General features: G+C 71.3%; 106 protein-coding genes and 3 pseudogenes (2 of these 109 running past the window's edge). 52 read left to right on the top strand and 57 right to left on the bottom strand.

Annotated features, from left to right (window positions below; all coding sequences use genetic code 11):
* From G127AT_RS09335 to G127AT_RS09315, 5 genes are all read left to right on the top strand, one after another.
* A protein-coding gene (locus tag G127AT_RS09335; protein WP_210896272.1) for an ABC transporter substrate-binding protein crosses the window boundary here: on the top strand, nt 1-914 show its 3' portion. It extends 391 nt beyond the left edge of the window; 914 of the gene's 1305 nt are visible here — the last part of the coding sequence; its start codon lies off the left edge, out of view; the stop codon is at nt 912-914.
* 140 nt (nt 915-1054) lie between these two features.
* Nucleotides 1055-2086, top strand: coding sequence for a carbohydrate ABC transporter permease (locus G127AT_RS09330; protein ID WP_210902008.1), 1032 nt, complete (start codon nt 1055-1057; stop codon nt 2084-2086).
* On the top strand, nt 2083-3021 hold the full coding sequence (locus tag G127AT_RS09325; RefSeq protein WP_210896270.1) for a carbohydrate ABC transporter permease: 939 nt from the start codon (nt 2083-2085) through the stop codon (nt 3019-3021). The genes G127AT_RS09330 and G127AT_RS09325 overlap by 4 nt, the downstream gene beginning before the upstream one ends.
* Nucleotides 3021-4442, top strand: a complete 1422-nt coding sequence (locus tag G127AT_RS09320; RefSeq protein ID WP_210896268.1) for a glycoside hydrolase family 1 protein — start codon at nt 3021-3023, stop codon at nt 4440-4442. The genes G127AT_RS09325 and G127AT_RS09320 overlap by 1 nt, the downstream gene beginning before the upstream one ends.
* A 254-nt stretch (nt 4443-4696) precedes the next feature.
* Nucleotides 4697-5728: a LacI family DNA-binding transcriptional regulator gene (locus G127AT_RS09315; RefSeq protein ID WP_244857508.1), complete on the top strand. Its 1032-nt coding sequence runs from the start codon at nt 4697-4699 to the stop codon at nt 5726-5728.
* Nucleotides 5729-6683: 955 nt separating this feature from the next.
* Here G127AT_RS09315 and G127AT_RS09310 read toward each other — a convergent pair.
* The 5 genes from G127AT_RS09310 to G127AT_RS09290 all read right to left on the bottom strand — a co-directional run bounded on the left by G127AT_RS09310 (nt 6684) and on the right by G127AT_RS09290 (nt 10437).
* Nucleotides 6684-7604, bottom strand: coding sequence for an LLM class F420-dependent oxidoreductase (locus G127AT_RS09310; RefSeq protein ID WP_210896264.1), 921 nt, complete (start codon nt 7602-7604; stop codon nt 6684-6686).
* The gene (locus G127AT_RS09305) at nt 7601-8668 is read right to left on the bottom strand and encodes a DNA-methyltransferase (RefSeq protein WP_210896262.1); all 1068 of its coding nucleotides are present in this window, start codon (nt 8666-8668) and stop codon (nt 7601-7603) included. The genes G127AT_RS09310 and G127AT_RS09305 overlap by 4 nt, the downstream gene beginning before the upstream one ends.
* A 45-nt stretch (nt 8669-8713) precedes the next feature.
* Nucleotides 8714-9049, bottom strand: a complete 336-nt coding sequence (locus G127AT_RS09300; RefSeq protein WP_210896260.1) for a hypothetical protein — start codon at nt 9047-9049, stop codon at nt 8714-8716.
* An 80-nt stretch (nt 9050-9129) separates the two neighbouring features.
* Nucleotides 9130-10179 carry a lipoate-protein ligase LplAB gene (gene lplAB / locus G127AT_RS09295; RefSeq protein WP_210896258.1) on the bottom strand — a complete coding sequence of 350 codons (1050 nt, stop codon included), beginning with the start codon at nt 10177-10179 and terminating at the stop codon, nt 9130-9132.
* A 90-nt stretch (nt 10180-10269) separates the two neighbouring features.
* A complete protein-coding gene (locus tag G127AT_RS09290; protein WP_210896256.1) occupies nt 10270-10437 on the bottom strand; it encodes a hypothetical protein in 168 nt (55 codons plus the stop codon).
* 164 nt (nt 10438-10601) lie between these two features.
* Here G127AT_RS09290 and G127AT_RS09285 point away from each other — a divergent pair, with 164 nt between their 5' ends.
* The gene (locus tag G127AT_RS09285; RefSeq protein ID WP_210896254.1) at nt 10602-10769 is read left to right on the top strand and encodes a hypothetical protein; all 168 of its coding nucleotides are present in this window, start codon (nt 10602-10604) and stop codon (nt 10767-10769) included.
* Here the strand turns inward: G127AT_RS09285 and G127AT_RS09280 are convergent.
* From G127AT_RS09280 to G127AT_RS09270, 3 genes are all read right to left on the bottom strand, one after another.
* Nucleotides 10753-11019: a hypothetical protein gene (locus G127AT_RS09280; protein WP_210896252.1), complete on the bottom strand. Its 267-nt coding sequence runs from the start codon at nt 11017-11019 to the stop codon at nt 10753-10755. The genes G127AT_RS09285 and G127AT_RS09280 overlap by 17 nt on opposite strands.
* 101 nt (nt 11020-11120) lie before the next feature.
* Nucleotides 11121-11426: a hypothetical protein gene (locus G127AT_RS09275; RefSeq protein WP_210896250.1), complete on the bottom strand. Its 306-nt coding sequence runs from the start codon at nt 11424-11426 to the stop codon at nt 11121-11123.
* A 225-nt stretch (nt 11427-11651) separates the two neighbouring features.
* Nucleotides 11652-12497 (bottom strand): alpha/beta fold hydrolase, encoded by an 846-nt coding sequence (locus G127AT_RS09270; protein ID WP_210896248.1) that lies wholly within the window; start codon nt 12495-12497, stop codon nt 11652-11654.
* 201 nt (nt 12498-12698) lie between these two features.
* On the opposite strand from G127AT_RS09270, the pseudogene G127AT_RS09265 reads away from it, so the two are divergent.
* Nucleotides 12699-14017, top strand: a pseudogene (locus G127AT_RS09265) (ISL3 family transposase).
* Nucleotides 14018-14160: 143 nt separating this feature from the next.
* Nucleotides 14161-15480, top strand: coding sequence for an ISL3 family transposase (locus G127AT_RS09260; protein ID WP_425305851.1), 1320 nt, complete (start codon nt 14161-14163; stop codon nt 15478-15480).
* Nucleotides 15481-15977: 497 nt separating this feature from the next.
* Here G127AT_RS09260 and G127AT_RS09255 read toward each other — a convergent pair whose 3' ends face one another.
* The 8 genes from G127AT_RS09255 to G127AT_RS09220 all read right to left on the bottom strand — a co-directional run bounded on the left by G127AT_RS09255 (nt 15978) and on the right by G127AT_RS09220 (nt 23781).
* Nucleotides 15978-16619, bottom strand: coding sequence for a TetR/AcrR family transcriptional regulator (locus tag G127AT_RS09255; RefSeq protein WP_210896246.1), 642 nt, complete (start codon nt 16617-16619; stop codon nt 15978-15980).
* On the bottom strand, nt 16616-17623 hold the full coding sequence (locus tag G127AT_RS09250; protein ID WP_210896244.1) for a phosphotriesterase family protein: 1008 nt from the start codon (nt 17621-17623) through the stop codon (nt 16616-16618). The genes G127AT_RS09255 and G127AT_RS09250 overlap by 4 nt, the downstream gene beginning before the upstream one ends.
* Before the next feature lie 5 nt (nt 17624-17628).
* Nucleotides 17629-18651, bottom strand: coding sequence for a DctP family TRAP transporter solute-binding subunit (locus G127AT_RS09245; protein WP_210896242.1), 1023 nt, complete (start codon nt 18649-18651; stop codon nt 17629-17631).
* Nucleotides 18648-19589 (bottom strand): shikimate dehydrogenase, encoded by a 942-nt coding sequence (locus tag G127AT_RS09240; RefSeq protein WP_210896240.1) that lies wholly within the window; start codon nt 19587-19589, stop codon nt 18648-18650. The genes G127AT_RS09245 and G127AT_RS09240 overlap by 4 nt, the downstream gene beginning before the upstream one ends.
* Entirely contained in the window at nt 19586-20860 is a 1275-nt protein-coding gene (locus tag G127AT_RS09235) for a TRAP transporter large permease (RefSeq protein WP_210896237.1), read from the bottom strand. Before G127AT_RS09235 ends, G127AT_RS09240 begins: the two co-directional genes overlap by 4 nt.
* Nucleotides 20857-21399, bottom strand: coding sequence for a TRAP transporter small permease (locus G127AT_RS09230; RefSeq protein WP_210896235.1), 543 nt, complete (start codon nt 21397-21399; stop codon nt 20857-20859). Before G127AT_RS09230 ends, G127AT_RS09235 begins: the two co-directional genes overlap by 4 nt.
* Nucleotides 21400-21503: 104 nt before the next feature.
* On the bottom strand, nt 21504-21926 hold the full coding sequence (gene aroQ / locus G127AT_RS09225; protein WP_425305850.1) for a type II 3-dehydroquinate dehydratase: 423 nt from the start codon (nt 21924-21926) through the stop codon (nt 21504-21506).
* Nucleotides 21927-22002: 76 nt separating this feature from the next.
* Nucleotides 22003-23781 (bottom strand): bifunctional sugar phosphate isomerase/epimerase/4-hydroxyphenylpyruvate dioxygenase family protein, encoded by a 1779-nt coding sequence (locus G127AT_RS09220; protein ID WP_210896233.1) that lies wholly within the window; start codon nt 23779-23781, stop codon nt 22003-22005.
* 146 nt (nt 23782-23927) lie between these two features.
* Here G127AT_RS09220 and G127AT_RS09215 point away from each other — a divergent pair, with 146 nt between their 5' ends.
* On the top strand, nt 23928-24353 hold the full coding sequence (locus tag G127AT_RS09215; protein WP_210896231.1) for a MarR family winged helix-turn-helix transcriptional regulator: 426 nt from the start codon (nt 23928-23930) through the stop codon (nt 24351-24353).
* A 5-nt stretch (nt 24354-24358) separates the two neighbouring features.
* On the top strand, nt 24359-25903 hold the full coding sequence (locus tag G127AT_RS09210) for an MFS transporter (RefSeq protein WP_210902004.1): 1545 nt from the start codon (nt 24359-24361) through the stop codon (nt 25901-25903).
* A 25-nt stretch (nt 25904-25928) separates the two neighbouring features.
* On the opposite strand, the gene G127AT_RS09205 is transcribed toward G127AT_RS09210, so the two are convergent.
* From G127AT_RS09205 to G127AT_RS09160, 10 genes are all read right to left on the bottom strand, one after another.
* Entirely contained in the window at nt 25929-26150 is a 222-nt protein-coding gene (locus tag G127AT_RS09205; RefSeq protein ID WP_210896229.1) for a PLDc N-terminal domain-containing protein, read from the bottom strand.
* 160 nt (nt 26151-26310) lie between these two features.
* The gene (locus G127AT_RS09200; protein ID WP_210896228.1) at nt 26311-27384 is read right to left on the bottom strand and encodes a hypothetical protein; all 1074 of its coding nucleotides are present in this window, start codon (nt 27382-27384) and stop codon (nt 26311-26313) included.
* Complete coding sequence (locus G127AT_RS09195) at nt 27371-28015, bottom strand: ATP-binding cassette domain-containing protein (protein ID WP_210896226.1); 645 nt, start codon at nt 28013-28015, stop codon at nt 27371-27373. Before G127AT_RS09195 ends, G127AT_RS09200 begins: the two co-directional genes overlap by 14 nt.
* Nucleotides 28006-29040, bottom strand: a complete 1035-nt coding sequence (locus G127AT_RS09190; protein ID WP_210896224.1) for a peptidoglycan-binding domain-containing protein — start codon at nt 29038-29040, stop codon at nt 28006-28008. The genes G127AT_RS09195 and G127AT_RS09190 overlap by 10 nt, the downstream gene beginning before the upstream one ends.
* Nucleotides 29041-29117: 77 nt before the next feature.
* On the bottom strand, nt 29118-29684 hold the full coding sequence (locus G127AT_RS09185; protein ID WP_210896222.1) for a hypothetical protein: 567 nt from the start codon (nt 29682-29684) through the stop codon (nt 29118-29120).
* Between the two features lie 59 nt (nt 29685-29743).
* Complete coding sequence (locus G127AT_RS09180) at nt 29744-30256, bottom strand: hypothetical protein (protein WP_210896220.1); 513 nt, start codon at nt 30254-30256, stop codon at nt 29744-29746.
* A 374-nt stretch (nt 30257-30630) separates the two neighbouring features.
* Complete coding sequence (locus tag G127AT_RS09175) at nt 30631-31068, bottom strand: hypothetical protein (RefSeq protein WP_210896218.1); 438 nt, start codon at nt 31066-31068, stop codon at nt 30631-30633.
* A gap of 13 nt (nt 31069-31081) precedes the next feature.
* The gene (locus G127AT_RS09170) at nt 31082-31516 is read right to left on the bottom strand and encodes a cupin domain-containing protein (RefSeq protein WP_210896215.1); all 435 of its coding nucleotides are present in this window, start codon (nt 31514-31516) and stop codon (nt 31082-31084) included.
* A gap of 157 nt (nt 31517-31673) precedes the next feature.
* Nucleotides 31674-33098, bottom strand: coding sequence for an LCP family protein (locus G127AT_RS09165; RefSeq protein ID WP_210896213.1), 1425 nt, complete (start codon nt 33096-33098; stop codon nt 31674-31676).
* A gap of 57 nt (nt 33099-33155) precedes the next feature.
* The gene (locus G127AT_RS09160; RefSeq protein WP_210896212.1) at nt 33156-33854 is read right to left on the bottom strand and encodes a ThuA domain-containing protein; all 699 of its coding nucleotides are present in this window, start codon (nt 33852-33854) and stop codon (nt 33156-33158) included.
* A 167-nt stretch (nt 33855-34021) separates the two neighbouring features.
* Here G127AT_RS09160 and G127AT_RS09155 point away from each other — a divergent pair, with 167 nt between their 5' ends.
* The 4 genes and pseudogenes from G127AT_RS09155 (at nt 34022) to G127AT_RS09140 (ending at nt 38931) form a co-directional block, all read left to right on the top strand.
* Entirely contained in the window at nt 34022-35074 is a 1053-nt protein-coding gene (locus tag G127AT_RS09155; RefSeq protein ID WP_210896210.1) for an NAD-dependent epimerase/dehydratase family protein, read from the top strand.
* A pseudogene (locus tag G127AT_RS09150) lies at nt 35071-35982 on the top strand (5-dehydro-4-deoxyglucarate dehydratase); the annotation flags it as partial. The gene G127AT_RS09155 and the pseudogene G127AT_RS09150, both read left to right, overlap by 4 nt.
* A gap of 179 nt (nt 35983-36161) precedes the next feature.
* Nucleotides 36162-37247 (top strand): mandelate racemase/muconate lactonizing enzyme family protein, encoded by a 1086-nt coding sequence (locus G127AT_RS09145; protein WP_210896206.1) that lies wholly within the window; start codon nt 36162-36164, stop codon nt 37245-37247.
* A 364-nt stretch (nt 37248-37611) separates the two neighbouring features.
* On the top strand, nt 37612-38931 hold the full coding sequence (locus tag G127AT_RS09140) for an ISL3 family transposase (protein ID WP_425305849.1): 1320 nt from the start codon (nt 37612-37614) through the stop codon (nt 38929-38931).
* Between the two features lie 340 nt (nt 38932-39271).
* Here the strand turns inward: G127AT_RS09140 and G127AT_RS09135 are convergent, their stop codons facing one another.
* Nucleotides 39272-40519, bottom strand: coding sequence for a LacI family DNA-binding transcriptional regulator (locus G127AT_RS09135; protein ID WP_210896204.1), 1248 nt, complete (start codon nt 40517-40519; stop codon nt 39272-39274).
* A 943-nt stretch (nt 40520-41462) separates the two neighbouring features.
* On the opposite strand from G127AT_RS09135, the gene G127AT_RS09130 reads away from it, so the two are divergent.
* From G127AT_RS09130 to G127AT_RS09120, 3 genes are read left to right on the top strand one after another with little or no spacing between them, the layout of a single operon-like run.
* Nucleotides 41463-42710: a Gfo/Idh/MocA family protein gene (locus G127AT_RS09130; protein ID WP_210901998.1), complete on the top strand. Its 1248-nt coding sequence runs from the start codon at nt 41463-41465 to the stop codon at nt 42708-42710.
* Nucleotides 42707-44002 (top strand): DUF993 family protein, encoded by a 1296-nt coding sequence (locus G127AT_RS09125; RefSeq protein WP_210896202.1) that lies wholly within the window; start codon nt 42707-42709, stop codon nt 44000-44002. Before G127AT_RS09130 ends, G127AT_RS09125 begins: the two co-directional genes overlap by 4 nt.
* Nucleotides 43999-44874: a sugar phosphate isomerase/epimerase family protein gene (locus tag G127AT_RS09120; RefSeq protein WP_210896200.1), complete on the top strand. Its 876-nt coding sequence runs from the start codon at nt 43999-44001 to the stop codon at nt 44872-44874. The genes G127AT_RS09125 and G127AT_RS09120 overlap by 4 nt, the downstream gene beginning before the upstream one ends.
* Nucleotides 44875-44928: 54 nt before the next feature.
* On the opposite strand, the gene G127AT_RS09115 is transcribed toward G127AT_RS09120, so the two are convergent.
* On the bottom strand, nt 44929-46269 hold the full coding sequence (locus G127AT_RS09115; RefSeq protein ID WP_210896198.1) for a Gfo/Idh/MocA family protein: 1341 nt from the start codon (nt 46267-46269) through the stop codon (nt 44929-44931).
* Nucleotides 46270-46452: 183 nt separating this feature from the next.
* Between G127AT_RS09115 and G127AT_RS09110 the strand changes: the two genes are divergently transcribed.
* Nucleotides 46453-47457 carry a LacI family DNA-binding transcriptional regulator gene (locus tag G127AT_RS09110; RefSeq protein WP_210896196.1) on the top strand — a complete coding sequence of 335 codons (1005 nt, stop codon included), beginning with the start codon at nt 46453-46455 and terminating at the stop codon, nt 47455-47457.
* Nucleotides 47458-47598: 141 nt separating this feature from the next.
* Complete coding sequence (locus G127AT_RS09105; protein ID WP_210896194.1) at nt 47599-48537, top strand: ATP-grasp domain-containing protein; 939 nt, start codon at nt 47599-47601, stop codon at nt 48535-48537.
* 753 nt (nt 48538-49290) lie between these two features.
* On the opposite strand, the gene G127AT_RS09100 is transcribed toward G127AT_RS09105, so the two are convergent.
* Nucleotides 49291-50298 carry a LacI family DNA-binding transcriptional regulator gene (locus tag G127AT_RS09100; RefSeq protein ID WP_210896192.1) on the bottom strand — a complete coding sequence of 336 codons (1008 nt, stop codon included), beginning with the start codon at nt 50296-50298 and terminating at the stop codon, nt 49291-49293.
* Nucleotides 50299-50909: 611 nt separating this feature from the next.
* On the opposite strand from G127AT_RS09100, the gene G127AT_RS09095 reads away from it, so the two are divergent.
* The 10 genes from G127AT_RS09095 to G127AT_RS09050 all read left to right on the top strand — a co-directional run bounded on the left by G127AT_RS09095 (nt 50910) and on the right by G127AT_RS09050 (nt 63331).
* A complete protein-coding gene (locus G127AT_RS09095) occupies nt 50910-52472 on the top strand; it encodes a sugar ABC transporter ATP-binding protein (RefSeq protein WP_210896190.1) in 1563 nt (520 codons plus the stop codon).
* The gene (locus G127AT_RS09090) at nt 52469-53506 is read left to right on the top strand and encodes an ABC transporter permease (protein WP_210896188.1); all 1038 of its coding nucleotides are present in this window, start codon (nt 52469-52471) and stop codon (nt 53504-53506) included. The genes G127AT_RS09095 and G127AT_RS09090 overlap by 4 nt, the downstream gene beginning before the upstream one ends.
* The gene (locus G127AT_RS09085) at nt 53506-54558 is read left to right on the top strand and encodes an ABC transporter permease (protein ID WP_210896186.1); all 1053 of its coding nucleotides are present in this window, start codon (nt 53506-53508) and stop codon (nt 54556-54558) included. Before G127AT_RS09090 ends, G127AT_RS09085 begins: the two co-directional genes overlap by 1 nt.
* Before the next feature lie 62 nt (nt 54559-54620).
* Nucleotides 54621-55643, top strand: coding sequence for a rhamnose ABC transporter substrate-binding protein (gene rhaS, locus G127AT_RS09080; protein ID WP_210896185.1), 1023 nt, complete (start codon nt 54621-54623; stop codon nt 55641-55643).
* Between the two features lie 43 nt (nt 55644-55686).
* On the top strand, nt 55687-56142 hold the full coding sequence (locus G127AT_RS09075; protein WP_342344035.1) for an L-rhamnose mutarotase: 456 nt from the start codon (nt 55687-55689) through the stop codon (nt 56140-56142).
* A gap of 87 nt (nt 56143-56229) precedes the next feature.
* Entirely contained in the window at nt 56230-57396 is a 1167-nt protein-coding gene (rhaI, locus tag G127AT_RS09070) for an L-rhamnose isomerase (RefSeq protein WP_210896183.1), read from the top strand.
* A gap of 219 nt (nt 57397-57615) precedes the next feature.
* Complete coding sequence (locus G127AT_RS09065; protein WP_210896181.1) at nt 57616-59649, top strand: bifunctional aldolase/short-chain dehydrogenase; 2034 nt, start codon at nt 57616-57618, stop codon at nt 59647-59649.
* Nucleotides 59646-61142 (top strand): rhamnulokinase, encoded by a 1497-nt coding sequence (locus tag G127AT_RS09060; protein WP_210896179.1) that lies wholly within the window; start codon nt 59646-59648, stop codon nt 61140-61142. Before G127AT_RS09065 ends, G127AT_RS09060 begins: the two co-directional genes overlap by 4 nt.
* Complete coding sequence (locus G127AT_RS09055) at nt 61139-61819, top strand: FadR/GntR family transcriptional regulator (protein WP_210896177.1); 681 nt, start codon at nt 61139-61141, stop codon at nt 61817-61819. Before G127AT_RS09060 ends, G127AT_RS09055 begins: the two co-directional genes overlap by 4 nt.
* A gap of 210 nt (nt 61820-62029) precedes the next feature.
* Nucleotides 62030-63331: an MFS transporter gene (locus G127AT_RS09050; protein ID WP_210896166.1), complete on the top strand. Its 1302-nt coding sequence runs from the start codon at nt 62030-62032 to the stop codon at nt 63329-63331.
* Nucleotides 63332-63661: 330 nt separating this feature from the next.
* On the opposite strand, the gene G127AT_RS09045 is transcribed toward G127AT_RS09050, so the two are convergent.
* Nucleotides 63662-64588 (bottom strand): DUF559 domain-containing protein, encoded by a 927-nt coding sequence (locus tag G127AT_RS09045; protein ID WP_210896164.1) that lies wholly within the window; start codon nt 64586-64588, stop codon nt 63662-63664.
* Between the two features lie 320 nt (nt 64589-64908).
* Here G127AT_RS09045 and G127AT_RS09040 point away from each other — a divergent pair, with 320 nt between their 5' ends.
* Nucleotides 64909-65859 carry a ribokinase gene (locus G127AT_RS09040; RefSeq protein ID WP_210896162.1) on the top strand — a complete coding sequence of 317 codons (951 nt, stop codon included), beginning with the start codon at nt 64909-64911 and terminating at the stop codon, nt 65857-65859.
* A gap of 36 nt (nt 65860-65895) precedes the next feature.
* On the opposite strand, the gene G127AT_RS09035 is transcribed toward G127AT_RS09040, so the two are convergent.
* Entirely contained in the window at nt 65896-66270 is a 375-nt protein-coding gene (locus tag G127AT_RS09035; protein ID WP_210896159.1) for a DUF4190 domain-containing protein, read from the bottom strand.
* Between the two features lie 227 nt (nt 66271-66497).
* Here G127AT_RS09035 and G127AT_RS09030 point away from each other — a divergent pair, with 227 nt between their 5' ends.
* Nucleotides 66498-67136 (top strand): bifunctional 4-hydroxy-2-oxoglutarate aldolase/2-dehydro-3-deoxy-phosphogluconate aldolase, encoded by a 639-nt coding sequence (locus tag G127AT_RS09030; protein ID WP_210896158.1) that lies wholly within the window; start codon nt 66498-66500, stop codon nt 67134-67136.
* An 18-nt stretch (nt 67137-67154) separates the two neighbouring features.
* Here G127AT_RS09030 and G127AT_RS09025 read toward each other — a convergent pair whose 3' ends face one another.
* The 7 genes from G127AT_RS09025 to G127AT_RS08995 form a co-directional block, all read right to left on the bottom strand.
* Nucleotides 67155-68648 carry a helix-turn-helix transcriptional regulator gene (locus G127AT_RS09025; RefSeq protein WP_210896155.1) on the bottom strand — a complete coding sequence of 498 codons (1494 nt, stop codon included), beginning with the start codon at nt 68646-68648 and terminating at the stop codon, nt 67155-67157.
* 167 nt (nt 68649-68815) lie between these two features.
* Complete coding sequence (locus tag G127AT_RS09020) at nt 68816-69319, bottom strand: signal peptidase I (RefSeq protein WP_244857956.1); 504 nt, start codon at nt 69317-69319, stop codon at nt 68816-68818.
* A gap of 59 nt (nt 69320-69378) precedes the next feature.
* Complete coding sequence (locus tag G127AT_RS09015) at nt 69379-70662, bottom strand: RCC1 domain-containing protein (RefSeq protein WP_210896151.1); 1284 nt, start codon at nt 70660-70662, stop codon at nt 69379-69381.
* Nucleotides 70663-70718: 56 nt separating this feature from the next.
* On the bottom strand, nt 70719-71297 hold the full coding sequence (locus G127AT_RS09010) for a hypothetical protein (RefSeq protein ID WP_210896149.1): 579 nt from the start codon (nt 71295-71297) through the stop codon (nt 70719-70721).
* Nucleotides 71294-71887, bottom strand: a complete 594-nt coding sequence (locus G127AT_RS09005; protein WP_210896147.1) for a hypothetical protein — start codon at nt 71885-71887, stop codon at nt 71294-71296. Before G127AT_RS09005 ends, G127AT_RS09010 begins: the two co-directional genes overlap by 4 nt.
* A gap of 5 nt (nt 71888-71892) precedes the next feature.
* Nucleotides 71893-72516, bottom strand: a complete 624-nt coding sequence (locus G127AT_RS09000; protein ID WP_210896144.1) for a hypothetical protein — start codon at nt 72514-72516, stop codon at nt 71893-71895.
* A 151-nt stretch (nt 72517-72667) separates the two neighbouring features.
* On the bottom strand, nt 72668-73303 hold the full coding sequence (locus G127AT_RS08995; RefSeq protein ID WP_210896142.1) for a hypothetical protein: 636 nt from the start codon (nt 73301-73303) through the stop codon (nt 72668-72670).
* 344 nt (nt 73304-73647) lie between these two features.
* On the opposite strand from G127AT_RS08995, the gene G127AT_RS08990 reads away from it, so the two are divergent.
* The 6 genes from G127AT_RS08990 to G127AT_RS08965 all read left to right on the top strand — a co-directional run bounded on the left by G127AT_RS08990 (nt 73648) and on the right by G127AT_RS08965 (nt 77814).
* Entirely contained in the window at nt 73648-74556 is a 909-nt protein-coding gene (locus G127AT_RS08990; protein WP_210896140.1) for an NYN domain-containing protein, read from the top strand.
* A 98-nt stretch (nt 74557-74654) separates the two neighbouring features.
* Nucleotides 74655-75686, top strand: a complete 1032-nt coding sequence (locus G127AT_RS08985) for an NAD(P)-dependent alcohol dehydrogenase (protein ID WP_210896138.1) — start codon at nt 74655-74657, stop codon at nt 75684-75686.
* Between the two features lie 63 nt (nt 75687-75749).
* Nucleotides 75750-75968 carry a type II toxin-antitoxin system VapB family antitoxin gene (locus G127AT_RS08980; protein WP_210896135.1) on the top strand — a complete coding sequence of 73 codons (219 nt, stop codon included), beginning with the start codon at nt 75750-75752 and terminating at the stop codon, nt 75966-75968.
* Nucleotides 75969-75990: 22 nt separating this feature from the next.
* On the top strand, nt 75991-76368 hold the full coding sequence (locus G127AT_RS08975; RefSeq protein WP_244857507.1) for a PIN domain-containing protein: 378 nt from the start codon (nt 75991-75993) through the stop codon (nt 76366-76368).
* 386 nt (nt 76369-76754) lie between these two features.
* On the top strand, nt 76755-77222 hold the full coding sequence (locus G127AT_RS08970; protein ID WP_210896133.1) for a hypothetical protein: 468 nt from the start codon (nt 76755-76757) through the stop codon (nt 77220-77222).
* 28 nt (nt 77223-77250) lie between these two features.
* The gene (locus G127AT_RS08965; RefSeq protein WP_210896131.1) at nt 77251-77814 is read left to right on the top strand and encodes a hypothetical protein; all 564 of its coding nucleotides are present in this window, start codon (nt 77251-77253) and stop codon (nt 77812-77814) included.
* Here G127AT_RS08965 and G127AT_RS08960 read toward each other — a convergent pair.
* Nucleotides 77800-78333 (bottom strand): hypothetical protein, encoded by a 534-nt coding sequence (locus G127AT_RS08960; protein WP_210896129.1) that lies wholly within the window; start codon nt 78331-78333, stop codon nt 77800-77802. The two genes, G127AT_RS08965 and G127AT_RS08960, sit on opposite strands and share 15 nt — an antisense overlap.
* A 549-nt stretch (nt 78334-78882) precedes the next feature.
* On the opposite strand from G127AT_RS08960, the gene G127AT_RS08955 reads away from it, so the two are divergent.
* The gene (locus G127AT_RS08955) at nt 78883-79944 is read left to right on the top strand and encodes a hypothetical protein (RefSeq protein ID WP_210896126.1); all 1062 of its coding nucleotides are present in this window, start codon (nt 78883-78885) and stop codon (nt 79942-79944) included.
* 417 nt (nt 79945-80361) lie between these two features.
* On the top strand, nt 80362-81612 hold the full coding sequence (locus G127AT_RS08950; RefSeq protein ID WP_210896124.1) for an ATP-binding protein: 1251 nt from the start codon (nt 80362-80364) through the stop codon (nt 81610-81612).
* Nucleotides 81613-81640: 28 nt separating this feature from the next.
* Here the strand turns inward: G127AT_RS08950 and G127AT_RS08945 are convergent, their stop codons facing one another.
* Nucleotides 81641-82090 carry a DUF1707 SHOCT-like domain-containing protein gene (locus G127AT_RS08945; protein WP_210896123.1) on the bottom strand — a complete coding sequence of 150 codons (450 nt, stop codon included), beginning with the start codon at nt 82088-82090 and terminating at the stop codon, nt 81641-81643.
* 155 nt (nt 82091-82245) lie between these two features.
* Here G127AT_RS08945 and G127AT_RS08940 point away from each other — a divergent pair, with 155 nt between their 5' ends.
* Both G127AT_RS08940 and G127AT_RS08935 read left to right on the top strand, forming a co-directional pair.
* The gene (locus G127AT_RS08940) at nt 82246-82995 is read left to right on the top strand and encodes a FadR/GntR family transcriptional regulator (RefSeq protein ID WP_210896121.1); all 750 of its coding nucleotides are present in this window, start codon (nt 82246-82248) and stop codon (nt 82993-82995) included.
* Nucleotides 82996-83003: 8 nt separating this feature from the next.
* Entirely contained in the window at nt 83004-84401 is a 1398-nt protein-coding gene (locus tag G127AT_RS08935) for an alpha-hydroxy acid oxidase (protein ID WP_210896119.1), read from the top strand.
* Nucleotides 84402-84741: 340 nt separating this feature from the next.
* On the opposite strand, the gene G127AT_RS08930 is transcribed toward G127AT_RS08935, so the two are convergent.
* A complete protein-coding gene (locus tag G127AT_RS08930; protein WP_210896116.1) occupies nt 84742-85302 on the bottom strand; it encodes a GrpB family protein in 561 nt (186 codons plus the stop codon).
* A gap of 484 nt (nt 85303-85786) precedes the next feature.
* Entirely contained in the window at nt 85787-86374 is a 588-nt protein-coding gene (locus tag G127AT_RS08925) for a dihydrofolate reductase family protein (RefSeq protein WP_210896114.1), read from the bottom strand.
* 76 nt (nt 86375-86450) lie between these two features.
* Here G127AT_RS08925 and G127AT_RS08920 point away from each other — a divergent pair, with 76 nt between their 5' ends.
* Complete coding sequence (locus G127AT_RS08920; RefSeq protein WP_210896112.1) at nt 86451-87014, top strand: TetR/AcrR family transcriptional regulator; 564 nt, start codon at nt 86451-86453, stop codon at nt 87012-87014.
* A 435-nt stretch (nt 87015-87449) separates the two neighbouring features.
* A complete protein-coding gene (locus G127AT_RS08915) occupies nt 87450-88673 on the top strand; it encodes an ROK family transcriptional regulator (RefSeq protein WP_210896110.1) in 1224 nt (407 codons plus the stop codon).
* Here G127AT_RS08915 and G127AT_RS08910 read toward each other — a convergent pair.
* Together G127AT_RS08910 and G127AT_RS08905 are read right to left on the bottom strand one after the other, a co-directional pair.
* A complete protein-coding gene (locus tag G127AT_RS08910; RefSeq protein ID WP_210896108.1) occupies nt 88633-89406 on the bottom strand; it encodes a polyprenol monophosphomannose synthase in 774 nt (257 codons plus the stop codon). The genes G127AT_RS08915 and G127AT_RS08910 overlap by 41 nt on opposite strands.
* Nucleotides 89407-89459: 53 nt before the next feature.
* Entirely contained in the window at nt 89460-91025 is a 1566-nt protein-coding gene (locus G127AT_RS08905) for a peptide MFS transporter (protein ID WP_210896106.1), read from the bottom strand.
* Between the two features lie 46 nt (nt 91026-91071).
* On the opposite strand from G127AT_RS08905, the gene G127AT_RS08900 reads away from it, so the two are divergent.
* Complete coding sequence (locus tag G127AT_RS08900) at nt 91072-91578, top strand: hypothetical protein (protein WP_210896104.1); 507 nt, start codon at nt 91072-91074, stop codon at nt 91576-91578.
* 9 nt (nt 91579-91587) lie between these two features.
* On the opposite strand, the gene rocD is transcribed toward G127AT_RS08900, so the two are convergent.
* The 5 genes from rocD to G127AT_RS08875 form a co-directional block, all read right to left on the bottom strand.
* Nucleotides 91588-92817 (bottom strand): ornithine--oxo-acid transaminase, encoded by a 1230-nt coding sequence (gene rocD / locus G127AT_RS08895; RefSeq protein ID WP_210896102.1) that lies wholly within the window; start codon nt 92815-92817, stop codon nt 91588-91590.
* Complete coding sequence (ddaH, locus tag G127AT_RS08890) at nt 92814-93662, bottom strand: dimethylargininase (protein WP_210896100.1); 849 nt, start codon at nt 93660-93662, stop codon at nt 92814-92816. The genes rocD and ddaH overlap by 4 nt, the downstream gene beginning before the upstream one ends.
* Before the next feature lie 405 nt (nt 93663-94067).
* On the bottom strand, nt 94068-94931 hold the full coding sequence (locus G127AT_RS08885; protein ID WP_210896098.1) for a hypothetical protein: 864 nt from the start codon (nt 94929-94931) through the stop codon (nt 94068-94070).
* A gap of 8 nt (nt 94932-94939) precedes the next feature.
* Nucleotides 94940-95599: a helix-turn-helix domain-containing protein gene (locus tag G127AT_RS08880; protein WP_210896097.1), complete on the bottom strand. Its 660-nt coding sequence runs from the start codon at nt 95597-95599 to the stop codon at nt 94940-94942.
* Between the two features lie 170 nt (nt 95600-95769).
* Complete coding sequence (locus G127AT_RS08875; protein ID WP_210896095.1) at nt 95770-96567, bottom strand: LLM class F420-dependent oxidoreductase; 798 nt, start codon at nt 96565-96567, stop codon at nt 95770-95772.
* Nucleotides 96568-96607: 40 nt separating this feature from the next.
* Between G127AT_RS08875 and G127AT_RS08870 the strand changes: the two genes are divergently transcribed.
* From G127AT_RS08870 to G127AT_RS08850, 5 genes are all read left to right on the top strand, one after another.
* A complete protein-coding gene (locus G127AT_RS08870) occupies nt 96608-97630 on the top strand; it encodes a hypothetical protein (protein ID WP_210896093.1) in 1023 nt (340 codons plus the stop codon).
* Between the two features lie 116 nt (nt 97631-97746).
* Nucleotides 97747-98184, top strand: coding sequence for an Lrp/AsnC family transcriptional regulator (locus G127AT_RS08865; RefSeq protein WP_210896091.1), 438 nt, complete (start codon nt 97747-97749; stop codon nt 98182-98184).
* Nucleotides 98185-98419: 235 nt separating this feature from the next.
* Nucleotides 98420-98884 (top strand): hypothetical protein, encoded by a 465-nt coding sequence (locus G127AT_RS08860; protein ID WP_210896088.1) that lies wholly within the window; start codon nt 98420-98422, stop codon nt 98882-98884.
* A complete protein-coding gene (locus tag G127AT_RS08855) occupies nt 98884-99321 on the top strand; it encodes a hypothetical protein (RefSeq protein WP_210896086.1) in 438 nt (145 codons plus the stop codon). Before G127AT_RS08860 ends, G127AT_RS08855 begins: the two co-directional genes overlap by 1 nt.
* A 112-nt stretch (nt 99322-99433) precedes the next feature.
* On the top strand, nt 99434-99793 hold the full coding sequence (locus G127AT_RS08850; protein WP_210896084.1) for a GntR family transcriptional regulator: 360 nt from the start codon (nt 99434-99436) through the stop codon (nt 99791-99793).
* 35 nt (nt 99794-99828) lie between these two features.
* On the opposite strand, the gene G127AT_RS08845 is transcribed toward G127AT_RS08850, so the two are convergent.
* On the bottom strand, nt 99829-101019 hold the full coding sequence (locus tag G127AT_RS08845) for a RimK family alpha-L-glutamate ligase (protein ID WP_210896082.1): 1191 nt from the start codon (nt 101017-101019) through the stop codon (nt 99829-99831).
* 26 nt (nt 101020-101045) lie between these two features.
* Here G127AT_RS08845 and G127AT_RS08840 point away from each other — a divergent pair, with 26 nt between their 5' ends.
* Nucleotides 101046-101537, top strand: coding sequence for an ATP-dependent zinc protease family protein (locus tag G127AT_RS08840; RefSeq protein ID WP_210896080.1), 492 nt, complete (start codon nt 101046-101048; stop codon nt 101535-101537).
* A gap of 65 nt (nt 101538-101602) precedes the next feature.
* Here G127AT_RS08840 and G127AT_RS08835 read toward each other — a convergent pair whose 3' ends face one another.
* Nucleotides 101603-105190, bottom strand: coding sequence for a bifunctional proline dehydrogenase/L-glutamate gamma-semialdehyde dehydrogenase (locus G127AT_RS08835; RefSeq protein ID WP_210896078.1), 3588 nt, complete (start codon nt 105188-105190; stop codon nt 101603-101605).
* A gap of 148 nt (nt 105191-105338) precedes the next feature.
* Between G127AT_RS08835 and G127AT_RS16125 the strand changes: the two genes are divergently transcribed.
* Nucleotides 105339-106427, top strand: a complete 1089-nt coding sequence (locus G127AT_RS16125; RefSeq protein WP_244857952.1) for a LysR family transcriptional regulator — start codon at nt 105339-105341, stop codon at nt 106425-106427.
* Nucleotides 106428-106436: 9 nt separating this feature from the next.
* Nucleotides 106437-106907 carry an META domain-containing protein gene (locus G127AT_RS08820; protein ID WP_210896076.1) on the top strand — a complete coding sequence of 157 codons (471 nt, stop codon included), beginning with the start codon at nt 106437-106439 and terminating at the stop codon, nt 106905-106907.
* A 308-nt stretch (nt 106908-107215) separates the two neighbouring features.
* On the opposite strand, the gene G127AT_RS16380 is transcribed toward G127AT_RS08820, so the two are convergent.
* The 6 genes and pseudogenes from G127AT_RS16380 to G127AT_RS08795 form a co-directional block, all read right to left on the bottom strand.
* Nucleotides 107216-107443, bottom strand: a complete 228-nt coding sequence (locus tag G127AT_RS16380) for an amidase family protein (RefSeq protein WP_425305899.1) — start codon at nt 107441-107443, stop codon at nt 107216-107218.
* Nucleotides 107444-107709: 266 nt separating this feature from the next.
* A pseudogene (locus G127AT_RS16120) lies at nt 107710-108804 on the bottom strand (amidase family protein); the annotation flags it as partial.
* On the bottom strand, nt 108801-110522 hold the full coding sequence (locus tag G127AT_RS08810; RefSeq protein ID WP_244857506.1) for a dipeptide ABC transporter ATP-binding protein: 1722 nt from the start codon (nt 110520-110522) through the stop codon (nt 108801-108803). The pseudogene G127AT_RS16120 and the gene G127AT_RS08810, both read right to left, overlap by 4 nt.
* Nucleotides 110523-110625: 103 nt before the next feature.
* Nucleotides 110626-111504, bottom strand: coding sequence for an ABC transporter permease (locus tag G127AT_RS08805; RefSeq protein WP_210896074.1), 879 nt, complete (start codon nt 111502-111504; stop codon nt 110626-110628).
* A complete protein-coding gene (locus tag G127AT_RS08800; RefSeq protein ID WP_210896072.1) occupies nt 111501-112451 on the bottom strand; it encodes an ABC transporter permease in 951 nt (316 codons plus the stop codon). The genes G127AT_RS08805 and G127AT_RS08800 overlap by 4 nt, the downstream gene beginning before the upstream one ends.
* A 31-nt stretch (nt 112452-112482) precedes the next feature.
* On the bottom strand, nt 112483-113105 hold the end of the coding sequence (locus G127AT_RS08795) for an ABC transporter substrate-binding protein (RefSeq protein ID WP_210896070.1). Its footprint extends 883 nt past the window's final position; only the last 623 of its 1506 coding nucleotides appear in the window; its start codon lies off the right edge, out of view; its stop codon occupies nt 112483-112485.

Raw genomic sequence — 113105 nt, 5'->3', positions numbered from 1 at the left:
GGAAGTACGACCAGGCCACCGACCCCGACGGCCGCGTCATCGGCTACGGCACCGACATCGGCCCGACCGGCATCTGCTACAACGGCAAGGCCTTCGCCGCCGCCGGCCTGCCGAGCGACCGCGACGAGGTCGCCGCCCTGCTCGAGGGCAGCTGGGCCGACTACTTCGACGTCGGCCGCCAGTACACCGCCAAGACCGGCAAGGCATGGTTCGACCAGCCCGGCTTCGTGTGGAACTCGATCGTCAACCAGATGCCCGAGGGTTACTACACCTCCGACGGCGAGCTGAACGTCGAGGGCAACGCGGAGCTCCGCAAGAACTTCGACCTGCTCGCCGCCGCGGTCGGCGACGGCCTCTCGGCCCAGCAGGCGCAGTGGGACTGGAACGGCGGCAAGTCGTTCGTCGACGGCACCTTCGCGACCATGGTCTGCCCCGGGTGGATGCTCGGCACGATCAAGGGCCAGCTCGAAGCCGCAGGCGGCGACGCATCCGCCGGATGGGACTTCGCCGACGTGTTCCCCGGCGGCCCGTCGAACTGGGGCGGTGCGTTCCTGTCGGTCCCCGAGACCAGCCAGCACAAGGAGGAAGCCGCAGAGCTCGCCGACTGGCTCACCCAGCCCGAACAGCAGGTGAAGCAGTCCAAGGCCGCCGGCAACTTCCCGTCGACCCTCGAGGCGCAGAAGGTGCTTGCCGACGAGGCCGAGCCGAACGAGCTGTTCAACGACGCGCCGACCGGTGCGATCCTCGCGGCCCGCGCCGAGGGCGTGAAGGCCCAGTTCAAGGGCCCCGACGACTCCGTCATCCAGGAGAACGTCTTCGGCCCGCCGCTGCAGGCCCTCGACCGCGGTGAGACCGACGCCGACGGCGCCTGGGAGCAGGCGGTCGGCCTGCTGCACGAGCTCGTCGAGGAGTGAGACCGGCCGGGGGCCGGGCGCACGTCGCCCGGCCCCCGGCATCCACACCCGGCATGCGCCGGCCCGGCATCGCCACCCCGGCATCCACACCCGGCATGCGCCGGCCCCCGGCATCCACCCACGCAGCAGAACGGCACCCCATGACCACCACGCTCCGCCCGCCGCGGACCGAGGCGCCAGCACGCATCGGGTTCAGACAGCGGCTCTCGCGCCTCGACCAGAAGGCCTCCCCCTACCTCTACGTGTCGCCGTTCTTCATCCTGTTCGCGGTGATCGGCCTCTTCCCCCTCGTCTACACGCTCTTCGTCTCGCTGCACGACTGGGATCTGCTGAAGGGCCAGGGCGACTTCGTCGGCCTCGAGAACTTCCAGGCGATCCTCGGCGACCGCATGTTCTGGAACTCGATCGGCAACACGATCAGCATCTTCCTGCTGTCGGCGATCCCGCAGCTGGCGGCAGCCCTGCTCATCGCCTACCTCCTCGACCAGGGCCTGCGCGCACCCACCTTCTGGCGCATGGGCGTGCTCGTGCCCTACATCGTCACCCCCGTCGCCGCCGCGCTCATCTTCTCCAGCGCCTTCAACGAGGCCGACGGGCTCGTGAACAACCTCCTGAACCTCGTCGGCATCCCCGACCAGGAATGGAAGCACGACACCTTCCTCAGCCACCTCGCGATCGCGACGATGGTGAACTTCCGCTGGACCGGGTACAACGCCCTCATCCTCCTCGCCGCCATGCAGGCCGTGCCCCGCGACCTCTACGAGTCGGCCGCGATCGACGGCGCTGGGCCGGCCCGCCGCTTCTTCTCCATCACGGTTCCGTCGATCCGCCCCACCCTCATCTTCGTCATCATCACGGCGACGATCGGGGGCCTGCAGATCTTCGCCGAGCCCAAGCTCTTCGACCCGTCGACGGCCGGCGGCATCGGCGGCAGCGACCGCCAGTTCCAGACGACCGTGCTGTTCCTGTGGGAGCTCGCGTTCTTCCGCCGCGACTTCGGCGAGGCATCGGCGGTCGCCTGGTTGCTGTTCCTGCTGATCGTCGGCTTCGGCGTCGTCAACTTCCTCATCTCGCGGCGGATCGCCACCGGCGACGGGCCGCGCGCATCCCGTCGCGCAACCCGCCCGAACCGCAGCACCCGCCGCGCCCAGGCCAGAGGAGGCATGCGATGAGCACGCTCACGCCAGAATCCGCAGTGGATGCCGGAAGCAGCGCCCCCGCGGCATCCACCCCCGACGCCGGCGGTCGCCGGCCCCGTGCCCGTCGCCGCCGCGGCGCCGGCACCGCCGGCCTCGGCAGCCGCCCCGGCTTCCTCATCTACGGACTCCTCAGCGCCTTCCTCATCGGCAGCATGTATCCGCTGTGGTGGTCGTTCGTCGTCGGCAGCGGCACGAACGCGACCCGCGGGGAGACGCTGCCGCTCATCCCGGGCGGCAACTTCCTCGCGAACGCGGCGAAGGTCTTCGACGCCATCCCGTTCTGGCTCGCGCTCGGCAACTCGGTGCTCGTCTCGGCCGTGATCACGGTGTCGGTCGTGACGTTCTCGACCCTCGCCGGGTACGCGTTCGCGAAGCTCCGCTTCCGGGGCCGCGACGGCCTCATGGTGTTCGTGATCGCGACGATGGCGATCCCGACGCAGCTCGGCATCATCCCCCTCTTCATGGTGATGCGCCAGCTCGGCTGGACGGGCACCCTCGGCGCCGTCATCGTGCCGACCCTCGTGACCGCGTTCGGCGTGTTCTTCATGCGGCAGTACCTCGTCGACGTCATCCCCGACGAGCTCATCGAAGCCGCCCGCGTCGACGGGGCGAACCAGTTCCGCACCTTCCTGACGGTGGGGCTTCCGGCCGCGCGCCCCGCGATGGCGATCCTCGGGCTGTTCACGTTCATGACGGCGTGGACGGACTACCTGTGGCCGCTCATCGTGCTCGGCCCCACCAACCCCACCCTGCAGACGGCGCTCAGCCAGCTGCAGTCGGGGTTCTACGTCGACTATTCGATCGTGCTCACCGGTGCGATCCTCGCAACCATCCCGCTGCTGGTGCTCTTCGTGGTCGCCGGAAAGCAGCTCATCTCCGGAATCATGGCAGGAGCAGTCAAGGGCTGATGAACGGCACCGATTTTCCGAGCGACTTCATCTGGGGCTCGGCGACCGCCGCTGCCCAGATCGAAGGCGCCGCGCACGAAGACGGCAAAGGCGACTCGGTCTGGGACGCGTTCGCGCGGGTTCCGAACGCCGTCGCCGGCGGCGACACCCCCGAACGCGCCGTCGACCACTACCACCGCATGCCCGAAGACGTCGCGCTCATGCGCGAGCTCGGCCTCGACTCGTACCGCTTCTCGGTGTCGTGGGCACGCATCATGCCCGACGGGCGCACCGTCAACCCCGCCGGGCTCGCGTTCTACTCGCGGCTCGTCGACGAACTGCGCGCGGCCGGCATCCTGCCGTGGCTGACGCTCTACCACTGGGACCTGCCGCAGACCCTGCAGGAAGAGGGCGGCTGGGCGAACCGCACCACCGCGGCCCGCTTCGCCGACTACGCCGAGGTCGTCTACGAGGCCCTCGGCGACCGCGTCGAACACTGGACGACCTTCAACGAACCGCTGTGCTCCTCCCTCATCGGGCACGTCGGCGGCGAACACGCCCCCGGGCTGAACAACCCCTGGGCCGGCCTCGCGGCGGTGCACCACCAGCACCTCGCGCACGGGCTCGCGGTCTCGCGGCTGCGGGGCCTCGCGGATGCGGCGGGCCGGGGCATCCATCTGGGGATCACCCTGAACCTCACGAACGCGGTGCCCGCCGACCCCGAAGACCCCGCAGACCTCGACGCGGCCCGCCGCCTCGATGCGATCTGGAACCGCATGTTCCTCGACCCCATGCTTCGCGGCGCATACCCCGCCGACCTGCTGCAGGACGTCGCCGGTTACGAGCTCGAAGCGCGCATCATGCCCGGCGACCTCGAGATCATCTCCGCCCCCATCGACTTCCTCGGCGTCAACCATTACCACGACGACCAGGTGTCGGGGCATCCGCTGCCGCCGTCGGCGCGCGCCTCGCTCAGGCCCACCGACAAGCCGGGCCGTTCGCCGTTCGTCGGCAGCGAGTTCCTCGGCTTTCCGACGCGCGGGCTGCCGCGCACCGCGATGGACTGGGAGGTCAACCCCGACGGCCTCCGCCGCCTGCTCGTACGCCTCGGCGAGGAGTACGAGCAGCTGCTGCCGCCGCTCTACGTCACCGAGAACGGTTCGGCTTACGACGACGTCGTGGCCGCCGACGGCGCCGTGCACGACCCCGAACGGGTCGCATACCTCGAAGCGCATGTGGATGCCGTGGCGCGCGCCATCGCAGACGGCGCCGACGTGCGCGGCTACTTCGTATGGTCGCTGCTCGACAACTTCGAATGGGCGTGGGGCTACGGCAAGCGCTTCGGGATCGTCCGCGTCGACTACGAGACCATGCAGCGCACCCCGAAGGACAGCGCCCTGGCATACGCTCGAATCATCGCCGGATCGCGCGCCGCCGCCTGACGCGCCAGCTCACCCAGGGGGAACGATGACCGAGGAGGAGAGGGCCGTGCGGGGCGCCGCGGGCGCCGGGCGGGATGCTGCGGGCGGCGGTGCCGGGGGCGGGGGCGCCGGCGGACCGGCGCCGGGGGTGCGAGCGCGGCCGGAAGCGCCGGCGACCCCGGAGCGGGGGTAGTGCCGGGGGCGGGGGCGCTGCGGCATCCGCACCCGAACCCTCGGCCGCGCCGACGCTGGAAGCCGTCGCCGCCCTCGCCGGGGTGTCGCGGGCGACCGTCTCGCGCGTCGTCAACGGCTCCCCGAAGGTCAAGCCCGCCGCCGCCGAAGCCGTCCACGCCGCGATCGCCGAACTCGGCTACGTGCCGAACCGCGCCGCCCGCTCGCTCGCGAGCCGCCGCACGCAGGCCATCGCGCTCGTCGTGCCCGAATCGGTCGCCCGCGTCTTCGCCGACCCCTTCTTCGCCTCGATCGTGCAGGGCGTCGCGCTCGCCCTCGCGCCCACCGACTACACGCTGACGATGCTCATCGAATCCGAGCAGGACCCGGGCAAAACCCGCCGCTACCTCGCCGGCGGCAACGTCGACGGCGCGATCGTCGTCTCGCACCACACCGGCGACCACTCCTTCGCCGAACTGAACCGGAGTCTGCCGGTCGTCTTCGGCGGCCGGCCGCTCGACGCCTCCGCCGAGTCGGGGTACAGCGTCGACGTCGACAACGTCGGGGCCGCGGCGGATGCCGCACGCCACCTCATCGCACGCGGACGCCGCCACCTCGCGACGATCGCCGGGCCGCAGGACATGCCTCCGGGCGTGGACCGGCTCGCCGGGTTCCGGGCGGGAGCCGGGGCCGCGTCGGGCGCCGGGGCGTCGGCCGCAGCTGGCGCAGAGGACGCCGGGGCATCCGCTTCGGCCGGCGCGGCCGGCATGTCCGGTGCCGCGGTGCTCGTCGAATACGGCGACTTCTCACCGGCATCCGGAGCCGCCGCGATGCGCCGCCTGCTCGAGCGCGGCGAGCCGATCGACGCCGTGTTCACCGCGAACGACCAGATGGCGCTCGGGGCGTGCACGGCGATCCGGGATGCCGGGCTCACCGTCCCCGGCGACATCGCCGTCGTCGGCTTCGACGACGACCTCTCGGCGGCGACCGCCTCGCCGCCGCTCACGACGGTGCACCAGCCCTCCGTCGAGATGGGCGCCGAGATGGCGCGCATCCTCGTGCGCCTCATCGAGGGCGAAGAGGTGCCCCGCCTCACCCTGCTGCCCACCCGCCTCGTGGTGCGCGCCTCGAGCTGAGGCGGCACGCCTGAGGGCGCCGCACGGGCGCCCCACGGCATCCACCGCCGGCCGGCACCCCGCCCCTGCCCCGCATGCCGACACTCCGCACGCCCAACGCGCGCGGTCTCCCGCCAGCGCCCCCGTCAGGCATGCCGATTCCCCGCCGACCCGTCAGGCGTACCGATTCCCCGCCGACCCCGTCAGGCGTGCCGATTCCCCGCCGACCCCTTCGTCCGATCGTCCCCCAACCCCGTCAGAAGTGCCGATCTCCCGTGGAAGTGCCGATCTCCCGCCAACGCATCTCCAGGAGTGCCGATCTCCCGCCGGAGTGCCCGGAAGTCGGCACTCCCACAGGAGATCGGCACTCCTGGCGCCGGGCGACCGCCGCACGGGCGCCCCACGGCATCCACCGCCGCCCCGCACCCCGCCCACCGCCGGCACTCTCACCCTCCCCCTGCGCAATGCAGGACCGCGCGCGTGTCGCGGGGCGTTCTGCCGCATGAGCAGCGCGACACGCCGTGCGCACTCCTGCATTGCGCAGAGGAGGACGCGGGTCGGAGGTCTGCGGAGCGATGAACGGGGTGGCGTGGATGCCCGGGGCCAGCCCGCTGCGCCGAGTGGATGCCGGGGCGCGAACCACGTGGCTGCGGCGCAGAGCTCACCCTCCCCCTGCGCAATGCAGGACCGCGCGCGTGTCGCGGGGCGTTCCGCCGCATGAGCAGCGCGACACGCCGTGCGCACTCCTGCATTGCGCAGAGGACAGGTGGCTCAGCAGTCGGCGGGGCGACGAACGTGAGGAGAGAGCGCGAGGAGGGAGCAAGGAGCCGGGCGCGCGAGGAGCAGGAGCGAGCCAGCGCACGAGGAACAGGAGCGAGCCAGCGCGCGAGGAACGGGAGCGAGCCAGCGCACGAGGAGCAGGAGCGAGCCAGCACGCGAGGCGGGAGCGAGCGGCGGGGGCGGGAGCCGCGCGCGGCTACCGGAACGCCGGCACGACCTCGGCGGCGATCAGGTCGAGCAATTCGAGGTCGTCGAAGTCGAGCACCTGCAGGTAGACGGTCTCGACCCCGATGTCGGCGAGGCCGCCGATGCGGTCGACGGCCTCGGCGGGGGTGCCGCCGATGCCGGTACGGCGGAGTTCCGCGGCGTCGCGGCCGATGCGGTCGGCGCGGCGGGCGTACTCGGCCTCGCTCGCGCCGACGGTGGTCGTCAGCGCGGCCGTGTAGGCGAGGGATGCGGGGTCGCGTCCGGCATCCACTGCGGCCTGCCGGACGAGCCCGAAGAGCTCGGCGATCTCGGCGTCGGAGCGGAACGGCACGTTGAACTCGCTCGCGAACCGGGCCGCGAGCGCCGGCGTGCGCTGCTTGCCCGCACCGCCGACGATCAGCGGGATCGGCTGCTGCACGGGCTTCGGCAGCGCCGGCGAGTCCTCGAGCAGGTAGTGCTCGCCGGCGAACGAGAACCGCTCGCCGGCCGGCGTGCCCCACAACCCGGTGACGACCGCAAGCTGCTCCTCGAGCATCCCGAACCGCTTGGGCGGGAACGGGATGCCGTACGCGCGGTGCTCGGCCTCGAACCAGCCCGTGCCGAGGCCGAACTCGACGCGGCCGCCGCTCATCTCGTCGACCTGCGCGACCTGCACCGCGAGCAGGCCCGGGTGCCGGAACGTCGCACTCGTGACGAGCGTGCCCAGCCGGATCGTCTCGGTCTCGCGCGCGATCGCGCCGAGCGTGACCCAGGAATCGCTCGGCCCCGGCATCCCGTCGCCGCCCATCGCGAGCAGGTGATCGCTGCGGAAGAACGCGTCGAACCCGAGCGCCTCGGCGCGCCGCGCCATCGCGAGCTGCTGCGCATAGCTCGCGCCCTGCTGCGGTTCGGTGAAGATGCGGAACTTCATACGGTGGGCTCCTCGGGGGCGGGTACGGCTGTGGTGGATACGACCGGGTCGGGGGTGGATGCCGGAGCGCGCCCCGGCCCGTCGTCGAACTCGACGCCGGCGAGCTCGGCGAAGCGTGCGCGCATGACGGCGACCGATGCGTCGTCGTCCTCGATCAGCACGAAGCGGCGGCCGAGGGTCGCGGCGACGACCCCGGTCGTTCCGGAGCCGGCGAACGGATCGAGCACGAGATCGCCTTCGCGGCTGGACGCCTGCAGGATGCGGCGCACGACCCCCTCGGGTGTGCGGTCGCCGTGCGCGGCCGGAGCTCCGCCCGCGGCATCCGCACCCGGGTCGGGAGCGGCGGCACTCGCGCCGTCGGCACCGGCGACACTCGCGCCCGCGGCCGACTCCGCGGTCGCACCGCGCGCGGCATCCGTACCCGAAGCATCCGCACCCCGGGCCGAGCCGGCGGCCTGCCCGCGGTCGCCGCCGACGATCGTGTGCCACCAGACATCGGTAGGCAGCTTTCCGAGCGCAGCTTTTTCGGGCGTGACCAGCCCCGGAGCCATGTAGGGCTCACGATCGACGGCCGACGCGTCGAACCAGACGCGTTTCGGGTCGCGCGCGTAGACGAGGATCGTGTCGTGACGGCGCGGCCAGGCGGCGGTCGCGGGCTCGCCGAAACCGGTGACCCAGACGATCTCGTTCATGAAGCCGTCGCGGCCCACGAGCGCATCGAGCATGACCTTCGCGTAGTGCGCTTCGCGCGCGTCGAGGCGGAGGTAGAGGGTTCCGTCGGCGGCGAGCAGGCGCCACACTTCGGCGATGCGGGGTTCGAGGAAGCCCCAGTAGTCGTCGAAGCGGTCGTCGTAGCGGGCGAGGGCGGCGCGCACCTCGTCGGCGGTGCCGCCGCGCAGGCGCGACACGGCATCCGTCGCCCCGCGTGCGGGCGCGGCGAGCGGGGCGTCGCGTCGCGGGTTCGCGGGCGGATGCAGGTAGGCGACGGTGACCGACCCGGCGCCGAGCGCGCGCAGCGCCTCGAGGGAGTCCGCATGGATGATGCGGCCGGATTCGGCGGGCATGCGTCAATCCTGCCAGGGCGCCGCCGCCGCGGCACGCCGCGTCGCCTACAGGTCGAGGCGGATGGAACCGCGGTAGCGGGGCGCGGTGCGCTCGCCGCGTTTGCGCGGAGGCGCCGCGAGTTCGTCCTCGTCGTCGATGAACGCGATGCCCTTGTCGCCGTCGCCGGGCAGCGGGGCGGGGGCGGGCAGCATCGACTGCCGGTCGAGTTCGACCTGCGCCTCGTACTTGCGGGGCGCGAAGACTTCGTCGCCGATGCCGAAGACGCCGGCGCCTCCCCCTCCGCGCCGTTTGTCGCGGAGGTCGATCCAGCCGAGCCGGATGGCGACCGCGCCCAGCACCACCGCTCCCGCGATGATCGCCGACACGATCCAGCCATTCACGCGGGCGAGTCTAGCCGAGCCGACCGAACGCCTCGTGCCGGGTGTGGATGCCGGGGCGCGCCGTCACGGCCGATCCGCCGTCAGGGCACCCGGTTCAGCCACTCCGGGGTGGAGAACTTCGAGGCGACGAGCGCTTCGGCCTCGGCGAGTTCGTCGTCCGTGACGTGGCCGGGGGTCGCTCCGTAGAGGGTGGTGAAGGTCTGCTTGAGGCTTTCGATGATGGCCGCGCGGCTGAGACCGGTTTGCGAGCGGAGCGGATCCACCCGCTTGTCGGCCGAGGCGATGCCCTTGTCGCTGAGCTTCTCGCGGCCGATGCGCAGGACCTCGAGGAGTTTGGCGTTGTCGATGTCGTACGACATGGTGACGTGGTGGAGCACGCCGCCGTTGCCGAGCCGCTTCTGCGCGGCGCCGCCGATCTTGCCGAGGGGGCTCGCGATGTCGTTGAGGGGCTGGTACGTGGCGTCGATGCCGAGGGTACGGAGGCCCTGCAGCACCCAGTCGTCGAGGAACGCGTAGGAGTCGGCGAAGCTCATGCCCTGCACGAGTTCGGCGGGCACGTACAGGGAGTAGGTGACGACGTTGCCCTTCTCCATCATCATCGCGCCGCCGCCCGAGATGCGGCGCACGACCTCGAAGCCGTGGCGCGCGGCGCCGTCGGGGTCGACCTCGTTCTTGACGGACTGGAAGCTGCCGATGACGACGGCCGATTCGTCCCATTCCCAGATGCGGAGCGTCGGTTTGCGGCGGCCTTCGCCGACGCGGGTGGCGAGGACTTCGTCGAGCGCGAGGTGCACGCGCGGCGGCACGGCGGCGTCGTGCACGAGCTCCCATTCGAAGTCCGCCCAACTGCGAGCGTCGGTGAGGGCACGGCGGACGGCGACGGCGACGGCTTCGGCCGAGAAGCCGAGGAGGACGGCGTCGTCACGCAGGCTGCCGCTGATGGCGGCGGCGATGGATTTCGCGTCGGATGCTGCCGGCAGCCCGTTCACGGCGGCGTCGATGTCGCCGAGGGCTTCGTCGGGTTCGAGGAAGAAGTCGCCGGCCAGGCGGAAGTTCCTGATCACCCCATCGTCGACGTCGAAGTCGACGACGACGAGCTTGCCGCCGGGAACCTTGTACTCACCGTGCATGGCGACCATGCTATGCCCGGCCTCCGACACTCGGCGCGGCGCGGGGCGGCGACCCGGCTCCCGGGCCGCGCCGCCCGGAGCCGCGGAGGCTCAGCGCCCGAAGATGCGGGAGAAGAATCCGCCCGTGGAGGCCTGCTTGGGGTGGTCGCCGGGGCACCACTGCCCGGCCGGAACGGTGCGCTTGACGTCGGCGACGTGCTGGCCGCAGCCGGCCCAGGTGGTCTTGCCGCAGGTCTTGCAGGTGACGGCTCGGCACATAGTGGGGTTCCTCGTTCTCTCGGGTGTGGATGCCGGAGCGCGCTCGCGCCGCCGGGCACCGGTCGCATGCGCGACCCCTCGACAATACCCGAGGGGGTATTCACTGCCTGGGAGAAGCATGTGGAAGCGGCCGCGCCCCGGGCGGCGCCGATAGGCTCCGGGCCATGGGAAACGCGGCACGACCCGACTCGGCACGGCTCGTCGCATGGGGATCCGCGATCGTCCTGGCCCTCGCCGACATCGCGACCTCGATCGCCACGGCGAGTCTCTGGCCACTCGCAGCCTTCGCCGGGCTCGCGATCCCGCTCATGCCCTTCAGAACTCGCAGCTGACCGTGTCGCGGTACCTGCCTGCACGGGCGGCCCGGATGGTGCCGGCGGTGAGGGCTTGCGTTGGGGCCGCGGCGATCTCGATCGTGTCGCTGTCCTCCAGCCAAGGCGCGTCCGAGCAGGCCGCGAGCACCGTCCATTCAGGCGAACCGCGAGTGAAATCGAAATCGTCGCTGTCGCCGCCGAACAGCACCGAAACATCCTGTAGCAGGTAGGTCGCGTCCTCCGGCAGGTACTGATCGGCTTCGGCCATCGTCACTCCGACCAGGTCCGACGGCGCTGTCGTCCGGGGCTGCGCACACCCGAGGAGACCGAGGACCATGGCGACAGGTAGGCTGACGCCGGCGAGCGTTCTCAGTAGCAATAGATCGAATTCGGTGTCGGGTTGAACGCGGACAGGGATGCGCTCGTGCGATCCGAGACGATGATCGCGTCCACGTAGGTGAGCTCACGGATCTTGTACGTATGCTTGGTCCCGATCGGCTTCGCCCGCCAGGACTGGCCTGCCGAGAGGGCCGGCGACTCGCAGGAAACGCTGATGCTCTGCGTCGCCGCCGAGCTGACGTTGAGGCTCGAGGCCACCTGCGCACGCGTCGCTCCGAAAGACAGGCCGATCGTGCGTGTGGCGCTGCTGCCGCTTCGAACGGTCCGTGTCTTCACGCCGAAAGCGTATCGAGGGGCACTGGTGGGTCCATACCCCCAAAAGATGCGACATGCGGTCCTGGAAGAGCGCACCGCATCAACCGCACCGCCACCTCACGGAGGGCAAGTCCCGTGATGTGGGGTAGCGCGGTGTGTTCCTTCGCTGGCGGACTTCAGCGGCGAGTGCGGGGAGGTCAGCCCCTTCTCGGTACCGGTGAAGGACCGTCTCGATACCCACAGGCCTCAGTCGACGGCGAAGCGTTCGTCGAGCCAGCACACGAGGTCGGCGATGACCGCGTCGCGGTTCGTCTCCTGGAAGAGCTCGTGGCGGGCGCCCTCGTAGGCGATGAGCGAGACGTCCACGAGGCCGGCGCGGCGCTCGTAGGCGAGGGCGAGGCACCGGGCGCTCTCGGCGCCGCCGAGCGGGTCGTCGGTGCCGACGAGGATGAGGAGGGGCAGTTCGGGCGGCAGCCCGCGGGCGGGGCGGCCGAGCAGGCGTGCGGCGTCGCGCAGGCCGAAGAGCTTCTGCAAGGGCACGGTCGTCGTGTACGGGTCGTCGATGAAGGCCTGCGCGACGGCGGCGTCGCGGCTCAGCCACTCCATGCCGGTGTCGCCGGTCGCCCGGAATCGTCGGTTCAGATCGCCCGATTCCATATGCCGCAGGGTGCGGTAGGCGGTGCCGGTGAACACGACGCCGTCATAATCGAGCGGATGCCGGTTCACGATGATCTGGCCCATCAGCGAACCCCAGGAATGCCCGAGGAACACGAGCGGCACGTCCGGTTCGGCGTCGCGGATGACGCCCGTGAAGCCGCGCACCGCGTCGATCGCCGCGCGCAGGCCGCCCGGGCCGAGCCGCCCCATCCGGTCGAGGTCGCCGCCGTGCTGCTCGAAGCCGGTCTGTCCGTGCCCACGGTGGTCGTTCGCGTACACCGTGTACCCGGTGGCGTTGAGCTCGGCGATGAGCCACGCATACCGGCCGATGTGCTCGCCGACGCCGTGCGCGAGCTGCACGACCGCGCTCGGCTCGGGCACGCGGTGCGCCTCGTAGTGGATGTGCACGCCGTGCGCGTCGGTGAAGTGCGGCATGAGCACAGTGTGGCAGGGGTGGATGCGGGTGCGCACCCGGCATCCACCGCCGCATCTGCTTCTCTACTGTCGAAAGCCCGCTAACCGGGCTCTTCGGAGATCTGGTGGGGGTGAGGTGTCCGGGGCGTGACTGGCGTGTAGGGGTCGAGGTCCCCGAGGATCAGAAGCGCTAACCACCTGATTCCGACCGAGGACCTCGACGTGCTTCACCTTACTTCGGGGCGCGTTGACGCGCGTCCGGCTGCTGATCCCTGTGACCGTTGTGACCTGCTGCTGGGCCTGGACGGGGTCCACGTCGAGCATGTCGATCGCCGTGACGGCCTGCTGACGGTCACGGTCTCCAGCCCGCCGGGACCTGCCGGGTGCCCATCGTGCGGGGTGATCGCGACCGGTCGTGGCCGCCGACGCCGGGTGCTGCGGGACGTGCCTGGCGCTGACCGGGTGCGCCTGGTATGGCGGCAACGCGTCTTCCGCTGCGAGGACACCGACTGCGGCCGGAAGACGTTCATGGAACAGCTCCCGTCGTTGGTCGCCCCACGCGGATCGATCACGGCCCGTGCCGTGGTCTGGGCGATCGGGCAGTTGCGTCGCGAACACGCCACCGTCCAAGGCTTGGCTCGTCAGCTCGACACGTCGTGGAAGACGCTCTGGCGGGCCGTCGAACCCGAACTCGAGCAGCTTGCCGCCGACGAGTCCCGGTTCGACGGGGTCAGCACCCTCGGTGTCGATGAACACATCTGGCACCACGTCGATCCCGCATGCGCGGCCCGAAGGAGTTGACCGGGATGGTCGACCTGACCCGCGACGAGCACGGCAAGACGCACGCCAGGCTGCTGGACCTCGTGCCCGGCCGTTCCGGGCGCGTCTACAAGGCCTGGCTGGACCAACGCGGCGAGGACTTCCGTCGGAACGTGAAAGTGGCCGCCTTGGATCCCTTCGCCGGCTACAAGGCCGCCATCGACGACAAGCTCCACGACGCGATCGCCGTGCTGGACGCGTTCCACGTTGTGAAGCTCGCTACCGCCGCCGTCGACGAGGTCCGCCGCCGGGTCCAACAGGACACCCTCGGCCATCGCGGCCGGAAGGGCGACCCGCTCTACGGGATCCAGACCATCCTCCGCGCCGGGGCCGAGCACCTCACCGACAAGCAACGAGCACGTCTGGTCGCCGCGATCAACGCCGACCCCGCCCACGAGGAAGTCTTCATCGCCTGGCAGTGTGCACAGCAACTCCGCGCCGCCTACCACGCGAAGGATCTGGCCCAAGGACGACGGATCGCCGTCACCGTCGTCGACACGTTCCACACCTGCCCGATCCCCGAGATCGCCCGCTTGGGCCGCACCCTGAGACGGTGGCGCGACGCGTTCCTGGCCTACTTCACCACCGGCCGCTCATCCAACGGCGGCACCGAGGCCGTGAACGGCATCATCGAACTCCACCGCCGCCTCGCCAGAGGCTTCCGCAACCGCCACAACTACCGCCTCCGCATGCTCCTCGCCGCCGGCGGCCTCACCCCATGACCCCCACCGGATGTCCGAAGAGCCGCTAAGGCTCTTCGGAGATCTGGTGGGGGTGAGGTGTCCGGGGCGTGACTGGCGTGTAGGGGTCGAGGTCCCCGAGGATCAGAAGCGCTAACCACCTGATTCCGACCGAGGACCTCGACGTGCTTCACCTTACTTCGGGGCGCGTTGACGCGCGTCCGGCTGCTGATCCCTGTGACCGTTGTGACCTGCTGCTGGGCCTGGACGGGGTCCACGTCGAGCATGTCGATCGCCGTGACGGCCTGCTGACGGTCACGGTCTCCAGCCCGCCGGGACCTGCCGGGTGCCCATCGTGCGGGGTGATCGCGACCGGTCGTGGCCGCCGACGCCGGGTGCTGCGGGACGTGCCTGGCGCTGACCGGGTGCGCCTGGTATGGCGGCAACGCGTCTTCCGCTGCGAGGACACCGACTGCGGCCGGAAGACGTTCATGGAACAGCTCCCGTCGTTGGTCGCCCCACGCGGATCGATCACGGCCCGTGCCGTGGTCTGGGCGATCGGGCAGTTGCGTCGCGAACACGCCACCGTCCAAGGCTTGGCTCGTCAGCTCGACACGTCGTGGAAGACGCTCTGGCGGGCCGTCGAACCCGAACTCGAGCAGCTTGCCGCCGACGAGTCCCGGTTCGACGGGGTCAGCACCCTCGGTGTCGATGAACACATCTGGCACCACGTCGATCCCCGCATGCGCGGCCCGAAGGAGTTGACCGGGATGGTCGACCTGACCCGCGACGAGCACGGCAAGACGCACGCCAGGCTGCTGGACCTCGTGCCCGGCCGTTCCGGGCGCGTCTACAAGGCCTGGCTGGACCAACGCGGCGAGGACTTCCGTCGGAACGTGAAAGTGGCCGCCTTGGATCCCTTCGCCGGCTACAAGGCCGCCATCGACGACAAGCTCCACGACGCGATCGCCGTGCTGGACGCGTTCCACGTTGTGAAGCTCGCTACCGCCGCCGTCGACGAGGTCCGCCGCCGGGTCCAACAGGACACCCTCGGCCATCGCGGCCGGAAGGGCGACCCGCTCTACGGGATCCAGACCATCCTCCGCGCCGGGGCCGAGCACCTCACCGACAAGCAACGAGCACGTCTGGTCGCCGCGATCAACGCCGACCCCGCCCACGAGGAAGTCTTCATCGCCTGGCAGTGTGCACAGCAACTCCGCGCCGCCTACCACGCGAAGGATCTGGCCCAAGGACGACGGATCGCCGTCACCGTCGTCGACACGTTCCACACCTGCCCGATCCCCGAGATCGCCCGCTTGGGCCGCACCCTGAGACGGTGGCGCGACGCGTTCCTGGCCTACTTCACCACCGGCCGCTCATCCAACGGCGGCACCGAGGCCGTGAACGGCATCATCGAACTCCACCGCCGCCTCGCCAGAGGCTTCCGCAACCGCCACAACTACCGCCTCCGCATGCTCCTCGCCGCCGGCGGCCTCACCCCATGACCCCCACCGGATGTCCGAAGAGCCACTGAAGCCGATCGCGACTCCGGTTAGAGAATCGCACTGAAGGAACACCGTACCGGCGCTCACCCCACTCGGAGCCGAAGGCGCCGGAGGCAGGGGGTTCTCGACCCAGACCAATCCCGCCTGTGTCCAACTCCAGGCGGAGTCCACGAGCCCGGACCCTCGCCACGCTCCCTGGCAGTAGCCGCCGTGCGATGCCGGGGTGTGGTAGTACCCACCCCCGTACCCGGAGGTTCCTGCGCTCTCCCACCACGATCCTGCCCCGACCGGGTTGTTCCCGGCGGCGCAGGTGACCGAGAGGTAGGTGGTGTACCCACCCGGGGCGGCCACGTAGTCCGTGGAGTTCCAGGCGTTCACGCTGGGCGGATAGACGGCCGTGGTGAACGCCGATCCCGTCCATGCCGACCATGCCGACGTCCTGGTGGATGCGGGTGCGCACCCGCATCCACCCCTGGGCCCGACCCGGCCCCCGACCCCTACCGCGCCGGCGACGTCAGCCAGCCGACGACGACGTCGCCGATCATGGTGCGGAGGTGGCCGGCGAGGGCGGGTTCGTGCAGGTCGCGGTCGAAGAGGTAGCCGAAGGTGTGCTGGTTGGCGACCTGGAAGACGCAGTAGGAGCTGATCAGCAGGTGCACGTCGAAGGCGTCGACGGCGGTGCGGAAGGAGCCGTCGGCGCGGCCGCGTTCGAGGATGTCGTCGAGGATGTCGACGGCGGGGCGGCTGAGTTCGCGGATCGATTCGATGCGGCGGATGAACTCGCCGCGGTGCACGTTCTCGATGGCGACGAGGCGGATGAATTCGCTGTGGCGCACGTGGTGGTCGTAGGTGAGTTCGGCGAGGCGGCGCACGGCTTCGACGGGGGCGAGGTCGCCGACCTCGAGGGTGCGTTCGGCGTCGCGGATGCCGCGGTAGGCCTTTTCGAGCACGGCGAGGTAGAGCTGTTCCTTGCCGCCGAAGTAGTAGTAGATCATCCGCTTGGTGGTGCGGGTGCGGTCGGCGATCTCGTCGACGCGGGCGCCCGAGTAGCCGGCGTCGGCGAAGACCTCGGTGGCGACGTCGAGGAGTTCGGCCTTGGTGCGTTCGGCATCGCGTTGGCGCGTCACGGGATCGCTCACGCGTCAACCCTAGACGCGGCCGGCGTCCGTTCGGCGGAGCCGCCCGCGAGCAGGTGGCGCGGGGTGTCGACGAGCATCGCGGCGAGGTCGTCGTCGGTTGCGCCGGCTGCTCGCAGCCGGGGCAGGATGCCGGTGTGCAGGTGCTCCATGTGCCAGTCGGGGGCGGTGGCGGCCCGCCACGACGGCGGGGTGACGCGGCTGAAGAAGGAGGCGTCGTGCGAGAGCACGATGCGGTCGCGGTAGCCGGCCTCGAGGAGGGCGAGCAGGGTGCGGATGCGTTGCTCGTCGCTGCCCATGTGTGCCATGCCGAAGCGGTCGAAGCCGAGGGAGGAGCCGGCGTCGGCGAGCGCCCGCAGGTAGTCGAGGTCGCCCGAGTCGCCGGCGTGGCCGATGACGATGCGGTCGGGTGCGACGCCGTGGCGGTCGAGGAAGGCCTGCTGGACGAGGCCGCCGCGACCCGAGGAGTGGGTTGTGATCGGCACCCCGGTTTCGAAGTGGGCGGCCGCTGCGGCGGCGAAGACGCGTTGCACGTCGGGCGGCAGCTCCTCGCCTTCCGAGACGACTTTCAGCATCCCGGCGCGGATGCCGGTGCCGGCGATGCCTTCGCGGATGTCGCGGAGGAAGAGGTCTTCGAGCGGATCGGCCCCGCCGACGAGGCGGCCCGGTCCGTGGCTGCGGAGCGACGGCGGCAGCACGTCCGCCGTGTAGTACCCGGTCGCGGCGACCAGGCGGATGCGGGTGGCCTCGGCCACGCGCCGCACGAGGGCGACGTCGCGGCCGAGGCCGGGCACGGTGAGGTCGACGACGGTGCGCACGCCGAGCCCGTAGAGGCGCTCGAAGCCGGCGACGGCGCGTTCGACGGCGGCCTCCTCATCCCATTCGGGATGCGGGAGGTCGCGGTCGAGCTGCGGATCCCGCACGAACACATGCTCGTGCAGGAGGGTGGGGCCGAGGTCGGCCCCGGCCGCATCGCCGGTGAAGGTGGGGACCGTGCGTTCCGTCATCATCCTCAGTTCGCGGTGGTGCGGATCGCCTGGAAGACCTCGAGGGAGTCGTCGTCGAGGTTCTCCTCGAGGTAGGCGACGGCCTGCTCGCGGAAGGCGTCGACATCCACGTCGTCGACGATCTCCCACTCGCCGCCGGCACGCCACTCGTCGAGCTTGGCGGCTTCGTCCTCTTCGACGCAGCTCGTGACCTCGGCGACGGCCGTCTCGACGGCGGCCGACAGCGCATCCTGCTGCTCGCCGTTCAGCTCGTTCCACACGGGCCCGACGATGAGGAGGTTGGTGTTCAGCTGGTGGCTGGTGAGGCTCAGGTAGTCCTGCACCTCGGCGAGGTTCTGCGAGTCGATGTTGGTGATCGGGTTCTCCTGGCCGTCGGCCGTGCCCTGCTGCAGGGCGAGGTACAGCTCCTCGTAGGCGACCTCGGTGGCGGCGGCGCCGAGCGCCTTCGCATTGATGAGGAACTGCGGCGAGCCCGGGAAGCGGACGCGGAGGCCCTCGAGGTCGGCCGGCTCGCGGATGGCCTTGTTCGCGGTGAACTGGCGTGCGCCGGCCGACCAGGCGTCGATGACGTGCACGCCGGTCTGCTCCTCGAACGCCTCGAGCACGGGCTTCGCCTCATCGCTCGCCATGAAGGCGGCGAGGTGCTCGGCGTCGTCGAAGGCGTAGGCGGCGTCGAGCACGCTGATCGGCTCGTACAGCGCACCGAGCGCCGAAGCGCCCTGGATGTCGATGTCGATGTCGCCGGATGCGACCGAGGCGATGCGGTCGGCGTCGCCGCCGAGCTGGCTCGACGAGAAGATCTCGACGTCGAGGCCGACATCGGCCGCGGCGACCTCGTCGGCGATGACCTGCGCGCCGCAGCGGTGCTGCGGCTGGTCTTCGGTGTAGCTGTGGGCGAGGGTCAGTTCGATGGCGGCGCCGTCGCCGCCTTCGGCCCCGGCGTCGTCGCCGGAGCAGCCCGTCAGGAGCATGGCGGGGATCGCGGCCGTCGCGATCCACAGCGCCCGCTTCGAGCGTCGTGCGTTCATTGCTCTTCCTCTCTTCGGTGCAACCGGCGGGAGTCCGCCGATGCGGCGGCCGCCTCTGCGGCGACCAGGTCTCGGAGATCGGCGAGCATCGCCCGCCGATCGGCTGTTTCGCCCGTGAAGATCTCGAAAGCGTCGGCGGCCTGCCCCATCGCCATGCCGAGGCCCGGCATCACCCGGCAGCCGCGTGCGGCCGCCTCGGCCAGCAGCGCCGTCTCGACGGGCCGGTAGACGATGTCGGCGACCCAGAGGCGCGGCTCCAGCAGGGCCGGATCGAAGGCCGTGCCGGGGTGGGCGGCCATGCCGAAGGGCGTCGCGTTGACGACGCCGTCGGCCGCGGCGAGTTCGGCCGCGAGCGCGTCGGGGGCGGCGGCGCGGACGCTGGGGCGCGAGGCGGCATCCACTGCGGATGCCAGCTCGCCGGCCCTCCGGGCGTCGAGATCGACGATGACGAGCTCGGCGATGTCGCGTTCGGCGAGCGCCGTGGCGACCGCAGCCCCGGCGCCGCCCGCGCCGACGAGCACGACCGTGCCGTGCGGGCCGGCGCCGATGGCCTCGTCGAAGGCCTGCCCGAACCCGGTGACGTCGGTGTTGTGGCCGATGCGGCGGCCGCCGTCGAAGACGACGGTGTTCACGGCGCCGACGCGGCGGGCGGCGGGGCTGAGCTCGTCGAGCAGCGGCAGGATCGTCTGCTTGATCGGGTGGGTGATGTTCAGCCCGTCGAAGCCGAGGCGCTGGGCGGATGCCAGGAGGCCCTCGACGGCGTCGGGCGTCGCTTCTGCGGGGTCGAGGTCGATCGTGCGGTACACGTAGGGCATGCCGTGCCGGGCGCCCTCGCGCTCGTGCATGGGCGGGGTCAGCGAGGGGGTGACGCCCTCGCCGATCAGGCCGATGAGCACGGCGCGACGCTCGGGCGAGGCGCCGGTGGAGCGAAGACTCACAGGCCGAGCACCTCCGGCAGCCACAGCACGGCGTCGGGGAACAGCACGGCGAGGATCACGATGACGAGCGAGGGGATGATGAACGGCAGGCAGCCGCGGAACACCTCGCCGATCCTGGTTTTCGAGATCGCGGCTGTGACGAACAGCACGGTGCCGACGGGCGGGGTGAGCAGGCCGATCATGAGCGAGATGATGATGATGACGCCGAGCACGATCGGGTCGACCTCGTAGCGCAGCGCGATCGGCATGAGGATCGGCACGATGAGGGTGAGGATCGCGGTCGCGTCGATGACGGTGCCGAGGATGAGGCAGAGCACGACGCAGAGGGCGAGGAACACGGTCGGGTTCGAGGTGATGCCGAACATGAACTCGGTGAGCATCTGCGGCAGGCGTTCCTTGGCGAGGATGTAGCCGAGGAGCGAGGCGCTGGCGACGATGAGCATGATGCCGGCGGTCGTCGTCACGGTCTCGACGAGGCTGCGGATGAAGCCCTTGAACGACAACGAGCGCTGCACGATGCCGACGAGGAGGATGTAGACGACGCCGACCGCGGCCGCCTCGGTGGGGGTGAAGAAGCCGCCGAGGATGCCGCCGAGGATGATGAACGGGGCGAACAGCGGCAGCACGACGCCCTTCAGCGAGGCGAGCACTTCGGCTTTGTCGAAGCGGCCGGCCTGGATGGCGGGGTTTCGCCGGACGAGCACCCAGACGACGATGCAGAGGCCTGCGGCCATGAGGATGGCGGGCACGACGGATGCCGCGAACAGCGCCCCGGTCGACACGGCCGCGAGTCCCGAGAAGATGACGGCGGGGATGCTCGGCGGCATCACAGGGGCGATGAGGGAGGAGGAGGCCGAGACGCCGGTCGCGAAGCGGCGCCCGTAGCCGGCCTTCAGCATCGCGGGGATCTGCACCTTGCCGAGGGCTGCGGCGTCGGCGACGGCGGATCCGCTCATCCACGAGAAGCCGACGCTCGTGCCGACGGCGACGTAGCCGAGGTTGCCGCGCACCTTGGCGAGCACGGCCATCGCGAAGCGGAACAGGCGGTCGGCGATGCCGGCGTGGTTGGCGAGGGCGCCGAGGAGGATGAAGAGCGGCACGGCCAGCAGCGGGAAGCTGGCGGCGGCGTTGCCGACGTAGCGCAGGGCCATGCCGGCCGACTGGCCTTCGATGATCATGTAGGCCAGGGAGGGCCCGAGGAAGGCGAAGGCGACGGGCACGCGGAGGACGAGCAGCACCGCGATGGCGATGCCGAGGAGGGCGAGGCTCACGCGGAGGCTCCTTCGATGGTGTCTTCGACGTCGGCGAGCACGGGGCCGTGCCACGCGATGTCGACGGCGGCGATGGCGGAGCGGATGGTGGTGCTCACCATGCCGATGAGGACGGGGATGTAGATCCAGGACATGGGGATGCGCAGCACGGGCGACTTCACGATGCCCTGCGTCTCGATGAGGGCGATGGCCTCCATGGTGAGGCCGAAGCCGATGACGGCGACGCAGACGAGGGCGAAGGTCTGCACGATGCGCACGGCCATGGGGTTCGGCAGCGAGTCCATGATCTCGAGGGCGATGTGGCCGCGGGTGGTGATGAGCAGGCCGGCGGCCGAGAACGTCAGCCAGATGAGCGAGAACTTCGCGATCTCGCCCGACCAGGCGATGCCGTCGCCGGGCAGGTAGCGTTGCAGGGCCTGGATGAAGACGAGCACGAGGATCGTCAGCAGCGCGATCACGCCGATGGTGATCTCGACGACGCCGATGGCGCCGGCGATGCGGCGCAGGATGCGCGCTCGCGGGGGTGGGGCGTCGGTCACGACGGGACTCCTTTGTCGGGTCGAGCCCGCCGGCCGGAGCGCTTCGGGCGTGCGCTCCGAGCGACGGCTCGGTGGGGGCGATAAGTAACGTACCGGGTATTACATTAGGCGCGCAACACCGCCGCGAGCCGCTGCACGGCGAAGGCGTAGCCCTGGATGCCGGCACCCACGATGACGCACGCGGCGACGTCGGACAGATAGGAGTGGTGCCGGAACGGCTCGCGCGCATGCACGTTCGTGACGTGCACCTCGGCGAACGGCAGCGCCACCCCCGTCAGCGCATCTCGGAGCGCCACCGAGGTATGCGTGTACCCGCCGGCGTTCACGACGATCGCATCGCAGTCCTCGCGGGCGGCGTGCACGGCATCCACCAGCGCCCCTTCCGAATTGTGCTGCACGGCACGGATCGCGAACCCCTCCCCCGCCGCGGCCGCCTCGGCGAGCGCGACCGCATCGGCGAGGGTCTCGCGGCCGTAGAGGGCCGGTTCGCGCGTGCCGAGCAGGTTCAGGTTGGGGCCGTTCAGCACGAGGATGCGCCGGTGGATGCCGGGGGCCGCGGCATCCGCACCCCCGCCCCGCCGGGCGCGCCCGTTCCGCCGCCGCTCATGCGCCGACCCCCGCCCGGCGCTGCGCGGCGAGCCGCACCGGCGCGTTCAGCGCCCCGTACCCGTCGTAGCCGCCGCGCCGTTCGACGATCTCGAGGAAGACGTCGCCGATCGTCGGCGTGTAGAAGTGGATGAATTCGCCGGCGTCGTCGCGGTCGTAGAGCAGGTCGAGCTCGCGGAGCGTGGCCAGCAGCTCCGGGTCGAGGGCGAAGCGGGCGGCGAGGTCGTCGTAGTAGTTGTCGGGCACGGGCAGGAAGTCGAGGCCGCGCGCGCGGGCGGCGCGGGCGACGCCGATGACGTCGCCAGTGCGGATCGCGATGTGCCGGCTCGGCATGGGCGCGGTCGGCGGGGCGAGGTTCATCGGCAGGCGCACGATGCCGTCGCGGGATCGCATGACCTGGCTGCGGACGAGGCCTTGCGGGCCGGGCACGTCGGCGGGGGGTTCGGCGTCGAGGCCGACGGCGCTCGTCATGAACAGCACGGCTTCGTCGAAGTCCTGCCAGGGGTAGGCGACGTTGATGTGATCGACGCGGCCGCCGAACGATTCGACCCCGCGGCCGCCTTCGAACTCGGCCAGCCAGCCGTCGGGGGCGTCGTTCCAGTACACCTCGGTGCCGTCGGGCGAGGCGACGGCCGGCAGCTCCTGCTCGCCGGCGTAGCTGCGGCGGTAGACGGCCGGTGCGCCGAGGGCGTCGGCGCGGGCGGCGGCCGAGGCGGCGTCGGCGACGACGAGCCCGAATGCCGAGAGGCGGGGGCGTTCGGCGCGCAGCTGCTCGTTCAGGATGATGCGGGCGTCGCCGGCGGTCCAGAGCCGGACGGGCTTCGTGCGGTGCCTGCCGCGGAAGGCGAAGCCGAGCCGGTCGAGCAGGCGATCCACGGCGTCGAGGTCGCCTCCCCCGATCTCGACGAAGTCGATGCCCTGCGCCCGCTGGGGTTCGGGCAGCCGGTCGGCCCAGGTGCCGCGTTCGCGGGCGGTGCGGTCGGCGAGCCAGCTGAGCGAGCGGCGGGCGTGGGCGGCGGTGCGGGTGACGTCGGTCTGCCGGAAGGTGTCGTTGAAGACCTCGAGCGAGAGCGGCCCGGTGTAGCCGGCACGCTGCACGTGGGCGAGGAAGCCGGTGAGGTCGAAGTCGCCTTCGCCCGGGAAGAGGCGGTGGTGGCGGCTCCACGAGAGCACGTCCATGTCGAGGCGGGGAGCGTCGGCCAGTTGCAGGAAGAAGATCTTCTCGGCCGGGATCTCCTCGATGGCGGCGGGGTCGTGCCCGCGGGAGAGGATGTGGAAGCTGTCGAGGCAGACGCCGAGGTTCGGCCGGTCGGCGAGTTCGACGAGGCGCCAGGCGTGCCGGTAGTCGTCGACGTAGCGGCCCCAGGCGAGGGCTTCGTAGGCGATGCGGATGCCGCGGGCAGCTGCCGCGTCGGCGAGGAGGCCGAGTTGGGCGGCGGCGACGGCGTCGTCGTCGACGGATGCCGTGGCGACGTTGCTGCAGACGAGCACGAGGTCGGTGCCGAGGCGCTGCATGATGTCGAACTTGGCCTCGGCGCGGCGCAGGTTCTCGGCGAAGACGTCGTCGCTGACGCCTTCGATGTCGCGCATCGGCTGGAACATGTCGATCGTGAGGCCGAGGCGGTCGCAGAGGGCGCGGATCTCCTCGGGCGATTCGTAGGCGGCGATGAGGTCGGCGTCCATGATCTCGACTCCGTCGAAGCCTGCGGCGGCGCAGGCGTGGAGTTTCTCGACCAGGCCGCCGGAGAGGCAGACGGTGGCTATGGAGGTCAGCATGCGCGTCAATGTACCAGGAAGTACATTGCGCGTGTACCGGTCGGTACATCGAGTGGATGCCCCGGCGCGCGGCCGGGGGCGGGCGCCCCACGGCATCCACTCGGGAATTTCTGTTAGCAAGACTAATAAGCTAGACTAAGGAATTCATGGCCAAGACGATCGCAGAGCAGAGCACCGAACTGCGCATGGCCGTGTTCCGGCTCTCCCGGCGCATCCGCGCCCAGAAAGCCGATCAGGCCCTCTCCGACGCGCAGTTCGCGGTGCTGGGCGGCCTGAACCGACACGGCACGCAGACGCTCACCCAGCTCGCCGAGAGCGAGAAGGTGTCGGCCCCGTCGATGAACCGCACGGTCAACTGCCTCGAAGAGGCCGGCTACCTCGTGCGCGAACCCGACGCCGCCGACCGCCGCAAAACCAACATCTCGCTGAGCGACGACGGGCGCGCTCTCGTCAAGGCCACCCTGCGCAAACGCGACGCCTGGCTCACCGAGCGCCTGCGGGAGCTGTCCAAAGAAGAGCGGGAGACCATCGCCCGCGCCGTCGAACTGATCGGAGGAATCGCCACCCAGTGAGTGCCATGTTCCGCTCCCTCGCCCACCGCAACTACCGCATCTGGTTCGTCGGCGCCCTCGTCTCCAACGTCGGGGCGTGGATGCAGGCCACCGCCCAGAACTGGGTCGTGCTCACCGAACTCAGCGACAACGATGCGCTCGCGGTCGGCATCACCATGGCCCTCCAGTTCGCCCCGCAGTTCATCCTCGTGCCCATCACCGGCCTCATCGCCGACCGCTTCGACCGCCGCAAGATCCTCATCGCGACGCAGAGCGCCCTCGGCATCCTCGCCCTCGCCCTCGGCGCCCTCCTCATCCTCGGCCACGCCCAGCTCTGGCACCTCTACGTCTTCGCACTGCTCCTCGGCATCGTGAACGCCGTCGACAACCCCGCCCGGCAGACCTTCGTCGCCGACCTCGTCTCGGGCTCCGACATGTCCAACGCCGTCGCCCTGAACTCGGCCTCGTTCAACACCGCCCGCATGATCGGCCCCGCCGTCGGCGGCTTCCTCATCGTCCTCGTCGGCTCCGGCTGGGTGTTCGTCATCAACGCCGTCACCTTCATCGCCGTCATCGCCGCGCTCATGGCCCTCCGCAAGGGCGTGAAACGCACCGCCCGCGCGCCTCGCCAGCCCGGCCAGCTCGTCGCCGGCTTCCGCTACGTGTGGACGAGACCCGACCTGCTCGTCGTCTTCGTCATCGTCTTCCTCATCGGCGCGTTCGGCATGAACTTCCCGATCTTCTCGTCCACGATGGCCGTCGAGTTCGGCCGCGGGGCCGGCGAATACGGCATCCTGAACTCGATCCTCGCGATCGGCTCGCTCGCCGGCGCCCTCATGGCCGCCCGCCGCGAACGCGCCCGCATGCGCGTCATCATCCTCGCCTCCGGCTTCTTCGGGCTCGCCGCACTGCTGTCGTCGGTGATGCCCACGTACTGGACGTTCGCGGCATCCACCATCCTCATCGGCTTCGGCTCGGTCACCCTGCTGACCACGGCGAACGGGTACGTGCAGACCACCACCGACCCCCTGCTGCGCGGGCGCGTCATGGCGCTGTATATGGCGATCCTCTCCGGCGGCACGCCGCTCGGCGCGCCCATCGTCGGCGCCGTCGCCGACGGCTGGGGCCCGCGATGGGGGCTCGGGATCGCCGCCGTCGCCGGCGTGCTCGCCTGCATCATCGGGCTCGGCTGGCTCGTGTTCTCGCGCGGTATGCGCGTGGTGCGGCATCCCTCCCGCAAGTGGATGCCGTCGGTCAGCTACCTCGAACCGCCCACCGCCGCGATCGCGGTGCCCGTGACGGCGCCGGCGCCGATCATCGTGCGGGCCGCGCCCGCCGGCGAGGCGGCCCGCGTGCGTGAGGCCGGTGCGGCGGATGCCGGGGCCGGCTCGGCGGGCGCCGAGCCCGCCGCACCGCGCCGCACAGCCGACACCGGCCCCATCACCCGTCGGCCGCTCGCCGAGGTCACCGAACGCGCCGAAGCCGCCGACGTCCTCCCCGAGGACTTCTCGGATGAGGCGGCGCTCACCTCCCCCATCCGCCTCCCGAAGCTGCCCCGGCGGGAGGGGTAGAGCGCCGCAGCCGCATTAGGCCGTCTCAGCGGAGCCCGGCCTGGATGCGGAGGCCGAACGGGTGCGGGCCGGCGGCGTACCAGACGACCGAACCGCCGAGCGGGAACATCAGCACCGCGACGACCCACACGGTTTTCTCGATCGAGTTGAGATCCTCGTGCTTCGCGATCTGCGTGAGCGCGAATGCCAGCGCCCCCAGCCACAGCGCGACCGCCGACACTGCGACGACGATGACGACGGGTTCCATACCGGCTCCTTCGGTTCGATGCCAGCGTAGCCAAGATCCGGGCTGCGACACCAGGGGGTCGTAGCCGGATTCCCACCGCAGCCGCGAGGTGACGCGAACTGCGCTTCGCAGACGGTCGAAGCGACGCTTTGCGCGACCTCGCCGGTGCGGCTTCCGCGGGTTACGCGCGATCCTTGAAGTAGGCGAAGAGGTGCCGCTCGCGCACGAGCGCGAGCGAGGCCGCGGTTCCGAGCAATGCCCCGGTGAAGACGAGCATCGGGGTCTTCATCCCCTCGCCGAGCACGGCCGGCACATCGTCGGGGGCGAAGCCGGCGGCGAGCACGGCGACGGCGGATGCCACGAGCAGCGCCGCGGATGCCGCCCATACCGCAGCCTCGCCGAGGGCGGTGACCATGATCGTGCCTCGTGTCGCTCCGACGTGCAGGTTCGATGCGAACTCGAGGCGCCGAGCGCGTACGGCCGCGAAGCCGATGAGCGCTGCGACGCCGCCCGCCATGAGCGGCGCCCACGCCGTCGGGCGGGCGAGGAAACGTTCGTGGCCGGTGAACTCGGCGCCGAATGCGGCGTTCAGCTGGGCGTATTCGGGGTTCTCGGCGTCGGGGCCGGCGGCCGCCGGCATCAAGGTGCCGGCGAGCATGGCGCGCAGTTGCGGCTGCGGCGGCCATGCGCGGGCCCAGCATTCGTCGAATCCGGTGTCGGCCGTCACCGGGCGCAGGACCGCCCACCCGAGCCCCTGTCGCCGTCCGTCGGAGGGGTAGTCGTACACGGCCGCGACGGGCATGTCTCCGGCAGCGGTCGCCACGGCGGCGCCCGGGCCTGCACCGAGCGCATCCGCGGCATCCGCCGACAGGAACGTGCCGGCGCCCGCAGCCGCCCGGTCGAACAGCCTCGCGAACGCGGGGGTGACGTCGTAGGCCGTCAGCGGGGCGGACGGCAGCACGGCGGTCGCGAGGGTGGATGCCGGCCGCAGCGCCCCCGCTGCCTCGACCCCGGGAACCTCGGTCAGCCGCTCGCACGCCTCGCCGTCGACGCGGGCCGGCGCGATGATGATCATCGTCGAACCGCCGGCGGCGTGGAACGCGGCGGCCTCGGCGGTGAGCTGCCGCACGGTCGCCAGGTCTGCGGCGACGGCCACGATGCCCACCACGGCGGCCATCAGCGCGAGCAGCACGACACGTGCCGTGCCGCTCGCGACGCCGCGCCGGATCTCGCCGGCGATGTCACGGGCGCGCATCGACCCGCACCCGTTCCGCCCGATCGCCCGCCACCCGTTCGCCGAGGTCGACGTGCGCCGTGCACGCGTCGCGTGTGCGCGGGTCGTGCGTGGCGATGACGATGATCGTGCGCTGCTCGGCGAGGCGGCCGATGACCGCGTTGACGGTGTCGGCGGTGACCGGGTCGAGCTGCGCGGTCGGTTCGTCGATGAGCAGCAGTTCGGGGCCCGCGGCGATCGCCCGGGCGAGCATGAGCCGTTGCGCCTCCCCGCCGGAGAGGGAGCGGAACTCGCGGTCGGCGAGCGCGGCGAGACCGAATCGGTCGAGCGTGCCGAGCGCTTCTTCGGCGGCCGTCGCCCGCGGCGTTCCGCGGGCGAGCAGCGGGTAGGCGACGAGGTCGAGCGCGGTGCGCCGCGGCGGGCCGAACGGGTTCTGGAACACCCAGCCGATGCGATCGACGCCCTCGCGCACGACGATGCCCTCGGCTGGGTCCGCCCAGCCGGCGATGAGATTCAGCAGCGTCGACTTGCCGGACCCCGAGGGGCCGGTGAGGGCGGTGACCTCGCCCGGCCGCAGCAGGGCGTCGAGTCCACGGAACAACCAGGGCTGGCCGGCAAAACGGTGCCCGAGGCCGGTGAGCGTCACGCGCATGCGTGCTCGCCGGGGTCGAGGGCGACCTCGCCCGGCGGTGGGCCGCCGGTGAACGTCACGAACGTCTGCCCGAGCTGCGAACCGACGATGTGAACCGGGCGCGCCTCCCCGTCGGCGAGCACGCATCCATCGGCACCCTCGATGCCGAAGACCGACTGCGGCGGCACCGACGAGACCTCGGCGGCTTCGGCGAGCGCCAGCGTCGCCGGGATCATGAGAGTGCCCTCGTTCGCCTGTGCGGTGCGGAACGCGATCGTGGTCGTGATGCCGATGCGGGCGTCGGCCGAGGCGACGACGCCCTCGGCATCCACCGGGAAGGTGCGATCGTCGACCACGAGCACGCGTTCGCCCTCGATGAGGTCGGCGGGCATCTCGGCGAGGCGAGCGGATGCCGGGGTGGATGCCAGGGTGAGCAACGCGTCGCCGGGGGCGAGCTGCCGGCCCACGGTCGCGTCGCAGCTGCGGATCGGCACCGCTGCCGCGGGCGACCACACGGTGCGTGCACGTTCGACGCGGTCGACGTCATCGTCGCCGCCGGCGCGTGCGAACAGTTCGCCGAGGGCGTCGAGGGTGCCGCCGCCGAGTTCGCCGTCGGCCGCGACGTCGAAGCCGAGTCGCGCGAGTTCGGTCTGCAGGGCTGCGACGTCATCGCCCTCGTCGCCCGGGGCGAGGTCGCGCCAGAGCGGGATGCCCGTCGCGAGCGCGATCACCGGTCGATCGTCGATCACGGCGATGCCGGCACCCGAGGCGAGCTCGGCCCCCGGCGCACAGCTCCACGACGTCAGCGTGCCGGCCGCCGGAGCGGCGACTTCGAGCGGCTGCGGTTCGGAGACGATGAGCTGCACGGCCCGCTCATCGGCGAAACGCTGCGCCGCCACCGGCGCCGCCTTCGGGGCATCCGCTTCGGCGAGGCTCGCCGGCACGATCGGCTGCAGGGCGAGCGCCGTCGCCCCCGCACCGACGCCGACGGCCAGAAGCGCGCCGAGCACGATGAGCCCGGCCCGTGCGGACGGTCGGCGGCTCATCGCCGCAGTCCCCTGCGCATCGTCGCCCGCCCGGCCTCGCCGGTGTTCCCGCCCATGTGCGGCACGCTATCAGCCTCTCACTGCCCGGTGCGCGGGTCGTCGTTGCATCGCCAGAAGATCGCCTCGCCCGATGCGGGGTCGAGGAACGGAAAGTCGAGCGTCGTGTTGTCGTGTGCGAACTCCTCGGCCGTATATGAGGTCGCGACCGCCCCGTTCCGTATGAGGCATTCCGCTTTGAGCTCGTTCCGGTCCCGGTTTTCCGGATTGATGATCGCGCTGCGGTGCAGAAGCGCGAGCGGGTGCTCACCGGAGGCCTTCTCGCACGCCCCGAGGATCTGATTGCCCTCTTCGCCGCCGACGTCGCTCGGAGCCACCGTGTACCTGCCGCCGTTGTACTCGGTGATGTGCATGCCATGTCGCTCAGTGCAGGCTTTGAGCCGCTCGACAGCCTCGGCGAGTTCGGCGTCGGACACCGTCTCATCCAGAATCGCATCCCGCACGAACTGCGACTCCGTCTCCTGCCACGCAGTGGTGTACTCGGCCGCGAACGGCCCCTCGAACGCGGGGGCGGCCGCCGCCGGGTCGACCGTATCGGCCGCGTCCGGAGCGGGTAGTTCCCCCTGTGCCGCGCATCCGGCCAGCACGAAGACGACGGACGCAACAAGCATCCTGAGGCTTCCGCGAATCGCCATCGGCATCTCAGCTACTTCTCATCCCCCGAGAGCAGTCCGAGTGGGTCATTCTGACATTCCGTGAATGCACGATCCCCGGTTTTCGGATCGAGGAACGGGAACGAACGTTCAGGATTGTCGCGAGCGAATTCCTTCGCCGTATACCCGTCCGCGACAACGCCGTTCTGCACCATGCATGCTGCCATGATCTCATTCATGTCTTCGTTCTGCGGATTACTCTGCATCTGAGCACGGATAATCGACAATGGGAACCATCCCGATTCCATGTCACATGCGTCCAGGTCTGCATTCGCGGGCTCAGGATCCTCGCCGCGACCGTTCATGTCGACTCGGTAGCCGTGAGCATCGTGGCTCGTGACAAGCATGCCGGCACCCTCGACGCACGTCGTGAGTCGAGCCAGAATCTCAGCGAACTCCGCGTCCGAAATCTCCTCATCAGCGATCACTCCGTGCACGAACGGGTTCCCGTAGTTCGTCCACGCGTCGCGAAACTCGGATGCGTACGGGCCGTCGAAGGAAGGCATCTCAGCAATGCTGCCTGTGCGCTGCGCCGGGGCAGAGTGTGCACTAGAGCACGAGCTCATTGCGAAGACGACCAGCACGGCCGCTGCCGTGCTGGTCGCGACTGTGTAGCGCATAGAACTAGATGTGCCACCAGTAGAAATGGTTTCCACTGTAGCCGGCGGCCACAACAGCGTCTAGCGCCATGTCCCACCCCCTACGTACTCGGTGGTCGCGTTGGCGGCCATCCCTCCGCCGAATACAACGGCAATGCCGACTCCCAGACCAGCCAAGGCTGACAGACGCTTGCGTTTCATCGTATGTTCCTTCCGTTCGTCAGTGAACAGCGAACGTGGAGTATTGATGCAATTCATCTTGGGGGGGCCTTCAGCAGACGTCAAGCGAACCGCTTGAATTCGTTCAGATCATGAAGATCATGCATCCAGGGCGCAGAAAGCAGGCACGCCGTAAAAGGTTCTTCGCCAACGAGTCCGTACCGGGTGCCGCCATCGGGCCTTCGCCCCGCTCTCGCCTGTGAGGTGCCGCGAGGAACGGGTTCATGAAGCGGCCGCCGGGGTCGAGGCGTTCGCGGAGAGCGGCGAAGAGCACCCAGTCCGGGTACCGTGCCGCCGGCCGCGATCCCGGTCGGCAGGCGGTCGGTGGCGATCAGGGTTCCGTCGGTGTCGACGATCGTGTTGAAGCTGTGCCGGGTGCCGAGCGGGCGGATCGGGCCGGGCGCGTCCGCGACGAGGCCGCGCAGCTCATCCACCGACGATGGATGCCGGATGCGCCCCCGATATGCGAGGTTGCCCGCCCAGTTGGTCTCGACGGTCACGGTTCGGCGACGGTCACGCCGTCCACGGCATCGGCCGCTCAGGATGCCGCTCGGAGTCGTCGGGGAACTGCGGCAGCTCGGTGCCGCCGGCGCGGATGCAGAGCCAGCGCAGCTGCTCGCTGCCGCCCGGCGCGGCCCGCCACGTGCGGGCGACGCCGGGGCCGACACGGACGACCGTGCCCGGCCCGACCTCGACGACCTCGTCGTCCAGACCCATCTGCCCGCGGCCGCCGAGGAACACGTACAGCTCTTCGATGCGCGCATGCGTGTGCCAGTACCCGGCCTCCTCGCCGGGCTCGAGCGCGTTGGCCGTGAGGCCGATGTACTGCGACTCGAGTTCGTGATCCACGACCCGTCGCCCGTCGCGCGCACTGTCGGGGCGGAACCCGCCGTGGTGGTCGCGCCACTCGTCGAGGGCGCCGATCTCGAGCACTTCGTAAGCCGTCATGCCGCCACGCTAGCGGCTGCCCGAAGGAGGCGCGAGAGGCAGGGTTCCCGCGGGTCGCCGGCTCACCTGAAGATCACGCGATCCGTCCGAAATCTACGTTTTGCCTAACGTGGAATCTACGTTTTGCGGGGCGTGCGCATGCGCCGCCGGCATACCCCTACCCGCTGTAGGCCTCCGCGCAGGTGCGCTGCGAGGCCGACTGGCCGCGGATGCCGTCGAGGGTCTCGGGCGGGGTGGATGCCGGGGGCGCCGCGGCATCGGCGCCGTCGGCTGCGCCGGCGCCCGCGTCGGCCGCACCGTCGGCGGGCTCACCGTCGGCGGGCTCACCGTCGGCGGGCTCACCGTCGGCGGAGCCACCGGCATCCACCGCAGCCCCGGAATCCACCGCGCCCCCGGCATCCGCACCCGACGCCGGGTCCTCCGCCACACCCGGCCCGAGGGCGTCCTCGCCGAGCCCGAACGGTTCGTCGGCGACGATCTTCGCGATGAGCTCCTCGGCCTGCCACTCGATCGGCACGACCTTGCCCGGGAACTCCTCCGACCCCGTCGAACCCGGGTACTGCACGAAGACGATGCTCTCGAGCGGCACATCCTTCAGCGTCAGCGCGAGCGACGCCATCGTCAACGGGTTCGCCATCGACGTCGAGAGCTTCATGTGGTCGGCGGCGACCTGCCCGAGCGCGACGAGCTTGCCGGGGTCGCCGAGCGTCTCGTCCGACTTCGCCTTGCGGATCAGCGACGACAGGAACGACTGCTGGTTCGAGATGCGCGACAGGTCGCTGCCGTCGCCGATGCCGTGCCGGGTGCGCAGGAACCCGAGCGCCGTCTCGCCCTGCACGACGCTCGTGCCGGCCGGCAGCACGAGGCCGGCATCCGGGTCGTCGATGGCCTCCTGCACGCAGATCTCCACCCCGCCGACCGCGTTGCTGAGCGCGACGACGCCGCCGAACGACACCGCCGCCGCATACTCGAACGGCTCCCCCGTCAACGTGCCGAGCGTCGCCGCCACGCAGGCGATGCCGCCGCGTTCGTAGGCGACGTTCACCGGTTGCGCCGACATCGCGTCGAACGTCTCGCCGGTGTCGGGGTCGGTGCATTCGGGATGCGGGATGACGAGGTCGCGCGGAAAACTCATCGCAACCGCCCGCGAATGATCGGCCGCGACGTGCAGCCAGATGTTCACATCGTTCAGGGTCGCGTCGCGTTCGCCGTAGGCGTCGCCCTGGTCGGCGTCGTTGTCGGTGCCGACGATGAGCATGTCGAACCCGCCGTCGACGGCGCCGAGGCCGGTGATGTGCGGCGCATCCCCCGAACCGATGTCGACCGAGTTCGACGACACCGCGTTCAGCAGATCCCAGGCGAAATAGGCCGCCGTCGACACGCCGGCGATGAGCAGGCAGGCCGCACCGGCGCCGACGCGTGCGAGCACACGGGCGGCGCGCGCCCGCGCGTGCGGGCGGCGGCGGTGTCGGGCGGCGGGGTCGATGAGGTCCTCGGAGTGCGGATCGGGCGGGGCCGGGCGGGCGGGGCGCATGCCCGCGGTGGATGCCGCGGCGCGCGCGTGGCATGAGCGTACCCGCATCGGCACTGATCCGAACGGACGCCGATCCGAACCGTAGCCGCGCGCCGGTCGCTCCCTCTAAAAGAACGTCGCCGCAGGCACCTCGGCGAGCCAGGCGAGCGCACGCCCGAGGAGCTCCCGGTACTCGTCCGACTCGTAGGCGCGGGCGTCGTGGCCGAGCGCCGAGTACACGAGCCGCGACGGGGCGAGCTCCCGCGCCCAGATCAGCGGATGCCGGATGCCGTCTTCGACATGCTCGGCGATCGGCTCGATCACGCCCGACAGCGGCATCCCGCTGTAGCGCTCGTCGAACACCGTGAAGTCGGCGAGGCCGTCGGCGATCTCGTGGTCGCCGACGATGCGCACGCGCGCCTCGCCGATCGGCGGGTGCCAGGAACGGCCGTCGATCCACCGCGCGCCGAGCGCCGCGCCGAAGGCGGGCAGTTCGCGCAGCGTGGATGCCGCCGAGTGCACCGCGAGCACGCCGACGCCGCGCTCCAGGGCGGCGTCGAGCGCGTCGGCGGCGCGGTCTTCGAGCTCGGGCGACGGCGGCGGGGCATCCGCACCCTCCGGCATGGGCCCGTCGGGGTCGCCGGCGTTCACGACGATGAGGTGCGCCCCGCCGGCCAGATCGGCCAGGCCCTCGAGGGGTCCGTCGGCGATCTCGGGTTCGAACCCGGCGGCCCGCACGATGTCGGCGAGCGCGGCGCTCGTCTCGGGGTATGGATGCCAGGGGTCGGCCGTCCGGCCGGCCCCGCTCAGGATGACGGCGCGCATGCTCCCCCTTCCGCCCATCTGCAGCGTACCGCGGCGGGCCGGGCGCGGCCCGGCATCCACTGCCGGCCGATGCATTGCACCCGGGCATTCGACCCTTGCCGAGGGCGCGGCGATCTGGATAGGCTCGCTCGAGAAAGCGGTTTCTCAGACCGCGCGAAGGGATGCGGATGCGGATACTCGTCACCGGATCGGCCGGGCGCCTCGGCCGCAGCACGGCGCTCGGCCTCGCCGCAGCCGGCCACCAGGTCACCGGCGCCGACCGCGCATCCGCCGGCCTGCCCGGCATCGACGAACGCCTCGCCGACCTCGCCGACGACACCGCCGTCGCCGAACTGCTCGCCGCAACCCGGCCCCAGGCGATCGTTCACCTCGCCGCGATCGCCGTTCCGTTCAGCGCCCCCGAACGCCGCATCTTCGCCGTCAACACCGCCATCGCCCACACCGTCTTCGAGGCCGCCGCCGCCGCCGGCGTCGAACGGGTGCTCGCCGCCAGCAGCCCCACCGTGCTCGGCTACGGCATCGCCGACTGGCATCCGCACACCCTCCCCCTCGACGAAACCCACCCCGTCGCCCCCGCCAACGCCTACGCCGCCTCCAAACTCGCGATCGAAGAACTCGCCCGCATGTTCGCGCGCACCACCCCCACCGCGTTCGGCGTGTTCCGCCCCTGCTACGTCATCACACCCGAAGAATGGGCCGGCGCCCCCACCCAGCAGGGCCACACCATCGCCGAACGCCTCGCCGACCCCGCGCTCGCAGCCGTCAGCCTCTTCAACTACGTCGACGCCCGCGACGCCGCCGACTTCGCCGCTGCCTGGGTCGCAGCACCCGTGGACGCCGTGGACGGCGAGACCTTCTTCGTCGGCGCCGCCGACGCGCTCGCCGTGCGGCCGGTCGCCGAGCTCCGAGTCGAATTCGCCCCCGAGCTCGGGCCCGCGGCCGACGCGCTCACCGGCACCGCCCCCGTGTTCAGCCCGGCGAAGGCGGCCGCCCGACTCGGATGGCGGCCGCGCCGCAGCTGGCGCGACGAGCATGTCGGCGGGGGCGACCCGGCATCCACCGCTCCCCCTGCCGCACCGCCCCCGGCATCCACCGCACCCGCCGGTCGAGTAGGCGCGCGGCGCCGTATCGAGACCCTGCCCGGCACCCCCGCGGCATCCACACCCGCCGCCGCGAACCCCGCACCCCAACCCGCTCCGACCGAATCGAGCCTCGCATGACCCTCGCCTTCGACGGCGTCCTCTTCTTCCCCGTCACCCCCTTCGACGCCGCCGGCCGGGTCGACACGGGCCTGCTCGGCGAGCACATCGCCGGCCGGCTCGGGTACGGGCCCGGCGGGGTGTTCCCCGCGTGCGGCACCGGCGAGTTCCATGCGCTTTCGACGGCCGAGATCGCACGGGTCGTCGCGGTCGCCGTCGAAACGGTGGGCGGGCGGATGCCGGTGATCGCCGGATCCGGCGGCGGCCTCGGCGACGCCCTCGAGACCGCCCGATCCGCCGCCGATGCCGGCGCCGACGGGCTGCTCCTGCTCCCGCCCGCGCTCGTCACCGGCACCGCCGACGGCCTCATCGCCTGGGTCGAGACGATCGCCGAGACCGCCGCGCTTCCGGTCATCGTCTACCATCGCGGCACAGCCGGATACACGCCCGACGCGATCCGCCGCCTGGCCGCCCACCCCCTCGTCGCCGGATTCAAAGACGGCACCGGCGACATCGGCCGCACGCAGGAGATCGTGCTCGCCGCCGGCGAGATCGCCCGCACCACCGGGCGGCCCCTCGCTTTCTTCAACGGGCTCCTGACCGCCGAGCTCACCCAGGGCGCCTACCGCGGCATCGGCGTTCCGCTGTACTCCTCTGCCGCATTCGCGATGATCCCCGAAGTCGCGGCGCTGCACTATCGCGCCTGCGCGAACGGGGACGAGTCCGTGCGCCTCGCCCTGCTCGACGGTTTCTACCGCCCCCTCGTCGCACTGCGCGACGAGACGCCCGGCTTCGGCGTCTCGCTCGTGAAGGCCGGCCTGCGGCTGCGAGGGCTGCCCGTCGGCGGGGTGCGGCCTCCGCTCGTCGACCCCACGCCCGAGCAGGAACGGCGCCTCGCCGGCATCCTGGAACGCGGGCTGGAACTCGCCGCCGAGCTGGGCGGGGCGGCGGGGACGGGTGCGGATGCCGTGGGCGCCGCGAGCGCGAAGGCGGGCGCGGGTGCGGATGCCGCCGGCGCCGCGGCGGACGGATCGGCGAGCACCGCGGGGCCGGGTGCGGATGCCGCCGGCCGCCCCACGGCATCCGCACCCGCTGCTAGGGTCGGCCGATGACCGCACCGATCCGCCGGCTCGACACCCGCCTGTTCCGTGCCCCGCTCGGCCGCCCGTGGGGGCCGGGGGTCGACCGGCTCGCGTTCATCTCGGTCGAGGTCGAAGACGACGCCGGCTCCGTCGGCCGCGGCCTGTCATGGACGCCGACGATCGGCGCCGAGGCGGTGCAGGCCCTGCTCGACCACGACATCAGGGCGTGGGCGATCGGGCGGCCGGCGGATGCCGGCGCGCTCTGGCATCCACTGTGGCGACACCTGCACGAAGCCGGCGGCGGCGGCATCACGACCATCGCGATGGCCGGGCTCGACCTCGCCCTCTGGGATCTCGATGCGGGCCGTGCCGGCCGGCCGATGGTCGAGCATCTCGGCCGCGCGCATCAGCGCGTGCGCGCCTACGGAAGCGGCATCAACCGGCACTACTCTTTCGACGAGCTCGTCGCGCAGGCCGAACGGTGGGTGGATGCCGGATTCGACGCCGTGAAGATGAAGGTCGGCCTGCCCGAACTCGCCGACGACATCCGCCGCGTCGCCGCCGTGCGCGAGATCATCGGCCCCGACCGGGCGCTCATGATCGACGCGAACCAGCTGTGGAGCGTCGACGACGCCGTGCGCGCGGTGAACGAACTCGCCGTGTTCGACCTGAACTGGGTCGAGGAGCCGCTGCGCGCCGACGACCTCGCCGGGCACATCCGCCTGCGCGAGGCGATCGACGTGCCGATCGCCGTCGGCGAGAACCTGCACACCCGGTACCGATTCGGGGAGTTCCTGGACGCCGGCGTCGCCGATGTCGTGCAGCCGAACGTCGTGCGGGTCGGCGGCATCACCCCGTTCCTGCAGATCGCCGCCCTCGCCGACGAGCACGGGGCGACCGTGGCGCCGCACCTGCTGACCGAGCTCAGCGCCCAGCTCGCGCTCGCCCGCACCGCCGACACGCCCGTCGAGGCGCCCGAGGGCGCGTCGTTCGACGAGCTCGGCGTGATCGACGGAATGCCCCCGGTCGTCGTCGAGCACGGTTGGGCGCGCGACACCGGGCAGGCCGGACTCGGCATCCGGCTCGTGGATGCCGCCGCTCCGGTGTTCTGAGCGGCGGCGCCTGCCGGCGGCCTCGCCGTCCTGCCCCGTCCTTTCCGCCTCCCTTTTTTGCGCAATGCAGGAACGCGCACGGCGTGTCGCACCCCACCATGCGGCAGAAGGCCCCGCGACACGAATGCTCTCCTGCATTGCGCAGATGAGAGCGCGGAATCAGGGTGTAGATGCCGCGGGTCCATCTACCCGGCTCGCACCGCCATGCTCCCGAATCCGTGCGCCCTCCATCCCGCCGCCGGCCTTTTCTGGCTCTTCGGAGATCTGGTGGGGGTGAGGTGTCCGGGGCGTGACTGGCGTGTAGGGGTCGAGGTCCCCGAGGATCAGAAGCGCTAACCACCTGATTCCGACCGAGGACCTCGACGTGCTTCACCTTACTTCGGGGCGCGTTGACGCGCGTCCGGCTGCTGATCCCTGTGACCGTTGTGACCTGCTGCTGGGCCTGGACGGGGTCCACGTCGAGCATGTCGATCGCCGTGACGGCCTGCTGACGGTCACGGTCTCCAGCCCGCCGGGACCTGCCGGGTGCCCATCGTGCGGGGTGATCGCGACCGGTCGTGGCCGCCGACGCCGGGTGCTGCGGGACGTGCCTGGCGCTGACCGGGTGCGCCTGGTATGGCGGCAACGCGTCTTCCGCTGCGAGGACACCGACTGCGGCCGGAAGACGTTCATGGAACAGCTCCCGTCGTTGGTCGCCCCACGCGGATCGATCACGGCCCGTGCCGTGGTCTGGGCGATCGGGCAGTTGCGTCGCGAACACGCCACCGTCCAAGGCTTGGCTCGTCAGCTCGACACGTCGTGGAAGACGCTCTGGCGGGCCGTCGAACCCGAACTCGAGCAGCTTGCCGCCGACGAGTCCCGGTTCGACGGGGTCAGCACCCTCGGTGTCGATGAACACATCTGGCACCACGTCGATCCCGCATGCGCGGCCCGGAAGGAGTTGACCGGGATGGTCGACCTGACCCGCGACGAGCACGGCAAGACGCACGCCAGGCTGCTGGACCTCGTGCCCGGCCGTTCCGGGCGCGTCTACAAGGCCTGGCTGGACCAACGCGGCGAGGACTTCCGTCGGAACGTGAAAGTGGCCGCCTTGGATCCCTTCGCCGGCTACAAGGCCGCCATCGACGACAAGCTCCACGACGCGATCGCCGTGCTGGACGCGTTCCACGTTGTGAAGCTCGCTACCGCCGCCGTCGACGAGGTCCGCCGCCGGGTCCAACAGGACACCCTCGGCCATCGCGGCCGGAAGGGCGACCCGCTCTACGGGATCCAGACCATCCTCCGCGCCGGGGCCGAGCACCTCACCGACAAGCAACGAGCACGTCTGGTCGCCGCGATCAACGCCGACCCCGCCCACGAGGAAGTCTTCATCGCCTGGCAGTGTGCACAGCAACTCCGCGCCGCCTACCACGCGAAGGATCTGGCCCAAGGACGACGGATCGCCGTCACCGTCGTCGACACGTTCCACACCTGCCCGATCCCCGAGATCGCCCGCTTGGGCCGCACCCTGAGACGGTGGCGCGACGCGTTCCTGGCCTACTTCACCACCGGCCGCTCATCCAACGGCGGCACCGAGGCCGTGAACGGCATCATCGAACTCCACCGCCGCCTCGCCAGAGGCTTCCGCAACCGCCACAACTACCGCCTCCGCATGCTCCTCGCCGCCGGCGGCCTCACCCCATGACCCCCACCGGATGTCCGAAGAGCCCCTTTTCTGCCGTCCTTCTTCTGCGCAATGCAGGAACACGCACGGCGTGTCGCACCCCACCATGCGGCAGAAGCCCCCGCGACACGAATGCACTCCTGCATTGCGCAGATGAGAGGGTGGAATCGAGGTGTGGATGCCCGGCCGATCACCCGATCCACTCGGCGCAGCATCGCCTGCCACCCGTCCTTTCTGCGCAATGCAGGAACACGCACGGCGTGTCGCACCCTCCACACGGCAGAAGCCCCCGCGACACGAACGCACTCCTGCATTGCGCAGATGAGAGCGGGGAATCAGGGTGTGGATGCCCGGGGCGCCGTCAGGGGCGGGGCGAGGCAAGGGGCGGGGTGCTGTCGCGGACGATGACCTCGAGGGCAGGGCCGGGATCTGCCTCGCGCTCCGGTCGGGCGGAATCGGCGGCGCCCGCTGTGCCGCCAGCGGAATCGGCGCCGCCCGTTACGCCGCCGGCGGAGTCTTCACCGAGCGCGAGACGCAGTGCGCGCCGACCGAGCTCCTCGAGGGGAACGCGCACCGTCGTGAGCGGCGGGGTGACATCGCGGACGGTGGGGATGTCGTCGAATCCGGCGACGGCGAGGTCGCGGCCGGGGGCGAGCCCGGCATCCCGGATCGCGGCGAGCGCACCGACCGCCATGACGTCGTTCGCGGCGAAGACGAGCTCGGCGCCGCCGAGCCCCCGCCCGAGCAGCTCCTGCATCGCGGCGTACCCGCCGTCGCGGGTGAACGCGGCCCGCGCGATGCGCGAGTCGGGCAGGGCGGCCCCGGCATCCGCACCCGAGGCATCCGCTCCGGCATCCGCCGACGCGCGCGAGGCATCCGCACCCGCCGACGCTCCGGCATCGACCGAGGCATCCGCACCCGCCGGCACGCCCGCCGCCCCGCCGCCCGCCCCGGCGAGCCCGGCCCGGAACCCCTCGAGCCGGTCGTCGGCGCCGCGCAACCCCTCATCGCCGGTGACGGCGGCGAACCGACGGTAGCCGAGGCCGACGAGGGTGCGGGCGAGGGCTTCGGCGCCGCCGCGGTTGTCGAGCGGAACCGTGCGGAAGCCGAGCTCGTTCCGGCTGATGATGACGACGTGCCCGCCGGAACGCTCGTATGCCGCCAGTTCGGCGACGAGTGCGTCGGCGGTGGGGTCGTCGGCCGGCCGGGAGGCGGAGAGGATCATGACGCGCGGCCGCTGCCCGCGCAGCTGCCGGACGAGATCGAGTTCGCGGTCGGGGTCGCGGTCGGTCGCGGCCATCGTGACGATGAGGTTCGCCTCGTCGGCGGCGGCGATGACACCCGAGGCGATGGACGAGAAGTAGGGGTCGGCGATGTCGGCGACGAGCAGCGCGACCGTCGTCGTCGCCCCGCGCGCGACGGCCTGCGCCGAGAGGTTCGTCGTGTAGTTCAGGCGGGCGGCGGCGGCGAGCACCCGCTGCCGGTATTCGTCGTTGACCTTGCGAGTACTGCCGTTCAGCGAGCGCGATGCGGTCGCGAGCGACACGCCGGCCTCGCGGGCGACGTCGTGCAGGGTGGCGGCGGTGCGTGCGGGTTCCGTCTCGCTCATGCGTCCTCCAGGCCGGCTGCGCGGCCCGCCGACCACCAGGATATCCAGGCAGATAACGCTTTCCCAGTACCCCGTGCGGGTGTGGATGCCGCGCGCCCCGGCATCCACACGCACCGGCATCCGCGCGCCCCGGCATCCACACGCACCGGCATCCGTTCGCACCGGCATCCGTTCGCACCGGCATCCGGTCCCCGCCCCACCCGCTCGCCCCACCCCACCCGCTCTCCCCACCTGCTCTCCCCGCCCGCCGAGCCGCTGCTTCCCTGCGCAATGCAGGAACGCACCCGTGTCGCGGGGCGTTCTCCCGCATGGCGGGCGCGACACGCCGGGTACGTTCCTGCATTGCGCAGGGGAGGCTGCGGCGAGTGGATCGGGTGATCGGCCGGCATCCACATCCGCGGCATCCACACCCGCGGCATCCGCCGCATCGCCCAGCCCCCACTCGGTTCTGCGCAATGCAGGAGCGCACCCGTGTCGCGGGGCGTTCTCCCGCATGGCGGGCGCGACACGCCGGGCGCGTTCCTGCATTGCGCAGAACACGGGACAGGTAGGCCGACAGCCAGGGCCGAGCGGTGAGTGGATCGGGTGACCGGGCGGCATCCACACCCGGCGCCCGGCGAGCGGTCCCCGGCACCCGGCCCCCGGCACCCGGACCCCGGCCCCCGGCACCCGGCGAGCGGTCCCCGGCACCCGGCCCCGGCCCCCGGCACCCGGCGAGCGGTCCCCCGGCACCCGGCCCCGGCCCCCGACACCCGGCACCGGCCCCAGGCCCCCGCCCCCGGCGCCGGCCCCCAGCCCCGGCGCCCGGCCGCACCCTTGCGCGGCGGTGCAGCGGCGTGGCACACTCGGAAACGCCTGGGTAAGCGCTTTCCCAGACCCGGGCGCGACCGCATCCACCCCAGCGAAGAGGACCCCCGTGGCAGAGCAGACCCTCGGCATCATCATGAACGGCGTCTCCGGGCGCATGGGCTACCGGCAGCACCTCGTGCGCTCGATCCTCGCGATCCGCGAGCAGGGCGGCGTGCTCCTCGGCGACGGCGAGACCCGCGTGCAGCTCGAACCGCTGCTCGTCGGCCGCAGCGAAGCCAAGCTCGCCGACATCGCCGCACGGCACGGGCTCGAGCACTACACGAGCGACCTCGACGCGGCCCTCTCCGACGAGCGGTGGGCGATCTACGCAGACTTCCAGGTCACGCGGGCGCGGGCCGGCGCGATCCGCCGGGCGATCGCCGCCGGCAAGGCGATCTACACCGAGAAGCCGATCGCCGAGTCGTTCGACGAGTCGCTCGAGCTCGCCCGCCTCGCCCGCGACGCCGGGGTGAAGAACGGCGTCGTGCACGACAAGCTGTACCTCCCGGGGCTGCTGAAGCTGCGCCGACTGATCGACAGCGGGTTCTTCGGGCGGATCCTGAGCGTGCGCGGCGAGTTCGGCTACTGGGTGTTCGAGGGCGACTGGCAGCGGGCCCAGCGGCCCAGCTGGAACTACCGCGCCGAAGACGGCGGCGGCATCGTCGTCGACATGTTCCCGCACTGGAACTACGTGCTCGAGAACCTCTTCGGCCGCGTCGAGTCGGTCTACGCCCGCGCCGTGACCGAGATCCCCGAGCGCGTCGACGAGGCCGGCCGGCCGTATGCGGCGACGGCCGACGACGCCGCCTACGCGGTCTTCGAGCTGGCCGGCGGCATCACCGCGCAGCTCAATTCGAGCTGGACGACGCGGGTGAACCGCGACGAGCTCGTCGAGTTCCAGGTCGACGGCACGCACGGTTCGGCCGTCGTCGGCCTGCACGGCTGCAGGATCCAGCCGCGCAACGCCACCCCGAAACCCGTGTGGAACCCCGACCTCGCCGACGCGCACGACTATGCCGCCGACTGGATCGAATCCCCCGGCAACGACGACTTCGCAAACGGGTTCAAGACGCAGTGGGAGGAGTTCATCCGCCACGTCGTCGAAGACGCCCCGCACCGCTACGACTTCCTCGCCGGCGCGCGCGGGGTGCTGCTCGCCGAGGCGGGGCTGCGTTCCTCGGCCGAGGGCCGGCGGGTCGAGCTGCCGCTCGTCACGGGTGCGGATGCCGCGACGCACACCTCGGTGGATGCCGCGGCGCCGGTGGATGCCCGGGCGCACCCGACCGGCCGAGCCACGGCATCCACCGGCGCATCCGCCCCCGCACCCGAGGGCGCCCGATGACCGCGCTCACCCTGCTCGACGCCGACGGCGCCCGTCGTACGGCGGAGCTTCGCGAAGCACCCGTGTTCGCCCGCCCGCGGCATCCGCTCACGAGCCGCACGGCGTTCGCCGCCGCCCACGTCGTGCCGAAGGCGCACGCCGACAACACGCCCGGCCGGCCGGCCGACATCGACTGGGACGCGACGCTCGCGTTCCGCCACCACATCTGGTCGTGGGGCCTCGGCGTCGCCGACGCCATGGACACCGCCCAGCGCAATATGGGCCTCGACCCCGCCGCCACCCGCGAGCTCATCGCGCGCAGCGCCGCCGAGGCCGCATCCGCCGGCGGCCGCCTCGTCGTCGGCGTCAACACCGACCACCTCGACGAGCAGCGCCCCGGCCTCGACACGATCGTCGACGCCTACACCGAGCAGCTGCACCACGCCGAAGACGCCGGGGCCGGCGTCGTGCTCATGGCGAGCCGGCATCTCGCGCGCGCCGCGGCATCCGCCGACGACTACCGCCGCGTCTACGACGCCGTGCTGGCCCGCGCCTCGGCGCCCGTCATCCTGCACTGGCTGGGGCCGGCGTTCGACCCCGAGCTCGCCGGATACTTCGGATCGGCCGACACCGCCGAGGCCGCGGGCACCCTGCTCGGCATCATCGCCGGCCGGCCGGAGCGGGTCGCGGGCGTCAAGATGAGCCTGCTCGACGCCGACGCCGAGGTCTCGGTGCGGCGGCGGATGCCGGGGCCCTCCCGCATGTTCACGGGCGACGACTTCCACTACGTCGATCTCATCGCCGGCGACGGGCACGGGCATTCGGACGCCCTGCTCGGCGCCTTCGCGGCCCTCGCGCCGAACGCCTCGGCGGCGATCCGGGCCCTCGACGCGGGCGACGAAGCCGGCTTCCGGGCCGTGCTCGGGCCCACCGAGGCCCTCTCGCAGCACGTGTTCGCCGCGCCGACGTTCCACTACAAGACGGGCATCGCCTTCCTCGCCTGGCTGAACGGGCACCAGCCGGCGTTCCAGCTCGTCGGCGGGCTCCATACGGCACGCAGCCTGCCGCATCTGTCGCGCATCGTGGAGCTCGCGAACGGGGCCGGCGCCCTCGAACGACCCGAACTGGCCGCGGCCCGCTGGCATGCCCTGCTCGCGGTGAACGGCATCGAGGCGCGAGTGGATGCCGGTGCGGCGCCCGCCGCGCCCGGGCGCCCCGCGGCATCCGCCGCACGGCCCGAACCGCGGCCCGCAGCATCCGCCGCCGAACCCGACCCGCAGCCCGCGGCCGCACCCGAGGAGGCCCGAGCATGAGCACCCACCCGCGCCTGTCGATGAACGTCGCCACCCTTCGTCACGCACCGTTCGCCGAATCGCTGGCCGTCATGACCGGCGCCGGCTACGAGGCGGCCGGCCTGTGGCGCGAACCCGTCGCCGCGATCGGCCTCGCCGAGGCCGCCGCACGCTTCGCCGACTCCGGGCTGCGCCTGTCGACCCTCTGCCGGCAGGGCTTCTTCACGATGCCCGAGAGCCCCGAACGCCGCGCATCCATCGACGAGAACCGGCGCGCCATCGACGAAACGGCCACGCTCGCTGCCGCCGGCGCAGACGGATCCCGCGCCGTGCTCGTGCTCGTCGCCGGCGGCCTGCCCGGCGGATCCCGCGACCTGCCCGGGGCCCGCGCCCGCGTCGCGGACGCCCTCGCCGAGCTCGCCCCGCACGCGGCCGGCGCCGGGGTCACGCTCGCCGTCGAACCGCTGCACCCGATGTACGCCTCCGACCGTGCCGTCGTCTCGACGCTCGCGCAGGCGCTCGACCTGGCCGCGCCGTTCCCGGCAGACGTCGTCGGCGTCACGGTCGACACCTTCCACATCTGGTGGGACCCGGAGGCGCGGGCGCAGATCGCACGCGCCGGTCGCGAGGGCCGCATCGCGAGTTTCCAGGTGTGCGACTGGGCCACCCCGCTGCCGGCGGACGTGCTGCTCGGCCGCCACTACCCGGGCGACGGCGTGATCGACATCGGGGCGCTGACGACGGCCGCGGTGGATGCCGGATACTCCGGCGACATCGAGGTCGAGATCTTCAACGAGGCGGTCTGGGCTTCGCCCTGGTCCGAGGTCGCACGCCGCACCGCCGAGGCCTTCGAGGCGTCGGTCGCGCCGCGGCTCGCGGCGGCTGTGGGCTGAACGCCGGGCGCGCCGGGCTCGGCCCGCGCTCCCGGGTTCAGCCCGCGCGCGGGTTCAGCCCGCGCGCCGGGCGCTCGGCACCGCCGTGCCGAGATCCAAGTCGGCGACGGCCACCGCCCGGCCGGTCTCGAGCGAACGGTTGCCGGCGAGGCCGACCGCGACCGAGCGCACGCCGTCGCGCCAGCCGGCGGCACGGCCGAGCGGGTCGTCGCCGGCGCCGACGAAGAGCTCGCGCAGCATGACCGCATCCCCGCCGCCGTGCGCGCCGGAACCCGTCGGGATCGGCACGAGCCAGGCCTCCTCGAAGTGGCGCTGCACGACGAGGCGGGTGCCGGCCGGTCGCACGGCGCCGCCGGCATCCGCTCGCGCCTCGGGCTTCGCGCTCGGGTCGACGGCGGGCCCGCGCGCGGCGACCGCCCCGCGTTCGACGACCGAGAGCTCGGCGCGGCCGGCGGTGCCGTTGACGGCGACGGTATAGCCCTCCCACGGGGCATGCGCGTTCAGGGAGTACGACATGCTCGCGCCGCGCCCGTAGTCGACGATGAGCGCGAGGTTGTCTTCGATCGTGATGCCCTCGTCGAAGACGTCGCGATCGCGCAGGTATCCGTCGTGGTGCTCCTGCTCGTAGTAGAGGCCGCGCAGCTGCGGGTCCTCGCGCAGGTCGAGGCTGAAGGCGTCGCGCAGCGGCGAGTCGACGGATCCGCGTTCCGGCCGGGCGCCGAGGCCGCGGCGGCGGGCGTTGTCGGCGCCGTAGAAGCGCAGCCCGCCGCTCGCGAAGACCCGCGCGGGCGTGTCGCCCAGCCACCAGTTGACGAGGTCGAAATGGTGCGACGACTTGTGGATCAGGAGGCCGCCGGAGTTCTGCTTCTCACGGTGCCAGCGGCGGAAGTAGTCGGCGCCGTGCGCAGTGTCGAGCACCCATTCGAAGTGCACCGAGGTGACCTCGCCGATCTCTCCGGAGGCGATGACGCGCTTCAGCGCAGAGTTGCGGGGCGAGTACCGGTAGTTGAAGGTGACGACGACGTCGCGGCCGGTGCGTTCGGCGGCGTCCGCGATCTCGCGCACGCCGGCCTCGCTCGTGGTGAGGGGCTTCTCGACGATCGCGTCGGCGCCGGCGTCGAGGGCGGCGGCGACGAGGCCGGCGTGGGCGTGGTCGGGGGCGGTGACGATGACGCGGTCGATGCGGTGCCGCCGGACGGCGTCGGCGAGGGCTTCGGGGGCGAAGCGGGCCGGCGGGCGCCGGCCGCCCAGGGCCGCCTCGGACCAGTCGAGCCGGCCGGGGTTCGGGTCGGCCCAGGCGACGAGTTCGGCGACGTCGGCGTGCGGGCCGGCGATGGCGTCGAGGTACATGCGGGCTCGGTGTCCGGCGCCGACGAGGGCGTATCGGGTGGTCATGCGGCTCCTTCGGGTGGATCGGGCGGATCGGGTGCGGTGCGTGCGCCGCGTGCCGTGCCGTGCCGTGCCCGCAGTGCATGGGAAAGCGCTTTCTCGATTCCGATTATGGCGATGCGCACCGGCTCCGTCAACGACCCGGACGGCATCCGGCCGGTACCGTGGACCGAGCAGAAGGGGAACGCCGTGGGCAGACGATCAGCCTCCACCACGATCGCGGAGGTCGCCGAGCACGCCGGCGTCTCGCAGGCGACCGTCTCGCGCGTCATGAACGGCCGATTCGTGGGCGAGCCCGCCGTCGCCGAGCGCGTCAGGGCATCCGCCGCCGAACTCGGCTACGTGCCCAGCCCCCTGGCCAGAAGCCTCGCGCTCGGCCGCACCCGCACCATCGCCTTCGTCGTGCCCGACCTCGCGAACCCCGCCTTCCAGGCCGTGCTCGCCGGCCTCACGAAAGCCGCCGCGCACGACGGATACCGGGTGCTCGTCGCCGACTCCGCCGAATCCCCCGGCGACGAAGCCGGACTCGCCGCCGAAGTACGCCGCCGCTGCGACTCGATCGTGCTCTGCGCACCGCGCATGCCCGACGACGAACTCGCCGCCCTCGCGCCCTCGCTGCACCCGCTCGTCGTCATCAACCGCCCCACCGCCCCCATCGACGCGCCGCTGCTCTCCATCGACTACCGCTCCGGCATCCAGGCCCTCGCCCGGCAACTGCACGGCCTCGGCCACCGGCACCTCGCCTACCTCGAAGGCCCGCCGGGCAGCGCCTCGAACGCCCACCGCCTCGCCGGCCTCGCCGAGTTCGAACGCGAAGCCGGCGATGTGCGCCTCGAGCGGATGCCGGGAGGCGTCCACGCCGAAGACGGCCTCGCCGCGGCCCGCGCCGTGCTCGACACCGGTGCCACCGCCGCCCTCGCCTTCAACGACCTCGTCGCCATCGGGCTCGTCAACGGACTGGCCGAAGCCGGCACGAACGTGCCGGGCGACATCTCCGTGACCGGATTCGACGACATCCCCTTCTCGCGCTTCACCGCCCCGTCGCTCACGACCGCATCCGTCCCGCACGGCGAACTCGGCACGGAATCCTGGCGACGCCTGCACGCCCTCATCGAGGGCGAGACGCCCGGGCACAACCTCATGTTCCAGCCGCGGCTCGAACTGCGCGAGTCGACGGCGGCGCCGCGCGCGTAGGCCGCGGCGATGCCCGCGCAACGGCGCCCTGCCGGCATCCATTCGCCCAGGCGCCCGTGCGAGCATGGTCACGCTTCGTCACATCCCGCAGCGCACCCCGGCGGCGCGGGCAGGCTGGAAGCGCACGAGAAAGAGGCCCGCATGACCGAACCCGCCGTCATCGTCCTGCACGACAACGCCGACTGGCTGCCGCCGTTCGAGCGCGCCTTCGCCGCCGAGGGCGTACGCCTCGAGCCGTGGCATCTCGGCGAGCGCACGATCCCGCTCGGCGAAGCCCCGGCCGACGCCGTGTTCTGGTCGCGGCTCAGCGCCTCGGCGCACACGCGCGGCGTTCCGCACGCCTTCGATACGGCCTCGGCGGTGCTCGCCTGGGCCGAGGCTGCGGGCCGGCGCGTGGTGAACGGCAGCCCGGTCGCCGCACTCGAGGTCAGCAAGGTGCGCCAGTACGCGCGGCTCGCCGCAGCCGGATTCGACGTGCCCCGCACGATCGCGGTCGCCGGCACCGCGGGGCTCGCCGAGGCGGCTCGCGCCTTCGACGGCCCCTTCATCACGAAGCACAACCGCGGCGGCAAGGGCCTCGGCGTGCGGCGTTTCGAGAGCGCCGACGAGCTGGCCGCCGCAGTGGATGCCGGACTGCTCGAGCATCCGCTCGACGGAATCACGCTGCTGCAGGAACTCCTCATCGCACCCGAACCCTTCGTCACCCGCGCCGAGTTCATCGGCGGCCGCTTCCATTACGCGGTGCGCGTGGACACGTCGACCGGCTTCGAACTGTGCCCCGCAGAGGCATGCGCGGTGCCCGGCGACGGGCCGGCCGAACCGCTGTTCCGGGTGCGGCCGGAGATCACGGCCGAGCACCCGCTGATCCGCCGCCTCGAGACGTTCCTGGCCGCACAGGGCGCCGAGATCGCCGGCGTCGAGTTCTTCGAAACCGTCGACGGCCGCACCGTGCCGTACGACGTGAACACGAACACGAACTACAGCCCCGACGTCGAAGCCTCCGTCGCGCTGCCCGCCGCGACCGCGATCGCACGCTTCCTCGGCGGCCTCGCCCGCGCATCCACCGCCCGCGCCGCCTGAGTCGCCGCGCACCCACCGCCCGCGCATCCACCCGCGCCCCACGCACACCCACCGCCCGCGCCGCCCGAGTCGCCCGCGCATCCACGCACACCCACCGCCCGCGCATCCACCCGCGCCGCACGCACACCCACCGCCCGCACATCCACCCGCGCCGCACGCACACCCACCGCCCGCACCGCCCGAGGCACAGCGCTTCCTCGCGCGTCCGCTCCTCCGCAATGCAGGAGTGCGCACGGCGTGTCGCACCGCCCCATGCGGCAGAACCGCCCGCGACACGATTCCGTTCCTGCATTGCGCAGAAAAAGCACTGCGCCGCCCGGGTCGCCCGCGCATCCACCGCCCACCCCCGAGGCACAGCACTCTCTCTCGCGCGCCCTCTCCTGCGCAATGCAGGAGTGCGCACGGCGTGTCGTACCGCCCCATGCGGCAGAACCGCCCGCGACACGATTCCGTTCCTGCATTGCGCAGAAAAAGCGCTGCACCGCCCGAGTCGCCCGCGCATCCACCGCCCGCACCGCCCGGGTCGCCCGCGCACCCACCGCCGCACCGCCCGAGGCACAGCGCTTCCTCGCGCGTCCGCTCCTCCGCAATGCAGGAGCGCGCACGGCGTGTCGTACCGCCCCATGCGGCAGAACCGCCCGCGACACGATTCCGTTCCTGCATTGCGCAGAAGAAGGCCCCGCGCCTCGGAAGCAACGCCGCACGCAGGGCGCGGCCCACCGGATGGTCAGCGCCCGCAGGCCCGCACGGCGATCAGCGCCCGCGGGTCGACTCCCGCACGACGAGCTCCGGCTGGAAGACGATCTGCTCGCGCACGAATCCCGGGCCGGCGGCGGCCTCGCGCAGCAGCAGGTCGACGGCGGTGCTGCCGATGAGCTGCGCCGGCTGCCGGATCGACGAGAGCGGCACCACGCCGGCGGCGGCGAAGTCGATGTCGTCGTATCCGATGAGGGCGATCTCGTCGGGAACACGCACGTCGCGGTCGGCGAGCAGCCCCTGCAGCACGCCGATCGCGAGCAGGTCGTTCGCCGCGAACACGGCGTCCGGGCGTTCGCCGCGCGGCCGTGACCGGATCGCCGCGCCCGCCCGGTGACCTTCGGCGACGGTCAGCGAGGCCGTCGGGATGACCTCGATCGCCGCCGCCGTGCCCTCGGCGGCGCGGCGGGCGCCGGCGAGTCGGTCGGTGACCTGGCGGATCGAGTCGGGTCCGCCGACGTAGGCGATGCGGCGGCGCCCGGTCTCGATGAGGTGACGCACGGCGAGCTCGCCGCCGACGAGGTCGTCGACGGCGACCGAGGAGAACGAGCGGTCGCCGGCCTCCCGGTCGACGAGCACGACGGGCGTGCCGCGCGAGCGCAGGCGTTCGAGACGCGGCAGGTCGTCGGCGAGCGGCGAGATGAGCAGCCCGTGCACGCGCTGCTCCTCGAAGAGATCGAGGTAGGCACCCTCGCGCCCGACGTCTTCGTCGCTGTTGCCGAGAAGCACCGCGAGTTCGTCGCCCGCCGCCCGGTCTTCGGCGCCGCGGGCGATGTCGGTGAAGAAGGGGTTGCGCACGTCGAGCACGACGAGGCCGATGGATCTGCTGCGGCCGGCACGCAGCTGTCGCGCGGCATCGTTGCGCACGAAGCCGAGCGCCTCGATGGCATCCATCACCCGGGCCACGGTCGCCGGGGCGACCTTCTCGGGGCGGTTCAGCACGTTCGAGACGGTGCCGACCGATACGGATGCCCGTGCCGCGACGTCGCGCACGCTCGCTGCCATTGCTCGCCTCCTTCGACGCCGATCCAATCACACCGCGGCGCGCCGGTCCGCTTCACGCCACCCCCGCACCGATCGCCCGCGTGCAGAACGCCCCTCCGCTCCGGGGGTCGAATCCCGCCATCCGGATCGCGTTCCGCCCCCGAATATGGCGGGATACGACCCCCGCAAGCGAGAAGAGGTGCGCAAGACGAGTGGATGCCGGGGCGCAGCGCGCGGTGCCCCCCCCCGTTCCGTTCCGTTCCCATCCGTTCCGGGGGTCAAATCCTGCCACCTGAACTGCGTTCCGCCCCCGAATGTGGCGGGATATGACCCCCGGAAGCGAGAAGGGGTACGCAAGGCGCGGGGCGCCGGGGTGCAGGGCGCGGGCGCGCAGGGAGGGCCCCGGCGGGGCGCCGGGGTGCAGGGCGCGGGCGCGCAGGGAGGGGCCCGCGGCGGGGCGCCCCGCCGCGGACTTGACGCGCTGCGGGGGCGTGATTAGAGTGACGACGATGTCTTGAAACGATTCATCGACACGGCGAGGCCGCCGGCGGGCTGCGCGAGCAGCGCGGCCGGAACGGGCGGCGCGCGGGAATCGACGGCACCGGCATCCATCCGAGAAGTAAGCAGGATCAATGACGACCACCCCACAGCCCGCCCCGGCGCTGGAACTGCGCGACGTCAGGAAGACGTTCGGTTCCGTCGTCGCGTTGCGCGCGGGCACCCTCGAAGTCCGGCCCGGCTCGATCCACGCGCTCGTCGGCGAGAACGGCGCCGGCAAGTCCACCCTGGTGAAGATCGTCGCCGGCCTCTACCGCCGAGACTCGGGCGAGTTCCGGCTCGAGGGCCGCGAGGTCGATTTCGGATCCACCGCGGAATCGAAGGCCGCCGGCGTCGCCGTCATCTACCAGGAGCCGACGCTCTTCCCCGACCTCACGGTCACCGAGAACGTCTTCATGGGCCGCCAGCCCACGGGCCGCTTCGGCCGCATCGACCGCAAGGCGATGCGCCGCGAAGTGGATGCCCTGTTCGCCCGACTCGGCGTGCGCATCGACCCCGAACGACCCGCCGAGGGCCTCTCGATCGCCGACCAGCAGGTGATCGAAATCGCCAAGGCCGTCTCGCTCGACGCGAAGGTGCTCATCATGGACGAGCCGACCGCCGCGCTCTCGGGCGTCGAAGTCGACCGGCTCTTCGCCATCGCCCGGAGCCTGCGCGACGAGGGCCGCGCGCTCGTGTTCATCTCGCATCGCTTCGACGAGGTCTTCGCACTCTGCGACACCGTCACCGTCATGCGCGACGGCGCGTACATCGCGACGAGCCCGATCGCCGACACGAGCGTCGACGAGATCGTGCGGCAGATGGTCGGCCGCGAGGTCACCGAGCTGTTCCCCAAGCAGGAGGCCGAGATCGGGCAGCCGCTGCTCGAGGTCGACGGGCTCACGAGCGCCGGGGTCTTCCACGACATCCGCTTCACCGTGCACGCCGGCGAGATCGTCGGCCTCGCCGGACTCGTCGGCGCCGGCCGCTCCGAGGTCGCCCGCGCCGTGTTCGGCGTCGACGGCTACGACACCGGCCGGGTGCGGATGCGCGGCAGGACCGTGCCCGCGAAGAACCCGTCGGCGGCGATGCGGCAGGGCATCGCGCTCGTGCCCGAGGATCGCCGCAAGCAGGGCCTCGTGCTCGAGTCCTCGGTCGCGCACAACATCACCCTCGCGATCCGCGGCCAGCTCGCCAAGGCCGGCATCATCACGAACGGCTTCGAGAACACCGCCGCCCAGCTGTGGGCGAGCCGGCTGGAGGTCAAGGCCAACGCGCTCGACACGATCGCCGGGACGCTCTCGGGCGGCAACCAGCAGAAGGTCGTGCTCGGCAAGTGGCTCGCCACGAAGCCGGACGTGCTCATCATCGACGAGCCGACCCGCGGCATCGACGTCGGAACGAAGTCCGAGGTGCACCGCCTGCTCTCCGAGCTCGCCGGGCAGGGCATGGGCATCCTCATGATCTCGTCCGAGCTGCCCGAGGTGCTCGGCATGGCCGACCGCGTCCTCGTCATGCGCGAGGGCCGCATCACCGCCGAGATCGACCGCGAGCAGGCGACGAGCGAGAACGTCATGTTCGCCGCCACGCACGCCGCCGAAGACGGCACGCCCGGCGCCCCGACCCCCGCGCCCCACGCATCCGGAGACCGCTCATGACCGCCGCAACCGCCCAGCCGCCGACCCCCGCGAAGACCGACGTCACCAAGCGCCTGAACCGCATCGGCGCGGCCCGCGAGCTCGGCATCCTCCTCGCGCTCGTCATCGTCGTCGTCGCGGCCACGGTCGCGAACCCGAACTTCCTGTTCTCCTCCGACGGGTTCCGCGACCTGCTGCTGACGCCGTCGATCCTCGTGCTCGTCGCCGTCGGGCAGGCGATCGTGCTCATCACGAAGAACGTCGACCTGTCGGTCGGGTCGGTCCTCGGTCTCACCGCCTACCTCACCGGCCGGCTGTTCATCGACATCCCGGGCATCCCGATCATCGCCGTCTTCCTCATCGGCATCGTCTTCGGCGGCCTCCTCGGCCTCGTCAACGGCGCCCTCGTCGCCTTCGCGAAGGTTCCAGCGATGGTCATCACCCTCGGCACCCTGTACGCCTACCGCGGCATCAACGTGCTCTGGACGGGCAGCGACCGGGTGAACGCCTCCGACCTGCCGCGCGAGTTCCTCGCCCTCGGCACGGGGCAGATCCTGTACATCCCGATCCTCACGATCATCGCCGTCGTCGTGCTGATCGTCGCCGCCTGGGTGATGAAGAACATGCGCAGCGGTCGCGAGTTCTACGCGATCGGATCCGATCCGGCCGCCGCCGAACTCTACGGCCTGCGGGTCACCCGCCGCCTGCTCACCGCCTTCGTCGCCTCGGGCGCTCTGTCGGGTCTGGCCGGCGTGCTGTACGCCGCCCGCTACGGCACGATCAACTCGCAGGCCGGCTCGGGCTGGGAGCTGGATGCCGTGGGCGCTGCCGTCATCGGCGGCGTCGCGATCGTCGGCGGCGTCGGCAGCGTGTGGGGGGCCGCGATCGGCGCCGTGCTGCTGCTCACGATCAACCGGGCGCTGCCGATCCTCGGCATCCCCGACTTCTGGCAACGCGCCGTCGTCGGCGTGCTCATCATCGGCGCGATCGTGCTCGACCGGGTGCTCGCGCTGCGCCAGAAACGAAAGCTCCTCGAGGCAAGGGACGACAGCTGATGACGAGCATCACGACCGGCGCGCCCGCGCGCAGCTACCCCGCATACGCCAGGCCGCTGTGGAAGCGCGTCCTCCTGACCCGCGAGATGGCGATCATCGCCCTGCTCGTGATCGTCGTCATCGTCGCGAGCGCGACCGTGCGCGGCTTCGGCCAGCCGATCACGATGACCTACCTGCTGCTGGACGTCGCACCGATCCTGCTCATCGCCCTGCCCATGACGCTCGTCATGATCACCGGCGAGATCGACCTGTCGGTCGGCAGCATGGTGGGCCTGGCGAGCGTCACGACCGGCGTGCTCACGCAGTCCGGGATGCCGTTCGAGCTCGCCGCGCTCATCGCGCTCCTCGTCGGCGGCCTCGGCGGGGCCTTCAACGGATTCCTCGTCACCGTCGTCGGGCTGCCCTCGCTCGCGGTCACGATCGGCACGCTGGCGCTCTTCCGCGGCCTCGCGGTCGGCCTGCTCGGCACGACGGCCGTCACCGAGTTCCCGGAGTTCTGGACCGACCTCGCGAAGGCGAAGATCGGCGAGACCGGCATCCCGGTCATCGTCATCCCGTTCCTCGTGCTGCTCGCGGTCTTCGCGATCGTGCTGCACTACACGCCCTTCGGTCGCGGCATCTACGCGATCGGCCTCGCCAAAGAGGCGGCCCACTTCTCGGGCGTCAAGGTCGAGCGCACGAAGTTCATCCTCTTCGTCCTCACCGGCCTCGTCTCGGCGCTCGCCGGCATCTACTACACGCTGCGCTTCGGCAGCGCTCGCGGCGACAACGCGACCGGCATGGAGCTGCAGGTCATCGCAGCGGTCGTGCTCGGCGGCGTGAGCGTCTTCGGCGGCCGCGGCGCGCTGCACGGCGTCGTCGCCGGCGTGCTGCTCATCGGCGTGCTCGCCAGCGCCCTGCGCCTGGCGAACGTCACGAGCGACGTCATCAACATCATCACCGGGGCACTGCTCGTGATCTCGGTGGTGTCGTCCAGCCTCCTCGCCTGGCTGGCGCGCAAGCGCCGGTCGGCCGGGGGACCCCAGCGCGACTCGGTCTCCACAGCAGGGTAACCAGACCGCGCGACCGCCGGGGCGCACCGCTTCCGGCATCCACACGACAAGGGAGAACAACGATGTTGTTTCAGAAGAAGACCCGCGCAGGGGCCCTCGCCGCACTCGCGGTGAGCGTCGCGCTGGTCGCGACCGGCTGCGCAGCCGGCGGCGACGGCGGCGACGGATCGGGCGATCTGTCGATCACCTTCCTGCCGAAGAACCTCGGCAACCCGTACTTCGACACCTCGAACGCGGGCGGCGAGGAGGCCATCGAGGAATTCGGCGGCAGCTACAACGAGGTCGGCCCGGCCGAGGCGACCCCCGACGGCCAGGTGAGCTACATCAACACCCTCACCCAGCAGGGCGTCGGCGCGATCGCCGTGTCGGCGAACGACCCGAAGGCCATCTGCGACGCCCTGAACGAGGCGCGCGACGCGGGCGTGAAGGTCGTCACCTTCGACTCCGACACGAACACCGACTGCCGCGACATCTTCGTGAACCAGGCGGATGCCGAGGGCATCGCGAAGACGCAGATCGACCTCATCGCCGAGCAGATCGGCGGCGCGGGCGAGATCGCGATCCTCTCCGCCGCGGCGAACGCGACGAACCAGAACGCGTGGATCGAGCTCATGGAGGAGTACCTGGCCTCCGACTACCCGGAGATCACGCTCGTCGAGACCGTCTACGGCGACGACGACGACCAGACCTCCTTCGACAAGACGGCGGCGCTGCTGCAGACCCACCCGAACCTGAAGGGCATCGTCTCGCCGACGACCGTCGGCATCGCCGCGGCCGCCCGCTACCTGTCGACCTCCGAATACCAGGGCAAGGTGGCCGTCACCGGCCTCGGCACCCCGAACCAGATGCGCGAGTACGTCGAAGACGGCACGGTCACCGCGTTCGCGCTGTGGAACCCGGCCGACCTCGGCTACCTCGCCGCGTTCGCGGCGAAGGCGCTCATCGAGGGCGACATCACCGGCGCCGAGGGCGACACCTTCGAGGCCGGCAAGCTCGGCGAGTACGAGGTCGGCGCCGACGGCGTCGTCCTCCTCGGCGACCCGTTCGTGTTCGACGCGGACAACATCGGCGACTTCGACTTCTGAGTCGCGGGGGCCCGGCTGCGGCCGGGCCCCTTCCCCGCAGTGGATGCCGAGGGGCGGCGCCCCCGGCATCCACTGCGACCCGGCATCCATGCCGCGCATCCACTGCGACCCGGCATCCACCCCCGAACTCCGCGAAAGGCGCACCATGGCACGCATCTGCTTCCGGCTGCAGGTCGACCCGGCCAGGCTGGGCGAGTACCGCGAGCGGCACGCGGCCGTGTGGCCGGACATGCTGCGCGCGATCGAGGCGAGCGGGCGGCGCGACTATTCGCTGTTCCTCGGCGAGGACGGGCTGCTCATCGGCGTGTACGACACCGATGACGATGCGGCCTCGCAGGCCGCGCTCGACGCCGACCCCCGCACGGCCGCTTGGGAGGCCGACATGGCCGGCTTCTTCGTCGCCCTGCCCGGCGAACGCGCCGACCAGTCCGCCCCGCACCTGCCCGAGGTCTTCCGCCTCGAGGACCAGCTCGCCGCCCTCGACCCCGATACCCCGTGACTGGACGCAAATGCAGGGTCCGCGGCATCCCGCACCCTGCATTTGCGTCCACTCGCGAACCGATCCACGCACAGAAAGCTGAAACCGATGAGCATCCTCCGCGATGACGTCCTCGCCGAACTCGAGGCCCAGGCCATCGAGCTGCCCAGCTGGGCGTTCGGCAACTCCGGCACGCGCTTCAAGGTGTTCGGCACCGCCGGCACCCCGCGCGACCCGTACGAGAAGATCGCCGACGCCGCCCAGGTGAACCGGTACACGGCCCTCGCGCCGACCGTGGCCCTGCACATCCCGTGGGACAAGGTGCCCGACTACGCCGACCTCCGCCGCCACGCGGAGTCGCTCGGAGTGAAGCTCGGCACGATCAACTCGAACACGTTCCAGGAGGACGCGTACAAGTTCGGCTCCCTCACCCACGAGGACCCGAAGGTGCGCCGGCAGGCGATCGACCACCACCTCGAGTGCATCGACATCATGGACGAGACGGGCTCGCGGGATCTGAAGATCTGGCTCGCCGACGGATCCAACTACCCCGGCCAGGCCGATATCCGCGGCCGGCAGGATCGCCTGCACGAGTCGCTGCAGGAGATCTACGCGCGCCTCGGCGACGAGCAGCGCCTCGTGCTCGAGTACAAGTTCTTCGAGCCCGCGTTCTACCACACGGACGTGCCGGACTGGGGCACGAGCTACGCGCAGACCGCGGCGCTCGGCGAGAAGGCGATGGTGTGCCTCGACACGGGCCACCACGCGCCCGGCACGAACATCGAGTTCATCGTCATGCAGCTGCTGCGCCTCGGCAAGCTCGGCTCGTTCGATTTCAACTCGCGGTTCTACGCCGACGACGACCTCATCGTGGGCGCCGCCGACCCGTACCAGCTGTTCCGCATCGTGTTCGAGGTGATCCGCGGCGGCGGCCTGAACAACCCCGATGTGGCGTTCATGCTCGACCAGTGCCACAACGTCGAGGACAAGATCCCGGGCCAGATCCGCTCGGTGCTGAACGTGCAGGAGATGACGGCGCGGGCGCTCCTCGTCGACCACGAGGCGCTGCGCGCGGCGCAGCTCTCGCACGATGTGCTCGAGGCGAACCGCGTCTTCATGGATGCGTTCCAGACGGATGTGCGGCCGGCGCTGGCCGAGTGGCGCGAGTCGCGCGGTCTGCCGGCGGACCCGATGCGCGCCTACCTCGATTCCGGCTACTTCGAGCGGATCGCCGACGAGCGGGTCGGCGGCGTCCAGGCCTCCTGGGGGGCGTGAAGCCCATGCCCCGCCGCCGGTCGAGTAGGCGCGCAGCGCCGTATCGAGACCCCGTCACCGGGTTTCGATACGGCGCCTGCGGCGCCTCCTCAACCAGCGCCGACACCGCCCGGGGTTTCGATACGGCGCCTGCGGCGCCTCCTCAACCGCCGGTCGAGTAGGCGCGCAGCGCCGTATCGAGACCCGTACCAGCATCCATCGAATGAAGGACCCACTCCCATGAACGAGACCGCAGCCGAACTCATCGCCCGGTCGAACCGACTCGGCGCCGATCCGAAGAACACGAACTACGCGGGCGGCAACACCTCCGCGAAGGGCACCGACATCGACCCGGTCACGGGCGAGCCGGTCGAACTGCTCTGGGTGAAGGGCTCCGGCGGCGACCTCGGCACCCTGACCGAGTCGGGGCTCGCGGTGCTGCGCCTGGACCGCATGCGTGCGCTCGTGAACGTGTACCCGGGTGTGGATCGCGAAGACGAGATGGTGGCCGCGTTCGATTACGCCCTGCACGGCAAGGGCGGGGCGGCCCCGTCGATCGACACCGCCATGCACGGTCTCGTGGATGCGAAGCACGTCGACCATCTGCACCCGGATTCGGGGATCGCGATCGCGACGGCCGCCGACGGCGAGGAGCTGACGGCGAAGATCTTCGGCGACGAGGTCGTGTGGGTGCCGTGGCGGCGACCGGGCTTCCAGCTGGGCCTCGACATCGCCGAGATCAAGCGGGCGAACCCGCAGGCGATCGGCTGCATCCTCGGCGGCCACGGCATCACGGCGTGGGGCGACACGTCGGAGGAGAGCGAGCGCAACTCGCTGTGGATCATCGACACGGCCGCCGCGTACATCGCCGAGCACGGCGCGGCCGAGCCGTTCGGCCCGGTGCGGCCCGGCTTCGAGCCCCTCGAGCCGGCCGAGCGCCGCGCGAAGGCGGCGGCGCTGGCCCCGGTGATCCGCGGCCTCGCGAGCTTCGACAAGCCGACCGTCGGCCACTTCACCGACAGCGACGTCGTGCTCGAGTTCCTCTCCCGCGAGCGGATGCCGGAGCTCGCCGCCCTCGGCACGAGCTGCCCCGACCACTTCCTCCGCACCAAGGTGAAGCCGATGGTGCTCGACCTGCCCGCCGGCGCATCCATCGAGGAGTCGGCGGCACGCCTCCGGGAGCTGCACGAGGCGTACCGGGCCGACTACGCCGCCTACTACGAGCGGCACGCGACCCCCGACTCCCCCGCGATGCGCGGCGCCGACCCGGCGATCGTGCTCGTGCCGGGCGTCGGCATGTTCAGCTTCGGCAAGGACAAGCAGACCGCCAGGGTCGCCGGCGAGTTCTACGTGAACGCGATCAACGTGATGCGCGGCGCGGAGGCCCTGTCGACGTATGCGCCGATCGACGAGGCGGAGAAGTTCCGCATCGAGTACTGGGCGCTCGAGGAGGCGAAGCTGCAGCGCATGCCGAAGCCGAAGCCGCATGCGACGCGCATCGCGCTCGTGACGGGCGCGGCCAGCGGCATCGGCCTGGCGACGGCGAAGCGGCTCGCGGCCGAGGGCGCGTGCGTCGTGATCGCCGATCTCGATCTCGAGAAGGCGCAGGCGGCCGCGGCCGAGCTGGGTACCGCGGATGTCGCGATCGGCGTGGCGGCGAACGTCACCGACGCGCAGGCGGTGCAGGGCGCGATCGACGAGGCGGTGCTCGCCTTCGGCGGCCTCGACCTCGTCGTGAACAACGCGGGCCTCTCCCTCTCGAAGCCGCTGCTGGAGACCACGGAGGCCGACTGGGATCTGCAGCACGACGTCATGGCGAAGGGTTCCTTCCTCGTGTCGAAGGCGGCCGCGCGGGTGCTCATCGACCAGGGCCTCGGCGGCGACATCGTCTACATCTCCTCGAAGAACTCGGTGTTCGCCGGCCCGAACAACATCGCCTATTCGGCGACGAAGGCCGATCAGGCTCACCAGGTGCGCCTGCTGGCGGTCGAGCTCGGCGAGTACGGCATCCGGGTGAACGGCATCAACCCCGACGGGGTTGTGCGGGGCTCCGGCATCTTCGCGAGCGGCTGGGGGGCGAACCGGGCGGCGACCTACGGCATCCCGGAGGAGAAGCTCGGCGAGTTCTACGCGCAGCGCACGATCCTGAAGCGGGAGGTCCTGCCCGAGCATGTCGCGAACGCGGTGATCGTGCTCACCGGGCCCGAGCTCAGCCGCACGACGGGCCTGCACGTGCCGGTCGACGCGGGCGTGGCGGCGGCGTTCCTGCGATGAGCACGGCGGGGGTGGATGCCGGGGCGCACGGCCGCCCGCACGCCGCGCGTGCCGGCACCGTCGCCGCCGTCGATCTCGGCGCGACGAGCGGGCGCGTCATCGCCGCCCGCGTCTCGTCGAACGAACTGTCGATGCGGCAGCTCGCGCGTTTCCCGAACGATCCGGTGCGTCTGGCCGACGGCCTGCACTGGGATCTTCCGGGCCTGTACCGGGGCGTGCTCGGGGGCTTGCGGGCCGCGTTCGCGGCGGGGCCGGTCGCGAGCATCGGCATCGACTCCTGGGCGGTCGACTATGCGCTCATGCGCGGCGAGCGGATGCTCGGGCTGCCGTTCCACTACCGCGACGAGCGCACGCAGGCGGGGGTGGATGCCGTGCACGCACGGGTTCCCTTCGCCGAGCTGTACCGCCGCAACGGTCTGCAGTTCCTGCCGTTCAACACCCTGTACCAGCTCGCCGCCGAGCCGACCGCGCTGCTGGAGGCGGCCGATACCGCCCTGCTGATCCCCGATCTCATCGCGTTCCAGCTGACCGGGGCGCGCGTCGCCGAACGCACGAACGCCTCGACGACGGGGCTGCTCGGCGTGCGCACCGGTGCCTGGGACGAGGAGCTCATTGCGCGCCTCGGCATCCACCGCGGCCTCATGCCCGAGCTCGTCGACCCGGGTGCCGAGATCGGGCCGCTGCGGGCCGGGCTCGCGGCGGAGCTGGGCGCCACGGCATCCACCCGCGTCGTCGCGGTCGGCTCGCACGACACCGCCTCGGCCGTCGTCGGCGTGCCCATGTCGCCCGGCGCGGCCTACATCTCGTGCGGCACCTGGGGGCTCGTCGGCGTCGAACTCGACGCGCCCGTCACGAGCGATGCGGCGCGCGAGGCGAACTTCACGAACGAGGGCGGCGTCGACGGGCGCATCAGGTTCCTGCGCAACGTGATGGGGTTGTGGATCCTGAGCGAGACCGTGCGGCAGTGGGAGCGGGAGGACGGATCCCCCGTCGACCTGCCGGCTCTCCTCGCCGCCGCCGAGGCCGTCACGACGAGCCCGGCGGTCTTCGACGTCGACGACGCCCGCTTCATGCCGCCCGGCGACATGCCCGCCCGCATCGCCGAATGGTACCGCGAGCACGGCGTGCCGGTGCCGGCCTCCCGCGCCGAACTGGCCCGCTCGATCGTCGAGAGCCTCGCCGAGGCCTTCGCCGGCACCGTGCGGGCGGCCGCCGAACTCTCCGGCACCGAGGTGCGAACCGTCCACCTCGTCGGCGGCGGGTCGCAGAACGCCCTGCTCTGCCGGGCCGTCGCCGATCGGCTCGGGATGCCGGTGCTCGCCGGCCCCGTCGAGGCGACCGCGATCGGCAATGTGCTCGTGCAGGCCCGCGCGGCCGGTTTCCTCGCCGGCGATCTCGAAACCCTGCGCGCCCTCGTCGCCCGCATCATGCCCCCCGTCCGATACGAGCCGGGCGGGCGCGCAGGCGCGCTTTGCGATACTGGTCCGCGATGAAGGCGCACGAAGCGGTCATGAAATGGGTGACCGACGAACTCACCAGCGGCAGACTGCACATCGGCGACCGCCTGCCCGGTGAGCGCCAGCTCGCCGAGACGCTGCAGGTCTCGCGCAACTCGCTGCGCGAGGCCCTCAGGGTGCTCGAGGCGCTCGGCACGATCCGCACCTCGACCGGGTCGGGGCCGCAGTCGGGCACGATGATCACCGCCGATCCCGAGCAGGCGCTGACCCTCGCCCTGAATCTGCAACTGGCGACGAGCCACGTCGGCCACGACCACATCTACGAGGTGCGGCTGCTGCTGGAGACCTGGGCCGCCGCGCACTCCGACCCCGAGCTCGGCGACTGGGAGCAGGCCGGCCACCTGCTGGAGCGCATGGACGACCCGGCGCTCTCGCTCGAGGACTTCCTGCAGCTCGACGCCGAGTTCCACGTCACCGCGTCGCGGTCGGCGGCGAACCCCCTGATCAGCACCCTCATGGAGGCGCTGCGCCTGTCGATCTTCGACCACACCGTGAGCCGGGCGAAGGCGCTGCCCGACTGGTCGGCGACCTCGGAGCGGCTGCGCGCCGAGCACCGGGCGGTCTACGAGGCGCTCCGCGCCGGCGACGCCGAAGAGGCGGCGATCCTGCTGGAGCGGCACATCCGCGGGTACTACCTGGAGACGCAGGCCTGAGCTTCGGGTGCGGATGCCGCAGGGCGCGGGTCCGGCATCCACACCCCGCTCGGCGCGTTCCGCCGCGGCGGCGCGGCCCGGCATCCACCCCCGAAGTTGCGGCACCGCCGCCGGGCGCTTACGATGCCCTGTGGTCCTACCACAGTGGTAGGACCACAGAACCCGTCCCGATCAGCCCCCGCACCACCACGGATCTCAAAGGAGCGAGCCTTGGCACAGACCACGACCCCGCACGCGGCACCACCTGCAGAAAAACTCAACTACCGCGTGCTGCTCGGCAGCCTGAGCGGCAGCGTCATCGAATGGTTCGACTTCCTCGTCTACGGAACCGTCGCCGCCCTCGTCTTCAACAAGATCTACTTCCCCACCGGCGACGCGTTCCTGTCGACGATCCTCGCCTACGTGTCGTTCTCGCTGACCTTCTTCTTCCGCCCCATCGGCGGCATCATCTTCAGCCACATCGGCGACCGCATCGGCCGCAAGAAGACCCTCTTCATCACCCTCTCCCTCATGGGCGGCGGCACCGTCGCCATCGGCCTCCTGCCCGACTACAACGCCATCGGCATCGCCGCACCGCTGCTGCTCCTGCTGTTCCGCATCCTGCAGGGCCTCGGCATCGGCGGCGAATGGGGCGGCGCGCTCCTGCTCTCCTACGAGTACGCGCCGAAGAACCGCCGCGGCCTCTACGGCGCCGTGCCGCAGATGGGCATCAGCCTCGGCATGCTGCTGGCATCCGGCCTCATCGCGCTGCTGACCACGCTGCCCGACGACCAGTTCCTCGCCTGGGGCTGGCGCATCCCGTTCATCGCGAGCATCGTGCTCGTCTTCATCGGCCTCTGGATCCGCAACGGCCTCGACGAGACCCCCGAGTTCAAGCGCGTCCAGGCATCCGGAGCCCAGCACAAGCTCCCCATCAAGGAGGTCGTCACCAAGCACTGGGGCGCCGTGCTCGTCTCCATCGGCGCGAAGGCCGCCGAGACCGGCCCCTTCTACATCTTCGGCACCTACATCATCGCCTACGCCACGAACATCCTCGGGGCCCGCGACAACGTCGTCCTGCTCGCCGTCGCGGCGGCGGCCGTCGTCGCCACGGTGTGGATGCCGGTGTTCGGCCGCATCTCCGACTCCGTCGGCCGGGCCGTGCTCTACCGCTGGTCGGCGATCGCCACCGTCGTGCTCATCGTCCCCTACTACTGGCTCATCAACACCGGCGAGACCTGGGCGCTCTTCGTCGGCACCATCGTCGGCTTCGGCCTGCTGTGGGGCTCCGTGAACGCCATCCTCGGCACCCTCATCGCCGAGAACTTCCCGCCCGAGATCCGCTACACCGGCGCCACCCTCGGCTACCAGCTCGGCGCGGCGATCTTCGGCGGCACCGCCCCGATCATCGCAGCCTGGCTGCTGGAGATCTCGGGCGGCCAGTGGTGGCCGATCGCCCTCTACGTCGTGTTCTGCGCGGCACTGTCGATCATCGCCTCCTTCTTCATCAAGAAGGTCGCCCACCGCGGCTGACCGCGCGATCATGCGGGGGCGGTGCTGCGGCGCCGCCCCGCTGTCGTCCCCGCCGCCGCCCCGTCGCCCTCCGCCGCCTCACCCATCGAAGTGACGCAACCCGTCCCTCATCCACCGCCGGCACCGCCATTCGCGTCACCTCACCGCTGCGGCATCCACTCCCCCACTGCCGAGGTGACGCAAACGGTCGCTGCCAGGCGGTGTCCAGCGCGATTCGCGTCACCTCGATGACGGATCGCACGGCGATCGGCCGACGACGGCCGGAGCTGTGGGGCGCGACGGCGCAGGGTGGATGCCGGAGGGCAGTGCGCCGGGGCATCCACCGCCGATTCAGGCGTCGGACGGCCGCCACCCCGCCGCGAGCAACGCTTCCCGGACCCGCTCGAGTCGCTCGATGCGGCGCGTCCCCGTGTGCGAACGGTTGATGCGGATGACCCGCCACCCGAGCCGCGCGAGGTCGTCGAGCCGGTCGACGTCCCGGGCATACTGCGCCGGGCTGGTGCGATGCTGGTCCCCGTCGTACTCGACGAGCGTCCGCTGCGCGCGGTACACGAGGTCGCCGATCGCGACCAGCCGGCCGTTCGAATCCCGGATTTCGCCGTTGACCTCGGGTTCCGGCAGCCCGTATGCGACCAGGTCGAGGCGCACCTCGCTCTCGGGGGCCGAGTCGGTTCCGGGGCGCATCGCCTCGAGCGCCGCCGCGAGCAGGCGACAGCCTCGCCCGCCGGCGTGCCGGTCGACGGCGTCCGCGACACGCTCGGGCGTCGCAAGCGGATGCTTCCGGCGCACGAGCGCATCCGCTGCGATGACGAGGTCGCGTTCGCCGACCGATGCCGCCAACTGCGCCCAGGCGTCCTCCGGCGACACCAACGGCAGCCCCGATCGGCCCGTCACGAGCACCCGCCCGGGTGAGAGCCGGTGACCGCGCACGCCGGCGCCCCGCGGGATTCCGGCGGGCACGAACGCGGCCACGTCGATCGGCTCGCGGTCGTTCCATCTGCGCGGCACCGGGATCCCGTACAGCCGGCACGCCGTCACATGGCTGAAGACATCGCCAGGGCGCATGGTGACGAGCTTCGCGCGGCAGAGCTCCCCGAGTTCACGGGGTGTGGATGCCGGCATCCGCACCCCGTGGAACGGACGCACCAGGTCGGCGCCGCGGAGCCGCCCGGCGCCGATGCCGGCGGCCGTTGCGACGGCGACCGAGAACGGGCGACCGGCGAGTTCGACGGGGAGCGGGATGCGAGGGCCGGGCATTCCAGCAGTGTGCCGCGGTCGCGGCGGCCGGCGGCGCCATCCGGCGATTCCGTGGATGGGGTGCCCGCCACGTTCCCCTGTGGAGGACTCGTCGACGCGATACCCGCCTCGGCTCGCCGCCGGCGCCCGCCAAGTGACGCGAAGCTTCCTTCCGAGCGCGCCCGAAGGGCAGATCGCGTCACCTCGCCGTGGTGCTGCCCCGAGGCAGGTGGTGGTGAGGCGGTGGATGCCGGTGCCCGGCCCCGCTAGGTTGTGTTGCGGAACTCCGTGCGCGGCGAGGACGTGCGACGGGCGACCGGATGCAAGGCGGAGGAGGGCCGATGCGGGAGAGGCCGGGCGGGGCATCCGCTCGCGACGGCGTGCTCGTCGTCGGCAGCATCTCGGCCGACCTCACGGCGTTCGCGGGGCGGCTTCCGGCGCCCGGCGAGACGATCCTCGGCGACGGCTTCACGCTCGTGCTCGGCGGCAAGGGCGCCAATCAGGCGATCGCCGCGAGCCTCGCCGGGGCGCCGGCGCGCATGGTGGGGTGCGTCGGCAGCGACCTGTTCCGGGGGCTCGTGACCGATGGGCTCCGGGATGCCGGTGTCGACGTCTCCCAGGTGCGCCGGGTGCCGGGGCCGACGGGTATCGCCCATATCCGGGTGGATGAGTCGGGCGAGAACGACATCGTCGTGGTGCCGCTCGCGAACGCGGCGCTCGATGAGGCGCAGATCGACCGGGCGTTCGCCGAGCTCGCCGAACGCAGCGCCGTGCTGCTCACGCAGTTGGAGATCCCGTTCGCGGTCACCGGCCATGCGATTCGCCGCGCGCACGATGCGGGTATGACGGTCGTGCTCGATCCGGCTCCGGCGCATGAGCTCGACGACGCGATCTGGCCGCTCGTCGACATCGTCACGCCGAACGAGACGGAGGCGGCGCTGCTCTCGGGCATCCGCGTCGCCGATCGGGGCAGCGCGGTCGAGGCCGGCCGCTGGTTCCTCGGCAAGGGGGCCGGTGCGGCCCTCATCACCCTCGCGGGTGCGGGGGCCGTGCTGGTGGATGCCGGCGGCGTCCAGGACTTCCCGGCGCTGCCGGTCGACGCGGTCGATACGACGGCTGCGGGCGATGCGTTCGCCGGGTATCTCGCCGCCGGGCTCGCGCAGGGCCTTGCCCGAGCGGATGCCGTGCGTCGCGCGAGCGCGGCCGGCGCCCTGACCGTCACGAAGCGCGGCGCCTCGCCGAGCCTGCCGGCATCCGCCGAGGTCGATGCACTGCTCGCGGCGCACGGCTGAGCGGGGCGGCCGGAACCGGCCGCCCCGCGGGGCGGCTCAGTCGCAGGTGAGCGTCGTGCCGTCCTCGAGGTTCCACACGCCGGTGCCGAGCTGGGCGCAGGCTTCTTCGATCGCGGCGTTGCCGAGGCTGAACGCGAGGACGAAGAGGAGCACGATCACCACGGTGTAGACGATCCCGAGCACGATCGACAGGATGATGCCGATGAAGGCGGGCGTGTTCTTGTAGCCGGCGTTCTTCGACTGCACGAAGGCGATGATGCTGAGGATCAGGCCGACGAGCGGGGCGAAAACGGCGGCGACGAGGCCGCCGATGCCGAGGCCCTTGCCGGGGAACGTCGCCGGCGCGGCGGGCGGCGTCGGCGGCTGGGAGTAGGAGGGCGGCGGGTTGAGCTGGCCAGTCGTTTCGGACACGGTCTCTCCAGGAGGGTTCGGGTTGGGAGTGCGCCGGGGAACACGGCCCCCCGCGCGACCGGAAAGCCGCGCCCGCACGATCGTGATCGTAGCGGGTCCAGCGGCGTCTGCGGAATGGGGTGCGGATGCCCGGCAGAATGGATGCGCGGCGGCGCCCCACGGCATCCGCCGGCGAGCCGGGCGGGCCGCGCTCCGGCATCCGCACCCGAAATGCACACGGAGGCCCCATGACCGACCAGCTCGCTCCCGCCCGCCGCACCGGGGTGATCGCCGTGCTGCGCGCGGCGAGCGCGGAGGCCGCCGTGCGCGCGTCCGAGGCGCTCGTCGCCGGCGGTGTCACCGGCCTCGAGATCACCTATTCGACGCCGGACGCGCCGACCGTGATCGCCGAGCTCACGGCCCGATTCGGCGACGCCGCATACATCGGCGCCGGCACCGTCACCACCCCCGCGCAGGCCGAGGCTGCTGCCGAAGCCGGGGCGCGCTTCCTCGTCTCCCCCGGCACGCGCCCCGACCTCGCACGCGCCATGCTCGCGACCGGGCTCACGACGATGACGGGCGCCCTCACCCCGAGCGAGGTCATGGAAGCGACCGAACTCGGCGTGCACGTCGTGAAGATCTTCCCCGCCTCCCTCGGCGGACCCGGCTACCTGAAGGCGCTGCGCGGCCCCTTCCCCGACGCCCCCCTCATGCCGACCGGCGGCGTCACCCCCGGAAACCTCTCCGAGTGGTTCGCCGCCGGGTCGGTCGCGGTCGGCGCCGGCGGCGACCTCGTCTCGGGCGCCGACCTCGCGGCGGGCCGATACGACGAGGTCGAACGGAAGGCGCGGCTCTTCGCGGCGGCGCTCGCCGCGGTGCGCGGCTGAGGCATCCGCTCGGCGCCCTCAGAGGTAGCCGAGCTCCTCGAGGCGCAGCACTGCCTCCTCGCGCGTCTTCACACCGAGCTTGTGGTACACAGCGGCCGCCTGCCGCTTCACCGTCCCCGTCGAGACGTGCAGCTCGGCGGCCATCGCCGCGAATGTCATCGGCCCGCCCAGCATCGACGCGACGACCGACTCGCGTTCCGACATCTTCGGCAGCTTCTCGGAGACCGTGCCGCGCGCGCCCATGCGCTGCTCGGCCTCGGCGACCGCGACGCGATACCGTTGCAGATCGCCGGCGAACCTCGGCGCCCGGTGTTCGACGAACTGCCGCATGTGCTCGATCTCGTCGTCCGGGATCATCGAGAACACCGCCGAAAGATTCGCGCGCTGCGCATACGCCATCGCCTCGCCTACCTCGCGGAGAGCGATCACCTGATGCCCGAGCCGGAGGTGCGCGATCGAACGGCACATCAGGATGAGGGGGAACAGCCACAGGTTGTGCCGGCTGCGCATCCGCACGCACTCGGCGGTCACGGTGAGCACCTGACGATAGTCCGCCATGCTCAGGTAGGCCGCCGCACGTGGCGCGTTCGGGTCGACGCAGTGCCGTTCCGACGGCTCCATGTCGGCCAGCTGCGCCAGTGCCCGCACCGGCTGCCCCTCGTACAGGAAGATGTACGACACCAGCATGCGGCCGTACGAACGGATCAGGCTCGATCCGGTCGGCTGCGACACCCCTTGGGCGACGAGAACCGCGAGCTTCGACGCCCGGTACGGGTCGCCGTTCAGCACCAGCGCCACCGCCTCCAGGAGATCGGCGAGCATGCGCGCGGTCGGCTCGGACACGGTCAGGCGGCGTATCCGCGACGACAGCCTCGATGCGCGATCGGCATCCAGGCGCATGAACGCGATCGTGCCCTCGGCGATGGCGGCCATGAACTCCGCACGATCCGGATCCCACCCCTGCGCTTCGGCGAGGCCGGCCATTTCGTCGAGGATGGCATCGGCTTCCATCTGCCGACCGTTCAGCGCATACGAGGCGGCCTGCAGGCCGAGGCCCCGATACCGCCACCTGGCGGCCTGGAGAGCATCGGATTCGGGCGCCACGGTCGTATACGAGATGATCGCCTCCGCGAACCGCATCGCGCGCACCGCATCGCCGGCGGCGATGTGGGCCTCGGCGACCGCCCCGAGCGCCGCCATCCGGGTGCGGCAGGCGATGGCATCGCCGGCCGCCGTCACCAGCGCGGCATCCAGTCCCTCGGCCGCCTGCACGGCCTCGTCCATGAGATCGCCTCGCACGAACATGACGACCCGGGCCGCGAGGATCTCCAACCGCACGTCGACGGGCACGTCGAGGATCGAGCCCGGGCTGACCGCGCGCAGCAGATCGTACTGCGGATATCCGACCGGGTGCCCGTCGTACAACGACGATTCGATCACCGCAGCCGCCGCGCCTTCCAGTGCGCGCATCCGTACCAGATGCGCGTCGGCCCGCTGTCTCTCGCTCTGCATGCCCTCCCCCAGCTCAGTATGCGCAGCATTCCTGTATGCGACCTTGGGGCGGCCTCACCGCCGATGGTACAGCTTGTCGGGGTCGAGGAGATATGCCGCCACGAGCATGATGAGCACGCCGGCGGCCGCGACAAGCCCTTGCCGTTCTGCAGGATGGCGTCGCCCGTTCAGGCTCCCTTTCCGGAGCGCGGGGCGAATTTCGCCGGGTCGAGCAAGTAGACGGCGACGAGCGTGAGCAGAATGCCGACTGCTGCGATGATCCCGTTCCCGTTCTGGAGGAAGATCGCGAGGTGACCGAGACCCGGGATGTGGAACACGGTTCGCGAGATCTCGTCGACGACATAGGGCTCGGGATCCGGAACGGCATTCGCGTCGCCCTGCAGCTCGAGCGCCGGCGCGCCGTCGACGGTGGTCTTCTCGATCACACGGTGCGTGACCAGCCCGAGCCCGCGGGGACGCTGGACGGTGACGATGTCGCCGACTGCGACGTCGTCGTAGCTCACCGGCTGGATCAGGGCGACGGATCCCACCGGCAGGGTGGGCTCCATCGATCCGGAGACCACGACGACGGGGCGTATGCCCAGTGCGAACCCGCCGACGAAGACGATGATGCAGACGACGCCGAGCGCTGCGGCGGCAGTCAGCACGATCTGCCGCACGACCCCCAGCACGCGCAACCACAGAGGCGGTCGAGGCCGGTCTTCCAGCTCAGAGGGAGCATCTTCAGAGGTCATCGCGTAAGCATCTCCAATGCCCAGTCCGTTCGCGGAATGCTGATCTGTCGATTGGTGCCGGGCGAGAGGCTCGGCATCGGACCGAGCGCCGCGTTGACGTTATCACCGCGCCCCCAGAACGTGCCGTCGCGCTTCTGCCAAGCGTAGAAGGCGCCGCTCGAGATGAACTGTACGACATCGGTATCCACAACGGACGGCAGGGTGCTGAGCTCACCCGCGTCGCCGGGCGCCCCGTATCCCCACAGGGTGCCGTTGCTGTCGAGCAGCGCGACGCCGGTGGAGCTGAACTGCATCGATGTGATGCCGCTCAGGCCCGTGAGCGCAGGCGTGAGCGGGGCCCCGCGGCCGGTTCGGTCGGCCGATGTGCGGGACCAGCTGAGTACCTGTCCGTCCGACAGAAGGGCGGCTCCCATGTTCTGGCCGCCGTCGACCGCGACGATGTAGGGGTCTCCAGGCTCGACGTTGCCCTTCATCCACGGCGCGAGTTCCGCGAGGTAGGTCGCGGTCGATGCGGCGTTCGCCGTTCCCGGCGGCAGGCTGCTCGTTCCCTCGGCACCGCCCCAGTAGTAGACGTCGCCGTTCTCGAGGATCGTGAAGAAGGTGGAAGCGGCACCCTTCAGGTACACGGGCTTTCCGGCGACCGACGGGTCGGGCAACCCGCCCAGCTGCGCGGCGCCCGCACCGGAGCTGCCGCCGTCGCTCGACGCGCCCCAATGCCAGATCGTGCCGTCTTCGCGGATTCCGGCGCCGGCTGCCGCAGTCGAGGAGATGCTCAAGATGTTCGTGAGGAGTGCACCGGAACCGTTCCAGGCGGTTCCGATGCGCACCTGCCGCGGGCACGGGATCGCGAGGAATGCCCCGACGCCGCAGTTGGTCCGCGCCGCTTCGGCAAGCACGCCGACGGTTTCGGTGCCGTCGTGGGCATGCTCGGCTCCCCAGCCCCATACGGTGCCGTCGGATGCGAGGGCGTTGAAGCCGAACCGGCCGGCACTGACCTGGCTGACCTCGGCCACAGATCTGAACGGCACCAGCGGGCCCGCCAAGAGCTCTCTCGGCGAGGCGATGAGCAAGCCTCCGTCCTGGTCGAGGCCGCCCCACCAGTACACGGTGCCGGTAGTCGAGAGGCCGATCCCGGTGCGGGTCAGGTGCGAGGTGGTCGAGAGTCCGGGGGCGGCCTCCGGGACGGCGTTCGCGGCGTGCGCCACGATCGAGTCCGTGCGCGCGTGGGAGGTGTCGGTGTATTCGGCTGCCGTGGGGGTCACGCTGGCGGCGGCGATCATGCCGAGGGTGAGTCCGGTCACGGCGATGGTGTGTCCGATGCGTCGTCGCATTGAGGTCATGATGTTCTCCTTCTGCGAATCAGCGCGACGGTGCCGGCCAGGAAGGCGATGCCCGCCGCCCAGAGCCAGGGCCAGACGCTCGGGCCCGTGGAAGCGAGCCCGCTTTCATCGGATGCGTCGTCTGCGGAGGTGCGGAACTCGAAGCTCAACCGGCCGGTGGCCTCCTGGTACTCGTTACCGGCCTCACTGGGGAGGGTGACGGATCCGGAGAGTTCGTAGTCGGCGTGCCCGGCCAGCGTCGGCAGCAGCAGCACCTCGTCGATGGCCGCCGCGGCGGTGCCGATGTAGAGGGGTTGACCCGAGCCGGTCTCTGTGAGTTCGAGTTCGAGCGGGTACGGGCCGTCGAAGAGACGCTCGGCGGATCCGGACACTGCCAGAGCGATCGGGAGTTCGCCGTCGGTGAGGTTGCGGACGGACATGGTCCATTCCTGGCTCTGGCCAGGTGCCGGGGCGGCCAACTCGACCAGGGTCGGGGCCGCGTCGATGAGTTCGCCGCTGGCGGCGGCCGGGATCGGGGCCAGTACCGCTCCGGCTGCCAAGGCGACACCGAGGATGATGATCATTCGCTTCTTCATGGGCTGTTTCCGTCCACTCGGATTCCGAGCTGGGTCGACTTGCCTGCCGCCGAGACCGCCTCGCCGGCGGCGATCACGGCCTCGATGCGGACGTCCAGGCTTCCGCCGGGGTGGACGGTTTCGACGATGGAGGCCGCGTTCACTTCCTCGGCGGTGAGTCCGGAAGCTGCCGGCGTAGCGGAGCCCTGGAGGTAGACCGTGAAGCGGAGCTGGCCGAACAGGTCGTATGCCCCGGAGACGTCGGGGTCGAAGACCGTGACGTGCAGGTCGCCGGTGACGCCGGGGTCGCGGTTCTCGAAGCGGGCTTCGAAGACGACCGGGGTGTGTTCGGTGAATCCGGCGGCTCCGGACGAGGGCAGCACGACCGCTTCTGCCGCCTCGATGGCGTCCTGGAGGCCGCCTTGGCCGTCACGGACGGCGATATCGAGCCGTACCGGGATATCGACACGGATTCCCGTGGCGCCGCCGACATTCACCTTCGCCTGATCGGCGAACGACGCGGACGTCATCGCGATCCCGGCCAGCAGGAGCGCCCCGCCGCCGGCGACGAGCAGACGGATACGTCCGCTCGGGCGTGGGGATCCGGTCATACGGTTCACGGCGTCACCGCCCCGAAAGCAAAGAGCACCTCGGTCGAAGCGAGCTGCCAACGGTTATCGGCAGCCTCGGACATCTCGATCGAGACGTCCAGGATCTTCTCCTCGCCAGGCGCGAAGGGTTCGGCCCACACATACGAGGCGAGCTGATCGGCCGGAACATGGTCGATCCGTACCGTCTGGCCCTCACGGACGGTGAAGATGAGCTGGTCGAACAGTTCGACGAAGTTCCCCGTCCCCGGGTCGAGCTCAGACCCCCGAGGCTGCGGGTCCAGGATCGACAACGTCAGCAGACCCGTCAACCGCGGGCTGTCGTTCTTCACGGCGATCCTGCCATCGATATGGGACCCGGGAAGCAGCAGACGAGCATCCTCACCTGCCACCGGAATCTCATACGCACCCGGATTACCCTGCCGCCACTGCCCGGCCGAGGGCACCCACGTGCTGGCGGCATCACCGTATCGACCGGCCACGACGATGTCGAACCGGTTCGCCGAACCGTCCATCTCGACATCGACGCTCGCACTGTCGCTCAACGCGGCCGCCGTCAACGCGACGCCGCACGCGGCAAGCGCGCCACCGGCGATCAGCGTGCGCACCAGACCTGCACGGGGAGACTTCATAGGGAGCTGAACCCTTTCGGGGTATCGATCCTGGAGGAGGGGCAGGGCCGACCGGACCGTGCACCACGGTGCACCGGGCTGGTCCGGCCGGCCCTGCTCGAGGCGGCGGAAGCGCTCGGGCCTTGGGGGCGACCCGCTTCCGCCGGTCGGATTACGGCGTGACCGAGGTCGCGTCGAAGTGGGCCTGGACGTACGCGGTCTGCCCGTTCAGAGCATTGTTGGCCGCAGCACTGCCCTGATCGGGAAGCGAGATCTCCAGCTCGATGACGCCCTGCTCGCCGGTTGCGAACTGACCCAGATCAAGGCTCTGAGTGCTCGCCAGCGTGTGCGCCCCAGCCGGGTCCACATCCTCGCCATCAAGCAGCACCGTGTACCGCAGAGCGTCGCGGATGCCGGCGCCCGAGGTCTTACCCGTGATCTCCTGAATGCTGAACGCGATATCGGCCGACAGCTTCGGGCTCTCGTTCCGGAACGGGATCTCGACCGAGACGGTGTCACCGGGCGTGATGGTGTCCGCACCCGGAACCAGGATGTCGACACCTTCGGCCGTGTTGGCCTCCTGCCACGTACCCGGCTCCGGGTTGCCCTCGGCATCCGTACCGACGACCTGGATGTTGAATCGGTTATCGCCACCGATACCCGACCCGTCGGCACCAGTACCGAGGTTCAGGTTGGCGAAGTCGGTGAAGGCCGCAGCAGTCGCGAGCGCGCCGGCAGCGAGAACCGCGCCACCGGCAAGGAGGATCCGCTTCTTGCCAGCGGACTTCTGAGTGTTGGGGGTTTCCATGTCTGTCCTTCGTACTGGGGTGGGATTGCAGCGCGAACGGGGTACTTGCTGCAGATGCCGAACGCATCGACAATGGTGTGAGCTGATTCGAGTTCTTGTCACACCGAACAGCGTGAAGATTCCTCAGGCTGTTCCTATCCATTCTGCGGAAGCCCATGACAGGGGCACCCTTGAGCGACCCCTTTTCAACCGGTTTTCTACCGGGCGTCGAACTCGGTCGTGCGATCCCTCATCACGACAGGATCCAGTGGGGTATCGCGGCGTGTACCGGGCTGCCACACGCAGCCGCCGCGGGCGCGTAAGCTCGGAACGGGCGTCGGGCGGCGCCGCACCGAGGGGGCAGCATGACGGCATCCACCGCCGACGCGCGGGTCGCGATCTACATCGACTTCGACAACATCGTCATCTCGCGCTACGACCAGCTGCACGGGCGCGACCGGTGGCGACGCGACAACGCGCGCGGGTGGTCTCCGGCATCCGCCGACGACGATGCGCAGCTCGACGACCGGGTCGATGCCGCCACCGTCGATGTGGGTGCGATCCTCGATTTCGCGACGAGTTTCGGGCCGTTGGCGATCAGTCGTGCGTATGCCGACTGGTCGGTGCCGGTGAACGCGTCGTACCGCAATCAGCTGATCGACCGCGCGGTGGATCTCGTGCAGCTGTTCCCCGTCGTCGCCTCGTTCAAGAACGGCGCCGACATCCGCCTGTCGATCGACGTCGTCGAAGACCTGTTCCGCCTCGACGACCTCACCCATGTCGTCATCGTCGCCGGCGACAGCGACTACATCGCACTCGCGCAGCGGGCGCGCCTCCTCGGCCGCTATGTCGTCGGCGTCGGCGTGGCCGGGTCGACGAGCCGGGCGCTCGCGGCGGCGTGCGACGAGTTCGCCGACTACGACGCCCTGCCGGGGGTGACGCGGCGGGCGAGCGCACAGGCCGAGGCGGCGGCTTCCCCCGCAGTGGATGCCGCATCCACCCCCGCCGGCAAGCGCCGCCGTTCCCGCAAGAAGCCGACGCCCGACGAGTCCGCCGCAGACCTCTTGGCGCGCGCCCTCGAGCTGCTCGCGTCGAAGAACGACGAGGACTGGCAGCCGTCGGGCGCGGTGAAAAACCAGATGCTCAGGATGGATCCGTCGTTCCAGGAGCGCGCCCTCGGCTACTCCTCGTTCTCGGCGTTCGTGAAGGCGCAGCACGCCCTCGTCGAGCTCGACGAGACGCGCGACGCCCGGCCGATCCGGCTGAAGCCGTAGGGCGCGGCCCGGCATCCACTCGCCCCGGCATTCCACCCGACTCTGGCCCTTCGCGCCTCGCCCGGGCAGACTGGAAGCAATCGTCCGAGGGGGACACGATGAGAGCACTCCAGTACCGCGAGATCGGCGCCGCGCCGGAACTCGTCGAGATCGACACACCCGAGCCCGGCCCGGGCGAGGTGCGGTTGCGCATCACCGCGGCCGGCGCCTGCCATTCCGACAGCTTTCTGATGAGCCTGACCGCCGAGCAGTACGGGTACGGGTTGCCGCTGACGCTGGGGCATGAGGGTGCGGGGGTCGTGGATGCCGTGGGCACCAGTGTCACCGGGGTCGCGATCGGCGATTCGGTCGCCGTGTACGGGCCACAGGGGTGCGGGCGCTGCTACCACTGCGCGCAGGGCAAGGAGAACTATTGCGAGCGGGCCGCGGAGCTCGGCATCGCCCCGCCCGGGCTGGGGGCGCCTGGGGCGATGGCGGAGTACCTGATCGTGCCGGATGCGCGGTTCCTGCTGCCGCTCGGCGACCTGGATCCGGTGCAGAACGTCGCGCTGACGGATGCCGGGCTGACGCCGTACCACGCGATCAAGATGTCGCTGCCGAAGCTCGTGCCGGGTTCGACGGCGGTCGTCATCGGCGCCGGCGGCCTCGGGCATGTCGCGATCCAGATCCTCAGGGCGATCACGCCGGCGACGGTCATCGCCCTCGATGTGGGCGAGGAGAAGCTTGCGCTCGCGAAGGAGGTCGGCGCGCACGAGGCGTTCGCCTCGGATGCGTCGGCGGCCGAGAAGATCCGCGGCGTCGCCCCGCAGGGCGTGCAGGCGGTGTTCGATTTCGTCGCGATCCAGCCGACCCTCGACCTCGGGCACGCGGTCGTCGCAGTCGAGGGCGACCACGTCGTCGTCGGCGTGGGCGCGGGGGCGGTGCCGGCCGGCATCCTGGCCGCACCCTACGATTCGACGGTGCGAGCGCCGTACTGGGGGTCGCGTTCGGAACTGTTCGAGGTGTTCGAGCTCGCCCGCAAGGGCCTCGTGAAGGTCGAAACCGAGGTCTTCTCGCTCGACGACGCCCCCGAGGCCTACCGCAAACTGCACGACGGCGAGCTCCGCGGTCGCGCGGTCGTGGTGCCGTAGGGAGTGGCCCGGCGCCCCTTCGCGAGTCAGATATATACGTGGCTATATAGAGAAGGAGGTGTCATGGCCATCACATCGATCGACATCGACCAGAACGACCTCCGGCAGGCCAAAGAGCTCACCGGCGCCGCCTCGAACCGAGAAGTCGTCGATCTGGCGCTTCGCACCCTGATCGCGGTGCGCCGCCGCCAGCCCTCGGCTGCAGAACGCATCATCGCGCGCCGATTCGAGCCCGATCAGATCGACGCACCGACACAGGCCCCGACCGACACGAACGCGTGACGACCTCCTCGTCGACAACAGCGTGTGGCAGAAGGCCGGCCGGAGCCTCCGGATCGCCGAGCGTCTGCGGGAGATCTCACCGGGCCATCTCATCATCACCTGCCCGCCGCAGGTGCTCGAGTACTGCCACTCGGCCAGATCGCCCGAGGAGTACCTCCAGTTCCGAGACGACATGGACGGCTTCCTTCCGGCATGGGAACACCCCTCCCAGCAGCAGGCGCTCGACATCCAGCACGCGCTCTGGCAGAACGGGATGGTGCGCGCCGCGGCGGCCTTCGACTGCCTCATCGCCGCCTACGCGGTCGTCAACGACGCCGTCATCCTGAACTCCAACCGAGACTTCGGCCACCTCCAGGCGGCCACGGACGGCCAGGTCCGTCAGGAGTACGTCGCCGCGTGAGCTGCCGCTCCCCCGTTCAGATACATCGGTCACCCCCCTGGCGCTCGCCCGGCAGCGACGAGCGAAGTCTCGGCAGGTCAATCCAGGAGGGCCGAACCTGCCAGCCCCGCGTCTTCATCGATGACGCCCTCCAGGGAAGGCCCCGCACCGGCAGCGGCGATGAGCGGTGGTCGCACCGGCCGTGACCGTCTCGGTGACTTGGTGGGGGCCTGCACCCTCATACGCGTACGTCGTCGTGACCGCCTGCCCGTCGACAGGATCCCGCACCGTCTGGGCGACTTATGGACCGAGCTGCACATGGGTAATGTCACGGGGACGGTGTCACCTAGCACCCTGACGGACCGGCGACAGGCACGGGGAAGTCGCGTGTCTCTTGGAGCACCTGAATGACAAGCACAAACCACAAGGCCATCGTCCGCGCGTACATGCGAGACCACGTTGTGAAGTACACCGAGGCGTTGCGAGCCCTGGGATATCCCTCGCCGATGAGCGAGCATCAGCCGGCGAAGCACATGCTTCTCAACTGGGATCAGTACGACTATTTTCCAGACGCAGTTGGCCCCGCATTCGCGACGATGGCGGAAGCCAAGGCCGCTGCGCACGAGGATGGCGATGTCATCGTCGGGGGCTTCTTCGCGCACGACGTCGAAGGCGGAGCACTGCGCTGGCATAGCGACCCGCACGGTAACGCCTCACATCGCATTCTTGATCCGATCCGGGGCGCACTCTGGGGCAACCCGATCGCCTGGAACGACGAGCCGAGGGTGCCGAACGGCTGGACGCGGTCTCCAACGGTTCCCGACGCCCTCGGCGGCCACGTCCGCGCCCGGCCTCCTCAACGGCGATGTCGCTGACGGGGTGAACGGGGACATGTTCCGGTTCGTGAACGCCGAAGGCGCACTCGTCACCAGGGTGCTGCCCTACCTGAGCGTCGAGGCGGCATTCTCACGGTTCACAGGTCACAGCGCTCTCATCCATGCCGAGATGGAGCGGATCACGGGTGAGCTCGATCCTCGCCTGGGCATCTCACTCCGCGAGGCCGGCACGCCTGTCAGGCAGGTCCGGTACTGGGAGTTCGTGACGCCGAAGCTGGCGAGCTTCGTCAGCTGGAGCAGCGTGGACCGGTATGAGGACGCCCGGCTTGAGGCCCTGGATACCTGGATCAATGATGAGTTCCCGCACACGGGCAGCCTCAATGCTCTGCCGCTCGCGGCGTTGGAGACCTGCGAGCACTGCGACGACGAGCCGATCACGCGCCGTCATCCCCTGGCCCCTGGAAGCATGATCGGACCGATGTGCGATTTCGAGTCTGTCGTCGAGATCGGCAGCCCTTTCGGATCCGACGGCCCCTCGACCTGGGAGGAGCTTCTGCTCATGCACGTCTATGGAGGGATGCAGTTCGTCAGCCACGACGGATGTGCTGCGTACTGGTCAGAGGAGGCGTGAGGTCGATGCCTGTTGCGGACGGCCGTAGGTCTCGTCGAACCAGCGGACGAACGCCAGGGTGCTCCCCCACTGTTTGCTGATCCTGTCGTGCACGGCACGCTGGTCGTGGCCCGGAAGGAACGTGACCGTCCCTGTGACGCTGGCGCCGCAGCCACACGCGCATTCGCGATCTCCTTCGTCTTGGTACGTGACCGGGTTCCGGAAGGTGTCGACGGTCGTGCCGATGAGCCGGTCGTAGTCGGGGTCACCTGACCTCAGCACTCGCCCGATGATGGCTTGCTTGCCACCTGGTACGTACTCGAAGTCGTCGATGGCGACGACCACCTTGACCACGCCCTGATAGGAGAACGTCGCGAGCCGTTCGTTCCGCGAGCGGCGCCCGAGGAGCCACACGCCCCGGTTCTGTTCGTAGACGTCGTCGTCGGTGAGGTCCTCTGCCCATCCGATCCATGTGCGATCCCACGCGTCTTCTTCGTGGTCAACGAGGCGGCGATCGTCGAGCTTGAAGTTGATGGACATGAGTGATCCCCTATAGATTGAACCCTTGAACGCAAGGTATCAGTGACATAACCCTTGTGCAAGAGTTATGTGTTATTTCGTCCGTGCCGACGACCGGGTATGTGGGTGGCATGACCGAACAGCTCACGTCCGCAGCGAACCGTGCTCAGGAGCTCGCACATGCTCTCGCGAGCCGGACTCGGGAGATCATCGAGTTCGTCCAGTACATCGACCACGTCGTCGCGGTCCGCATCGACAGCGAGATGGCCGGTCTATCAGCTCGCGAAACTCTCCGGCGAGGCCCCCGTCAAGGCCACAGCCCGTGCCGCAGGTATCGACCGGGACCAGGCCGCAGCCTGGCTGAAGATCGCCCGGCGAAACGGCCTCGTCTGAGAGCGCGGCGCGCACAGCGTCATGAACCAACCCCTTTCCCGTCTACTCGTACATACCCCTGTTGCCCGAGCCCGAGCTCGCGTCTTGAAAGGACACCGCATCCCCATGTCCACGACCACCCACGACTCCTCCGTTGAGCCGCCGGCCGACGAAGCACTCGCCCCGTCCAAGCGGGCCGTGTTCGCCTCGTCGAAGAAGCGTCCCACCAAGAAGCCCTTCATCATCGCCGCGATCGCGGTGGTCGTGCTCGCCGTCGCGGCGGTCGTCACCGGCCTGGCCGTCGCCCACAGTGCTGCACGGTCCGGCTACGAGACGGCCGTGGCCGATGCCGATCAGGCCGTAGCCGCGTTCGGGGACGCGGGGGCCGAGGGCCTGGCCGAGATCGAACTCGCCCGCGTCCTCGCCAAGGCCGCCGCCGACCTGCAGAAAGACGGCGGGCACGACGCGAGCGGGCTCTTCCCCGCCGAGCAGCTGGCGCCGGCCGGCGAAGTGACGAAGGCCCTGGCAGCGGCCGAGCAGGTGAAGCAGCCGTCGATCGACAGCCTGAAACGTCCGAAGGCCGATCCGTCGAGCACCGAAGAGTTCACCGCCGCCGCAGACGCGCTGCGCGCGTACACGAAGACGGTCCGGGCTCTCACCGCCGACACGAAGGAACTCACCGAGACGTTCTCGGCGGTCAGCACTGCGGCCAGCGCCCTCTACGCCGACCTGGCCGAGGCGGTGCCCGATGAGAGCGCCGCCCTGCTGAAGAACGAGCCGAAGGCGGCTGCAGAGGCCGTCACGGCGTTCACGGCAGCAGTCGAGCAGATCGCGGGCGTCGACCCTACCAAGCCGGTCAAGGCGACCGAAGACACCAGCATCACCGCCGACGCCGACCAACGGGCAGCCTACGTGCCGACGATCGAACGCTACATCGCCGCCGCCCGCGGCCTGATCGCAAGCCACGATGCCACGGTGGCAGCCGAGCAGAAAGCGGCCGAAGAAGCCGCCGCCGCACAGCGCGCCGCCGAGGAAGCGGCCGCTCAGGCCGAAGCAGATGCCTGGGTCGATGACAGCGGCGACTGGAGCGGAGACAGCGACGGAAGCTGGGACGGCGGCGACAGTGGTGGCGGCGGCGACAGCGGCAGCGGCGCTGTCATCGAGGGCGGCATCGTTCCCGGTATCGGTGGCGGCCACATCATCGTCAAATACGACGGCGAACTTTACAGCTGTCCTCCCGGAATGGACTGCGGCATCTAACTCGCTGCCCCCGACCCCTCCCTGCTCCGACCACGTACAGAGAACCCCGTCGCCTCGGCCTCCCAGTCGACGGTGACGGGGTTCCCGCGCCCGAGCGCATCGCATCCGTGTCGGCCGCGCGCACCTGAAAGGCGACTCCTATGAAGAACCCGACCTCTCCGTCCTCGGTCTGCTGAGCTCCCGTCGATGCTTGATCGGGCGGTAGGCGGCAGTCGAGGGTACGGCCAGCACGGCCCACATCCGACTCGTGCGCGTTCGTCGTCATTATCGCCAGCCATTCTAGGGTGATCGCCAGCAGGCGGACCGCACACGCTCCGCAAACGTCCACCTGAGAGCTCCACAAACGTCGGTCTGAGAACTCTACAAACGTCCACTTGAAAGCTCCGCAAACATCCACTTGGGTATAGGCTCGTCCGTATGGCGACCAGCTACTTGCCGCGCATCGTCGACGCCGAGATCGCCGACTACCTGGGCGAGGGCGGGGCCCTGCTCCTCGAAGGCGCGCGTGCGTGCGGGAAGTCGGCGACGGGCCGCCGGCACGCGAAGAGCATGGTCCAGCTCGACCGCGACCCTCAGTCGCTCAGGCTGGCCGACGTCGAACCCGCGCTCCTGCTCGAGGGGGCCAAGCCGCGCTTCATCGATGAGTGGCAGCTCGCACCGATCCTGTGGAACCTCGTCCGCCACGCCGTCGACGACGACCCCGATGCCGCCTTCCTCCTCGCCGGTTCGGCGGTGCCCGCCGACGACGCCACTCGGCATTCGGGCGCGGGGCGGATCGTGCGGATGCGGATGCGCCCGATGTCGCTGGCAGAGTCCGGCGACTCCACCGCCGACGTCTCGCTCGCGTCACTGTTCGCCGGGGCGTCCGTGTCAGGCGGATCGAACGCGACCGTCGAGGAACTCGCCCGTGTGACGGCGCGCGGCGGGTGGCCTGCGCTCATCGGCGCCTCCCCTCAGCGGATCGCGACGCTGCTGTCCTCCTACCTCGACGACGTCGCCCGAGTCGACATCCCACGCCTCGCCGGCGAACCCGAGCGCAACCCCGACGGGGTACTGCGCACCCTCCGCTCGCTGGGACGCGTCGTCGCGACGGAAGCGAGCATCGCATCCATCGCCCGCGACTCCTCGCCCGATGCCCCCCTCGCCGCCGAGACGGCCGCGGCCTATCTGGCCGCCCTCCAACGCGTCTTCGTCATCGAGGAGCAGCCGAGCTGGGGCCCCCATCTGCGTTCACGCGACCGCGTGCGCAAGGCGCCGAAGCACCATTTCACCGACCCTTCGCTCGCCGTCGCCGCCGTCGGCGGGAACGCCGAACGCCTCATGGCCGATCTCGCGTTCTTCGGGCAGGCGTTCGAATCGCTCGTCGTGCGCGACCTCCGCATCTATGCGCAACCCCTCGGCGCCGAAGTCCGCCACTACCGCGATTCCGCAGGCCGAGAGGTCGACGCGATCATCGAACGACGCGACGGAACATGGATCGCCTGCGAGGTGAAACTCGCCTCCTCGCACGAAGAGATCGCCGCCGCAGGGCTTCGACGTTTCGTCGATGCCCTCGACCCTGCGCGCACACCGCCGCCGGCGGCGATGGTCATCATCACCGGCGGCACCTACGCCTACACCCGACCCGACGGCATCCACGTCGTACCCATCGGCGCGCTGGGCCCTTAAGGAGCCGCAGCGCGTTTCCGCAGCACCCCTACCGGCGCCGGCGGGCCCGGTCTTCGGATCCGGGGCCGTAGACGATGACGCCTGCGATCGGCACGAGCAGGAAGAACAGCCACGACCACGCCCAGCCGCCGGCGAAGCCGAAGGCGAGGAAGAGGCCGAAGGCGATGAACGGCACGAGCGCCATGATCGTCGCACCGACGGATCCGCCGAGGGCGCGGCTGGAGGCGCCGCCCCATCCCCCGCCTGCGGATGCGACGGGCGTCGCCGGCGGCAGCGGCGCCTCGACGCGCGGCTCGGGCGGGAGGTCGGCGAAGAGCGGCTGCAGGTCGGCGCCGAACACGGCTGCGCGTGCGGCATCCGCCCGCTCGGCGAACTCGGCCTCGCTCAGACGCCCCTCGCCCCGGGCGACCGCGAGCCGCTGCACCGCGGCCTCCCGCTCGGCGGTGCTGAGGCGCAGACGGTCGCTGGAATCGCTCATGCCCTCATGCTGCCGCATCCGGGCCGCCGTGCGCGAGGGAACGGCGGACGGATGCCCGCCGCAACCCTGTGGTCTGACCACGTGCTAGTGTGGTCTGACCACAGCGGCGGCGAGCAGCGCCCATGCCGTCGCGACGGGTCGAGAGGAGGGTGCGGATGCCGGACACGAGCCCCCGCGCCTGGCAGCTCGTCCTCGAACACGTCGAATCGCGCCTGCTCACCGGCGACCTCGCCCCCGGCGACCGCCTGCCCGGCGAACGGGCCCTCTCGGCCGAGCTCGGCGTCGGCCGCTCCAGCATCCGCGAGGCGTTCCGCGTGCTCGAAGTGCTCGGCCTCATCCGCACCCAGGCCGGCTCGGGCCCCACCGCCGGGGCCGTCATCGTCGGCGCCCCGCAAGGCGGCATGTCCGCCCTCATGCGCTTGCAGGTCGCCGCCCGCGGCTTCCCCGTCGCCGACATCGTCGAGACCCGGCTGCTGCTGGAGACGCATGTCGCCGGCCTCCTCGCCGCACGGCATCCGCACCCGGACCTGACGCGGCCGGCCGCCCTGCTCGACGCGATGGACGCACCCGAGCTGCCCGCCGCCGATTTCCTCGCCCTCGACGCCGAGTTCCACCTCGCCCTGGCCGAAGCCGCCGGCAACCAGGTCGTCGTCGCCACGATGGCCGGCCTCCGCAGCGGCATCGAGGGCTACGCCCTCACCGGCCTCGACGCGATCGCCGACTGGCCCGCCACGAACGCGCGCCTGCGCGAGGAGCACCGCGGCATCCTCGACGCCATCTCGGCGGCGGATGCCGACCGCGCCCGAGCCGCCGTCCGCGCCCACATCACGGGCTACTACGCCGAAACCTTCCCTGGCGGTGCCGTACCGGCATCCGCCGCCGACCCCCGACCGCAGCACGCATAGGAGCACCCATGGTCAAGCGACAGTTCCCCAGCCCGAAAGATCTCGCCGCGCTCATGCGCTTCAAGACGCCGACCCTGAACCCCACGGATCGGCGGCTCGAGCAGGCCCTCACGATCTACGACCTGCGCGATATCGCCAAGCGCCGCACGCCGAAGGCGCCGTTCGACTACACCGAGGGCGCCGCCGAAGGCGAGATCTCGCTGAAGCGCGCCCGGCAGGCGTTCGAGGACGTCGAGTTCCACCCGTCGATCCTGCGCGTCGTCGAAGACGTCGACACGAGCCGCGAGGTGCTCGGCGGGCCGACCGCGCTGCCGTTCGGCATCGCGCCGACGGGCTTCACGCGCATGATGCAGACCGAGGGCGAGGTCGCCGGCGCCGGTGCGGCCGGCGCCGCCGGCATCCCGTTCACCCTCTCGACGATGGGCACGACCTCGATCGAGAACGTGAAGGCGGCCAACCCGAACGGCCGAAACTGGTTCCAGCTGTACGTCATGAAGGAACGCGAACGCTCCTACGAGCTCGTCCGCCGCGCCGCCGCCGCCGGCTTCGACACCCTCTTCTTCACCGTCGACACCCCCGTCGCCGGCAACCGCATGCGCGACACCCGCAACGGCTTCTCGATCCCGCCGCAGCTGACCCTCGGCACCGTCATCAACGCGATCCCGCGGCCGGCGTGGTGGATCAACTTCCTCACCACCGAGCCGCTGACGTTCGCGTCGCTGTCGTCGACGAGCGGCACGGTCGGCCAGCTCATCGACAAGATGTTCGACCCGACGATCAACTTCGACGACCTCGCGACGATCCGCAGCATGTGGCCGGGCAAGATCGTCGTGAAGGGCGTGCAGACCGTCGAGGATGCGAAGAAGCTCGCCGGCCACGGCGTCGACGGCGTGGTGCTCTCCAACCACGGCGGCCGCCAGCTCGACCGTGCGCCGATCCCGTTCCACCTGCTGCCCGACGTCGTCCGCGAGGTCGGCGACGACATGGAGGTCCACCTCGACACCGGCATCATGAACGGCGCCGACATCGTCGCCTCGGTCGCCCTCGGCGCCCGCTTCACCCTCGTCGGCCGCGCCTACCTGTACGGGCTGATGGCCGGCGGCCGCCGCGGCGTCGACCGGACCATCCAGATCCTCTCCTCGCAGCTGACGCGCACGATGAAACTGCTCGAGGTCTCCTCGCTCGACGAGCTCGGCCCGCAGCACGTCACGCAGCTCTCGCGTCTGACGCCGATCGCCAAGCCCGTGGTGGATGCCGCGGCCGCCGCCGCATCGGCACAGCCGACCGTGGTGACGAACGGCCGCCCGGCCGGCGGTGCCGCGCGCAAGGCCCCTTCGAAGGCCGCTTCGAAGGCGGCTGCGAAGCCCGCCGCCCGCAAGACGGTGAAGGCCCCCGTCGCCGAGTAGCGCTCCGCCGGTCGAGGAGGCGCGCAGCACCATCCCGCCGGTCGAGTAGGCACGCAGCGCCATCCCGCCGGTCGAGGAGGCGCGCAGCACCATCCCGCCGGTCGAGTAGGCACGCAGCGCCATCCCGCCGGTCGAGTAGGCGCGCAGCGCCGTATCGAGACCAACCGGGGGTCTCGATACGCTCGTGCCTCGCTACTCGACCGGCGGATGTCCGCGCGACGCCCGTTGGAGGTCGCTCCTCCCGTTGGAGGTCGCTCCTCCCGTTGGAGGTCGTGAATTCGAGCACTCCACCGGGAGAACGAACCTCCATCGCGAGGGCACCCGCCCACAACGCCGACGGTCAGGACCCACGCCGGGCGACGATGAAAGCTTCCTTGCCGGCGAGGTAGGCGAGCCGGTCGCGCGGGTGCTCGGTCGCGAGGCGGAGCTTCAACGCCGCGTATGCTTCCCGCTCGCTCGGGGAGGCGCGCAGGCGATCACGGAACGCGAGGTACCGGCTCAGGTCCGGCGATCCGACCGGCACGACGTGGATGTTCGCGAGGCGCACCATCGGCTCGAGCTCGAACCCGTACATCCGATCCGGGCGTATCTCATCGCGGTCGCCGCGGAACAGCATCCCGAGTCCGCTGAGCCAGGCGTCCACGTCGGCGTCGGCGGAGTCCGTCCCGGGCCGCAGCGCGACCGCGACATCGAGAAGCGGTTTCGCCGTGAGCCCGGGGACCGATGTCGAGCCGATGTGCTCGATCGCGGCCACACATGCGGGCGCGGTGTTTCGGAGCACCCCGGCGACCCGTTCGAAGGTCTCCGCCCATGCGGGAGTCGACGGCGCGAGCTCGACGACACCGCGACGCACGCCGAGGCCGGAATCGGCGAACGCCGTTGCGAGTGCGGTGCGTGTCACCGGCCGAGCCTACCGAACGGCGGGCTCGAGGGCCTCGATACGCTCGTGCCTCGCTACTCGACCGGCGAACGGGCGCACCCCGCCGGTCGAGTAGGCGCGCAGCGCCGTATCGAGACCAGCCGAGGGGCCTCGATACGCTCGTGCCTCGCTACTCGACCGGCGAATGGGCGCACCCCGCCGGTCGAGTAGGCGCGCAAGCGCCGTATCGAGACCAGCCGAGGGGTCTCGATACGCTCGTGCCTCGCTACTCGACCGGCGAACGGGCGCACCCCGCCGGTCGAGTAGGCGCGCAAGCGCCGTATCGAGACCAACCGAGGGGCCTCGCTACTCGACCGGCGAACGGGCGCACCCCGCCGGTCGAGTAGGCGCGCAAGCGCCGTATCGAGACCAACCGAGGGGCCTCGCTACTCGACCGGCGAACCGGCGCCATCCCGCCGGTCGAGTAGGCGCGCAGCGCCGTATCGAGACCAGCGCCCGTGTCTCGCTACTCGACCGGCGGATGTCCGGTGCGCACGAACTCCGAGATGACGACCCCGGATGCGTAGGCCGTCGTGCCGACGGGCTTGAGCAGTTCCGGCGCGAAGGGTCGCGGTCCGAACAGCGGGACCCCGGCACCGAACAACAGGGGCTGGCGTTTCAGCACGAGCCGGTCGATCTCGTCGGCGAGGCTCGCCGCGAGCGCTCCGCCGCCGCACAGCCAGATGTCGGCGCCCGGTTCCGCTTTGAGCCGCCGAACGACCTCGACGGGGTCCTCGCCGCTGGTCTCGAGGCGGTCGCCGCTCGCCTCGTGCGTCCGGGTGAAGACGATCTGCCGCAGGTGGGGGTACGGGCTCGTCACCCCGGCGGGCAGGCCGACGGCGTAGGTGTTCCAGCCCATCAGCACGGTGTCGAAGGTCGTCTTCGGCTGGTGGATGCCGAGGTGCGCCGCCGCGGCCGTGGGGATCGCATCGGCGAAGCGCTCGTTCTGGTCGTCCATGTGGTCGCCCTCGATGAGGAAGGCGTCGAATTGGCCGTCCGGGCCGGCGATGAATCCGTCGAGGCTGACGGCGACGTAGTAGACGAGTTCTCGCATACGTGGTTCCAATCACTACAGTTGTTGTTGTTTGCGAATGTACAGCATCTGTAGTGGTTCGCGCTAGGGTTGCGGCATGGTCCGAAACGAGGAGCGACGGCGTGCGATCGCCGATGCCGGGGTCCGCGTGCTCGCAGACGAGGGCTCACGCGGGCTCACGCACCGGGCGGTCGATCAAGCCGCCGGCGTGCCGGCCGGCACGACGTCGAACTATTTCCGCAGCCGGGATGCCCTCATCGACGGGCTCGTGGAGCGCATCGGCGAGCGCCTCTCGCCCGCCCCCGAGACGCTCGAGCGGCGCGATCCACCGACGCGGGAGCTCTTCGCCTGGTATCTGCGCGACATCGTGCGGCGCATGGCCGACGACCGCGAGGTCACCATCGCCCTCTACGAGCTGCGGCTCGAGGCGACGCGGCGCCCCGAGCTCGCCGAACGCCTCGGCGCCTGGCAGCGCGCCGGCTTCGCCGCCGATGTCGCGTTCAACGAGCAGACCGGCCTGCCGGCGACCCGGACCGATGTCGCGCTGTTCCGATACGCGATCGAGGGTCTCCTCTTCGACCGCCTCACCACCCCCATCGACCCCGACACCCCGATCGACGACATCGTCGACGAGCTCGTCGCCCGCCTCCTCCCCCGCTGACCCGCCGTCGGTCGAGTAGGCGCGCCAGCGCCGTATCGAGACCGGCCGAGGGTCTCGATACGCTCGTGCCTCGCTACTCGACCGGCGAACGGGCGCCACCCCGACGGTCGAGTAGGCGCGCCAGCGCCGTATCGAGACCAGCCGAAGGTCTCGATACGCTCGTGCCTCGCTACTCGACCGGCGAACGGCATCGGCCGTCGGTCGAGTAGGCGCGCCAGCGCCGTATCGAGACCAGCCGAGGGTCTCGATACGCTCGTACCTCGCTACTCGACCGGCGAACGGCATCGGCCGTCGGTCGAGTAGGCGCGCAGCGCCGTATCGAGACCAGCCGAGGGTCTCGATACGCTCGTACCTCGCTCCTCGGCCGGCGGCGGATGCGGCGGCGGCCGGTGCGGGGGCCTGTCGGCAGCGGCAAGGGTATGGCACACTGTGCCCATGGAGACCTCGGGGGAGTCATCCGGAACCACTGCGACGCTCGAAGGCGCACGCCGCACGCAGGCGAGACGCGTGCTCATGCACCTCGCGACGGCGGGCCCGGCCGCACGCACCGACGTCGCGGCCGCGACCGGCCTCAGCCGGCACGCGATCGCCACGATCACGGCGAAGCTCGCCGAGGCGGGGCTGCTGCGCGCCGGCGACGCCCGCACGGGCACGCGGAGCACGCAGTACGAATACGTCGACGCCGAGGGCGACCTCGTGACGCTCGTGCTGGGGGTGGATGCCGCGACCGCGACCGTCTCGGCGTTCGACGGCACCGAGCTCGTCCGATACCTGGAACCGCTCGGGCAGACGCCGGATGCGCTCGACGCGCTCGCTGCCGTGCTGCGGCGCTCGCTCGCGCATGTGGAACGCGCCGAGGGGCGCGTCGTCGACGTGTCCGTCGTCGTGCCGAGCGCGGTCGCCGGCGACCCGCAGGTCGTCGTGAACGACACCGCGTTCGGGTGGGGCACCTGCGACGTCATCGGCGGGCTCGCCGAGCGCGCCCCGGGCCTCGCCGAGCTGGCCGGCACGTTGCCCTCCGGCATCCGCCTGGTGTCGCTCGGCGCCGCCGCCGCCCGTGCCGAACTCGACGGGCTGCCCGTCGACGACCTGCTGTACCTCTCGAGCGACGCGGCGATCACGGGCGCGATCGTCTCGGGCGGGCGCCTCGTGCGCGGCGGGCACGGCCTCGCCGGCGACCTCGCGCACCTGCCCGTCGACTACGACGGGGTCCGCTGCGAATGCGGGCAGCGCGGCTGCCTCGTCACCGTCGCCGGCCCCGACATCGTCCTCGAACGCGCCGGCCTCGCACCCTTCGCCGAAGAGGCCGGGCGGCTCGCGGCGCTCGACGAGTTCGTCGACCTCGTGCGCGCCGGCGACGACCGCGCGAACTGGTCGTGGCTGGACGCGAGCCTGTGGATCGGGCGGGCGCTGCAGATGCTCGCCCTCGCCGTCGACCCTTCGGTGATCGTGCTCGGCGGCACCTGGGCGGAGCTGCCCGACGAGATCCGTGCGGCGTTCCGCGCGAACCGCCCCGTGCTCGGCGACACGACCCTGGCCGACATTCCGCCGATCGTCGTCGCGAGCGCCGGCCCCGACTCTGCCCTGCAGGGCGCCCGCCAGGCGGCCCGCGAGCGGATCATCGACGAACGGCTGAGCGAGGCCTTCCCCGCGCACTGAACGTCTGCGGCGCGAACAGCGCGCCGATGCCCCAGACGGTGACGCGCCACATCGCCTCGACGACGATGCCGAGGCTCATCTTCGACGAACCGTGCTCGCGTTCGACGAACACGATCGGCTCCTCGACGATGTCGAGCCCGGCCCGGTGCGCATGCCACAGCATGTCGACCTGGAACCCGTACCCCTTCGTATGCACGTCTCCGAGGCGGATGGCCCGGAGCGCGTCGGCGGTGAACACCCGGTAGCCTGCGGTCGCGTCCCGCGTCGGCAGGCGCAGGATGCCGCGCGCGTACGCGCTGCCGGTGCGGGAGAGCCAGCGGCGCGCCCACGGCCAGTTCTCCACGCCGCCGCCCGGCACCCAGCGGCTGCCGATGACGACGTCGGCTCCGGGATGGCCCGGCCCCGCCAGGCGGGCGAGCATCGCGGGCAGGTGCTCCGGGCGGTGCGAGCCGTCGGCATCCATCTGCACGACCACGTCGTACCCGGCATCCAGCACCCGCGCGAACGCGTCGAGGTATGCGGCGCCGAGCCCCTCCTTGCCGGCACGGTGCAGCACCGACACGCGCTCGTCGCCCGCGGCGAGGGCGTCGGCGACGGCCCCCGTCCCGTCGGGCGAGGCGTCGTCGACGACGAGGACGTCGGCGTCCGGCACGCATCCGCGCACCCGCTCGACGAGGCCGGGCAGGCTCTCGCGCTCGTTGTAGGTGGGGACGACCACCACGGTGCGGCTCATGCCCCTCCTCGATCCGGTCCCGACATCGTAACCGGCAAGGCCCCGGGCAACGCTCAGCGCACGCCCTTCATGAGCTTCAGCACCCAGCGGCTGCCGATGCCGAGGAGCACGCCGAGCACCACCGCGATCGCCCCCAGCACGCCGAAGTACACGCCTTCGGTGTCTTCGGAGTAGAACTTCGCGAGCTCGCCCGAGATCGCCGTGCCGAGCGCGACCGACAGGAAGAACAGGGCCACCATCTGGGTGTGGAAGATCTTCGGCGCGAGCTTCGTCGCCGCCGACAGGCCGACGGGCGACAACAGCAGTTCGGCGATCGTGAACACGAGCAGGATGCCGATCATCGCGATGAGCGGCGTCGAGTTCGGCCCGCCGCCGGCGAACGGCAGGAACAGCCAGAACGCGAGGCCCATGATCGCGGTGCCGGCGGCGAACTTCAGCGGGGTGGACGGCTGGCGGGCGCCGAGCTTCGTCCAGATCGCCGCGAACACGCCCGAGAGGATGATGATGAAGACCGGGTTGATCGACTGCACCCACGGGATCGGCATCTCCCAGCCGAACAGGTTGCGATCCAGGCGCGAATCGGAGTAGATCGTGAGGACCGTGAACTGCTGCTGGTACAGCGACCAGAACGCGACCGAGGCGATGAACAGCGGGATGAACGCGTAGACGCGGCTGCGTTCCGTGTCGTGGATGCGTCGGCTCGAGAGGATGACGATGAAGTACGCGACCGCGGCGACGACCGTGGCGACGATGACGACGAGCGCCAGGTTGCCGGCGTTGATGAGGCCCGTGAGCACGGCGATGACGATGAGCACCACCGCGGCGACGGCGATGCCGATGACGAGGCCCGCACGGTTGCCCGGCAGCGGGTTCGGCACCCGCGACGCCTCGGGCGGCAGACCCTTCCGGCCGATCCAGTACTGGATGAGGCCGGCGGCCATGCCGACCGCGGCGAGCCCGAACCCGAGGTGGAACCCGAGGGCCGGGTCGAAACCGTTCGCGCTGCCGAAGCTCGTCTGCAGCAATCCCGTCAGCAACGGCCCGAGCAGCGCACCCAGGTTGATGCCGAGGTAGAAGAGCGAGAAGCCGGCATCCCGTCGCGTGTCGTGCTCGCCGTACAAGGTGCCGACGACGCTCGTCGCGTTCGCCTTCACCCCGCCGGAACCGAGCGCGACGAGGATCAGGCCGACGCCCACCCCGACGAAGCCGGGCAGCAGCGCCAGGGAGATATGGCCGAGCATGATGACGATCGCGCTGATGAACAGCACGCGTTCCGAACCGAGCAGGCGGTCGGCGATCCACGCGGCGAGCACCGTCGACAGGTAGACGCCGCCGCCGTACGCGCCGACGATGCCCGCGGCGGCCGCGCGATCCATCCCGAGCCCGCCGTCGGCGACCGAGAAGTAGAGGTAGATGAGCAGGATGCCCTGCATGCCGTAGAAGCTGAAGCGCTCCCACATCTCGACGCCGAACAGGTGCACGAGCGCCCACGGCTGCCCGAAGAAGCCGTGGGAGTCGCGCGACGGCGTCCCGCCTGCGTGCTCGGCGCCCGGCCCGCCACTGCCCGGCCCGCCGCGATCCGGCGTCCCCGAATCGCCCAGTCCCCCCGAACTGCTCATAGGGGCAGCCTACGCCCCGAGCTCGGCGAGCCCTAGACTGACCGCCGTGGGCACTCCCGTCGCGCGTGAGGCCGCGACGTTCTCCGAGGAGTTGCGCGGTCCGCCCTGGCTGCGCATCTTGGGGATCCTCTCCGGCCTCATGGTCGTCACGGCGACACCCGTTTTCTGGTGGGGGATCGTCGAAACCTGGGGTTCGCCGAGTTCGGTGAACCTGCTTCTCGGATTCTCGGTGTTCGTCTTGGCCGTCGGCGGTGCCGCGGTCATGGGAATATGCAACTCGACCCGGGTGCTCGTGCGCGGCCGCCGGCTGTACGGATTCGTCACACCGCTGAGAGTCATGAACGTTGACCTGGGCGCCGTTCGCTCGTCGGAGCATACGACGACGTCGCCGGCGGCTGCGGGCGGCATCGGCTACCGGTGGACGCCCGGCGGCGGAGTTCTCCTCTTGGATGCCGGTTCCGCCATCGACCTGGTCCTGCTCGACGGCAAACGCTATACCGTGCGCTCAGACCGCCCCGAGGAACTGTCGGCCGCGATCGCGAGCAGCCGGTAGCCCGCGTCCCTAGCCCGCCCCGAGCTCGGCGAGCACCTCCCGCAGCTGCTCGACGGCCCACACCAGGTCGCCCTCCTCGACGACGAGGGGCGGGGCGAGGCGGATCGTGGATCCGTGCGTGTCCTTGGCGAGCACGCCCCGTTCGGCGAGGAGTTCGCACACGCGCCGGCCGGTGCCGAGCGCCGGATCGATGTCGATGCCGGCCCACAGGCCGACGCACCGCACCTCGGTGACGCCGTGGCCGCGCAGGGCGTCGAGGCGTTCGGCGAGCACCGCGCCGAGGCGGCGGGCGCGTTCCTGGTACTCGCCGGTCGCGAGCATCCGCACGACTTCGAGGCCGACGGCGGCGGCCAGCGGATTGCCGCCGAACGTCGAACCGTGCTCGCCGGGCCGCAGCACCCCGAGGATCTCCCGCGGGCCGACGACGGCCGACACCGGCACGATGCCACCGCCGAGCGCCTTGCCGAGCAGCCGCAGATCGGGCACGACGCCGACGAGGTCGCACGCGAACGTCGCCCCGGTGCGGCCGAGACCCGACTGGATCTCGTCGGCGATGAGCAGCACGTTCGCCTCGGTGCAGAGCGCCCGGAGCGCCGGCAGGTACCCGGCCGGTGGGATGACGACGCCCGCCTCGCCCTGGATCGGTTCGACGAGCACCGCGACCGTGTTCGCGTCGATCGCGCGCGCCACGGCATCCGCATCCCCGTACGGCACGGTGCGGAACCCCGGCGCGAACGGCCCGAAACCGTCGCGCGCGTCGGGGTCGTCGCTGAAGCCCACGATCGTCGTCGTGCGGCCGTGGAAGTTGCCGGCCATCACGACGATGTACGCGGCATCCGCCGGCACGCCCTTCACCCGGTACCCCCAGGCGCGCGCGACCTTGATGCCCGACTCGACCGCCTCGGCGCCCGTGTTCATCGGCAGCACCATGTCGGTTCCGGCGAGTTCGGCGAGCTCGGCGACGAACGGCCCGAGCCGGTCGTTGTGGAAGGCGCGGCTCGTGAGGGTGATGCGGCCGAGCTGGGCGCGGGCGGCATCCACGAGCCGGGTGTTGCCGTGCCCGAAGTTGACCGCGGAGTACGCGGCGAGGCAGTCGAGGTAGCGACGCCCCTCGACATCCACCACCCAGGCACCGTCGCCGCGTTCGACGACGACGGGCAGCGGATGGTAGTTGTGGGCCGCATGCTCGTCTTCGAGGCGGATCGCGGCCTCGGTGCGGTCGGGGATCGTGACGTTCATCGCAGCTCCAGGGTGCAGCATTTGACGCCGCCGCCGCCGAGCAACAGCTCGGAGAGGTCGACGCCGACGGGGTCGTAGCCGTGTTCGGCGAGCTGCCGCGCGAAATCGCGGGCCCGCGAGGCGATCACGACGTGGTAGCCGTCGCTGAACGCGTTCAGGCCGAGGACGGCGGCGTCCGCGTCGTTCGCGACGATCGCGTCGGGGAACCGCCCGGCGAGGTACGCGCGCGACGCTTCGTCGAATGCGTGCGGCAGGTAGGCGATGTGCTCGCGGCCGGGCGTCGGGTCGAGCACCGCGAGCGCCGTGTCGAGGTGGTAGAAGCTCGGGTCCACGAGGCGGAGGGTCACGACATCCCGCCCGAAGACGCGGCCGAGCTCGGCATGCGAACGCGCATCGCTGCGGAACCCCGTGCCGGCGAGAATCGTGTCGCCGACGAGCAGGAAGTCACCCTCGCCCTCGTTCGTCTCCTCCGGCTCGCGCGCACGGAAGCCCGCCTCGGCGAGCCACGACAGGTACGCGGGGCCCTCGGCGGCCCGCTGCGGGTAGGCGAACTTCGCCCCGTACGCGACGCCGTCGAGCACGAATCCGCCGTTCGCCGCATAGACCATGTCGGGCAGGCCCGGCAGCGGATCGATGAGGCGCACGTCGTAGCCGAGCCGCACGTAGGTGTCGTACAGGGTCTGCCACTGCGCCTCGGCGAGGCCGGTGTCGGTGGGTTCGGCGGGGTTCATCCACGGGTTGATGCGGTACGCGACGGTGAAGTGCGCGGGCCGGCACATGAGCACGCTGCGCGCTTGCGGCGTGCGGGGCCGCTGCCGCGGCTGGGTCGAGAGTGCGGTCGACATCAGGTCCTCCGGTTCGTTCCGACGGTGGATGCCCGGGGGCCGCCTGCGGCGAGTGGATGCCGCGGCGCCCGCCCGATGCTCCGCCCGCCGGCGGTGGGGCTCTCGGGCTGCGGGGCGCTTCGGCCCCTCGCCCTGGCTCTGGTTCTGGCTCTAGTGCTGGTGCTGGCTCTGGTGCTGGCTCTGTGTGCGATGGAAACAGGCGGACCAGGTCACTCGCGAACGAGCCCCGAGCCGGCCGGGCCGGATGCGGGACGCCACTTCCAGTGTGACCCCGCCTGGCCCTGCGATGCACGGATCGACACGCAGCTTTGCTGCGTCATCACCGGGCGCGACGCAGCTTTCGGGCGTGATGGGCGGTGTGCGCGCTGCCGTCTCGCCGCACGGGCAGCGCCGCCGCGCAGGCGCTCAGCCGCGATACGCGGATTCGAAGGACGCGAGCCACTCGTCGACCGCATCGACCACATCCACCGCCGCGAACCTTGCACTCAGGCTCTCGGCCATGTGGTCACGGACGAGGCTGTTCCGCTCGCCGTACAACTCGACGACCGCTCGGGCCGCTTCGTCGACGACCTCGTGGATCTCCCGATGCGCGTGGGCCTCTCGGCGCATCACCTGCGCTGCCGTTGCCCCGTCGCACGTCATCATCAGCAGTGCGATGTCACCCGAGTCTTTCGGGCGCAGACGATCCGGCCGCTCCACCGCTTGCGCGAATCGCTCGCTCACCTTGATGGTCTTCGCGACGATGAGCGCGGCCGGGCCGGCAACGTGCACCGAGACCTCGTCGGGCCTCCCGTCGTCCAGGGTCGAGACGCGCATCAGGCGGCGATCGTATACGGCGAGTTCGAGCCCATGTGCGCGTGTGAGCGAGTTCCGTTGCCCGTCGACGCGTGCGGCCCGCCGACCCGGCCCGGCGAATGCTTCGGGCACGATGAGGTCGACGGTGACGCGTTCCCCGAACGCACGGTCGTGCTCGTCGCGGAGGCCGTATATCCCCGGGCGTTCGGGGCGGGCCGCCTCGAGTCCGATCCCGGCGAGCAGGTCGACCACCTTCGGCGTCGATGCGATGAAGACCGGGTTGAGCACCAGGTCGCCGTCCCGCGTCGCCTCCATATCGATGGGGCCCCACTGCTGCTGGACCCAAACGTGCACCGCATGCGCTCCCACGACGGTGAGGCTGTCGGCGAACGGCTCGAGGGCGCGAATGGTGCGGACCAGAAGCCTCCGAGAGGCTTGGGCGCCGTGCCTGGCATCGGCGAGCGAGATGGACATGCGGCGCCCTACGCCGACCGGTCGGCGAGGATCGGAAGATACTCCCGCGCGATATCGGCCTGCCTGCCAGGGGATGCGAGGGCATCCATGATCCCCCACTCCACGGTCGCCATCATGGTGCCGCGGAGACGCTGCGAATACCGCCGGACGTGCTCGGTCGAGGGGAGGACGGCGACGACGGAGCCCGACGCCGGACGCGCAGGCGCGAGCCCCGCTGCAGCGGGGTCGTCCAGATAGACCACGGGAATGAATGACGCCCCCGAGGCGACGTCGCCCTCGACGGCCTCGAGCGACGACACGATCGGGTGCAGCCCGGCTTCTTCCCATCGGGCGACGACGTCCGAAAGCGGACGGTCGAGCTCGAAGGATTTCACCCCGGAGCGTTTCATGACCGGAGCGAGCGCCGCCACACCCGACAGCTTTCGGACGCGCTTGCGTTTCTCGCTGCCTTGCGTTCCGGCGATGCCGTCCAGAGCGGCCGCATACCGCGCATCATCGGCGAGGTCGTGCAGATCGGCTTCGAGGTCGAGGCCGGCCCCCTCCGCGATCCGCTGAAGCATCTGCCAGGTCGGCTCGACCTGGCCGGCCTCGATACGCGTGATGGTGGATGCCGGCACCCCGACCAGATCCGCGAACGCGGACTTCGCGAGCCCACGCGTCAAACGCATGCGCTGAACGATCTGGGCAGCAGTCGGCATGTCCCCATTCTGCCCATCTATTGCGTAAATGCAAGTCGTACTGTCTTGTGTATATGCAAGTAGCTGGTTCGTCACCTAGTCACCCGACGGCGATGCGCGCGATTGCGATATCGAGCGGCGAGGACTCGACACCCCATCCGTCACCCGTTCTGCGCGTCGCGCCAGGCGATCCACCGGCGCACGCGTTCCAGGTCGTAGTCGGGCCCCGAGATGCCGATGGTGAAGAGGCGGACGCCGGCAGCATGGAACGCTTCGGCGTCCTCGACGGTGCGGCCTCGCCCGAGCTCGTTCGACACGACGATCTCGGAGACGTCGCGGCCGACCTCGTCGCCCCAGCGGGCGAGCACGTCGAGCTTGTGCGCGACCTCGTCGGGCTCGACGAAGGAGTGCCAGATGTCGGCGTGCTGCGCGACGATCCGCAGGGTCTTCTGCTCGCCCTTGCCGCCGATCATGACGGGGATCTTGCGGGTCGGCGCCGGGTTCAGCTTCGCCCAGCGGGCCTCGATGCGCGGCAGGGCGTCGGCGAGCGCCCGCAGCCTGGAGCCGGCCGTGCCGAACTCGTACCCGTACTCGTCGTAGTCGCGCTGGAACCAGCCGGCCCCGGTTCCGAAGATGAACCGCCCGGTGCCGCCCTTCGCCGAGATGTGGTCGAGGGTGCGGGCCATGTCGGCCTGCAGGTCGGCGTTGCGGTACGAGTTGCAGTTGACGAGGGTGCCGAATTCGATGCGCTCGGTCTGCTCGGCCCAGGCGCCGAGCATCGTCCACGCCTCGAAATGCAGGCCGTCCGGGTCACCCGAGAGGGGGAAGAAATGGTCCCAGTTGAAGGCGATGTCGACCCCGAGTTCTTCGAGGCGGAGCACGGTTTCGCGGATCTTCTCGTAGCTCGCGTGCTGAGGCTGGACCTGCACGCCGATGCGAATGGGGGTTTCGGCAGACATGGGGTTCAGCCTACGATCAACCCAACCCGAGGGGGACGTCATGACCGAAACCCGAACGACGGACCGCATCGCCGAACTCCAACGCCTCGCATACGGGCAGGAGACGGGTGATGAGGAGCGGCAGCTCGCGCTCGCAGAGCTCGCGAGCCTGGCGCGAGTGGATGCCGCGGGCGGTGCCCCTGTCCCGGCGGTGGATGCCGAAGGCGATGTTCGCGTTTCGGCGATGGATGCCGAAGGCGATGCCCCCGTTTCGGCGATGGATGCCGGAGGCGATGCTCGCGCACGCGCGGTGGATGCCGCGGGGAGCGCAGACCGCGCCGCGATGGATGCCGTGCGCACTGCGAGTGCGGTGCGCGAGGCCGCGCCGTGGTCGGCCGAGCTGCCGGTGGTCGGCGCTGCGGCATCCGCACCCGACGTCGCGGGCGCAGCCGACGGCGATCCGCACCCCGAATCACCCGGCGTCGCGCTCGCCGCCGCGCTCCCGGGCGTCGCCCTGCCCGCCGTCGGCACCCCGCCGGGAACCGTCGAGCCTCCGGTGGACCCGCCGGCCCGCCCCGCCGGGCGCCGTTGGGCGCTCACCGCGCTCGTCGGCGTCGCCGCGCTCGTCCTCGGCGGCATCGGCGGCTGGCAGGTCCGCGACGCCGGCGCGCAGGCGGAGCTGGCGGAACCCGCGCGCGCGGCATCCGCCGGCGACTACGGATCGTTCGACGACACCCCGGCCGCCGACATCTTCGAACGCCCGGCGGCCGACGCCGACATCCTGCCGCCGCAGTTCCGCCAGATGCTCTCCGGCGGCGACGGCAACCCGGCGAGCAGCGAGGCGCTCGTCTCGCGGCTGCTCGCGACTCGCTCGGACGGTACGACCGTCTACGCGAGCCTGCTGCCCGACGACAGCATCTGCCTCACCGCCGCGCTCGTCACGGGATCCTCCGGCGGATCCTGCGCGCAGATCGGCGACTTCATGAAGCAGGGCATCGTGCTCGGCCTCAGCGGGGGGTCGGGGCCGAGCATCGACCTCTCCTTCGGCCCGGACGGCGTGCTGCGCATGGCCGGAGCCGACTGAGCGGCGCCCGAGCCGTCGCCGGCCGCGCCGCCTGCACGCGCGCACCGATGCCGACCGCGCCGGATTCGCGCGTCCCCGGTGCGGCTCGCGCAACGATCCACCCCTAGACTCCCTGCATGGACAATCTGGATCGCGCGATTCTCGATCACCTCCGGCAGAATTCGCGCGCCGGCTACGGCGACATCGGCTCGCAGGTGGGGCTGTCGGCGTCCGCGGTGAAGCGCCGCGTCGACCGGCTCGTGGCCGACGGCGTGATCCGCTCGTTCACGATCCAGGTGGATCCGACCGTCGACGGCATGAGCACCGAAGCATGGGTTGAGCTCTTCTGCCGCGGAACCGTCGCGCCCGATGAACTGCGTCGCATCCTGCAGGATGTGCCCGAGGTCGTCTACGCGGGCACCGTCACCGGCTCGGCCGACGCCGTCGTGCTCATGCGCGCCCGCGACATCACGAGCCTCGAGGATGCGCTCGAGCAGGTCCGCGTCGCCCCGAACGTCGATCACACCCGCAGCGCGATCGTCCTCTCCCGCCTGGTGAACCGCCCCCGCGACTGACGCCGGCGATCCCGCGTCGAACCCCCTCCTACCCCTGCGCAACGCAGGAATGCGCGCGTGTCGCACCCCGTTCTCCCGCATGGCCGCGGCGACACGCCGTGTGCGTTCCTGCATTACGCAGACATCGAGCGCGGGCGGATGCTCCCACGTCGTTCCCGGCGCCACCGCACCCTTGACAGCACCCGTTTGTCGCAGCACAATGATTGCGACAAACGAGTGGATGCCGGGAGGCCCTGTGGACCACATCATCGCCGCCGCGGTGCTCGCCGCCGCAGGCGCCCTCGTCGTCATCGTCTCGCTCACGGCCGGCGGAGTGACCCCCGACGGGCGCATCCGTGCAGTGATCGCCCGGGCCGAGTCGGCGCGGCTGCCGGTGACGAGCAAGGAGCTCGGCGACCGGATCGGGGCCAGGATCCGCCGGCAGAACCGGCTCGCGCTCTGGTCGCTCGCGGCGACCATCCCGCTGTCGATCCCGGTGATCCTCGCCGCCGGCGGCGGATCCCGGCTGCTCATGTTCCTGCCCGGGTACCTCGTGATGGCCGGCTGGTCGATCGGTCTCTCGGTCGCCGCGGTCGCGACGCGATTCCGGGTGGATCCGGGCGAGCCGAGGGTCGCCCGCGTCGTCCGCCCCACGCGCCGAGGGTCGCCCGCGTCGTCCGCCCCACGCGCCGCGACTACGCCGACCCGGTCATCGTCGTGATGACGCGCATCATGGTGCTCGCCGGCGCGTGCGTCTCGCTCGCCTCTGCTCTCCTCGGGCGCAACATGCCGGCGATCGCCGTGGTCGGGCTCGCCGCGATCGGCGTGCTCGCCGTCGTCGACATCGCCGCCGGCGTGCTCTCGGCCCGGCCGCAGACCGCCCGCGACGATGAGGAGCTCCGCTGGGACGACGCGCTCCGCGCCCACGCCGTCACGATGATGTACCAAGCCCCGGCGCTCATGGTGTTCCTGCCGATCACGGTCGCCGGTCCCGATCTCGCGGGCCTCGTGCCGCCCGGCAGCTGGGCGGCGCCCGTGGCCGGGCTCGCCGTATCCGCGTCCTTGTTCTCGTATTCCGCATGGTTGTTCGTCCTCGCCTTCCGCCGCCCGGGCCGGCGCGCCGTGCGCCTGCTCTGGCCCGCGAACGGAGCCGCATGAGCCGCACCCGCGCATCCATCCCCGCCTTCGTCCCGGGGCGGCCGCCGCGGTACGATCGGGCCGGGCGGCGGCCGCGATCCGCCCCGCCCGCCGCACCGAGGGGAGCCGCCTGATGCTCGTCATCGACCCGCAGAGCGCGACGCCGCCGTACGAGCAGATCCGCACCCAGGTGCTCGCCGAAGTCCGTTCGGGCGAGCTCGCCGCGGGCTCCCGCATGCCGACGGTCCGAAAGCTCGCCGAAGACCTCGGCCTCGCCGTCAACACGGTCGCCAAGGCCTATCGCGAGCTCGAACGCGACGGCGTCATCGAGACCCGCGGCCGCAACGGCACCTTCGTCTCCGCGAGCGGCGACCCGACCGAGCAGCAGGCGCAGCTCGCCGCCTCCGCGTACGCCGAACGCATCGCCCAGCTCGGAGTGGATGCCGGCGAGGCCCTCTCCCTCGTGCGTCGCGCCCTCGGCATCCACCGCTGACCGCGCCGCGCGCCCGCCCAGCGCGCTGCGAGCCCTCACACCTCCGGGATGGGCTCCTTCGGGAGTTTGCGCACCTTCGGGCGGCGGCGGCGCCGTTCCGGGATCATCGAGCGCATCTCTTCGAGCTTGCCGAAGCAGAGCAGGCGGTCGCCGGCTTCGAGCACGACGTTCTTGCGCGGGTTCGGGATGACCGTGGCGCCGCGGTGCAGGGTGAGCACGGTGATGTCGCGCTCCCACAGCCCGGATTCGCCGAGGGTCTTGCCGACGAGGTCGACGCCGCCGTGCACGACGATCTCGGCGACGCCGTATCCGGTCGAGACGGTGAGCCGCTGCCGCACGTCGATCTCGGGGAACGCGACCTGCCCGCCGATGTAGTCGATGATCGCGCCGGCGACGTCGAGCTTCGTCGCCGTCTCGACGCCTTCGAGGCCGGGCGAGGAGTTGACCTCCATGACGAGCGGGCCCTCGTTGCCCTCGAGCATGTCGACACCGGCGACGCGGAGGCCCATGATCTGCGCCGAGCGCACGGCGGCCTGCTCGTATTCGGGGGTGAGGGTGACGGGTTCGACGGTGCCGCCGCGGTGCACGTTCGAGCGGAACTCGTCGCCCGAGGCGACCCGGCGCATCGCGGCGACGACGCGGTCGCCGACGACGAGGGCGCGGATGTCGCGGCCGCGGCTCTCGGAGATGAACGACTGGATGAGCACGTTCTGCTTCGTCGAGTGCAGGGTTTCGATGATGGCTTCGGCGACTTTGACCTCGGGGGCGAGGATGACGCCGATGCCCTGGGTGCCTTCGATGAGCTTGATGACGACGGGCGCCCCGCCGACGCGTTCGATCGCCGGGCGCACGTCGGCGCGGTTGCGGACGAACGCGGTCGCGGGCATCGCGATGCCGTGGCGGGAGAGGATCTGGTTGGCGCGCAGTTTGTCGCGCGAGTTGACGATGCCGTTCGCCGTGTTCGGCGTGTACACGTCCATCTGCTCGAACTGGCGGACGACGGCGGTGCCGAAGTAGGTGATCGAGTTGCCGATGCGCGGCAGGATCGCGTCGTAGTCGCTGAGCGGCCGGCCGCGGAACTGAAGGTCGGGTTCGGGGCCCGAGAGGTCGATCGCGAATCGCAGGGTGTTCAGCACTTTCACCCGGTGCCCGCGCTGTTCGGCTGCGGCGCGCAGACGCTGCGTCGAGTAGGACTGCGGGGCGCGCGAGAGGATCGCGAGTTTCATGATGGGACCCCTGGGATGATGGTCGGGTGGAAGAGCTCCCCCATTCAAACACCGCGGCGCGGCATCCCGGAACCGTCGCCGGCTGGCGCGAATGGGTGTCGCTTCCGGATGCCGGCGTGCCGTGGATCAAGGCGAAGCTCGACACGGGTGCCCGCAGTTCGGCGCTGCACGCCTTCGACATCGAGGAGGCGGCCGGCGGGCGGGTGCGCTTCAGCATCCACCCCTGGCAGGACTCGGATGCGGATGCCGTGGAGCTGGAACTGCCGGTGCTCGGCCGCCGCTCGGTGCGGAGCTCCTCGGGGCATGTCGCCGAGCGCGTCGTCGTGCGTCTGTCGGTGGTGCTGCTCGGCCGCGCGGTGGATGCCGAGGTGACGCTCACCAACCGCGACGAAATGGGATTCCGCATGCTCATCGGCCGTGAGGCGCTGCGGCAGGGGTTCCTCGTCGACCCGGGGGCGTCGTTCCTCGGCGGCCGCGCACCCCGCGCGGTGCGCCGCCGCAACCGCGGCCGCGCGTAGGGGCCGCCCGGAAACGCCGAAGGCCCGCCGGAGACTCCGACGGGCCCGGCCTGGCGCCGCGCCCCTTAGATCACACCCTCCGACAGGGCCGTCGGGTTGCCGAAGCGGTGGTTGGTGATCGAGATCGCCTGCTCGTGCAGGAACGGCAGCAGTTCGACGCGGCCCGATGCGGTCACGGGGTGCGACCACACGGCGACGTCGGGCGTGCCACCGAGGGCGACGGCGAGGTCGCGCGCCGACCCGCCGGCCAGGCGCACCCGGGAGGTGGTGAGGCCGCCGCCGCGGACCCGGTCGAGCCAGGAACGGTCGCCCTCGCGGATGACGCGAACCTCATGGGCGGCGAGGATCGCGCGCACGGCCGGCGGCAGGTCGAGGGCGGTGGAGACGACGAACGTCGACTCGGCGAGCAGGCCGGCGGCGATCAGCCGGAGGCCGTCGACGAGGCCGGCGTCCTCCGAGACGCGGATGGTCACCGGCACCGGCCGATACCGGAACAGGTTCCGTTCGACGCCGAGGCGCGAGACGTCCTTGGTGAGCGAGTACTCCTCGGCCCACGCGAGCTCGTCGGAGAGCGCCGAGCGGCGCAGCCGGTCGAAGTCCTCGAAGTCGAGGCTGGTCTGGGCGGCTTCGATGAGTTCGGTGACGCGCCGTTCGAGCCCGCGCAGGTGCAGCGAGTTCGAGATGCGGCCCTCCTCCGGCATCCACGACCCGAGGCCGAAGAGGTAGCTGGGGCCGCCGGCCTTCGTGCCCGCGCCGACGGCGGAGCGCTTCCAGCCGCCGAAGGGCTGGCGTTGCACGATGGCGCCGGTGATGCCGCGGTTGACGTAGAGGTTGCCGGCTTCGACGCGGTCGAGCCAGGTGGCCAGTTCGTCGGAGTCCAGGGTGTGGATGCCGGCGGTCAGCCCGTAGTCGACGGCGTTCTGCATGCGGATGGCCTCGTCGAGGTCTTCGGCGTGCATGACGCCGAGCACGGGGCCGAAGAACTCGGTGAGGTGGAAGTAGGAGCCGGCGGCGACGCCCGTGCGGATGCCGGGCGACCACAGGCGGCCGCTGTCGTCGAGGCGCTCGGGTTCGAGCATCCACTCCTCGCCGAGGCCGAGCTCGGTGAGGGCGTGCAGCAGCTTGCCGGTCGCCGGTTCGACGATGGGGCCCATCTGCGCCGACGGGTTCTCGGGCCAGTCGACGCGCATCGACGAGGCGGCGTCGAGCAGCTGCCGGTGGAACCGCTCCGAGTCTGCGACGGAACCGACGAGGATGACGAGCGAGGCCGCCGAGCATTTCTGGCCGGCGTGGCCGAAGGCGCTCTTCACGACGTCGTTCGCCGCGAGGTCGAGGTCGGCCGAGGGGGTGACGATGATCGCGTTCTTGCCGCTCGTCTCGGCCAGCAGCGGCAGTTCGGGCCGGAACGAGCGGAACAGCTCGGCCGTCTCGTAGGCGCCGGTGAGGATGACGCGGTCGACCGCGGGGTGGCTGACGAGGCGGGTGCCGAGTCCGTGATCGGCGAGGTCGGCGAGCACGAGCAGGTCGCGCGGGATGCCGGCCTCCCAGAGCGCTTCGACCATGACGGCGCCGGTGCGCTGCGAGAGCTTCGCGGGCTTGATGATGACGCCGGATCCGGCGGCGAGCGCGGCGAGCACCCCGCCGGCGGGGATCGCGATGGGGAAGTTCCACGGCGGGGTGACGACGGTCAGCTGCGAGGGCACGAAGCGGGCGCCCTGTACGACGTCGAGCTCGCGGGCGCGTTCGGCGTAGTAGTGGGCGAAGTCGATGGCTTCGCTGACCTCGGGGTCGGCTTCGGCGATCGTCTTGCCGGTCTCGGCGGCGGCGACCTCGATGAGGCGGTCGCGGTTGGCGGCGAGCGCGAGCCCGGCGCGGTGCAGCAGTGCGGCGCGTTCGGCGGCGGGGCGGGCGCCCCAGGCGGCGCCGGCGCGGGCGACGCCGTCGATGACGGTGTCGAGGGTGGTGGGGTCGGCGATGCGCGAGGCGGCGATGGTGTCGACGCCGAGGGTGGATGCCGGGACGCGCGCGAGGATGCGGCGCCCCCAGTCCCGGTTGGCGGCCAGGGCCGGGTCGGTGTCGGGTTCGTTGCCGAAGCCGGGGGTGGCGCCGATGGCGTCGCGCGACGGGTCGAAGGGCGCCACGGCGGTGCCGTCGGAGCCGCGGGTGATGCCGAGCACGGCCGACGTCAGCGAGCCTTCGAGAGGTTCGGGGCCGGGGGCTTCGGCGGTGACGTCGGCGAGCGAGATCCCCTCCCATTCGGTGCGGCGGTTCTGGGTGCGGTTCGGCGCCGGGGTGCGGACGGGCTGCTCGAGCATCGCGAGGGATCGCAGGTACCGTTCGCGTTCGCGGTCGAAGAGCTTCGGGTCGTCCAGGTCGAAGACGGCCGACATGAAGTTGTCGGAGCTGGCGTTCTCTTCGAGGCGGCGGATGAGGTAGGCGATCGCGACGTCGAACTCGGCGGGGTTCACGACGGGCGTGTAGAGCAGCAGCCGGCCGACGTCCTTGCGCACGGCCTCGGCCTGGCCGGTCGCCATGCCGAGGAGCATCTCGAACTCGACGCGGTCGGTGACGCCGCGTTCGTTGGCGAGCAGCCATGCGTGGGCGACGTCGAAGAGGTTGTGGCCGGCGACGCCGAGCTTCACGGCCTTCGTGCGCTCGGGCGTCATCGACCAGTCGAGCACGCGCTTGTAGTTGGTGTCGGAGTCCTGCTTGGTGCCGTAGGTGGCCAGCGGCCAGCCGTGGATCGCGGCATCCACATGTTCCATGGCGAGGTTCGCGCCCTTGACGACGCGGACCTTGACGGCCGATCCGCCGCGGGCGACGCGTTCGGCGGCCCAGGCGTTCAGGTGCTGGATGGCGCCGAGGGCGTCGGGCAGGTAGGTCTGCAGCACGATGCCCGCTTCGAGGCGGGCGAGCTGCGGCTGGCCGAGGAGTCGGGTGAAGACCGCGACGGTGAGGTCGAGGTCGCGGTACTCCTCCATGTCGAGGTTGATGAATTTGGGGGTTCGGCTGGCGGCGGCGAGCTCGTAGAGGGGGGTGAGCTTGCCGACCACCTTCTCGACGGCTTCGTCGAAGGCCCACATGTTCAGCTGACTGACGACGCTGGAGACCTTGATGGAGACGTAGTCGACGTCGTCGCGGGCGAGGAACTCCTTCGTGCCGGCCAGGCGCCGGTCGGCTTCCTGCTCGCCGAGCACGGCCTCGCCGAGGAGGTTGAGGTTCAGCCGGTTGCCGCTCTCGCGGAGCTTCGCGATTGCGGGGCCGAGCTTGTCGGGGGTGGCGTCGAGGACGAGGTGGCCGACCATCTGCCGCAGCACGCGGCGGGCGATGGGAATGACGGGCCAGGGCAGCACGGGGGCGACGACGCCGCCGAGGCGGATGGCGGCCTTCAGATACCAGGGCAGGAACCCGGGCGTGAGGCGGGCGACCTGGGCGAGGGCGCGGCCGGCGACGCGGAGGTCTTCGGGGCGCATGACGCCGTCGACGAAGCCGACGGTGAAGGCGAGCCCGTTCGGGTCTTTGAGCACGCCGGCGAGGCGTTCGGCTGCGGGGTCGACGGGGTGGCCGGCACTGTCGGCGAGCCATCTGCGCACGAGCGAGGTGGCGGCGTCTTCGTGGGGGTGGTGCTGGGTTCCGCGGGCGACGTCGGGCATGGTCACGACTGTAGTTTCCCTTTCTGCGGGCGGGCCGAAGCGGCGGCGCGCCTGCTCAATGACATCATCCATCCGGCATCCATTCGTGTACAGCGAACGTTTACGATGAATACTGTTCACCTATGCCGAATGGATGCCGGAGGTCGCCGTGCTCGAGATCCGCCGCCTGCGCCTGCTCGCCGAGTTCGCCCAGCGGGGCACGATCGCCGCCGTCGCCGACGCCCTCGCCTACAGCCCCTCCTCGGTGTCGCAACAGCTCTCCCAGCTCGAACGCGAGGTCGGCGTCGCCCTGTTCACCCAGGTCGGCCGCCGCCTGCAGCTCACCCCGCAGGCCGAGCTGCTCGTCGTGCACGCCCGCGCCGTGCTCGACCAGCTCGAGGAGGCCGAGGCCGACCTCGCCCGCTCCCTGACCGCGGTCGGCGGCACCGTGCGGATCGCCGTGTTCCAGTCGGCCGCGCATGCCGTCGTGCCGCAGGCGCTCACGATCCTCGCCGCCGAGCACCCGGGCCTGCGCGTCGAGGTCACCGAACGCGAACCCGAGGTCGGCCTGTTCGAGGTCGCCGCCCGCGACTTCGACCTCGTCATCGCCGAGCAGTACCCCGGCAACACCCGCCCGCTGCACGCCGACCTCGACCGGGTGCCGCTCGCCCGCGACGCCATCCGCCTCGCCCTGCCACCGCTGCTGCCGGCGCCCGGGCCGGGTGCGCCCCGCGGGCCCGTCCGGCCGGCCGCCGCGGGCACCCCCGGCCGCTCCGCGACCCCCGCGCCCACGGCCGCCCCGGGCCCCGAGGCCCGGATCGCCGAAGCCCCGGCGACCGGGCAGATCCCGAACGTGCTCGCGACCCTGCTCGCCGACTTCGCCGGCCGCCCCTGGGTGCTGGAACCCGCCGGCACCGCCTCCCGCGAATGGGCGATGCAGCTGTGCCGCGGCGCCGGTTTCGAACCCGACGTCCGCTTCGAGACGGCCGACCTCATGGCCCACATCCGCCTCATCCGCTCCGGCAACGCCGTCGGGCTCCTGCCCGACCTCGTGTGGGCCGGCGAGGAGCCGAGCGTGCGCCTCGCGCCCCTGCCGGGCGACCCGCAGCGCGAAGTGTTCTCTTCGGCGCGACTGCCCTCGGCATCCCGGCCCGCCGTCGTCGCCGTACGCGACGCTCTCGCCCGCGCCGCCGCCGCCTCCTTCCCCGCCGGCCTCGGCGCGACCGGAACCCTCGACGGCGGCCGCCCGCGCGGGTAACCTGGCGGCATGGCTATTCGGGGGTGGATGCCGGTCGCGCTCGCCGCAGTGGCGGCGCTCGCCCTCGCGGGCTGCACGAGCGGCGGTTCCGACGACGCGCCCCCGCCGAGCGCACCGCCGGCCACCACGCCCGCGGCATCCGCACCCGCCACGACGCCCGCACCGCCGACCGACGCCGCGCCGATCCCGGCCCCGTGGGACGCCTATGTCGGCACCTGGGGCGACCCGGAGGGCGTGCATCTCATGATCGGCGGCGACGGCCGCTTCAGCGGCTACGACGGCTGCAACCGCATGGGCGGCCGCTGGGACCCGGAGGACGACGGCGGCATCGAGTTCGACGACGTCTTCATGACGCAGCGCGCCTGCGAGGGCGTCGACACCCCCCTCAGCCGCCTCGAGGAGGGCCGCCTCGACGGTGAGACCCTCACCGTCCTCGGCGACGAGGACGTCTTCCTCCTCACGCTGCCCCGCACCGACTGAGCGGGTCGCGCATCGATTGAGCCGGCCGCTCACGGACTGAGCCGGTCGCGCATCGACTCAGCCGGCCGTGTGCGTCCCGAAAACAGGCCACGGGGATGCCGAGCACGCCCATTCGGCCTGCCTTCGGTGCCGCGCAGTCGATTCGGCCTGCTTTGGCGACGGCCGAGCCGGGGGGGCGGGCCGGCGGAGCGGCGCAGCGGGCGGCGGCGCCCAACCGGGAACGCCGGCCGACAGCGCCCCACCGGGAGCAGCGGCGGACAGCGCCCCACACCGGGCGCAGCGGCCGGAGCGGTGCAGCGGGCGGCGCCCTACACCGGGAACGCCGGCGCGGCGGCGGGCGGGCGGTGCGCCTCGTACCAGCGGGCGAGGGCGAGCACGCCGGCGTCGTCGTGGGGGCCGCCGGCGATCTGCAGTCCGATCGTGCGGCCGTCGGCGGTGAAACCGCAGTTGACGGTCGCCGCGGGCTGACCCGACAGGTTGAACGGCACGGTGAAGGCGATGTGCGCCATGCCGCGGTCCTCCTCCCCGAACGGCATCGGCCACTCGGCGGGGAACGCGGCGACGGGCGCGACCGGCGAAAGCAGGGCGTCGAGCCGAGTGGATGCCCCGGCGCCCCCGACCCCGGACCCACCGACCCCAGGCCCACCGACCCCACCGGCCCCGGCACCCCCGAGCGGTTCGCCCCGCCGGTCCGGGGCGACCCGGCATCCGCACCCATCGCCGCGACCGCGACGCGACGCACCTGCTGCATCGTGTCGTAGGCGTCGAGCGCCTCGTGCCCGGCGACGGACGCCCCGCCCGCGCACCAGCGGGCGATGTAGGGCAGCAACTGTTCGCGGGCGTCGGTCGGCAGCTTGAGCGCGGTGTTCCAGAAGCGCACCCGCCAGAAGCGGTCGATGGCGGCGAGCATCGGCTCGTCGAGGATCGGCGGCACCTCCACGATCTCGGCCCCGGCGGCGGCGAAACGGTCGGCGGCCGCGCGCACCGCGGCGAGGGTGGATTCTTCGACCGGCATCCCAGCCCCGGCATCGAGCATGAGCCCGAGGCGGAGCCCGCGAACCTCGGGCATGCGCGCCGACCAGTCGATGGATGCCCCGGGCAGCGCCGTGTAGTCCCGCGCGTCGGGGCGGGCGATCCCGGCCATCGCGACCGCGAGGTCGTCGACGGTGCGGGCGATCGGCCCGACGGCGCGGCCGAAGTACGGGTCGTCGTGCGGCACCCTGCCCGCGCTCGGCTTCAGCGAGGCGAGCCCGGCCCACGTCGCCGGGAACCGCACCGAACCGCCGATGTCGCTGCCGAGGTGCACCGCGCCGAAGCCGGCCGCCGCCGCGGTGCCGGCGCCCGCCGAGGATCCGCCGGCCGTCAAGGCGGGGTTCCAGGGGTTCCGGGTGATGCCGTGCAGACTCGACACGCCCGAGGAGAGCATGCCCCAGTCGGGCATCGTCGTCGAGCCGACGATGATCGCACCGGCCTCGAGCAGGCGGTCGACGGCCGGCGAGTTCCGCTCGGGCACGAACGCGTCGCCCGCGGCGGTGCCGGCACGGTACGGGATGCCGCGCCGCCGCAGGTTCTCCTTCACCGTCACCGGAACGCCGTCGAGCGGTCCGCGCGGCGCACCCGCCGCGAAGCGCGCCGCACTCGCTGCAGCGGCCTCGCGCACCGCCTCCGGGTCGAGCTCGGCGAAGGCGTTCAGCTCCCCGTTCCGCACCGCGATCGCCGTGAGGACGTCCTCGGCGGCCTCGGCCGGGGTGAGCTCCCCCGAACGATACGCGGCGCCGAGCTCCCGGGCCGGCCGTGCGCCCGGGCGGAGGGGCCGCGCCCCGGCATCCGCACCCGACCCGCGGTCGGAATCCCCGGCGACACCGGCCGGCTCGCGCCCTGCCCCGCGGCCGCTCATCGCTCCCCCAGCACGGCCTCGAGCGACGGGGAGGCCTGCACGAGCGAGCGCGTGTACGGGTGCTGCGGTCGCTCGTAGATCTCCTCCGTCGGGCCGATCTCGACGATGCGGCCGGCCTGCATGACGGCGACCCGGTCGCAGAGGTAGCGCACGACGCCGAGGTCGTGCGAGACGAACACGAGGGTCAGCTGCGCCTCGTCGATGAGGTCGGCGAGCAGGTTCAGCACCTGCGCCCGCACCGAGACGTCCAGGGCGCTGACGGGCTCGTCGGCGAGCAGCACCCGCGGTGTGCAGACGAGGGCGCGCGCGATCGAGATGCGCTGCCGCTGCCCGCCCGAGAACTCGTGCGGGTAGCGTTCGGCGGCGTCGGCCGGCAACCCCACCTGCTCCAGCACGCGCGCGACGAGCTCCCGCCGCCCCTCGCCGCCGGCGCCCGCCCGCAGGTTCGCCGGGTTCAGCAGCGGCTCGGCGACGATATCGCGCACGCGCATGCGCGGGTCGAGCGAGCCCATCGGATCCTGGAACACGATCTGCAGCTGGCGCCGGAGCATCCCGAGCTCGCGCTCGCTCGCCCCGTCGACCCGCACCCCGGCGACCTCGACCTCGCCCGAACCGGCGCGGCTCAGCCCGGCGAGGATCCGGAGCAGCGTCGACTTGCCCGACCCCGACTCGCCGACGATGCCGAACCGCTCCCCCGCGGCGATCTCGAGATCGAGCCCGCCGAGCGCCTCGATGCGCTTCGAGCCGCGCAGCAGCCGGCCGCGCCTCGTGTACGTCTTCGTGAGGCCGGCGACGCGCACCACGGGCGCGGGCGCATGCCCCGCCGTGGATGCCGCGGCGCCCCCGCCCGGCGTGGCGCCATCCCGCGCGCCCGCATCCGGCACCCCGCCGGCACGCCGCCCCGCGGCATCCACCCGTCGCCCCGGCACGTACGCGCCCGCGGTCGCGACCGTGAACAGCCGCCCGTCCGCATCTGTCGCCTCGAGGTCGCTGGCGGCCAGCAGCCCCCGCGTGTACGGATGCTCGGGCGCCGTGAACACGCGCGAGATCGGGCCCTGCTCGACGATGCGGCCGCGTTCCATGACGAGCACGCGCTCGCAGACGCTCGCGACGACGGCGAGGTCGTGCGTGATGAACAGCAGCCCGGTGTCGCGCTCCCGCACGAGGTCGAGCAGCAGTTCCAGCACCTGCCGCTGCACGGTCACGTCGAGCGCGGTCGTCGGTTCATCGGCGACGAGCAGGGCGGGGTCGTTGGCGAGGGCCATCGCGATCATGACCCGCTGCCGCTGCCCGCCCGACAGCTGGTGCGGGTAGGCGCGGGCGGCGTACTCGGGGTCGGGCAGGCCGACGGTGCCGAGCAGTTCGACGGCGCGGGCGGATGCCGCGGCGCGCCCGGCCGTGCCGTGGATCGTCATGACCTCGGCGACCTGCGCGCCGACGCGCTGCAGCGGGTCGAGGGCGGTCATCGGCTCCTGGAACACCATCGACATGCGCTGCCCGCGGAGCGGCGCGATCTGCCGGTCGGTCCGGCCGACGAGGTTCGGCGAACCCTCGACGCGGATGTCGCCGGCGACGTCGAGGCTGTCGGAGAGCAGCCCCATCACGGCCATCGCCGTGACCGACTTGCCCGATCCCGATTCGCCGATGAGGCCCACCCGTTCGCCGCGTTCGACGCGGAACGAGACGTCCTCCACCAGGGTGGATGCCCCGGCGCGCACGGTCAGGCCGGCGACCTCGAGGGCGGGCGCCCCCGCCCCGCGCCGTGCGACCCGGCATCCACCCCGCCCGGCATGCTCGGTGCACCCTGCCCGCCCTGCCCGCTCATCGCCGCCTCCGCAGCTTCGGATCGAACACGTCGCGCAGCCCGTCGCCGAACAGGTTGAAACCGAGCACGGCGATGGCGATCGCGATGCCCGGGGCGATCGCGAGATGATCGGCGACGCCGAGATACTGCTGCGACTCCTGCAGCATCCGCCCCCACGACGGCGTCGGCGGCTGCGTGCCGAGCCCGAGGAACGACAGGCCCGCCTCGGCGAGCACGGCGAGCGCGAAGTTCACCGAGCACTGCACGATCGCGAGGCCGCCGATGTTCGGCAGCACATGGCGGAGCGCGATGCGGAACCCCGAACGGTTCGCCGCGCGCGCCGCGAGCACGTAGTCGGTCTTCATGACCTGCAGGGCGCCGCTGCGGGCGACGCGGGCGAACGCGGGAATCGCCCCGATGCCGAGCGCGATCATCGCCGACACCGTGCCCGCCCCGAACACGGCGCCGAACACGAGCGCGAGCAGCAGCCCGGGGAACGCGAGCAGGATGTCGCTGCCGCGCATGATGACGATGCCCGGCGCGCCCGGCCGCATCGCGGCGAGGACCCCGAGCGGCACCCCGACCACGGCGGCGATGCCGACGGCGATGAAGCCGACCACGAGGGTGACCTGTGCGCCGGCCATCACGTTCGAGAGCACGTCGCGGCCGTAGCGGTCGGTGCCGAAGGGGTGCTCGCCGCTCGGGCCCTGCAGACGGTCGGCGGCGTTCGTGGCCAGCGGGTCGTGCGGCGTCCACACGAGCGAGACGAGCGCGACCGCCACGACGAGGCCGATGAGCACGGCGCCGATGACGAGCTGCGCGTTCGCCCGCCGGCCGCGCGGGGGCGCGGGCGGCAACGGGTTCGCGGCGAGGTCTCGCGGAGTGGATGCCGTCATGCCGCCTCCCTCCGCAGCCTGGGGTCCACGAGGGCGTAGACGACGTCGACGATGAGGTTCAGGAGCACGACGAGCAGGACGAGCACGACGACGACGGCCTGCACGGCGAGCAGGTCGCGGTTGGCGACCGAGTCGACGAGGAGGCTCCCGAGGCCCGGGATCGCGAACACCCGCTCGATGACGACGGCCCCGATGAGGAGTGCTGCGAGCTGCACGCCGACGATCGTGATCACCGGCACCCCCGCGTTCCGCAGGCCGTGCCGCACGAGGGCGCCGCCGAAGGTGAGGCCCTTCGCCCGCCCGGTGCGCAGGAAGTCCTCGCGCATGATCTCCAGCACCGCCGAACGCACATAGCGGGTGATGATCGCCGCCTGCACCGAACCGAGGGCGATCACCGGCAGCACGAGACGCTGCAGGAAGGCCCCGACATCCTCAGCGGGCGCCACCCAGCCGCCCGAGGGGAACCAGCCGAGCCGCACCGAGAAGAACGCGATGAGCAGCACGCCGACGAGGAAGTTCGGGATCGCCACCCCGATCTGCGAGGCGCCCGAGAGCACGGCGCCCGCGGCATCCCGATGCCGCACCGCCGCGAGCGTGCCGATCGGCACCGCGATGACGAGGGCCAGGAGCATCGCGCAGCCGACGAGGATGAGGGTGACCTGCACCCGGTCGGCGATGAGGGGGGTGAGCTCCTGCGAGGTCACGTACGAGGTGCCGAAGTCGCCCGTGACGAGGCCGCCCATCCACTCGAGGTACTGCAGCCACAGGGGCCGGTCGGTGCCGTGCTCGTGCCGCCACGCGTCCAGCGCATCGGGGGTCGCGTTGATGCCGAGGGCGACGACCGCGGGGTCGCCCGGCATCACCCGGAGCAGCAGGAAGACGATCATCGTCGCGACGAGGACGGTGATCGCGAACTGCCCGAGGCTCACGAGGATGCGCCGGAGCATCCGCCCTCCTTCCCGCGCTCGCCGGCCCGGCTCAGTCCGCCCAGCTCAGCCCGGTGAGATCCATCGACTCGGTCACCGCGTTGCCGGCGATGCCGGTGAGGCCCGCGTCGGCGACGACGAGGTTCGGGAACAGGAACAGCGGCACCGCCGCCGCATCCTCGGTGACGATGCGCACGGCCTCCTTCATCCCGTCGACGAACTCCTCCTCGGTGCCCTGGTCGGCGGCGGCGATGATCGGCGCGATGCGCGTGTTGTCGTAGCCGATGTAGTAGTCGGGGTCGTTGAAGACGGTCGCGAAGTCGCGCGCCTCGGTCGCGAGGATGACGCTCATCTCGAAGTCGTGCTTCGTGAAGACCCGGTCGAGCCACACCGCCGGGAACTCGGCCGAACGGATCGTCGCGTCGATGCCGACGGCGGCCAGCTGGTCGACGACGATCTCGGAGACGGCGTTCGCATACGGCCGGGTCGGCACGTCGAACGTGACCGAGACGCCCTCGGCGCCGGCCTCGGCCAGCAGCGCCTTCGCCCGCTCCGGGTCGTACGGGTACTCGCCCGTGAGATCCTCGTAATACGGGTCGGTCGGCGGCACCATCGCCCCGATGAGCGTGCCGTAGCCGCCCCAGGCGGCGTCGAGGATCGCCTGCCGGTCGAGCG

It is taken from the genome of Agromyces archimandritae (genome assembly GCF_018024495.1).
Lineage (GTDB): Bacteria > Actinomycetota > Actinomycetes > Actinomycetales > Microbacteriaceae > Agromyces > Agromyces archimandritae.
This window is presented reverse-complemented; position numbering and strand designations above follow the sequence as displayed.

What these genes read in the sequence shown, in the direction of transcription:
- G127AT_RS08805 (WP_210896074.1), bottom strand. Translation starts at nt 111,504, where the DNA reads ATGACGGCATCCACTCCGCGAGACCTCGCCGCGAACCCGTTGCCGCCC.
- G127AT_RS08950 (WP_210896124.1), top strand. Translation starts at nt 80,362, where the DNA reads ATGGCGACCAGCTACTTGCCGCGCATCGTCGACGCCGAGATCGCCGAC.
- G127AT_RS08980 (WP_210896135.1), top strand. Translation starts at nt 75,750, where the DNA reads ATGGCCATCACATCGATCGACATCGACCAGAACGACCTCCGGCAGGCC.
- G127AT_RS09160 (WP_210896212.1), bottom strand. Translation starts at nt 33,854, where the DNA reads ATGCGCGCCGTCATCCTGAGCGGGGCCGGCCGGACGGCCGACCCCTGG.
- G127AT_RS09000 (WP_210896144.1), bottom strand. Translation starts at nt 72,516, where the DNA reads ATGAAGTCTCCCCGTGCAGGTCTGGTGCGCACGCTGATCGCCGGTGGC.
- G127AT_RS08960 (WP_210896129.1), bottom strand. Translation starts at nt 78,333, where the DNA reads ATGTCCATCAACTTCAAGCTCGACGATCGCCGCCTCGTTGACCACGAA.
- G127AT_RS08800 (WP_210896072.1), bottom strand. Translation starts at nt 112,451, where the DNA reads ATGCTCCGGCGCATCCTCGTGAGCCTCGGGCAGTTCGCGATCACCGTC.
- G127AT_RS09135 (WP_210896204.1), bottom strand. Translation starts at nt 40,519, where the DNA reads ATGAGCGAGACGGAACCCGCACGCACCGCCGCCACCCTGCACGACGTC.
- G127AT_RS09205 (WP_210896229.1), bottom strand. Translation starts at nt 26,150, where the DNA reads ATGGAACCCGTCGTCATCGTCGTCGCAGTGTCGGCGGTCGCGCTGTGG.
- G127AT_RS08835 (WP_210896078.1), bottom strand. Translation starts at nt 105,190, where the DNA reads ATGCCCGACGTCGCCCGCGGAACCCAGCACCACCCCCACGAAGACGCC.
- G127AT_RS08985 (WP_210896138.1), top strand. Translation starts at nt 74,655, where the DNA reads ATGAGAGCACTCCAGTACCGCGAGATCGGCGCCGCGCCGGAACTCGTC.
- G127AT_RS09215 (WP_210896231.1), top strand. Translation starts at nt 23,928, where the DNA reads ATGGCCAAGACGATCGCAGAGCAGAGCACCGAACTGCGCATGGCCGTG.
- G127AT_RS08970 (WP_210896133.1), top strand. Translation starts at nt 76,755, where the DNA reads ATGACAAGCACAAACCACAAGGCCATCGTCCGCGCGTACATGCGAGAC.
- rhaI (WP_210896183.1), top strand. Translation starts at nt 56,230, where the DNA reads ATGAGCATCCTCCGCGATGACGTCCTCGCCGAACTCGAGGCCCAGGCC.
- G127AT_RS08910 (WP_210896108.1), bottom strand. Translation starts at nt 89,406, where the DNA reads ATGAGCCGCACCGTGGTGGTCGTCCCCACCTACAACGAGCGCGAGAGC.
- G127AT_RS08880 (WP_210896097.1), bottom strand. Translation starts at nt 95,599, where the DNA reads ATGCGTTTGACGCGTGGGCTCGCGAAGTCCGCGTTCGCGGATCTGGTC.
- G127AT_RS09005 (WP_210896147.1), bottom strand. Translation starts at nt 71,887, where the DNA reads ATGACCGGATCCCCACGCCCGAGCGGACGTATCCGTCTGCTCGTCGCC.
- G127AT_RS08870 (WP_210896093.1), top strand. Translation starts at nt 96,608, where the DNA reads ATGACCGAAACCCGAACGACGGACCGCATCGCCGAACTCCAACGCCTC.
- G127AT_RS09130 (WP_210901998.1), top strand. Translation starts at nt 41,463, where the DNA reads ATGAACGGCGTCTCCGGGCGCATGGGCTACCGGCAGCACCTCGTGCGC.
- G127AT_RS09025 (WP_210896155.1), bottom strand. Translation starts at nt 68,648, where the DNA reads ATGCAGAGCGAGAGACAGCGGGCCGACGCGCATCTGGTACGGATGCGC.
- G127AT_RS09015 (WP_210896151.1), bottom strand. Translation starts at nt 70,662, where the DNA reads ATGATCGCCGCCGCCAGCGTGACCCCCACGGCAGCCGAATACACCGAC.
- G127AT_RS08935 (WP_210896119.1), top strand. Translation starts at nt 83,004, where the DNA reads ATGGTCAAGCGACAGTTCCCCAGCCCGAAAGATCTCGCCGCGCTCATG.
- rocD (WP_210896102.1), bottom strand. Translation starts at nt 92,817, where the DNA reads ATGAACGTCACGATCCCCGACCGCACCGAGGCCGCGATCCGCCTCGAA.
- G127AT_RS08905 (WP_210896106.1), bottom strand. Translation starts at nt 91,025, where the DNA reads ATGAGCAGTTCGGGGGGACTGGGCGATTCGGGGACGCCGGATCGCGGC.
- G127AT_RS09290 (WP_210896256.1), bottom strand. Translation starts at nt 10,437, where the DNA reads ATGTGCCGAGCCGTCACCTGCAAGACCTGCGGCAAGACCACCTGGGCC.
- G127AT_RS09115 (WP_210896198.1), bottom strand. Translation starts at nt 46,269, where the DNA reads ATGACCACCCGATACGCCCTCGTCGGCGCCGGACACCGAGCCCGCATG.
- G127AT_RS09085 (WP_210896186.1), top strand. Translation starts at nt 53,506, where the DNA reads ATGACGAGCATCACGACCGGCGCGCCCGCGCGCAGCTACCCCGCATAC.
- G127AT_RS08940 (WP_210896121.1), top strand. Translation starts at nt 82,246, where the DNA reads ATGCCGGACACGAGCCCCCGCGCCTGGCAGCTCGTCCTCGAACACGTC.
- G127AT_RS09180 (WP_210896220.1), bottom strand. Translation starts at nt 30,256, where the DNA reads ATGCCTTCCTTCGACGGCCCGTACGCATCCGAGTTTCGCGACGCGTGG.
- G127AT_RS09040 (WP_210896162.1), top strand. Translation starts at nt 64,909, where the DNA reads ATGCGGGAGAGGCCGGGCGGGGCATCCGCTCGCGACGGCGTGCTCGTC.
- G127AT_RS08865 (WP_210896091.1), top strand. Translation starts at nt 97,747, where the DNA reads ATGGACAATCTGGATCGCGCGATTCTCGATCACCTCCGGCAGAATTCG.
- G127AT_RS09065 (WP_210896181.1), top strand. Translation starts at nt 57,616, where the DNA reads ATGAACGAGACCGCAGCCGAACTCATCGCCCGGTCGAACCGACTCGGC.
- G127AT_RS09320 (WP_210896268.1), top strand. Translation starts at nt 3,021, where the DNA reads ATGAACGGCACCGATTTTCCGAGCGACTTCATCTGGGGCTCGGCGACC.
- G127AT_RS09105 (WP_210896194.1), top strand. Translation starts at nt 47,599, where the DNA reads ATGACCGAACCCGCCGTCATCGTCCTGCACGACAACGCCGACTGGCTG.
- G127AT_RS09200 (WP_210896228.1), bottom strand. Translation starts at nt 27,384, where the DNA reads ATGCGCGCCCGTGACATCGCCGGCGAGATCCGGCGCGGCGTCGCGAGC.
- G127AT_RS08885 (WP_210896098.1), bottom strand. Translation starts at nt 94,931, where the DNA reads ATGTCCATCTCGCTCGCCGATGCCAGGCACGGCGCCCAAGCCTCTCGG.
- G127AT_RS09030 (WP_210896158.1), top strand. Translation starts at nt 66,498, where the DNA reads ATGACCGACCAGCTCGCTCCCGCCCGCCGCACCGGGGTGATCGCCGTG.
- G127AT_RS09280 (WP_210896252.1), bottom strand. Translation starts at nt 11,019, where the DNA reads ATGGCCGAAGCCGATCAGTACCTGCCGGAGGACGCGACCTACCTGCTA.
- G127AT_RS09165 (WP_210896213.1), bottom strand. Translation starts at nt 33,098, where the DNA reads ATGCGGGTACGCTCATGCCACGCGCGCGCCGCGGCATCCACCGCGGGC.
- G127AT_RS09045 (WP_210896164.1), bottom strand. Translation starts at nt 64,588, where the DNA reads ATGCCCGGCCCTCGCATCCCGCTCCCCGTCGAACTCGCCGGTCGCCCG.
- G127AT_RS08915 (WP_210896110.1), top strand. Translation starts at nt 87,450, where the DNA reads ATGGAGACCTCGGGGGAGTCATCCGGAACCACTGCGACGCTCGAAGGC.
- G127AT_RS08850 (WP_210896084.1), top strand. Translation starts at nt 99,434, where the DNA reads ATGCTCGTCATCGACCCGCAGAGCGCGACGCCGCCGTACGAGCAGATC.
- G127AT_RS09190 (WP_210896224.1), bottom strand. Translation starts at nt 29,040, where the DNA reads ATGAGCCGCCGACCGTCCGCACGGGCCGGGCTCATCGTGCTCGGCGCG.
- G127AT_RS08920 (WP_210896112.1), top strand. Translation starts at nt 86,451, where the DNA reads ATGGTCCGAAACGAGGAGCGACGGCGTGCGATCGCCGATGCCGGGGTC.
- G127AT_RS08855 (WP_210896086.1), top strand. Translation starts at nt 98,884, where the DNA reads ATGACGCGCATCATGGTGCTCGCCGGCGCGTGCGTCTCGCTCGCCTCT.
- G127AT_RS09155 (WP_210896210.1), top strand. Translation starts at nt 34,022, where the DNA reads ATGCGGATACTCGTCACCGGATCGGCCGGGCGCCTCGGCCGCAGCACG.
- G127AT_RS09210 (WP_210902004.1), top strand. Translation starts at nt 24,359, where the DNA reads ATGTTCCGCTCCCTCGCCCACCGCAACTACCGCATCTGGTTCGTCGGC.
- G127AT_RS08995 (WP_210896142.1), bottom strand. Translation starts at nt 73,303, where the DNA reads ATGGAAACCCCCAACACTCAGAAGTCCGCTGGCAAGAAGCGGATCCTC.
- G127AT_RS09170 (WP_210896215.1), bottom strand. Translation starts at nt 31,516, where the DNA reads ATGACGGCTTACGAAGTGCTCGAGATCGGCGCCCTCGACGAGTGGCGC.
- G127AT_RS09330 (WP_210902008.1), top strand. Translation starts at nt 1,055, where the DNA reads ATGACCACCACGCTCCGCCCGCCGCGGACCGAGGCGCCAGCACGCATC.
- G127AT_RS09310 (WP_210896264.1), bottom strand. Translation starts at nt 7,604, where the DNA reads ATGAAGTTCCGCATCTTCACCGAACCGCAGCAGGGCGCGAGCTATGCG.
- G127AT_RS09060 (WP_210896179.1), top strand. Translation starts at nt 59,646, where the DNA reads ATGAGCACGGCGGGGGTGGATGCCGGGGCGCACGGCCGCCCGCACGCC.
- G127AT_RS09125 (WP_210896202.1), top strand. Translation starts at nt 42,707, where the DNA reads ATGACCGCGCTCACCCTGCTCGACGCCGACGGCGCCCGTCGTACGGCG.
- G127AT_RS09195 (WP_210896226.1), bottom strand. Translation starts at nt 28,015, where the DNA reads ATGCGCGTGACGCTCACCGGCCTCGGGCACCGTTTTGCCGGCCAGCCC.
- ddaH (WP_210896100.1), bottom strand. Translation starts at nt 93,662, where the DNA reads ATGTCGACCGCACTCTCGACCCAGCCGCGGCAGCGGCCCCGCACGCCG.
- G127AT_RS09220 (WP_210896233.1), bottom strand. Translation starts at nt 23,781, where the DNA reads ATGCTGACCTCCATAGCCACCGTCTGCCTCTCCGGCGGCCTGGTCGAG.
- G127AT_RS09305 (WP_210896262.1), bottom strand. Translation starts at nt 8,668, where the DNA reads ATGCCCGCCGAATCCGGCCGCATCATCCATGCGGACTCCCTCGAGGCG.
- G127AT_RS09055 (WP_210896177.1), top strand. Translation starts at nt 61,139, where the DNA reads ATGAAGGCGCACGAAGCGGTCATGAAATGGGTGACCGACGAACTCACC.
- G127AT_RS09250 (WP_210896244.1), bottom strand. Translation starts at nt 17,623, where the DNA reads ATGACGGAACGCACGGTCCCCACCTTCACCGGCGATGCGGCCGGGGCC.
- G127AT_RS09075 (WP_342344035.1), top strand. Translation starts at nt 55,687, where the DNA reads ATGCCGAGGGGCGGCGCCCCCGGCATCCACTGCGACCCGGCATCCATG.
- G127AT_RS09090 (WP_210896188.1), top strand. Translation starts at nt 52,469, where the DNA reads ATGACCGCCGCAACCGCCCAGCCGCCGACCCCCGCGAAGACCGACGTC.
- lplAB (WP_210896258.1), bottom strand. Translation starts at nt 10,179, where the DNA reads ATGCACGGTGAGTACAAGGTTCCCGGCGGCAAGCTCGTCGTCGTCGAC.
- G127AT_RS09120 (WP_210896200.1), top strand. Translation starts at nt 43,999, where the DNA reads ATGAGCACCCACCCGCGCCTGTCGATGAACGTCGCCACCCTTCGTCAC.
- rhaS (WP_210896185.1), top strand. Translation starts at nt 54,621, where the DNA reads ATGTTGTTTCAGAAGAAGACCCGCGCAGGGGCCCTCGCCGCACTCGCG.
- G127AT_RS09095 (WP_210896190.1), top strand. Translation starts at nt 50,910, where the DNA reads ATGACGACCACCCCACAGCCCGCCCCGGCGCTGGAACTGCGCGACGTC.
- G127AT_RS16380 (WP_425305899.1), bottom strand. Translation starts at nt 107,443, where the DNA reads ATGCCGTTCGGGGAGGAGGACCGCGGCATGGCGCACATCGCCTTCACC.
- G127AT_RS08990 (WP_210896140.1), top strand. Translation starts at nt 73,648, where the DNA reads ATGACGGCATCCACCGCCGACGCGCGGGTCGCGATCTACATCGACTTC.
- G127AT_RS09100 (WP_210896192.1), bottom strand. Translation starts at nt 50,298, where the DNA reads ATGGCAGCGAGCGTGCGCGACGTCGCGGCACGGGCATCCGTATCGGTC.
- G127AT_RS08945 (WP_210896123.1), bottom strand. Translation starts at nt 82,090, where the DNA reads ATGAGCGATTCCAGCGACCGTCTGCGCCTCAGCACCGCCGAGCGGGAG.
- G127AT_RS08925 (WP_210896114.1), bottom strand. Translation starts at nt 86,374, where the DNA reads ATGCGAGAACTCGTCTACTACGTCGCCGTCAGCCTCGACGGATTCATC.
- G127AT_RS08820 (WP_210896076.1), top strand. Translation starts at nt 106,437, where the DNA reads ATGGCTATTCGGGGGTGGATGCCGGTCGCGCTCGCCGCAGTGGCGGCG.
- G127AT_RS09245 (WP_210896242.1), bottom strand. Translation starts at nt 18,651, where the DNA reads ATGAACGCACGACGCTCGAAGCGGGCGCTGTGGATCGCGACGGCCGCG.
- G127AT_RS09285 (WP_210896254.1), top strand. Translation starts at nt 10,602, where the DNA reads ATGGGAAACGCGGCACGACCCGACTCGGCACGGCTCGTCGCATGGGGA.
- G127AT_RS09145 (WP_210896206.1), top strand. Translation starts at nt 36,162, where the DNA reads ATGACCGCACCGATCCGCCGGCTCGACACCCGCCTGTTCCGTGCCCCG.
- G127AT_RS09270 (WP_210896248.1), bottom strand. Translation starts at nt 12,497, where the DNA reads ATGCCGCACTTCACCGACGCGCACGGCGTGCACATCCACTACGAGGCG.
- G127AT_RS08875 (WP_210896095.1), bottom strand. Translation starts at nt 96,567, where the DNA reads ATGTCTGCCGAAACCCCCATTCGCATCGGCGTGCAGGTCCAGCCTCAG.
- G127AT_RS08845 (WP_210896082.1), bottom strand. Translation starts at nt 101,019, where the DNA reads ATGAAACTCGCGATCCTCTCGCGCGCCCCGCAGTCCTACTCGACGCAG.
- G127AT_RS09325 (WP_210896270.1), top strand. Translation starts at nt 2,083, where the DNA reads ATGAGCACGCTCACGCCAGAATCCGCAGTGGATGCCGGAAGCAGCGCC.
- G127AT_RS09010 (WP_210896149.1), bottom strand. Translation starts at nt 71,297, where the DNA reads ATGAAGAAGCGAATGATCATCATCCTCGGTGTCGCCTTGGCAGCCGGA.